Below are 103,399 nucleotides of genomic sequence, written 5' to 3' on the forward strand. Positions count from 1 at the left end.
GATGGTTGCTTTGGCGTCCGTTTTCTTCTTTGTTGTCGATCAGCTCCTCGCGTGGGGTGTCAAGCTGGTCTTTGGTGTTGGGGGCTAAGTCAATGGCGCATCGCTGGTACGTATTGCACGTTCACTCCGGATTCGAGAAAAAGGTCGCCCAGTCGATCCGCGAACAAGCCATCAAGAAAGGTCTTGAAGGCGAGATCGAAGAGGTCCTGGTCCCGACTGAAGAAACTGTCGAGATGCGTCGCGGCACCAAGGTCAATGCCGAGCGGAAGTTTTTCCCGGGCTATGTCCTGCTGAAGATGGATCTCACTGACGAAAGCTGGCATCTGGTTAAAAACACCGCGAAGGTCACCGATTTCCTGGGTAGCCGTGGCAAGCCGATGCCGATTTCCGAAAAGGAAGCTCAGCACATTCTGCATCAGGTGCAGGAAGGTGTTGATCGTCCGAAGCCGACCATCGCATTCGAGGTTGGCGAGGAAGTGCGTGTTTCCGATGGCCCGTTTGCATCGTTTAACGGTGTCGTCGAAGGAGTTGATGAAGAACGTGCACGCCTGAAGGTGTCTGTTTCGATCTTCGGTCGTTCAACTCCGGTCGAGCTGGAATATACCCAGGTCGAGAAGCTTTAAAAAACGATCTTGAAAATTTAAGTCGCTGCCTGTATACGCAGGCAGCAATCAAGGCGCGGGAGGTCAGCCATGGCCGGACCGCGCGCTTCTTTAAGAGGTACTCTAATGGCGAAGAAAATCGACGGCTATCTTAAGCTGCAGATTCCCGCCGGCAAAGCCAACCCGTCGCCGCCCGTCGGCCCGGCTCTTGGTCAGCGCGGCGTGAACATCATGGAATTCTGCAAGGCGTTCAACGCAGCGACCCAGCAGATGGAACCTGGTATGCCGATTCCGGTCGTCATCACCGTTTATTCCGACCGTTCCTTCTCGTTCGTAACCAAAACCCCGCCGGCATCCTACTTCCTGAAAAAGGCAGCAGGCATTGCCAAAGGTTCCGGTACCACCGGTAAAGGTTATGTTGGCAAGGTGACCAAAGCACAGGTCAAAGAAATCGCAGAAGCCAAAATGGCTGACCTCAATGCATTCGACATTGATGGCGCGATGGCAATGATCGAGGGCTCTGCCCGTGCGATGGGTCTCGAGGTTGTGGAGTAAGACGATGGCCAAGACTGGTAAACGCCTTGCCCAGGCCTATGAGGGCATCGACCGTAACACCCAGTACGAACTGGCAGCTGCTGTCAAACTCGTCAAAGAAGGTGCAAAAGCAAAATTCGATGAAACCATCGAAATTGCCATGAACCTTGGTGTTGATCCGCGTCACGCTGACCAGATGGTCCGTGGTGTTGTTTCCCTTCCGCATGGCACCGGTAAAACCATGCGCGTTGCTGTCTTCGCAAAAGACGCCAAAGCAGAAGAAGCCCAGAAAGCTGGTGCCGACGCTGTTGGTGCAGAAGACCTGATGGAAGCAATGCAGAAAGGCGATCTGAACTACGATCGCGTTATTGCAACCCCGGACATGATGGCTGTTGTCGGCCGTCTCGGTAAGGTTCTCGGCCCGCGCGGCCTGATGCCGAACCCGAAACTCGGCACCGTTACCATGGATGTTGCAACCGCAGTTTCCGACGCAAAAGCTGGCCAGGTCCAGTTCCGCGCCGAGAAAAACGGTATCGTCCATGCCGGTATCGGCAAGGCTTCGTTCAGCGAAGAGCAGATCCTCGAGAACGCAAAAGCATTCGTCGAAGCAATCGTTAAAGCAAAACCGACAGGCGCAAAAGGTCAGTACCTTCAGCGCGCTGCGATCAGCTCCACCATGGGTGCTGGCGTGAAACTGTCGATTGCTGACATCGCTTCGAAGTAAGAAGTTTTTCGAATTCTGACCGGTTTTCGGACCGGTCAGGACCGGAGAGGGCCCAGGCCCTCTCTACCTGTCTGTCCCAGACTGCAGGTGGGCGAAATCATTCGCTCTTAATCTCCTGCATAGGCAGAGGTTCCGGTACTTAGTTTTTCCCCGAACGGGGCATCACACAAGGCTTGGACATCTGGCAAACGGACGGGCGTCACAGACCGGTTCGAAAGGACTGGTCGCGTCTGTGAACCTCCTTGTGGGGTTCAGGGCAATAAGCAATGTCGGAGACTAAAAGTGAACCGCGATGATAAACAACAGTTCGTAGCAGAGATGCGCGAAGTGTTCGAAGCTGCGGAAGGCGTCGTCATCACCCAGTATAAGGGTCTGACGGTTGCTGAAATTACCGCTCTTCGTGCGCAGATGCGTGAAGCTGGTGCGGGCTTCAAGGTCACCAAAAACCGGCTTACGCGACTTGCTCTGGAAGGCACCAAATTTGCTGGTCTTGCAGACTACTTCACCGGCCCGACCGCGATTGGCTATTCAGCTGATCCGGCTTCGGTCGCAAAGGTAGCCTCCGAGTTCGCGAAATCCAACGACAAGCTGGTTCTTGTTGCTGGTGCCATCGGCGAACAGGTTCTCGATGAACAGGGCGTTAAAGCTCTGGCAGAACTGCCGTCGCTGGACGAACTTCGTGCGAAACTGGTTGGTATGATCCAGACCCCGGCACAGCGTATCGCTACGCTGACCTCCAAGCCGGCGGCTCAGATCGCCCAGGTGCTGAAGGCATATGCCGACAAAGGCGAAGCCGCGTAAACCAAATTATCCAGATATCTCAGATATCTAAGTTCAAGCCTAGGAGTTATACAAAATGGCCGATCTTAAGGCACTCGTTGAAGAGCTTTCCAAGCTCACCGTTCTTGAAGCTGCAGAACTTTCCAAAATGCTCGAAGAAGAGTGGGGCGTTTCCGCCGCTGCTCCGGTAGCTGTTGCTGCTGCTGGTGGCGCTGCTGCCGGCGGTGCTGCTGCTGAAGAGAAAACCGAATTCGACGTTATCCTCGCTTCTGCTGGCGACAAGAAAATCAACGTCATTAAAGAAGTACGCGGCATCACCGGTCTTGGCCTCAAAGAAGCCAAAGAACTGGTTGAAGGCGCTCCGAAAGCCGTCAAAGAAGGCGTTGCTAAGGACGAAGCCGAAGAAATCAAGAAGAAGCTGGAAGAAGCCGGCGCAACCGTCGAACTCAAGTAATCGACGGCTTCTTGCCAAGGTCTGGGTCGGCGTCCTCTGGGCGCCGGCCCTTCCGTCTCTGTGCTCCCTGGCAATCGGGCCGGGATATGTGCAGGGGCGCGAACAGGAATTTAACGGTTGACGCTGCCAAAGGTAATCGTACATAACGTAAGGCCGTTTAGGTCAGAGGTTATCTTTGACGGCGTCGACAGCCGAGGGATCAGTGATCTCAATCAAGTTGGATGTCAAAACACATCCACGGTCATAATCAAGTGAACGCCCGCCCCGTACGGGGCTCGGGCGTCGTTGTGCTGTATGCGTTTTGCGCAAGTCGGAAACGTATCAGGGCAGGGACGAACGAGTTCGGACGGTGTGGGGAGGCGCGATTAAAGGAACGATGATGGATAAGTCCTTTACTGGTCGAAAGCGCATCCGCAAAAGCTTTGGACGGATCAGCGAAGTCGCTCCGCTCCCGAATCTCATTGAGGTTCAAAAGAATTCCTACGACAAGTTTTTGCAGACCGGAACCCCGCAGGAGCAGCGGGACGATGCAGGTCTCCAGGAAGTGTTCAAGAGCGTCTTTCCGATTAAAGATTTTTCGGAACGCGCAACTCTTGAATTCGTTTCGTATGAGCTTGAGCAGCCGAAATACGATACCGAAGAGTGTCGCCAGCGTGGCATGACTTTTGCCGCACCGCTGCGCGTAACACTCCGCCTGGTTGTTTGGGATATCGACGAGGACACGGGTGCCCGTTCGATCCGCGATATCAAGGAACAAGACGTGTATATGGGCGACATGCCGCTCATGACCGAACACGGTACCTTTATCGTGAACGGCACCGAGCGTGTGATCGTTTCTCAGATGCACCGTTCGCCGGGCGTCTTCTTTGACCATGACAAAGGTAAGAGCCACAGCTCGGGCAAATATCTGTTTGCCGCGCGTGTGATTCCTTATCGTGGTTCGTGGCTCGATTTCGAATTCGACGCGAAAGACATTCTTTATGTCCGTATCGACCGTCGCCGCAAACTGCCGGCGACCACGCTGCTTATGGCTCTTGAAAACGAAGAGTCCGAACAGCTGCGTGCCCAGCGTGCCGAAGAAGGGCGCTCTGTCGATCCGTCGGAAATCGAAGGCCTGACCCCGGAAGAGATCCTCAACTATTACTATGAGTCGGCTGAATACCGCCGTACCGCAGATGGTTGGGTTACCGATTTCAGTGCAGACCGTTATATCGGCCAGAAGCTGGTTCACGATCTTGTTGATGCCAACAGCGGTGAAGTTGTTGCAGCAGCCGGTTCGAAAATCACCAAGCGTTCTGCTGCCAAAATCACCGAACAGGGCGTCAAGGAAATCCTGGTTCCGGAAGATCAGCTTAATGGCTGGTTCATGGCCGATGACCTGATTGACGGCGAAACCGGTGAGATCCTGGCAGAAGCCGGTCACGAACTGACCGAGGAAGTGTTCGAGCAGCTTAAGGAATGGGGCGTTGATTCCATCCGTCTGCTGATGATCGACCACAACCAAGTTGGTCCGTATCTGCGCAACACCATGGCACTGGACAAGAACAGCAACCGCGAAGAAGCCCTTGTGGACATCTATCGCGTGATGCGCCCGGGCGAACCGCCGACCCTCGAGGGTGCGGAAGCCATGTTCAAAGGCCTGTTCTTCGATGCAGAGCGTTATGATCTTTCGGCTGTTGGCCGTGTGAAGATGAATGCGCGTCTGAATCTGGAATGCCCGGATACTGTTCGTATCCTGCGCCGTGAAGACATTCTGGAAGTCGTCCGTGTTCTGATCGACCTGAAAGACGGTCGTGGCGAGATTGACGATATTGACCATCTTGGCAACCGTCGTCTGCGTTCGGTCGGCGAGCTGATGGAAAACCAGTTCCGTGTTGGTCTGCTGCGTATGGAACGTGCGATCCGCGAGCGTATGAGCTCGGTCGAGATCGACAACGTGATGCCGCATGACCTGATCAATGCCAAGCCGGTTGCGGCTGCTGTGCGTGAATTCTTCGGCTCTTCGCAGCTGTCGCAGTTCATGGACCAGACCAACCCGCTTTCGGAAATTACCCACAAACGTCGTCTTTCGGCGCTTGGCCCGGGTGGTTTGACCCGTGAGCGTGCCGGCTTTGAAGTTCGTGACGTTCATCCGACCCACTATGGTCGTATCTGCCCGGTTGAAACGCCGGAAGGTCCGAACATTGGTCTGATCAACTCGCTGGCGACCTTTGCACGTGTCAACCAGTACGGCTTCATCGAAAGCCCGTACCGCAAGGTTGTCGACGGCAAGGTGACCGCCGAGGTGATCTATCTGTCGGCGATCGAAGAAGGCCGTTATGTCATCGCACAGGCGAACGAACCGCTTAACGGTGATTTCAGCTTTACCAACGAACTGATCAACACCCGTAAAGCCGGTGACCACTATATGGCCCGCTCCGAAGAGATCGACCTTATGGACGTCTCGCCGAAGCAGCTGGTATCGGTCGCATCCGCGCTCATTCCGTTCCTTGAGAACGATGACGCGAACCGCGCACTGATGGGCTCGAACATGCAGCGTCAGGCGGTTCCGCTGATCCGCTCCGAAGCGCCGTATGTCGGTACCGGTATGGAAGTTCCGGTGGCACGTGATTCGGGTGCAACCCTGATCGCACGCCGTGACGGTGTTGTTGAATCCGTTGACGCGACCCGTATGGTTATTCGCGCAACCGGTGACATTGCCGCATCGGAATCGGGTGTCGATATTTACACCCTGCTGAAATATCAGCGTTCCAACCAGGGCAGCTGCATCAACCAGCGTCCGCTGGTGAAAGTTGGCGATGTTGTCAAAAAAGGCGACATCATCTCGGATGGTCCGTGTACCGATATGGGTGAACTTGCCCTTGGCCGTAACGTGCTTGTCGCGTTCATGCCTTGGAACGGTTACAACTTCGAGGATTCCATCCTTCTGTCCGAGCGTATCGCCCGTGATGACGTTTATACCTCGATCCATATCGAGGAATTCGAAGTCATGGCCCGCGATACCAAGCTGGGTCAGGAAGAAATCACCCGTGATATTCCGAACGTCGGTGAAGAAGCGCTCAAAAACCTCGACGAGGCGGGCATTGTCTACATCGGTGCGGAAATCAAGCCGGGCGATATCCTTGTCGGTAAGGTAACGCCGAAGGGCGAAAGCCCGATGACGCCGGAAGAAAAACTTCTGCGCGCCATCTTCGGTGAAAAAGCATCCGACGTCCGTGATACGTCGCTGCGTGTCCCGCCGGGACAGTTCGGTACCATTGTTGAAGTCCGCGTGTTCTCGCGTCGTGGCGTTGACAAGGACGAACGTGCCCTGGCAATCGAGCGCGCCGAGATCGAGCGTCTCGCACAGGACCGTGACGACGAACGCGCCATTCTTGAGCGCAACTTCTATGGTCGTCTGAAAAACCTTCTGCTGGGTCAGCAGCTCGTTGATGGTCCGAAGGGCCTGTCGGGCGAGATCACCGAAGACAGCCTTTCGGGTGTTGCACGTGGTCTGTGGCGTCAGATCGCCGTTGCTGATGACAATGTCATGTCTGACATCGAAGCTCTGAAAAAGCAGTTCGAGGAATCGATTGCTGTTCTTCAGGCTCGTTTCGACGACAAGGTCGACAAGCTGCAGGCTGGTGACGAACTGCCGCCGGGCGTGATGAAGATGGTCAAAGTCTTTGTCGCGGTTAAACGTAAAATGCAGCCGGGTGACAAGATGGCCGGCCGTCACGGGAACAAGGGTGTCGTATCGCGCATTATGCCGGTTGAAGACATGCCGCACCTCGAAGACGGTACGCCGGTCGATATCGTTCTGAACCCGCTGGGCGTTCCGTCGCGTATGAACGTTGGCCAGATCCTTGAAACCCACCTTGGTTGGGCTTCGCGTGGTCTTGGTGAACAGATCGGCGAACTTGTCGATGCTGTTGCCGACGGTCGTGGCGAGATGGAAGACCTGCGTAACAAGCTTAATGATGTCTATGAAGGCGAAGAATACATCGCCGGCATCAAAGAGCTGTCCGATGGTGAAGTCATCGAGCTTGGCAACAACCTGCGTCGCGGCGTTCCGATGGCCACCCCGGTCTTCGACGGCGCCCGTGAGCCGGATGTTGTTCGTATGCTTGAAAAAGCCGGCCTTGATGGTTCTGGCCAGGTTGACCTCTATGACGGTCGTACCGGTGAGAAATTCCATCGCAAGGTGACAGTGGGCTATATCTACATGCTCAAACTGCACCACCTGGTCGATGACAAGATCCACGCACGTTCGATTGGTCCGTACTCTCTTGTTACCCAGCAGCCGCTGGGTGGTAAGGCGCAGTTCGGTGGTCAGCGTTTCGGGGAGATGGAAGTGTGGGCACTCGAAGCTTACGGTGCTGCATACACCCTTCAGGAAATGCTTACGGTCAAGTCGGACGACGTTTCGGGCCGTACCAAGGTTTACGAAGCCATTGTTCGTGGTGAAGACACCTTCGAGGCAGGCATTCCGGAGTCGTTTAACGTTCTTGTTAAAGAACTCCGTTCGCTTGGTCTCAATGTCGAACTTGAGCAGAACGAATACTAAGTGTGTGGCTGACAGGGGTGCCCATCCGGGCATCCCGGTCGCCATTTCGCATCTTTCGGCCTGAAATTGGCGAAACCCGGCGAGACCGGGCATAGCGGGAGAGCCTTTATGAACGAGTTGATGAAGATCTTCGGGCAGCCGCAGGGCACCCAGAGCTTCGATCAGATCCGGATTCAGATTGCCAGCCCGGAGCGTATCCGCTCCTGGTCGTTCGGCGAGATCAAGAAACCGGAAACCATCAACTACCGGACCTTCAAACCGGAGCGCGACGGCCTGTTCTGTGCGCGCATTTTTGGTCCGGTGAAGGATTACGAATGCTTGTGCGGCAAGTACAAGCGTATGAAGTATCGCGGCATTATCTGTGAAAAATGCGGCGTCGAAGTGACTCTGGCCAAAGTACGTCGTGAACGTATGGGCCATATCGAACTGGCGGCACCTGTTGCCCATATCTGGTTCATGAAGTCGCTGCCGAGCCGTCTGGGTCTGCTGCTGGACATGACGCTCAAGGATCTTGAGCGCATTCTGTACTTCGAAAACTATGTGGTTATCGAACCGGGCCTTACCCCGCTTAAAATGGGTGAGCTCCTGTCCGAAGACCAGTATATGACTGCCCAGGAAGAATATGGCGAAGACAGCTTCCGTGCCGGTATCGGTGCCGAAGCCATCCGCGATATGCTTGCGGCAATCGACCTTGATGAAGAACGCGAAACCGCAAAAATCGACCTCAAGGAAACCAATTCCGAAGCCAAGCGCAAGAAGCTGGTCAAGCGTCTCAAGCTGATTGAGGCCTTCCAGGAATCCGGCGCACGCCCGGAATGGATGATCCTTGAAGTGATTCCGGTCATTCCGCCGGAACTGCGTCCGCTGGTTCCGCTTGATGGCGGCCGTTTCGCAACCTCGGATCTGAACGACCTTTACCGTCGTGTCATCAACCGTAACAACCGTCTGAAGCGCCTGATCGAGCTTCGTGCGCCTGATATCATCGTGCGTAACGAAAAACGTATGCTTCAGGAATCGGTTGATGCGCTGTTTGACAACGGTCGTCGCGGTCGTCCGATCACTGGTGCCAACAAGCGTCCGCTCAAATCGATGTCGGACATGCTCAAAGGCAAGCAGGGTCGTTTCCGTCAGAACCTTCTGGGTAAACGCGTCGACTATTCCGGTCGTTCCGTTATTACCGTGGGTCCGAACCTGAAACTGCATCAGTGCGGTCTGCCGAAGAAAATGGCGCTCGAACTGTTCAAGCCGTTCGTTTACGCGAAGCTGGAACTGTACGGGATGGCCACCACCATCAAGGCTGCAAAGCGCATGGTGGAAAAAGAGCGCGCCGAAGTTTGGGATATCCTTGAACAGGTTATCCGTGAACATCCGGTCATGCTCAACCGTGCACCGACCCTGCACCGTCTTGGTATCCAGGCGTTCGAGCCTACTCTGATCGAAGGTAAGGCCATCCAGCTGCATCCGCTCGTTTGTACTGCGTTCAACGCGGACTTCGACGGTGACCAGATGGCTGTCCACGTACCGCTGTCGCTTGAAGCCCAGCTTGAAGCACGTACCCTGATGATGTCGACCAACAACATCCTTTCGCCGGCATCGGGTAAACCGATCATCGTGCCGTCGCAGGATATTGTCCTTGGTCTGTACTACATCTCCATGGAGCGTGACGGTCAGCCGGGCGAGGGGATGTCGTTTGTCAACATCGCCGAGATCGAACAGGCACTGGACGAGGGTGTTGTCACCCTGCATTCCAAGATCAATGCCCGTTACCACACGGTTGATGAAAACAACGAACGCATCACCGTTCGTGTTGCAACCACCCCGGGCCGCATGTTGCTGTCGGAACTTCTGCCGCGTCATCCGCGCATTCCGTTCTCGACCATCAACAAGCTGCTGACCAAAAAAGACGTCTCGAACGTTATCGATGTCGTTTACCGTCACTGTGGCCAGAAAGAGACCGTTATCTTTGCTGACCGCATGATGGGCCTTGGTTTCAACTGGGCATGTAAAGCCGGCATTTCGTTTGGCAAGGATGACATGATCATTCCGGACGCCAAGGAACCGCTGGTCGGTGGTACCCACGACAAGGTCAAGGAATACGAGCAGCAGTACCAGGACGGTCTCATCACCCGTGGTGAGAAATACAACAAGGTTGTTGACGCCTGGGCGCAGTGCACCGACGACGTTTCCGAAGCGATGATGAAAGTCATCTCGGCGACGGCAGAAGGTGACAATGTGAACTCGGTTTACATGATGGCGCACTCCGGTGCTCGTGGTTCTGCCGCCCAGATGCGTCAGCTGGCTGCTATGCGTGGCCTGATGGCGAAACCGGACGGCTCGATCATCGAGACCCCGATTATTTCGAACTTTAAAGAAGGCCTGACCGTGCAGGAGTACTTCAACTCCACCCACGGTGCTCGTAAAGGTCTGGCTGATACCGCACTGAAAACGGCGAACTCGGGTTACCTTACCCGTCGTCTGGTTGACGTGGCCCAGGACTGCATCATCACCCAGCATGATTGCGGTACGGATCGTGGCCTCGACATCGCAGCCGTCGTCGATTCCGGTGAGGTTATCGAAACCCTGTCTGATCGTATCCTCGGTCGTTTCACCGCCGACGAGATCGTTGATCCGTCGACCGGCGAAGTCATCGTGCCGAAGAACGAGATGGTTGAAGAAGATCACCTCGATCTCATCGAGAAAGCCGGTGTTGAAACCGCACGTATCCGTTCGGTTCTGACCTGTGACGCCGAAACCGGTGTTTGCGGCCATTGCTATGGTCGTGACCTGGCACGCGGTACCACGGTGAACATCGGTGAAGCTGTCGGTGTTATCGCCGCACAGTCGATCGGTGAGCCGGGCACCCAGCTGACCATGCGTACGTTCCACATCGGTGGTGCGGCACAGCGTGGTGCAGAGGTCTCCGGTGTCGAAGCGAACTTCGATGCAACCGTGAAACTGAAAAACCGTGCAGTCGTTGAGAACTCGGCAGGCGTCAACATCGTGATGGCGCGTAACCTCGAGATTCTTCTGATCGACAAAACCGGTCGCGAGCGTGCGAAATATCGCGTTCCGTACGGTGCAAAACTTCTCACCGATGAAGGCGCACAGGTCACGCGTGGTCAGAAACTGGCCGAGTGGGATCCGTACACCCTGCCGATCATCACCGAGAAAGAAGGTTATGTGAACTATGTCGACCTTCTCGAGAACGTAACCATTCGCGAAGTCTATGACGAAGCGACCGGTATTGCCTCGAAAACGGTTATCGACTGGAAGAGCATGCCCAAGGCGTCCGACCTTAAGCCGCGCGTTACCCTGCGTAACGAAGCCGGCGAGGTCATCAACCTGGATAACGGTCTTGAAGCCCGTTACTTCCTGTCGGTTGACGCTATTCTCTCGGTCGAGAACGGTCAGAAAGTTCATGCTGGTGACGTGCTTGCACGTATCCCGCGCGAAGGTTCGAAGACCCGTGACATCACCGGTGGTCTGCCGCGTGTTGCCGAGCTGTTCGAAGCCCGTAAACCGAAAGAACACGCAATCATCTCGGATATCCCGGGTCGCGTCGAATTCGGCAAGGACTACAAGAACAAGCGCCGTGTCATTGTTCACCCGCTCGAGGATTCGGGCCTGACCGAACCGGTCGAATACCTGATCCCGAAAGGCAAGCATCTTGCCGTTCAGGAAGGGGACTTCGTCGAGAAGGGCGATCAGCTCCTTGATGGTTCGCCAGTTCCGCACGATATCCTGCGCGTCATGGGCGTCCCGGCACTGGCAGATTACCTGGTCAACGAGATCCAGGAAGTCTACCGTCTGCAGGGCGTGAAGATTAACGACAAGCATATCGAAGTCATCGTTCGCCAGATGCTTCAGAAAGTCGAAATCACCAAACCGGGTGACACGACTCTTCTGGTTGGTGAAATCATTGACCGCGTTGACTTCGATGCCGAAAACGAGCGTGCGCTTAAAGAAGGCGGCGAACTCGCAGAAGGTGCACCGGTCCTCCAGGGGATCACCAAGGCATCCCTGCAGACGCATTCCTTCATCTCGGCCGCGTCGTTCCAGGAAACCACGCGCGTTCTTACCGAAGCAGCCGTTTCGGGCAAGACCGATACCCTTATCGGTCTGAAAGAGAACGTCATCGTGGGTCGTTTGATCCCGGCTGGTACCGGTGCGGTGATGAACCGCTTCCGTGCACTGGCTGCCGAACGCGACAAATCGGTACAGATCGAGGCAGAAGAAGAAATCGGCGACAATTTCGGTCCGCAGGCCGATGCCGACACTGCTTCACTGCCGGCAGGCGAATAACTTCGTCGCGCCAGACAGTTAAAGAATCAGAGGCGAACCGGAACTCTTCTCGACGCACCGGTTCGTCTCGGCGTTTGAAGCGCCAACTCGAAGGTCCATATGGTTTTGCTTGACGCAAAAGGGGGCCGTCACTAGTATGCGCCCACCGAATCTAGGGGGGTGTAGCTGTGCCGGTACCGTTTTGTGCGGTAGCGGGCGGTTTTCGCCCCCCATCGCTTGAGTGCGACTCTGACGGCCGTCGAGGCAGGAACTCCTGCATTTATGGGCGTCCGCGCGTGTTTCCGTACTGTGTATGGGGACGCGTGGTCGCTCGTCGTGCGTCGATAAGAGCAGCGCCCTAGTGGCGTCCGTTGAAGTAAAAGGGAAAGTTAATGCCCACTATTAACCAGTTGATCCGCAAATCGCGGACTCCGCGCACCCAGCGCGATATGGTTCCGGCACTGGAAGCATGCCCGCAGAAACGCGGCGTTTGCACCCGTGTCTACACCACGACCCCGAAGAAGCCGAACTCGGCACTTCGTAAGGTTGCCCGTGTCCGTTTGACCAACGGCTACGAAGTAACCTCCTACATTCCGGGTGAAGGCCACAACCTGCAGGAACACTCTGTCGTGATGATCCGCGGCGGCCGTGTAAAAGATTTGCCGGGTGTTCGTTACCACATCATTCGCGGTACCCTCGATACACAGGGTGTCAAAGACCGTAAGCAGCGTCGTTCGAAATACGGCGCGAAGCGTCCGAAATAAGGAGCAGCTCAGATGTCACGTCGTCACGCTGCTGAAAAGCGCGAAGTACTCCCTGACGCCAAATATGGCGACAAGGTTCTTACCAAGTTCATGAACGGTCTTATGCTCGACGGCAAAAAATCTGCCGCCGAAAAAATCGTTTATGGTGCCCTGGAAGTAATGGAAAGCAAGGGTGCAGACCCGGTTGCCCAGTTCCACGAAGCCATGGATAACGTGAAGCCGAACGTCGAAGTTCGTTCGCGCCGTGTTGGTGGTGCTACTTACCAGGTTCCGGTTGAAGTTCGTTCCGAGCGTCGTCAGGCTCTGGCCATTCGTTGGCTGGTTGACGCTGCCCGCAAGCGTTCCGAAACGACCATGATCGGTCGTCTCGCCGGTGAATTGATGGATGCTGCCAACAACCGCGGCAGTGCTGTCAAGAAGCGCGAAGACACCCACCGTATGGCCGAAGCCAACAAGGCTTTCGCTCATTATCGCTGGTAATTCAGACCTCAAGATCAAGAGTCGATTATGGTACAACGTACTCCGATCTCTCGGTATCGCAACATCGGCATCATGGCGCACATTGATGCCGGTAAAACGACGACCACCGAGCGAATTCTTTTCTACACCGGCAAGTCCTACAAAATCGGCGAAGTCCATGACGGCGCCGCGACCATGGACTGGATGGAACAGGAACAGGAACGTGGCATTACGATTACGTCTGCTGCGACGACCTGCTTCTGGAACGACCACCGTATTAACATCATCGATACCCCGGGCCACGTTGACTTCACCATTGAAGTTGAACGTTCGCTCCGTGTTCTCGATGGTGCCTGCGCTGTTTTCGACGCCGTTTCCGGCGTTGAGCCGCAGACCGAAACCGTGTGGCGTCAGGCTGACAAGTACCACGTTCCGCGTATGTGCTTTGTCAACAAGATGGACCGTACCGGTGCAGACTTCTTCCGCTGCGTCGAAATGATCAAGGAACGCCTCGGTGCCAACGCCGCTGTCATGCAGCTGCCGATCGGTTCCGAAGGTGAGTTCGAAGGTGTTGTTGACCTCGTTCGCAACAAGGAAATCGTCTGGAAAGACGAATCCCTTGGTGCAGAGTTCGAGTATCGCGACATCCGCGATTCCCTGAAAGACCAGGCTGAAGAATACCGTGAAGCTCTGATCGAACAGGCTGTTGAGTGCGACGAAGCAGCAATGGAAGCTTACCTCGAAGGCGAAATGCCGACCGAGGAAGTTCTCAAGAAGTGCATCCGTAAAGGCACCATCGCCGGCGATCTGGTTCCGGTCCTTCTGGGTACCGCGTTCAAGAACAAAGGCGTTCAGCCGCTTCTTGATGCCGTTATCGATTTCATGCCGGCACCGGATGACATCGACGATGTTCGTGGCGTCAAGCCGAACACCGAAGACGAGCCGGATTCCCGTCCGCTGACCGATGAAGCGCCGTTCTCGGCTCTTGCATTCAAGATCATGTCGGATCCGTTCGTTGGTTCGCTGACCTTCATTCGTATCTATTCCGGTATCCTCGATGCCGGCTCGTATGTTCTGAACTCTGTCAAAGAGAAAAAAGAACGTATCGGCCGTATGCTTCTCATGCATTCGAACAACCGCGAAGAAATCAAATACGCTTGCTCGGGCGACATCGTTGCTCTGGTTGGCATGAAGGACACCACCACTGGTGATACCCTTTGTGACCCGGCCAAGCCGATCATCCTTGAGCGTATGGAATTCCCGGATCCGGTTATCGAAATCGCTGTTGAGCCGAAATCGAAAGCCGACCAGGAAAAAATGGGTCTCGCCCTTGCACGTCTTGCACAGGAAGATCCGTCGTTCCGCGTTAAATCCGACCACGAATCCGGCCAGACCATCATTTCGGGTATGGGCGAACTTCACCTCGACATCATCGTCGATCGTATGAAGCGTGAATTCAAAGTCGAAGCTAACATCGGCGCGCCGCAGGTTGCTTATCGCGAAACCATCTCGAAAGAAGTCGATATCGACTACACCCACAAAAAACAGTCGGGTGGTTCGGGTCAGTTCGCGCGTATCAAGCTCACCTTCACCCCGGGTGAACCGGGTTCGGGCTTCTCCTTCACCGATACCGTTGTTGGCGGTAACGTTCCGAAGGAATACATCCCGGGTGTTGCCAAAGGTCTCGAAAGCTCGCTGCAGAGCGGCGTTATCGCAGGCTTCCCGGTAACCGACTTGTCGATCAAGCTGACCGACGGTGCCTACCACGACGTTGACTCGAGCGTCATGGCCTTCGAAATCGCTGCCCGTGCAGCGTTCAAAGAAGGTCTGTCGAAAGCTTCTCCGAAGCTGCTCGAGCCGATCATGAAAGTCGAAGTAGTGACCCCGGAAGAGTATATGGGCGACATCATTGGCGACCTGAACAGCCGTCGTGGCCAGGTTCGTGACATGGACTCCCGTGGCATCGCACGCGTTGTTAACGCGTTCGTACCGCTGGCGAACATGTTCGGTTACGTCAACACGCTGCGCTCCATGTCCCAGGGTCGTGCCCAGTTCGTGATGCAGTTTGATCACTATGCAGACGTTCCGCAGGCAGTTGCGGACGAAGTCAAAGCCAAATCGGCCGGCTAAGGCCAAGCCAGAATAAACGGAGTTAGAAATGGCTAAAGAAAAGTTTGAGCGTACAAAACCGCACGTTAACGTTGGCACCGTCGGCCACGTTGACCACGGTAAAACCACGCTGACCGCAGCGATCACCAAAGTTCTGGCAGAACAGGGTGGCGCATCGTTCCAGGACTACAGCATGATCGACAAGGCACCGGAAGAGAAAGCTCGTGGTATCACGATCTCGACCGCGCACGTCGAATATGAGACCGAAAACCGCCACTACGCGCACGTCGACTGCCCGGGCCACGCTGACTATGTTAAAAACATGATCACTGGTGCGGCACAGATGGACGGTGGCATCCTGGTTGTTTCGGCAGCTGATGGCCCGATGCCGCAGACCCGCGAGCACATCCTGCTTGCACGTCAGGTTGGCGTTCCGGCACTGGTCGTGTTCATGAACAAGGTTGACCAGGTTGACGACGAAGAGCTTCTCGAGCTCGTCGAAATGGAAATCCGTGAACTTCTGTCGTCCTACGACTTCCCGGGCGACGATATTCCGATCATCAAGGGCTCGGCTCTTGCTGCTCTGGAAGGTCGCGATGACGAAATCGGCAAAAACGCTATCCTCGAGCTGATGGCTGCTGTTGATGACTACATCCCGGCACCGGATCGTCCGAAAGACAAGCCGTTCCTGATGCCGATCGAAGACGTGTTCTCGATTTCGGGTCGTGGTACGGTTGTTACCGGTCGTGTTGAAACCGGCGTTGTTAAAGTTGGCGAAGAGATCGAAATCGTCGGCATTAAAGACACCGTCAAAACGACCGTTACCGGCGTTGAAATGTTCCGCAAGCTGCTCGATCAGGGTGAAGCTGGCGACAACATCGGCGCACTGCTTCGTGGTACCAAGCGTGAAGACGTCGAACGTGGCCAGGTTCTGGCGCATGTTGGCTCGATCACCCCGCACACCAAGTTTGAAGCAGAAGCTTACATCCTGACCAAGGATGAAGGTGGCCGTCACACGCCGTTCTTCTCGAACTACCGTCCGCAGTTCTACTTCCGTACGACTGACGTTACCGGTTCGATCGAGCTGCCGGCTGGCACCGAAATGGTTATGCCGGGCGACAACGTCCAGATGACCGCGACCCTCATTGCACCGATCGCAATGGACGAAGGTCTGCGTTTCGCAATCCGTGAAGGCGGTCGTACCGTCGGCGCGGGCGTTGTTGCCAAGATCATCGAGTAATTTTTTCTCTTGATCTTTGTGAAGCGGGCGGCTATGTAAGCCGCCCGCAACACTTTTGCGGCAATCGTCAACTCCAGTTGAGGGGCCGGTGTCCTTTTGAGGGCTCCGGTACATAATTACATGGATAGTCAGAACATTCGCATTCGCCTGAAGGCGTTTGACCATCGCGTGCTGGATCAGTCCACGCGCGAGATCGTCAATACGGCGAAGCGCACTGGCGCAGAGGTCCGCGGCCCGATTCCGCTGCCGACCCGCATTGAAAAATACACTGTTCTGCGGTCTCCGCACATCGATAAGAAATCGCGTGAACAGTTCGAAATCCGTACGCACAAGCGTCTTCTCGACATTGTCGACCCGACCCCGCAGACCGTCGATGCTTTGATGAAGCTCGATCTGGCTGCCGGCGTCGACGTCGAGATCAAACTTTAATCGGGAGTAAGCCGCAATGCGTAGTGGACTTATTACCCAGAAGGTTGGCATGACCCGCGTCTTCAAAGACGATGGTTCCCACCTTCCTGTAACCGTTCTGAAGGTCGAAGATCTTCAGGTTGTCGCCAACCGTACCAACGACACCGACGGCTACGTCGCTGTTCAGCTTGGTTATGGCAAAGCGAAAGTGAAAAACGTATCCAAGCCGATGCGTGGCCACTTCGCCAAAGCCAAGGTTGAGCCGAAAGCCAAACTTGCTGAATTCCGCGTTAGCGAAGATGGCCTGATTGAAGTTGGTGCAGAACTTTCTGCCGCTCACTTCGTTGAAGGCCAGTACGTTGACGTAATCGGCACTTCCATCGGTAAAGGTTTTGCCGGTGCGATGAAGCGTCATAACTTCGGTGGTCTGCGTGCGTCGCACGGTGTGTCGATTTCGCACCGTTCGCATGGTTCCACCGGTCAGTGCCAGGATCCGGGCCGCGTCTTCAAAGGTAAGAAGATGGCTGGTCACCTCGGTGCCGCTCGTGTGACTGTTCAGTCCCTTAAGGTTGTCGCTTCTGACGCCGACAAAGGCCTGATCCTGATCCACGGTGCAGTCCCGGGTCACAAGGGCGCCTACGTCCTTGTCAAGGATGCCGTGAAGCGTGCTGCACCGGAAGGTCTTCCGTTCCCGGCCGCGCTCAAGGGTGCTGCCCCGGCTGCTGAAGAAGCTGTCGCCGAGGATAAGGAATAAGCATCATGAAGCTCGACATTCTCAAACTTGACGCTTCCAAGGCAGGCAATATCGATCTCGCAGAAGAGATCTTTGGTCTGGAAGTACGTCGTGACGTCCTGCACCGCATGGTGAACTGGCAGCTGGCAAAACGCCGCGCCGGTACCCACAAGGTGAAGGAAAAGTCGGAAGTTTCCGCAACCACGAAAAAATTCGTGCGTCAGAAGGGTAGTGGCGGTGCACGTCACGGTTCCCGTAAGGCTGCACAGTTCCGTGGTGGTGGTACCGTGCACGGTCCGCGCGTTCGCGACCACGCACACGATCTGACCAAGAAATTCCGTAAACTCGCGCTTAAAACCGCTCTGTCGGCTAAAGCAAAGGACGGCAAGCTTATCGTTCTTGATAACGCGGAATTCTCGGACGCCAAAACCAAGAATCTGGTCGCAGCTTTTGGTAAGCTCGGCTGGAAATCTGCACTGATCATCGATGGTGCGCAGGTCAACGAAGGTTTTGCACGCGCAGCGCGCAACATCCCGCAGATTGACGTGCTCCCGGAGATCGGTGCTAACGTCTATGACATCCTGCGCCGTGACACCCTGGTGCTGACCAAGGGTGCGGTCGAAGCGTTGGAGGCACGTCTCAAATGACGATCATCAGCAAAGAGCGGATGTACGAAGTCATCCGCGCCCCGCATATCACTGAAAAGTCGACGCTGATTTCTGAACACAACGCAGTTGCGTTCAAAGTTGCGATCGACGCCACCAAGCCGGAGATCAAGGCTGCTGTGGAAGGTCTGTTCGGGGTGAAGGTCAAGGCGGTCAATACCTCTGTGGTAAAAGGAAAGACCAAGCGTTTTCGCGGTGTTTCCGGTCGTCGGAGTGATTTCAAGAAAGCGATGGTAACCCTCGAAGAGGGTCAGTCCATCGACGTGACTACGGGAATCTAAGACAATGGCTTTGAAGAAGTTTAAACCAACCTCTCCTGGTCGCCGTCAGCTGGTTCTCGTGGATCGTTCCGATCTCCACAAGGGCAAGCCGATCAAAGCGTTGACCGAAGGTCTTCGCAAGAAAGGTGGCCGTAACAACACTGGTCGTATCACCGCCCGCCGTATTGGTGGTGGTCACAAACGTCGTTACCGTCTCATCGACTTCAAACGTACCAAGTTTGACGTCGTCGGTACCGTCGAGCGTTTGGAATATGATCCGAACCGTACTGCGTTCATCGCACTGGTTCGTTATTCCGACGACGAGCTGGCCTACATCCTCGCACCGCAGCGTCTCGCTGTCGGCGACAACGTTGTTGCCGCTGAACGCGTAGACATTAAGCCGGGTAACGCCGCACCGCTGAAGAACATTCCGGTCGGTACCATTGTCCATAACGTCGAACTGAAAGCCGGTAAAGGTGGTCAGATCGCACGTTCAGCAGGTGCATACGTGCAGCTCGTTGGTAAGGACCAGGGTTACGCCCAGCTTAAGCTGTCCTCCGGTGAGGTACGTTTGGTACGTGGTGAATGCATGGCAACCATCGGTGCCGTGTCCAACCCGGACCATCAGAACACTAACCTTGGTAAAGCCGGCCGTAATCGCTGGCTCGGCAAGCGTCCTTCGGTTCGTGGTGTTGCCATGAACCCGATCGATCACCCGCATGGTGGTGGTGAAGGTCGTACTTCGGGTGGTCGTCACCCGGTTACGCCGTGGGGCAAGCCTACCAAGGGCAAACGTACCCGCTCGAACAAGAAGACCGACGCGCTCATCATGCGCCGTCGTCACAAGAGCTAACGGAGGAGGCTAGACTATGGCGCGTTCCGTTTGGAAGGGTCCGTTTGTTGACGGATACCTTCTTAAGAAAGCCGATACTGTCCGTGCCTCAGGCCGGAATGAGGTAATTAAGACCTGGTCGCGGCGTTCGACGATTCTGCCGCAATTCGTAGGCCTCACCTTTGGGGTTTACAATGGCCAGAAATTCTTGCCGGTGCTGGTGACCGAAGACATGATTGGTCACAAGTTCGGTGAATTCTCGCCGACCCGTACCTACTATGGTCACGCGGCCGACAAAAAGGCGAAGAGGAAGTAACGATGGGTAAGAAAGCTGACATCCGTCGGCTGGCGGATAACGAGGCTGCGGCTTCGCTCCGGGCAGTACGCATTTCCCCGCGTAAGCTCAACCTCGTCGCCGAGTCGATCCGTGGTTTGAAGGCAGAAGCTGCTTTGGCAGAACTGACCTTCTCCAACAAACGTATTTCGCAGGACGTCAAAAAGCTGCTGGAATCGGCAATTGCTAACGCCGAAAACAACCATCAGCTCGATGTCGACCGTCTCTATGTTAAAGAGGCATCTGTTGGTAAGGCCTTCGTGATGAAACGTTGGCGCGCCCGTGCACGCGGTCGTGTTGGCAAGATCCTGAAGCCGTTCTCCAACATGCGCATCGTCGTTTGCGAACGTGAGGAGGCCGAGTAATGGGTCAGAAAGTAAATCCGATCGGTCTGCGCGTTGGCATTAACCGTACCTGGGATTCCCGCTGGTACGCCAACAAGTCCGATTTCGCTGGTCTTCTTCATGAAGATCTTGCGATCCGTAAATTCATCTTCGACCGCCTCAAGCAGGCTGGTGTTTCGAAGGTGATTATCGAACGTCCGGCGAAGAAAGCCCGCATTTCGATCCACACCGCTCGTCCGGGCGTTGTGATCGGGAAAAAAGGCCAGGACATCGAGAAGCTCAAGAACGATCTGCAGAAGCTGGCAAATGCCGAAGTGCAGGTTAACATCATCGAAATCCGCAAGCCGGAAATCGATGCCAAGCTGGTCGCTGACAACATCGCCCAGCAGCTTGAGCGCCGTGTTTCGTTCCGTCGCGCTATGAAGCGCTCGGTTCAGAACGCAATGCGTCTCGGTGCCGGTGGCATTCGTATTAATGCTGCTGGTCGTCTTGGTGGCGCAGAAATCGCCCGTACCGAATGGTATCGTGAAGGTCGCGTTCCGCTGCACACGCTGCGTGCGGACGTGGATTACGGAACTTCGGAAGCACACACCACCTATGGTGTTTGCGGTCTGAAGGTCTGGATCTTCAAGGGCGAAATCATGGCACATGATCCGCTGGCATCGGAGCGTAAAGCTCTCGAGTCGGCTGGTTCCAGCCGTAAGTAAGGAGATCCAGATATGCTTTCTCCGAAACGTACAAAGTTCCGTAAAGCCCACAAAGGCCGCCTTAAAGGTGAAGCCAAGGGTGGTACGGATCTTAATTTCGGCGCTTATGGCTTGAAAGCCTTGGAGCCTGAGCGTATAACGGCGCGTCAGATCGAAGCGGCTCGCCGCGCGATCACCCGCCACATCCGCCGTCAGGGTCGTGTGTGGATTCGCGTTTTCCCGGATCTCCCGGTCTCGCAGAAGCCTGCCGAAGTCCGTCAGGGTAAAGGTAAAGGCTCGCCTGAATATTGGGCGGCACGCGTTAAACCGGGTCGGATCATGTTTGAACTCGACGGTGTTCCGTTGGATCTTGCACGCCGCGCTTTCGAGCTGGCATCGGCAAAACTGCCGATCAAGACCAAGTTTGTCACCCGTCTTGGTGAAGGGGAGTAATTAGTGATGAAAATTGCTGATCTCCGCGCTAAAAGCGCTGACGAACTGAAACAGCTGCTGCTGGACCTGCGTAAAGAATCGTTCAACATGCGATTCCAGCAGGCTTCCGGTCAGTTTGAGAACACTGCGCGGGTCCGCCAGGTCCGTCGTGATATCGCCCGCATCAAAACCCTTCTCGGTAACGAGAAGGGTGCGACCGCGGCCTAAACTGGACACGCAGAGGAGTAAACACACATGCCGAGGCGTGTATTGCAGGGGACAGTCGTTTCGACCAAAAACGACAAGACCGTGGTGGTCCGTGTGGAACGCCAGGTCATGCACCCGCTGTATAAAAAGTACGTGCGTAAGTCGAAGAAATTCCACGCGCACGATGAAGAGAACCGCTTCAAAACGGGTGACGTAGTTCGCATTCGCGAATGCAAGCCGATCTCGAAGTTGAAGTCTTGGGAAGTAGTGGTCGAGGAGTGAGTCCTCAGCCCAATCATAGTCAAGGGGTAAACCCATGATCCAGATGCAGTCCAATCTGGACGTCGCCGACAACAGCGGCGCTCGCCGCGTCCAGTGCATCAAGGTGCTGGGCGGCTCGAAGCGCAAAACCGCTCACGTTGGTGATGTTATCGTGGTTTCCGTCAAGGAAGCCATCCCGCGCGGTCGCGTAAAGAAGGGTGCAGTTCACAAAGCTGTCATCGTTCGCACCGCAAAGGAAATCCGTCGTGCCGATGGCTCGGCGATCCGCTTTGACCGCAACGCTGCCGTTCTCATTAATGCGAACGGCGAGCCGATCGGCACGCGTATTTTTGGCCCGGTAACCCGCGAACTTCGTTCCAAAGGTTACATGAAGATCATTTCGCTCGCTCCGGAGGTGCTGTAATGGCTGCCAAGATTAAAAAGGGCGACCGCGTCATTGTTCTGACGGGTAAAGACAAAGGGAAGACCGGCGAGGTTCTCGCCGCTTTCCCGGCCGAGAACAAGGTTCTGGTATCGGGCATCAATCTGGTGAAACGTCACCAGCGCCCGACCGGTGCTGATGCCGGTGGCATCGTCGAGAAGGAAGCAAAAATTGCTGTTTCCAACATCGCGATTGTCGACCCGAAAGAAAACAAGCCGACCCGCGTCGGTTTCAAGACCCTCGATGACGGTCGCAAGGTTCGCTTCGCGAAGCTCAGCGGCGAAGTCATCGACAACTGAGGGACGGAAAAATGACGCGCCTGCGCGAACATTACAAAGAAGTGGTGCGTGACGCACTCCAGAAGGAGTTCTCCTACGAGAACACCATGGAGATTCCGCGCCTCGAAAAGATCGTGATCAACATGGGTGTCGGCGACGCCACCCAGGATCGCAAAAAGCTGGAAGGTGCTGCTGCGGATCTCGCTGCAATCACCGGTCAGAAGCCTGTCTTCACCAAAGCGAAAAAGTCGGTAGCGGCTTTCAAGCTGCGTGAAGGTATGAACATCGGTTGTAAAGTGACCCTGCGTCGCGACCGTATGTTTGAGTTCCTGGACCGCCTGGTCACCATCGCGCTTCCGCGCGTTCGTGACTTCCGCGGCCTGAACAAAAAATCCTTCGATGGCCGTGGCAACTTTGCCATGGGCTTGAAGGAACAGTTCGTCTTTCCTGAAGTAGAGTATGACAAAGTCGACTCTGTCCGCGGGATGGACATTATCATTTGTACCACGGCTAAGTCCGACGCCGAAGCTCTTGCCCTTCTTAAGGGTTTTGATCTTCCGTTCGGAAACTAACGGAGGTTGGCCCATGGCCAAGAAAAGCTCAGTAGAGCGTGAACTCAAACGTGAACGCCTGGCAAAGCGCTATGCTGCCAAGCGTGCCGCCCTCAAAGCGGTTATCGCAAATCGCGAGACGTCCCCTGAGGATCGTATCGTGGCTGTGATGAAACTCGCCCAGCTGCCGCGTAACTCGGCTCGTATCCGTCAGCGTATTCGCTGCCAGGTATCCGGTCGTCCGCGCGGTGTCTATCGCAAATTCCGCCTGTCCCGTATCGCCCTTCGTGAACTTGCTTCGCGTGGTCAGATTCCGGGCATGGTGAAGTCGAGCTGGTAAGGAGGACATCACATGTCGATGACTGATCCAGTCGGTGATATGCTCACGCGTATCCGTAACGGTCAGCGCGTTGGTAAATCCAGCGTTGTCTCGCCGGCTTCGAAACTGCGTACCGGTGTGCTGGATGTTCTCCAGCGCGAAGGTTACATCCGCGGTTATAACGTTAATGAAATTCGCAAGGGCGTCAGCGAAATCACCATCGAACTCAAATATTTTGAGGGCGATGCAGTGATCAAGCAGATCGACCGCGTCTCGACCCCGGGCCGTCGCGTATACTCGAAGATCAAAGATCTTCCGAAAGTATACAACGGTCTCGGCATCGCAGTCCTGTCCACTCCGAAAGGGGTTCTCTCGGATCAGGAAGCTCGCGAGCAGAATGTCGGCGGCGAAATCCTCTGCAAAGTATTCTAAGGGGAGCCAACGATGTCGCGAGTAGGAAAAAATCCGGTGGTCGTGCCTAGCGGCGTTACCATCACCTTGACCGAAGAGCAGATCAGTGCAAAGGGCAAGCTCGGTGAGCTTAACCTGCCTCTGACCTCGGACGTATCCGTCACCCAGGAAGATAACCAGATCTTCGTGAAACCGAACAACGATAGCAAGCGCGCCCGTGCCCTTTGGGGTACCACCCGTGCGAATATCGCCAACCTCGTCACCGGGGTTTCGGAAGGGTTCACCAAGAAACTGGAAATCACCGGTGTTGGTTACCGTGCGCAGGTACAGGGTAAGAACCTGGTTCTGCAGCTTGGCTTCTCACACGACGTTGAAATGGAGATCCCTGCGGGTCTGAACGTCGTTGCTGAAAAGCCGACCCTTATCGCCATCTCTGGCGCAGATAAACAGCTTGTCGGTCAGTTCGCTGCAAATGCACGCGGCTGGCGCGGTCCGGAGCCTTACAAAGGCAAAGGTGTCCGCTACGAAGGCGAGTATATCTTGCGCAAAGAAGGCAAGAAGAAGTAAGGACTGGCACGATGAAAAACGTGAGAAGCCTTTTCGAACGCCGCAAGCGTCGCGTTCGTTTTGCGATCCGCCAGAAAGCGGCCGGTCGCCCGCGCCTCAGCGTGCACCGTTCGAACGCTCACATCTATGCACAGATCATCGACGACGTCGCTGGTACCACCCTGGTAGCAGCTTCGACCGCCGAAAAAGATCTGAAGGCGAAAGGCAGCAATGCCGAAGCCGCTGCTCTGGTTGGCAAAGCCATTGCCGAGCGCGCAGTGAAAGCTGGTGTGAAAACGGTCGTTTTCGATCGTGGCGGGTATCTGTTCCATGGCCGGGTGAAAGCTCTGGCCGATGCCGCCCGTGAGGGCGGTCTGGACTTCTAAGGAGCACGACCATGGCACGTAACCAGAATCAACAGCAGCAGGCACCGAAAGCCCGTGAAGAAAACGAACTCGTCGACAAGCTGGTTGGTATCAACCGCGTCGCGAAAGTCGTTAAGGGCGGTCGTCGCTTTGCTTTCTCCGCAATGGTAGTTGTCGGTGACCAGCGCGGTCGCGTCGGATACGGCACGGGTAAAGCCCGTGAAGTTCCGGAAGCGATCCGCAAGGCTACCGAAGCTGCTAAACGCAACATGATCCGCGTTCCGCTTCGTGAAGGTCGTACCCTTCACCATGATACGCAGGGCCATTTCGGTGCAGGCAAGGTTATCCTTCGCTCGGCTCCGGCTGGTACCGGTATCATCGCCGGCGGTGCGATGCGTGCGGTCTTCGAAACCATGGGCGTTCAGGACGTTGTGTCCAAATGTACCGGTTCGAACAACCCGCATAACGTGATCCGCGCAACCCTTGACGCTCTGGTCAACGGTGCATCCCCGCGTCAGGTCGCTGCAAAGCGTGGCCTGAAAGTCGGTGACGTCGTTGCCCGTCGCGATAGCGGTTCGGCTGCTGCCGCCGTTCTCGAAAAGGAGTAATTCGATATGGCTGCTAAGAAAGAAGCGACCGTTCGCGTTACCCAGACGGGTTCGCCGATCGGACGTCCGGCTGATCAGCGCCAGACCCTTGTTGGTCTTGGCCTGAACAAACTGCACCGGACTCGTGAGCTGGAAGATACCCCAGCTGTTCGCGGTATGATCGCAAAGGTCAAGCACCTCGTCCGTGTGGACGAGGCTTGATTGACCCCAGATCGAAAAGGTGTTGAACGATGAAACTCAACGAACTTGCCGATAACCCGGGTGCCCGCAAGGCGCGCACCCGCGTCGGTCGCGGCATCGGTTCGGGCAAAGGCAAAACTTCTGGCGCAGGTCAGAAGGGTCAGAAGTCCCGTTCAGGTGTAGCCATCAATGGCTTCGAAGGCGGGCAGATGCCGGTCTATCGCCGTCTTCCGAAACGCGGCTTCAAAAACCCGTTCAAGAAACAGTTCGGTGTTGTGAACCTTGGTACCCTTCAGACCGCCGTTGATAACGGTGTTCTTGAAGAAGGTGCAAATGTCACCATCGCTGTTCTTGCGGAAAAAGGTCTTGCCCGTCCGCAGAAAGACGGTCTGCGCCTTCTTGCTAAAGGCGAACTGAAAGCGAAACTGAACATCGAGATCTCCGGTGCTTCCAAAGCAGCTGTCGAAGCTGTTGAGAAAGTCGGTGGCTCGGTCAAGGTTCTTGCTCCGGTCGCTGCAGATAACGCAGAATAAGCTAGAATGACTTCGTGAGGGTCCGGTTCCATTAATTTACGGGACCGGACCCTCCAGTTTATGTGTATTGGGAGATGAGTGCATGGCATCCGCCGCCGAGCAGCTTGCCGCGAACCTGAATTGGTCTGCTTTTTCAAAGTCGACCGAGCTTAAAAAGCGTATCTGGTTCACTTTGGGCGCGCTTATTGTTTACCGTCTTGGAACCTATATTCCGGTTCCTGGTGTTGACCCGTCCATTCTTGCTGACATTTTCCGTCAGAATGCGGGCGGCGTTCTGGGCATGTTTGACATGTTCGCCGGTGGTGCGCTGGGTCGTATGACGATCTTTGCGCTGAATATCATGCCGTATATCTCGGCCTCCATTATCATTCAGTTGATGACGACTGTTTCGCCGTCTCTTGAGCAGCTCAAGAAAGAAGGCGAGCAGGGTCGTAAAAAGATTAATCAATATACCCGCTATCTGACGGTGCTGATCGCAACGGTTCAGGCATGGGGCATTGCTGTTGGTCTTGAAAGCATGACCGGTTCGACCGGTGCTGCTGTTCATGATCCGGGCATGTTCTTCCGCTTTACCGCTGTTGTGACGCTGGTCGGTGGCACCATGTTCCTGATGTGGCTTGGTGAACAGATCACCCAGCGCGGCATCGGTAACGGCATTTCGCTGATCATCTTTACCGGTATTGTCGCCGGGCTGCCCAGCGCGATTGCCGGCACCCTGGAACTGGGCCGTACCGGCGCGATTTCCGCTCTGGTGATTGTTGCAATCATCATTCTGGCGGTTGCTGTTATTGCCTTCATCGTCTTTGTTGAACGTGCGCAGCGCCGTGTTCTGATCCAGTACCCGAAACGCCAGGTCGGCATGAAGGTCATGGAAGGTCAGAGCTCGCACCTGCCGCTCAAGATCAACACTGCCGGTGTTATCCCGCCGATCTTTGCAAGCTCGCTTCTGCTGATGCCGCTGTCGGTTGCACAGTTCACCGCTGGTGGCAATGCGCCGGAATGGCTGACGACTGCGACCGCATTGCTTGGCCGTGGCCAGCCGCTCTATATCGCGCTTTATATCGGTCTGATCGTCTTCTTTGCCTTCTTCTACACCGCGGTTGTGTTCAACCCGGAAGATACGGCAGACAACCTGAAGAAACACGGTGGCTTTATTCCGGGCATCCGTCCGGGTAAAAATACCGCGAACTATCTTGATTTCATCCTGACCCGCCTGACGGTGATCGGTGCAGCGTATCTCGCATTCGTCTGTATCCTGCCGGAACTGCTGATCGCGGAATGGTCTGTGCCCTTCTACTTTGGTGGGACTAGCCTCCTGATCGTAGTCACGGTAACCATGGATACCGTTGCTCAGATCCAGTCTCATATGCTGGCGCATCAGTATGAAGGCCTGATCAAGAAATCCAAACTGCGTGGTCGCCGCCGATAAGAGCGGCCACGGAATTCAGGGGGACGACAATGAACATTATCCTTCTTGGCCCTCCCGGTGCAGGGAAAGGCACCCAGGCCAAGCGTCTCGAAACGGGACGCGGCATGATCCAGCTTTCGACTGGTGACATGCTCCGCGCGGCAGTTTCTGCCGGAACGGAACTGGGATTGAAGGCAAAGGAAGTCATGGATGCGGGGCAGCTCGTATCTGACGATCTGATGATCGGTCTGATTTCCGAACGACTTGACCAGGATGATACCAAAGGCGGTTTCATTCTGGACGGTTTCCCGCGCACGACTGCCCAGGCAGAAGCCCTGGACATCATGCTGGAAGCCAAAGGTCTGGCACTTGACTATGTGATTGAACTGCGCGTCGATGACGCAGCACTGGTGGCCCGCATTGTCGGCCGCTATACCTGTGCAAAATGCGGGCAGGGCTATCACGACGAGTTCCAGAAACCCGCTGAAGAAGGTGTCTGCGACGTATGTGGCGGCACTGAATTCAAACGCCGTGCGGATGACAACGCCGAGACGGTCACATCGCGACTGGAAGCTTATCACAAGCAGACAGCACCGATCATTCCTTACTATGAAAAGGTCGGTAAGCTGAAAACAGTTGACGGGATGGCCGAAATCGACGAAGTTACGCGCGAGATTGAAGCCATCCTGGGGTAATTTCCCGGGCAGGGCGCTTTTTGCTTGCGGGTTGGCAGTGATGCTGGCCCGCTTTTGCAACGCTCTACCCTACCGGATCTGCCCTTGGGTTTGTTAACAGGAAACAGGAGTCTCACACAGTGGCTCGTATTGCTGGCGTAAATATCCCGACCGCGAAGCGCGTCGTGATTGCGCTTACCTACATCACCGGCATTGGCCCGGCGAAAGCTAAAGAAATTTGCGAAAAGGTCGGAATCGAAGCAGCAACCCGCGTTCATCAGCTTTCTGATGACCAGGTTCTCAAGGTTCGCGAAGTCATCGACGCTGATTACACCGTTGAAGGCGACCTTCGTCGTGAAACCGCAATGAACATTAAACGTCTGATGGATCTGGGCTGCTACCGCGGTCTCCGTCATCGTCGCGGTCTCCCGGTACGCGGTCAGCGTACCCACACCAACGCTCGCACCCGTAAGGGCCCGGCTAAGCCGATTGCTGGCAAGAAGAAGTAAGGTAGGGGAACGACAATGGCGAAAGCTCCTCAGACTCGCGTCCGTCGCCGCGAGCGCAAGAACATTACGAATGGTATCGCGCACGTAAACGCGACCTTCAACAACACCATGATCACCATCACCGACGTTCAGGGTAACACCATTTCCTGGTCGACCGCTGGTGGTATGGGTTTCCGCGGTTCGCGTAAATCGACTCCGTATGCTGCACAGATGGCTGCCGAAGACGCAGGTAAAAAAGCTGCTGAACACGGCATGAAAACCCTCGAAGTACAGGTTAAAGGCCCGGGTTCGGGACGTGAATCTGCACTGCGTGCGCTTCAGGCTGTCGGTTTCACCATTACGTCGATCAAAGACGTAACGCCGATTCCGCACAACGGTTGCCGTCCGCGTAAACGTCGTCGCGTCTAATCGCGTCGATCTTTGCGGACGACCCCGCGTTTGGGCCCGGATACGCCGGGCCCCTTCGCGTTTCTCGCGAGGGCAGATTTTTGTCCTCCTTACCATAGGCTCCAGTTGCGAAGGTGGGTCTCGTGATTCAAAAGAACTGGCAGGAACTGATTAAGCCGACGAAGCTTGATGTTACTCCGGGTACAGATGCCAGCCGCATCGGTACGATCGTGGCGGAACCGCTGGAGCGCGGTTTTGGTCAGACTCTGGGTAACGCGCTGCGTCGCATTCTGCTGTCGTCGCTCCAGGGTTCGGCGGTGACTGCGATCCAGATCGACGGTGTATTGCACGAATTTTCGTCGATTCCGGGTGTGCGTGAAGATGTTACCGACATCATCCTGAACATCAAGACCATGGGCGTGCGTATGCATGCAGAAGGTCCGAAGAAAATGACCTTGAAGGCGACCGGCCCGGGTGCCGTCACCGCAGGTCAGATCGAAACCGGCGCTGATATCGAAATCCTTAACCCGGATCTCGAACTTTGCCATCTTGACGATGGTGCTACGCTGAACATCGAATTTACCGTTGATAACGGTAAAGGCTATGTCGCAGCCAGCGCACACAGCTCTTCGGATGCGCCGATCGGTCTTATTCCGATCGATGCGATCTTCAGCCCGATCCGTAAAGTGGCCTACAAGGTGGAAAACACCCGTGTTGGTCAGGATACCGATTTTGACAAGCTGTCGCTGACCGTTGAAACCAACGGCGCACTGACCCCGGAAGATTCGGTTGCACTTGCTGCCCGTATCCTTCAGGACCAGCTGTCTCTGTTCGTCAACTTCGAAGAGCCGGAAGCGGTTGTCGAAGAGAAGAAAGAAGACGAACTGCCGTTCAACCGTAACCTTCTTCGTAAGGTTGACGAGCTTGAACTGTCGGTACGTTCGGCTAACTGCCTGAAGAACGACAACATCATCTATATCGGTGATCTTGTTCAGAAGACCGAAGCAGAAATGCTGCGTACGCCGAACTTCGGCCGTAAGTCGCTGAACGAAATCAAAGACGTGCTGGCTCAGATGGGCCTGCATCTCGGTATGGAAGTCGGCGGTTGGCCGCCGGAAAACATCGAAGAACTTGCTCGCAAGTTCGAAGATCCGTTCTAAGAACGGGTCTTCGGCCTTCGGGCCGTTATCGGAACATCCCTGTTCCAAACCGGATAACCCAGTTGTTTGGGCATCCGGCGGGCGAGTTGCCCACACCGCACGTGCATGACCTGACCTTTGCATAAAGTGATCAGGGTGGCGGCGCGGTTTTACAATCGGTTTCGTGAGCGAAGCCAGGCTATTTAGGAGAGTTACCATGCGTCACGGTATGCAAGGCCGTAAGCTTAATCGTACTTCGTCCCATCGTAAGGCGATGTTTGCCAACATGGCAGTTTCGCTGCTCACCCACGAGCAGATCAAAACCACTCTTCCGAAGGCCAAGGATCTTCGCCCGTATGTCGAAAAACTGATTACGCTGGGCAAGCGGGGCGACCTGCATGCACGCCGTCAGGCTATTTCGATCCTGCGTGACGATAAAGTCGTTGCCAAGCTGTTCGGCGAAATCGCTGACCGCTACAAAGAGCGTTCCGGTGGTTACACCCGCGTTCTCAAGGCTGGCTTCCGTTACGGCGATGCGGCTCCGGTGGCTGTGATCGAACTTGTCGATCGCAACGTCGAAGCAAAAGGCGCGGCTGACCGCGCTCGCCTCGAAGCAGAGGGCGAAGGCGAAGAAGCAACTGCTGAATAAGCAACGCTTCGGCCTTTAAGAAACAGAAACGGGCGATGCCATACGGTGTCGCCCGTTTTCTTTTGGCGCTTTGCAATCCCTCGATGGCCCGGTCAGGAGACAATCTCGCAAGGCTGTGACATTGTTCATATTTCTGCCAAGGTTGCGCGGCAGTCCTTGTTTTCCTAATTGAGCATTTGCTACGCGGAATGCGGTCGCATCCCCGAACTGTTTGACGAAAAAGAGAGAGTGTGTCGTGCAGGCAAGATGGATTCCCACCATTTTCACAATCGCCGTTCTGGCCCTTGGTTCGGTTGCCGGTTCCCTGAACCCGGCACATGCCCAGAACAATATCCAGAATGACGACAGGCGCCTGCCCACCAGCCAGGCCGAGATCAAGATGTCTTTCTCGCCACTGGTCAAACAGACGGCCCCGGCAGTGGTCAATATCTATACCAAAAAGGTGGTCGAGCAGCGCCAGCGCACCCCGTTCTTCAATGATCCGTTCTTCAAGCAGTTCTTTGGCGAACGGTTTGGCGGTGCGTTCGGGGCACCGCGCCAGCGGGTTGAACGTTCGCTCGGATCCGGGGTGATTGTTTCGGGTGACGGGACGATTGTGACCAACCATCATGTGATTGATGGTGCCAGCGAAATTCGTGTTGTGCTGCATGACAACCGCGAATTTGATGCCGATCTTGTCGGGTCGGATGAACGTACCGATCTGGCCGTTCTGAAATTGCGCGGGGTTGAAACCGCATTGCCAGCGATCAGTTTCGGAGATTCCGATGCGGTCGAAGTCGGTGATCTTGTTCTTGCCATCGGTAACCCGTTCGGGGTTGGCCAGACGGTGACCAGCGGGATTGTCTCGGCCCTTGCACGGGCCGGTGTGACCGGACAGGATTATCAGTCCTTTATCCAGACCGATGCCGCGATCAACCCGGGCAACTCGGGCGGGGCGCTGATTGATATTGATGGCAAGCTGATCGGGGTCAATTCGGCGATCTTTACCAAATCGGGCGGATCAAACGGCATCGGGTTTGCCGTGCCGGTCAATATGGTCAAGGTTGTGATGCGCGGCCTGATCAGTGGCGATTTGCGCCGCCCGTGGATTGGGGCCACCGGTCAGGCAGTGACGGCCGATCTTGCAACTTCGCTTGAACTTGATCGTCCCCACGGTGTTTTGATCAGTGCGATCCGTGATGGCAGCCCGGCCCAGCGTGGCGGTCTGCTGGCCGGGGATGTGGTTGTGGCGGTCAATGGACTTCCGGTCGACAATCCCAATGAACTCAAATTCCGGATCGCGACACTGGAACTTGATGGCAGTGCCAAGCTGACGGTGCTGCGCCGTGGCAAGGAAACCATCCTGTCGATGCCGCTTGAAGTCGCCCCGGAAGAACCGGCACGCGATGAAAGCGTGATCGAAGGCACCAACCCGTTCAGCGGCGCAAAGGTTGCCAATATGAACCCGGCACTGGCCGATGAGCTTGGCGTTGATACACTGAGCGAAGGGGTGGTGATCCTTGGCATTGCCCGTGACAGTCTGGCGCGGCGTGCACGACTTCAGGCCGGGGATTATATTGTTGAAATCAATGGTCAGAAGATTGACTCGGTCGCCCGCCTGAAGGAAGTTGTCAAAGCAGGCCAGCGCGGTCGGGACTGGAAAATCGCGGTCAAACGCGATGGCAAGGTTTTGACAGGCGAGTTTACCCTGTAACCGCCACCCGTAACGAGAAGACCGTTCATGCCATCCCTGTTTGAAAGTCAGGTAACCCGGCCCTTGGCCGACAGACTGCGCCCCGCCAAGCTTGACGAGGTGGTCGGGCAGGGGCATCTGTTTGGCGATGACGGTCCGATCACGCGCATGATCAAAACCGGGCGGGTGCCCTCGGTCATTCTGTGGGGGCCGCCCGGCTGCGGCAAAACGACATTGGCGCGTCTGATGGCCGATGTTGCCGACATGGCGTTTGAACCGCTTTCGGCGATCTTTTCGGGGGTGTCGGACCTGCGCAAGGTGTTTGAACGCGCCCGTGGCCGCCGGTCAACCGGTGGTGCAACCCTGTTGTTCATTGATGAAATCCATCGTTTCAACAAGGCCCAGCAGGACAGTTTCCTGCCCTATGTCGAAGATGGCACCATCACCCTGATCGGTGCGACAACCGAAAACCCGTCATTCGAGCTGAATGCCGCCCTGTTGTCGCGCTGTCAGGTGCTTGTTCTCAAACGCCTCGATGATCAGGGGCTTGAAGAACTTCTGGTGCGGTCCGAAAAGGAAATGGGGTTTGATCTTCCGGTAACGCCCGAGGCCCGCGAAACCTTGCGTGCCATGGCCGACGGGGACGGGCGCTATTTGCTGAACCTTGCCGAAGAACTGTTTTCCATGCCGCCCAGCGACACCAGCGATGATGGCCCGCTGGGTGTGGCCGAACTGGCGCGCACCGTGCAAAAGCGCATGCCGATCTATGACAAGGGCGATGACAGTCATTACAACCTGATCAGTGCATTGCATAAATCCATTCGCGGTTCGGACCCGGATGCGGCCCTTTACTGGTTCAACCGCATGCTGGCCGGGGGCGAAGACCCCAAATTCGTTGCCCGTCGTCTGACCCGCATGGCGGTCGAGGATATCGGCCTTGCCGACCCGCAGGCCCAGCAATTTTGCATCGGTGCCTGGGAATCCTATGAACGGCTTGGCAGCCCGGAAGGCGAGCTAGCCCTGGCGCAGGCGGTGATTTATCTCGCACTGGCGCCGAAATCGAATGCCGGATATTCGGCCTATAAGAAATCGCTCAAGATTGCGCGTGAAACCGGGTCTCTGATGCCGCCGGCCCATATCCTGAATGCGCCGACCAAACTGATGAAGGATATCGGGTACGGGACCGGATATGCCTATGACCATGATCAGGAAGACGGTTTTTCCGGGCAGAACTATTTCCCCGAAGGCATGCGCCGGCAGAATTTCTATGAGCCGGTCGAACGCGGTTTTGAACGCGATCTGAAAAAACGGGTCGAGTATTTCGATCGATTGCGTCAGGAACGGCAACAAAAGCGGGACAAGAACTGATGCTGCATGGCGTCATTTTGGAAACAATCTGGTGACCAGTATCGGGATAAACACCGAACAGGGAACAGGTTAGGTTCAGGTCAACAAACGAACACGCTTTTGGAGACCTCAAATGACCAATATTCTGCACGTGAATGCATCTGTGAATGGTGAGAATTCCAACTCCCGCCAGATCGCATCCAAACTGATTGCGCGCATTGTCGCTGCTGATCCGTCCGCCAAAGTCGTTGAGCGTGATGCCAATGACGCGGAAATCACTGCACTGACCGGTGAAACCGTTGGCGCTTTCTACACCCCCGAAGAGTCCCGTTCCGACGCACAGAAGGACGTGATTGCCGTTTCCGACAAAATGGTTGCCGAAGTTCAGGCCGCCGACGTTATCGTCATCGGCGCGCCGATGTATAACTTCAGCGTGCCTTCGACCCTTAAGGCCTGGGTTGACCTGATTGCACGTGTTGGCGTGACCTTCCAATACACCGAAAACGGCCCGGTTGGCCTGCTGAGCGGCAAGAAAGCCTATCTGGTGGTTGCCACCGGCGGCGTGCCGGTCAACAGCCCGGCTGACTTCGCAACCCCGTATCTTAAGCAGGTTCTTGCTTTTGTCGGTATCTCCGATGTTGAAGTGATCGACGCGTCGGGCTTTGCGGTAAATGCCGAGGAAGCCATGGAACGTGCGATTGCCAATGTCGAAGCAGTGGCCTTGCCATCAGTTGCCTGATGTCAACGCACTGATCTGACGATCCATGCCAACCCGGTGATCGGCGAAAGCAACTTCCCCCCCCCCCGTTCGCTGATTGCCGTGTTTGCATCCTGTGATGCCCGACTGTTCCCCAGTCGGGCATTTTGATTCCGGATCAATCCGTATTATTGTGGTGCCGTGTCCGCGTGTGTTGTCTGCCGCCAACAGCACGTTAACAGACAGGTGGTGCCATTGAGACGACTGGTTATGTTTGCTGTTTGGGGTTTGATCGTCCTTGCCGGGATATTTGTGGTTATCCGCTTTACCGGCCTGATTGACCATATGTTGCCGGCTGGTGATCCGCCCAACTTCACCTTTGCACCGGAAACACCGGTGCCACAGGCACGCAATTTCTTTATTGTCTGTCCGCCCGGACGATCCCCGCGCACCGACCGCGCGATGCCAAGCCCGTCATTTGATGCGACGGCTGCCACATTGGCCGATGTGATGATCGAAACCGCACCGGCACATGGCATGCAGTTGATGAGCGGCGTTCCCGGGGGCAAACCGGGCCGGCTTTACTTCCTTGCCAGAACACCGGTCTTTCATTTTCCGGACTGGGTCGAAGTCGAATTCATCCTGCCCGAACAGGGCGGCGATATCACATTCTGCCTGTTTGCCCAGTCGGTGTACGGACTTGATGATATCCAGCAAAACGAAAAACGCACCCGCGCCTGGTTGGCGGATGTTGTCGGAAGGATGGGGCCGTCCGGGTGATGCCTGAATTGTTCTGATTCTGAAAGATTGAAAATACGTGCGCTCTGGGGTCTGATGACCGTTCAGGGCGTGCTTTGTTACGGTGTGAAAAAGGGTTCAGATATTGCCATGGCCCCATGCCGTTTTCACACGTGACTTTTGATGTTTGAAAGAATAGGTTCCGCGCCATGCAATTTTCACCGTTGTTAATCGCTTCCATTGCCTTTGGGGGTGCTGTTGGTGCGGTCGCACGTCACAGTGTGTCTGTCATGATGGGCTCGATGCTGGGCAATGGATTTCCCTGGGGGACGCTTACGGTCAATATCGTGGGATCTTTCCTGATGGGGGCGCTGATCGAACTTTCGGCCCTGAAACTTTCGATGGGACCGGAAATGCGCGCGCTTCTTGTGACCGGTTTTCTGGGGGCGTTTACAACCTTTTCGACTTTTTCGCTGGATGTCGCGACCCTATATGAACGAAACAATCTTGGCCTGTCGGCCTTGTATGTCATTGTTTCGGTTGTGGTCGGTATTTCGGCATTGTTCGGCGCGATGGCGCTGGTAAGGGGTATTCTGCAATGAGTGGTGTCACTCTGCGCAAGGTCAAAGCTGACGAGGCCGATATCCGGCTTGATCGTTGGTTCAAGCGCAACTGCCCGGAATTCACATTCGGGCAGGTTCAAAAGTTTCTGCGTGGTGGCCAGATCCGTGTGGATGGCAAACGTGCCAAGGCCAACCAGCGGGTTGAGCCGGGACAGGAAATCCGCATCCCGCCGGTGCCGGTAATGTCTGGTGGCGGTTCGGAACCATGGGCCCAGGAAGGTGCCTATAACCCCGCCGAAGTCCAGCAGCGCAAACAGGCCGGTCCGTCAAAATCCGATGCCAGCGAGGCAGAGCTTCAGGCCCTGCGCGATTCCGTCATTTTCTATGACGAAATGGTGCTGGCAATCAACAAACCCGCCGGTCTGGCGGTGCAGGGCGGGACCAATACCAGTCTGCATGTTGACGGGATGCTCGATGCCCTGAAACTCGATAGCAAGGAACGCCCGAAACTGGTGCATCGTCTTGACAAGGACACCAGCGGTGTTTTGCTGCTGGCCCGTTCGGCGTCTGCGGCCCATGCCCTGACCAAGGCGTTCAAGGACAAATCCACCCGCAAACTTTACTGGGCGATTGTCACCGGCGCGCCGGCGGAACGCGAAGGCCTGATTGACGCACCGCTTGCCAAGCTGGCCGGCAAGGGCGGGGAAAAGATGGTCATTGACGAAAAGCTCGGCAAATCGGCGCAAAGCGTGTTCCGGCAGCTTCATCGCGCCGGGCGCAAGGCCGCCTGGCTTGCCCTGTCGCCGCTGACCGGTCGTACCCACCAGCTGCGCGTTCATTGCGAGGCAATCGAATGCCCGATCCTGGGGGATGGCAAATATGGCGGGGCCAAAGCATTCATCGATGGTCTGTCCAATCAGATGCATCTGCATGCGCGCGCGATTGATTTCCCCCATCCGGTGACCGGTCATCGTGTGGTGATCGAGGCACCGGTGCCGCCGCATTTTGCCGAAACGCTGAAAAAGCTGAATTTCGATCCGAAAACGCCGACCAAATTCCTGACCCCGGAAATTCACCGTGAAAAGGAAGAAAAGCCGAAACCCAAGGCCAAACCGTCGCGTTCGCGTAAGAAATAACGCCCGATCAAATGACCCGATAACGCGAAAAGCCGACGCAGTGCGTCGGCTTTTTCGTCCCTGTCTGAAGTCAAAACCAAAAGGCGTTGAATGACATTCGAGCTTATTATCAAGCGGTATGTTAGTTCTTGCCGAAACGTTTTATGAAGGCATCATACACCCGGTTCAGATGCTGGGCATGAACCGTATTTCCCATGCGTTCGCACATTTCAGCCTGACCTTTGATCATGAACGCAATGCGCTTGCGGCCTTGCGTCGTGTGAACCATGCTCTCGCCTTCCTCGAGTGCGGTCACAATCGGGATTTGCTCACACTCGGCAATCGCGAGAATTTCTTCCTCCTTAAGGTCGCTGAAATCTATACAGTCCCGTAGCGTGAGCATCGCCTGCCTCCGCTGTCATAAAGGTCAGAACCACAGTATAGCGCGCCTTTTGGGTGATCAGAAGAAGTTCAAATTTCACCATTGGTTTCCGGTGCTTCGGGCAAAGCAAAAAATGGTTCTTGGTTGCAGATGTCAGGGACTCGATCTTTGATCGGCTTTGGATTAGGTTCTGCCTTTCCGTTAGACAGGATGAAAGACCCCACATGACCACAGATCCGCTCAGACTTGTCGTATTTGATTGTGACGGCACGCTAGTCGACAGCCAGCATGCGATCTCCCATTGCATGGACCATGCCTTTGCGCAAAACGGGCTTGATTGCCCGGGGCTTGAAAATACCCGCACGATCATCGGTCTGAGTCTGCCCGAAGCCATTACCAAACTGGCCGCCCCCAACCGTATTGACGATGCCCTGATTGATGCCATCACCGTGGCCTACAAGACGGCGTTCTTTACCCTGCGCCAGACCCCTGATTTCCACGAGCCGCTGTTTCCCGGTGTGCGCGAAGTTCTGGCCGAGCTTGACCGTCGCCAGTGGCTGAGCGGTGTTGCCACCGGCAAGGCCCGCCGTGGTCTGGATGCCGTACTGGCCCGGAATGAACTTGAAGGCCGGTTCGTAACGCTTCAGACCTGTGACAATCACCCGTCAAAGCCCAATCCGGCGATGCTGATGGCTGCCCTTGAGGAAACCGGTGTGGATGCGCCCAATGCGGTCATTGTTGGCGATACCAGCTATGATATCGAAATGGGCCGTGCCGCGGGCATGATCGCCATTGGTGTCGATTGGGGCTATCATGATGTCGATACCCTTCATAAATCCGGCGCACATGCCGTGATCAGTCATTTTGATGATTTGCCTGTGGTTCTTGACAGAATATGGGAAAGTGACCGTGACGCCGCTTAAAAACCCGGATCTGGCACCGATCCGTTTTGAATTGACGATGGCAATCGATCCCGAGGATGCCTTTGATGCCTTTACCAAAGGCTTCGGAGACTGGTGGCCGACCGACAGCCATTCCATTTCCAAAAAGGATTGCCTGGCGATTGTCCTTGATCCGGCTGCCGGGGGTGAAATTGTCGAACATGTCAAAGGCAAGGACGACATTCCGTGGGGCCGGATCGATATCTGGCAGCCGGGTGAACGGATTGCCTTTACCTGGCACCCGGGATGGGATACTGGCGATTTCACCCGGATTGATGTGCGGTTCGGTCTGAATGATTTCGGGCGTTGTGTCATTCGTCTTGAGCACGGGGCATGGGAAAATGTCGGCGATATCGCACCGGCATTGCGGGACGGATATCTGTCGGGCTGGGAATTCGTGTTTGGTGAATGTTTTGCCAATTACCTGCGAACAGCGCGCCGCTAAGCCCGAACTCAGACCATAAATCTCGGGTCTTTGGACTGAAATGCAAAAGGGCACCCTGTGGTGCCCTTTGTCATGTCGGTTTGATGTGGGGTGATGTCGGGTTAAAAGACCCGGTCTTCGATCAGTTCACGGTGCAGTTTGACCGGATCGCGGAACCAGTGGGTCATGAACCCCATTTCGCGGGCCTGCTGGATGTTCTTTTCGCTGTCATCGATAAACAGGGTTTCGCGCGGGTTAAGTTTGAAGCGCGCACAGACCAGTTCGAAAATCTGCGGGTCGGGTTTGGCAAGCTTTTCCTGCCCCGATACCAGAATGCCTTCAAAGTAATTTAGGAAATCAAACCGTGCCAGCGCATGCGGCCATGTTTCCGCCGACCAGTTGGTCAGGGCAAACAGGCGGACTTTCTTGCGCGCTTTGAGGTCTTCCAGAATGCCGACTGTGCGTTCGATCGGGCCTTTCATCATTTCAGGCCAGCGTTCGTTCCATGCAGCAATTTCGTCATGATAGTGCGGATAGCGATGCTGAAGATCGGGGATCGAATTGGCAAAGCTCAGCGCGCCCTTGTCATGCAAAAAGTTCCAGTGCGGATGGCAGACTTCGGTCAGGAATTTTTCCATTTCCGCGGGGTCGTTGAAAATCTTGCGATACAGGTGACGCGGATCCCAGTCGACAAGAACCCCACCAAGATCAAACAGGACAGTTTCGATATCGCGCATGATGTTTCCCTATGTCTCCCCGGGGCAATGGATTGCGTGTTACGGGTTGGTTAAACCAGTTGGCACGCGCAATCGCAAGCTGCAGTTTCTTGAAAGATTGCAGATGCGCTATGATCTTGCCGGGGAACGGGAACGTAATAAGGGTCATTCCAGATGACCGGTGTGCCAGCATGCCCCGCCAGGCGGTTGGTCTTGCCGGTCGATGACATGATTGTCATTTGCCAAAACCCGGTGCGGTTGCAAATGATAAACGTTCTGCAAAACAAGAATCAGAGGAGGCCTGAACATGTGTACGCTTGATGGATGTGGTTCTCACGAACATCTTGGTCCGCCGCCCAAGGCGACCGACGAAGACCGTCGACTGTTTCTCAAAGGTGCTGTTGCCCTGCCGCTTGCTGTAATTCTTGCCGATCCGATGCTTGCCCATGCGGCTGGATCGACGCTTGAAAAAGTCACGATTACGACCCCCGAAGGCGATGCCATGATGGCCGAAATCGCCATGCCGGCAACGCTTCCGGCACCGACGGTCATTCTGATCCATGAATGGTGGGGGCTGAATGACCAGATCCGCGCGGTTGCCGCGGAATATGCCAAACAGGGCTATATCGCGCTTGCGGTTGATCTGTATGGCAAACCACCCGCAACGACGCCCGACGGGGCGAAGGCACTGATGGCAGGGCTTGATCCGGTTGCCGCAACCCGCAAGTTGCAGTCATCGGTCGCGTTCCTTCGAAATCACAAGGACTCAACGGGCAAGGTCGGCTCGGTCGGCTGGTGCTTTGGCGGCGGATGGTCGCTTAATACAGCCCTTGCCACCGATATTGATGCTGCTGTGGTCTATTACGGCAATGTCAAAAAGACCCCGGAACAGGTCGCAACCCTCAATGCGCCGCTGATGGGGCATTTCGGCACCCTGGATAAAAGCATCAACAAGGAAATGGTCGAAGGTTTCGAGGAATCCCTGCGCATTGCCGGCAAGTCGGACTATCAGTTCTACTGGTATGATGCCGATCACGCCTTTGCCAATCCAAGTGGCGGTCGCTATGACAGCGAAGACGCCATGCAGGCCTGGGAACGCACCATGGCGTTCTTTGATCAGCATCTGGGATAGTCCCCGGACGCAATTGTATGATGAAAAAAAGGCCGGGATGAACCGGCCTTTTTATTGGTCTGATGATTGGATCAGGTGGTCTGGTTGCCGCGGTTCGCCCATTTGGTCGAACGGCGTTCAATGACGTTGAAGATCTCGTACATCGCAATGCCCATCACTGCGATCACCAGCAATCCGGCAAAGACCAGCGGCATGTTGAATTTCGACGATGCGGACAGCATCAGATATCCGACACCGACATTCGATGCCACGGTCTCGGAAATCACCGACCCGACAAAGGCCAGTGTGATCGCAACCTTGAGCGATGCAAAGAAATAGGGCATGGCACGCGGGAAGCCGACCTTGACCAGAATGTCGGTGCGCGTAGCACCAAGGGAACGCAACACATCGCGCAATTCCGGTTCCAGTGTAGCAAGCCCGGTGGCGACATTGACCACGATCGGAAAGAACGAAATCAAAAATGCGGTGATGATGGCAGGCACGGTGCCGATGCCAAACCACATGACGAGTACCGGCACAAGGGCCACTTTCGGGACCGAATTGAACCCGACCAGAAGCGGGTTGGCCGCATCATAGATCGCCCGGCTGGATCCCACCAGCGCGCCCAGGATCACCCCGAACACCACGGCAATGGCAAAGCCCGCAAGGGTCGTATAAAGCGTGTGAACCGCATGCATCCAGATCGCTTCATGGAATTGCCAGCCGACAATGATGCTTTCGGACGGGGTCGGCAGGACATAGGGCGGAATATTGAAGATCCGCACGATCAGTTCCCACAGAACAAAAAGACCGATCGCACTAAGCCACGGGGCTGCTTTGGAAAGATTGGGTTTCTTTTTCATGATAACTGCCCGCCCTTCTTAGGATTCTCGCACGTCACGGATGTGACTGCGCAGTTCATGGACAAGGTCGGTGAATGGCTGGGTAAAGGTGGCTTCCTGATCGCGCGGGCGGGGCAGGGGATTTTCACGCTCTACCAGAATTTTGCCAGGCCGCTTGGACATCACATAAATGGTGTCGGCCAAATAGGCCGCTTCGCGCAGGTCATGAGTCACCAGAATGACCGTAAAGGGACGCACCATCCAAAGGTTTTGCAAAATGTCCCAAAGCTCTTCACGGGTAAAGGCATCAAGTGCGCCAAACGGTTCATCAAGCATCAGAAGATCCGGTTCATGGATCAGGGACCGGCACAGTGATGCGCGCTGCTGCATGCCGCCGGACAATTCCCAGGGATATTTGTCTTCGTGGCCTTCAAGGCCGACACTGGCCAGAAGTTTGCGCGCGCGTTCTTCGTATTCGGCCCGGTGTTTGCGCAACCGGTTGCGATGCGGTTTGACGATTTCCATGGGCAGCAACACGTTATCAAGTGTCGTCCGCCATGGCAGAAGGGTCGGGTTCTGGAATGCCATGCCGACAATCTTAAGCGGTCCGGCGACTTCCTTGTTATCAACAATGACGGTCCCCTCGGACGGGGGCATCAGGCCGGATACAAGTTTCAGCAACGAAGATTTGCCGCAGCCCGACGGTCCGACAACAGCAATGAACTCGCCCTTGCCGATCTTCATATTGGTGGTTTCAAGTGCCAGATCATCGCCTTCGCTATAGCGCAGCCTGACGTTGTTGAGTTCGACAAAGCTCTTCGACACTGCAGTTAGTCCCCCTGCCTGGTCTTGGTCGTTCTTTTTTGTGAAATCGGATGTGGTCAAAAGGAAACCGGGGCGGAAAACCGCCCCGGAATGCATTGTGACTTATTTGATTTTGCGGTCTTCGGCACCGGGCATGAAGATATCGGTAAAGACATCGCCAACGGTCGGCTTGTTTTCAAAGCCAAAAGCAAGTGCGACCTGATCAATCGCCTTTGCCATACGGTCGGTTTTGACCAGACCCATGCCGTTTTCAAGCGTATCGGGGGTGACGACGTTTTCATCAATCGCCATCTGAAGACGCTGCAATTCCAAGGCCGGGTCAATCAGCGGATCGACTTCCTTAAGGGCTTCGATCGCCGATGCCGGATCGGCAATTGCTGCACGCCAGCCTTTGACAACACCGCGCAGGAAGCCGCGCAGTTCTTCTGCATGGTTTTCCATCATGTCAGGCGACGCCAAAAGGCCGTTGCCGTAAAAGTCCATGCCGAAATCCTTATACTGGAAAACGGTCAGGTCATCCTTGGTCACACCCTGTGCCTGAAGATTGAGGATGGAGGTAAAGTAATGGCCGGAAATGGCATCAACATCACCGCGCACCAGCATCGGTTCACGCAGCGGCGGATCCATGCTTTCCCAGGTCACATCATCAAGTTTAAGCCCGGTTGCCGATGCAAATGCCGGATAAAGCTTGCGCGACGCGTCAAAGACCGGGGCGCCAAGGGTTTTGCCGACCAGGTCTTCGGGTTTGGTGATGCCCGATTTCTTGAGCATGAACAGCGAAAATGGCGGGCGGTCATAGACCATGAAGATCGATTTCATGGCGCGATCGGGGTTCGATGCGTTGAATTCGACCAGCGAGTTGATATCGGCAAGTGATACGTCATAGGCGCCGCTGGCAACGCGGGTAATCGCGCCAACCGAACCGTTGCCTGAGTCAATCGTGACATCCAGGCCTTCTTCGTCAAAATAGCCGTTCTTCTTGGCGAGAAGGTACGGGGCCGCCGGACCTTCGAATTTCCAGTCGAGCGAAAACTTGATCGCCATTTGCGCCATTGCCGAATGCGCGCCCAAAGCAACCGCCGCCCCAAGTGCTGCACCCAAAAGTCGGTTTGTAAAAGTCGTCATTTGTTAAGAAGCCTCCTGTTTCGGGCCGATAATGCCGACCCTGCAACCGAATAGTCCCCTGATGACACAGCAATTCACATGCCATGTCGCGAATGCACCCGCTTTGCCGCGGATTTGTAATCTTCACGAAACAGAGTAGAGTTGTTTATTATTTGGTCAATGGGCCAAATTGATCAAAAATTATACAGAATTTCTTGATAATCGCCCAATCAGCGTTCTGTTCACGGCCAATCGCGATTAAAAGGCCTTGCGCAGCGCGCTGCTTTTAGGCATATGGCGATCATGCTTACAAAAACGATCAATCGCTTCTACAAAAAAGCCGAAGCTGTCGCAGATGACAGCGGTTCGGGTTGGCGCGTGCATCTTGACGGGCGCGCAGTGAAATCGCCGGCAAAGGCAGAATTCCTGCTGCCGTCAGAAGTTCTGGCGCGCGAAATTGCCGCGGAATGGGATGCGCAGGGGGAAAAAGTTCAACCCGCGACCATGCCGATCATGCAGCTTGCGGCAACCGCCATCGATCGGGTGGCGCCAAACCGTGCTGCTGTGATTGCCGAGCTGACCGGGTACGGGCGGTCTGACCTGTTATGTTATCGTGCGACCTTCCCCGAAGATCTGATCGAACGTCAGGCCAAGGCATGGCAGCCGTTGCTTGACTGGGCAAAAGACGGCCTTGGTGTCACGCTTGCCGTGACAGAAGGCGTGATGCCGATCAGCCAGGATGATGCATCGCTTCTGCGGTTGCAGGATCATGTCGAAAGCTTTGATGACTATCACCTGACTGCATTGCACAGCCTGACCACGGTGTCCGGGTCGGTGATTATCGGTCTTGCCGTGATGAACCGTCAGATCGACGCCCAGCGGGCCTTTGAATGCGCCATGCTTGATGAAGAATACGCGATCGAACAATGGGGCGAAGACGCCGAAGCCGTCGCACGCCGCGACCGTCATCAGGCGGAATTGCTGGCAACCGGCCGTTATCTTGATCTTCTTGCCGGTCGCTAGGCGCCGGGCAGTGTCGCCAGCCATCTGATGGCTGGTTTGATATCCCTTGATCCGTAAATGTCGGGTTTCACATGGTCCGGGTTTCTGTCGTCGGGCCGTGTGTTGGTGCGTCGTTGTCTGGGTACGTGAGTGCGCCGTGGTTTGAGTACGTGAGTACTTGAATGGTGTCTCAGTGCATCCAGCGGGCAATCAGCTTGTGCTGAACCGCGGCCTGTGCCGCCACCCGGTAATAGGACAGCAATTCGCGCATCGGCGATGACATCCGGTCAAACCCGGATATGAATGCAACGATAATGCCGACCGACGTCGCCCCTTCAAGCACCAGATAACCCCCGACAAACAGCACGCAAATCGGTGCCAGCGCATTCAGAAAATTGATCAGCGCCTTCATACCGAATTTCAGGAAGAACAGCCGCATCCGGTTGTCAAATATGTCATCAATCCCGCGATTGATGGTTGTCAGCCGGTCGCGGTTTTCCGCACCCGGTGACAGTTCGGACAATTCGTCACTGACAGATCGCATCTTGTTGACCCGATCTTCGATCAGGGCGTTGATGCGTTTCTGAATAACCGGCACCAGCGCGACTTGCGGGATCAGGGCGACCAGTCCGATCACACCAATCACCGGCTCGACACTGATCATATAGCCCAGCCCGAATATCAGCATCCCGCTATTGACGACGGGTTGTGACAGCCCGTCACCGACAAAGCCGCCCAGCTTTTCAATTTCCGATCCGATGATCGAGACCGCGCGTCCGTTGCCTTCGTCTTCGTCACCGGTCTGATTGTCGGCATGAAGCCGCGACAGGTGTTGTCTGTTGTAACGGATGGCACTTTCACTCAGCCAGCCTTCATACATGCGCAGCGCCAGCTTGATCAGGCCATGCACGATGATGATCGCCAGATAGATTGACGCCAGTATGGTCAGAAGTTGGTAATTCTCCTGCGTGATCGCATCATCGACAATCCGCCGTTGCAGCTCGATCGGTGCGATGCCAAGCGCAGCAACACTGACCGCCATCAGGCAAACCGCCACCTGGTGCCATCCGCTCATGCGCCAGACATAACGCCACAATGACGGGGCAGGGCGGTCATCGCCGGTACGTTCGGGCGCGCGCGGAGAAAAATGAAATCTGGGCATACAGCTTAACTCATATGTTTGGGCGGAATTTCCGGTGGGCGGCTTGGCTGCAAGAAGCATGTCGCCGCCAACGCCCAAGGGCAAGAGCTGTCTGTAATGCCGGGCATATCCGGCCAGTTGCCTAGACTTTAGTCCAGCCCATCCTGATATATCGCAATGACGTTAGGGAAATCAGGCATTTGCGGCTATTTTTGTTGTCGTTCGATCGTGTGAAAAATAATTGGCATTCCAGTACCGAATAATGCTATTTCATTTCACAGGACGCGCACATTGGGCGAAATGTGCAAAACGCCTGATCACAGCAAGGAAAACACAAATGCAAGATATCGTCGCCAAGCTCGAAGCGAAACGCGCCGAAGCCGCCATGGGCGGTGGCCAGCGCCGCATTGATAATCAGCACGCCAAAGGCAAGCTCACCGCGCGTGAACGTCTTGATGTGCTGCTTGACGAAGGTTCCTTCGAAGAATGGGATATGTTTGTCGAACATGATTGTGTGGATTTCGGCATGACCGAAAACCGCATCCCGGGCGATGGTGTTGTGACCGGGCATGGCACGATCAATGGCCGTCTTGTCTTTGTGTTTTCACAGGATTTCACCGTGTTTGGCGGGGCGCTTTCGGGCGCGCATGCGCGCAAGATCGGCAAGATCATGGATCAGGCAATGAAGGTCGGTGCACCGGTCATCGGCCTGAATGATTCGGGCGGTGCCCGTATTCAGGAAGGGGTCGAAAGTCTTGCCGGCTATGCCGATGTGTTTCAACGCAATGTCGAGGCATCGGGCGTCATCCCGCAGATTTCGCTGATCATGGGGCCATGCGCCGGTGGGGCGGTCTATAGCCCGGCCATGACCGACTTTATCTTCATGGTCAAGGACAGCTCCTATATGTTCGTGACCGGGCCTGATGTGGTCAAAACCGTGACCCACGAGGAAGTCACCCACGAACAGCTGGGCGGGGCATCGACCCATACCCAGATTTCCGGTGTTGCCGATCTGGCCTTTGACAATGATGTGGACCTGCTGTTGCAGACGCGTCGTTTCATGGATTTCCTGCCGCTTTGTAACAAGGAAGACCCGCCCGCCCATCTGTGCGAGGACCCGATCACGCGTGATGATTTCTCGCTTGATACGCTTGTGCCTGAAAACCCCAACATGCCCTATGACATGAAGGAGCTGATTTCAAAGATCGTCGATGAAGGCGACTTCTTTGAAATTCAGCCCGACTACGCCAAAAACATCATCATCGGCATGGCGCGCATGGATGGCCGCACCGTTGGTGTGGTTGCCAACCAGCCGATGGTTCTGGCCGGGTGCCTTGATATCGACAGTTCGAAAAAGGCCGCGCGCTTTGTGCGGTTCTGCGATGCCTATAACATTCCGATTGTCACCCTTGTTGATGTTCCGGGCTTCATGCCGGGCACCGCACAGGAATATGGCGGGATCATCAAACATGGCGCCAAGCTTCTTTATGCCTATGCCGAGGCAACGGTGCCCAAGGTCACCGTGATTACGCGCAAGGCCTATGGCGGGGCTTATGACGTTATGGCGTCCAAGCATCTGCGTGGTGATGTCAACTATGCCTGGCCAACCGCCGAAATCGCGGTGATGGGGCCAAAGGGTGCTGTGGAAATCATTTTCCGGTCCGACATGAATGACCCGGCCAAGATCGAAGCCCGCACCGAAGAATATCGCGAAAAATTTGCCAACCCGTTTGTCGCTGGTCGCAAGGGGTTCATTGACGATGTCATCATGCCGCACGGGACCCGTCGCCGTGTGTGCAAGGCGCTTGGCATGTTGCGCAACAAGGACATCAAGAACCCGGAAAAGAAACACGGCAACATTCCGTTGTAAGCCGCCAAGACAAATTGGGAGACAGAAAGAATGTTTAGCAAAATCCTGATTGCCAACCGCGGTGAAATTGCCTGCCGTGTGATCAAATCAGCCCGCAAAATGGGCATCAAAACCGTTGCGGTTTATTCCGATGCGGATAAAGCCGCCCTGCATGTGCAGATGGCTGACGAGGCCGTGCATATCGGCCCGGCACCGAGCAACCAGTCCTATCTGATCATTGATAAGATCATCCAGGCCTGCAAATCCACCGGGGCAGAGGCCGTTCATCCGGGCTATGGCTTCCTGTCGGAAAACCAGGCCTTTGCCAAGGCGCTTGATGCCGCCAATATCGCCTTTATCGGCCCGCCGAATGGCGCGATTGCCGCCATGGGCGACAAGATTACCTCCAAGAAAATCGCTGCTGACGCCGGGGTCTCCACCGTTCCGGGCTATATGGGGGTCATCAAGGACACTGATGAAGCGATCAAGATCGCCAATGAAATCGGCTATCCGGTGATGCTCAAGGCATCGGCTGGCGGTGGTGGCAAGGGCATGCGCATTGCGCGCAATGACGCCGAATGCCGCGAAGGGTTCGAACGTGCAACCTCCGAAGCCGCAAGCTCGTTTGGCGATGACCGTGTATTCGTTGAAAAATTCGTCGAAGAACCGCGCCATATCGAAATTCAGGTGCTGGCCGACAAGCACGGCAATGCGATCTATCTTGGCGAACGTGAATGTTCCATTCAGCGCCGCCATCAGAAAGTCGTCGAAGAAGCCCCGTCACCCTTTATCGATCCGGCAACCCGCAAGGCCATGGGCGAACAGGCCGTGGCACTGGCGCGGGCTGTGGATTATTGCTCGGCCGGGACGGTGGAATTCATTGTTGATAAGGACAAGAATTTCTATTTCCTTGAAATGAACACCCGTCTTCAGGTCGAACATCCGGTGACCGAACTTGTCACCGGGCAAGACCTTGTCGAATGGATGATCAGGATCGCCGATGGTCAGGAACTCACCCTTAAACAGGATGACGTGACCTTGACCGGCTGGGCGATGGAAACCCGCGTCTATGCCGAAGACCCGTTCCGTGAATTCCTGCCCTCGACCGGGCGTCTGGTGAAATATCAACCGCCTGCCGAAAGTGCGACGGTGCGTGTTGATACCGGCGTCTATGAAGGCGGCGAAATTTCGATGTATTACGACCCGATGGTCGCCAAGCTCATCACCTATGGCGAAAATCGTGATCAGGCGATTAGGGAAATGCGCGCCGCCCTTGATGCCTATTACATTCGCGGCATTTCGCACAACATCCCGTTCCTGGCTGCCGTCATGGCCAACAAACGGTTCCAGGATGGCAATATCACCACCAACTTCATTGCCGAAGAATATCCGGACGGCTTTTCGGCCGATGATCTTCCCAATGAAGACCCGGCAACGCTTGTTGTTGTCGCGGCATACCTTAATCAGCGTTATGCCGAACGCAATTCCGGCATCACCGGACAGGTCAGCGACCATCCGATCAAGGTCGCCGAAAGCTGGGTCGCGGTAAGTGGCGATGAACACACCCCGTTTGATATCGAGTTTGATGGTGTTAACGGCGATTACATCGTCGCCATCGGCGATCGCAGCTATGGCGTGGTGTCGGACTGGAAAATCGGTGATCCGATGTTTGTCGGTGAAATCGACGGTACGCCGGTTTGTGTGCAGATCGATATCGAAGGTGTTGGCTTCCGCCTGTCATCAAACGGTGTGCAGCGCAGCTTCAAGGTCCTTCTGCCCCGCGTGGCAGAACTTCAGAAACTGATGCCGTTCAAAGCCCCGCCAGACATGTCGAACTTCCTGCAATCACCGATGCCGGGACTTCTGGTCAAGGTCTCCGTGACCGAAGGCCAGACCGTCCAGCCGGGCGAGGAACTTTGCATTCTTGAAGCCATGAAAATGGAAAACGTGCTGAAAGCCGAAAGCAAAGGTGTGGTCAAAAAAATCCATGCCGAACAGGGCGCAAACCTGTCGGTCGATGCCATCATCATCGAGTTCGAAAAAGACGAATAAGCCACCCGATCCCTCAAGGGTGATATCCGCACAAGGCGCTGGCGATCAAATCGCTGGCGCCTTTTCTTTTAACCTGTTCAACCGCTTGCTTTTTCAACCCCTTTCGCAAGGCGATCACGCATATTAAATACAGACAACGGGGCTTTACGCCGGGTTTGCACTGCCATATGGTCGCAAATCGAGGCTGTACTTCCCGATGAATACGGCCATCCAATAACAAGAAACGAGGCGTGAATATGTACAAGCTGATTGCTTTTGATGGCGACGATACCCTGTGGCACAACGAGCCACTTTTCCGCGAAGCCCATGTGCAGCTGCGCGAAATGCTAAGCCATTATGTCCCGGCCGATCAGGTTGATGACCGGCTCTATCAGGCCGAACTGGCCAATCTTTCAATCTATGGCTATGGCGTTACCGGCTTTACCCTGTCGATGATCGAAACCGCGATCGAACTTTCCGACCGCAAGATCAGTGCCGAAGACATCCACAAGCTGGCCGAGATCGGCAAATCCATGCTGCGTGCGCCGACCCGCATCATTGATGGCGCTGAAGATGTGCTTAAACGCTATGCCCATGATCCGAAATACAAGGTGGTCCTGATCACCAAGGGGGATCTGATCGCCCAGCAGCTCAAGATCGACCGGTCCGGGTTCGAAGACCTGTTTGACGGGATCGAGATTGTCTCGGAAAAGGACCCGCTGACCTATCGCAATATCTTTGGCCGCTATGGCGTGGAGCCCGAAGACGCGATCATGATCGGCAATTCGATGAAATCCGATATCCTGCCGGTGCTTGCGTGTGGCGGGTCTGCGATCCACATTCCCTATGAAATCACCTGGGTTCATGAAATGGTCGATCAGACCGAAATTGAAAACCAGAATGTCGTGACCGCCGAAAGCATTGCTGATGTTCCGGCCATGATTGAACAACTTGAACAACACCGCACTGCTGGGAGCATGGAACATGTCTGATTGTGCCGGTTCTGAAATGTCGACGGCGGCCGTCCTGGCCAATGGCCCGGCAGCCGATCTTGATCCGCAAACCAAACTGGAACTCGAAGCCGCGGCCTTTCGCGGGCTTGTGAAGCATCTTCAGGACCGCAAGGACGTTCAGAATATCGATCTGATGAACCTTGCCGGGTTCTGCCGCAACTGCCTGTCGAAATGGTATCTTGCCGCGGCCCGTGAACGCGGTGTGGCGATGGATTATGACGGTGCGCGCGAAGTCGTCTATGGCATGACCTATGACGAATGGAAAGATAACCATCAGGCCCCGGCAACCGACGAACAGAAACAGAAATTCGTCGATACCGCCCATCTGCATGCCAAAATCCCCGGTGCAAAGTAACCTGCGTCCGGGGGAAGGAGTGCGACCATGACCGACACACGCCCCGATCCAGCCACCGGCAAAGGCAACATATCCGTTCACGCCCGGATCGAAGGCCGGGTGCAGGGGGTATGGTATCGGGCCTGGACCGTTGAAGAAGCCCGCAAGCGCGGCCTGACCGGCTGGGTGCGCAATCGCACCGATGGCACGGTCGAGGCGGTCTTTTGCGGGCCGGTGGACCGCGTGCAATCGATGATTGGGGCCTGTCACGAAGGGCCGCTTCATGCCCGTGTTGACCGCATTCACGAAGAGCCCGCCCTGGAAGACGGTTTCACCGGTTTTGAAAAACGCCCAACCGCCTGACACCACATCGTCCTGCGGTCACGTGGCGCTATTGTCAAAATAACTTAATCAGCCTTTTTCGGTGTAATCGCCGAAAAAGGCTTTTTCTTTGATGCAGTGCGATGGCATTCTAGCGGCATCCTGTCTGTATGGTCAGCATCCATTTGGTCGGGAAATCAACAGGGAGAATACAAATGACCTTTATCGCGAAATCATTCGGTGTGGCTGCCATTGTTGCGACCACCGCCTTTTGCGCGGTTGGCGCGCAGGCGCAGGAACCGGCACAGAATGACGGTTTGAACGGAACGCTTTGGCTTCAGACCTCGGTCGAATACAAAACGACCGCCATGTCGGTCTATGCCGGTGCGACCCGTCTGCTGGACGCTGCTATTGGCGATCACAGCTGGACCGCCGCCCTTGAGCAGGACGGCAACTATATGGCCAAACCGCCGGCCGTGATCCTTGACGTTGATGAAACGGTTCTGGACAACTCGAAATATCAGGCATGGGTTGTAACGGAAAACACCTATTACAGCTCCAAGACCTGGGCGAAATTCGTTCATGACATGGTTTCAACCCCGACCCCGGGTGCACTGGAATTCACCAAGGCGGCTGCTGCCAAGGGTGTTGAAGTCTTCTATGTGTCAAACCGCAAGGCACCGGAAGAAGCCCCGACCATCGAAAACCTTAAGAAATACGGTTTCCCCTATGCCGATGAAAAGCACGTGATGCTGCGCGGCGAGATCGAAACCTGGGGTTCGGCCAAGGCACCGCGTCGTCAGGCAGTTGCCGATGATTATCGTGTCATCATGATGTTTGGCGACAACTTTGGTGACTTCACCGACGATATCGATGGCACCATTGATGAACGTCTTGCCGTCATGGACAAATACGCGACCTATTGGGGTGAACGCTGGTTCATGCTGCCAAATCCGAGCTACGGTTCGTGGGAATCGGCGGCCTTTGGTGGTGACTGGGGCAAATCCGGTGGCGAACGCCGTCAGGACAAGCTCAATGCCATGGATCCGTGGGCAGGCCCGGGCGAATAAGCCCATATCAGCTTGACTAAAATGAAAGGGCGCCTGATCGGGCGCCCTTTTTGCATGGCCGGTTATAAGGCCGGTTATAAGGCCGGTTGGATGGGGGGAAGAAAACCGCTCAGACGATCTTGCCGGGGTTCAGGCGATGATCCGGATCGATTGCGCCCTTGATCGCATGCAGCAGTTTCATTTTCTCGGCACTGGCATAGCGCGCAAGCTCGTCACGTTTAAGCTGCCCGATGCCATGTTCGGCGCTGATCGAGCCGCCAAGATCGGCAACGATGTCATGAATGACGCTGTTAAGGCTTTCCCACCGTGCCAGATAGTCGGATTTCTCCATCTGGACGGGCTGGCTGAAATTGAAATGGATATTGCCATCGCCGACATGCCCGAACGGGCAGGGGCGAATGCCCGGGATCAATGCCGATGCGGCTGCGATACCGCGATCGAGAAGATCGGGCACCTTTGACACCGGAACCGACACATCATGCTTGATCGATCCGCCTTCGAACCCTTGTGCCTCGGGGATGCCTTCGCGGATGGCCCACAAATTGGCCCGTTGCTTTTCCGACTGGGCGATGGTGGCGTCTGTTGCCAGACCGATTTCAACCGCATTGCTTAAAAGATCAACCAGAAGCGTCTGCAAATCATCATTGGGGCGCGATGACGTCAGTTCGATCAGAACATGCCAGTCGGTTTGCGTGGCAAGCGGACGTGTCAGCCCCTTAAGGTAAGTGACCGACATATCATGGGCAAAGCCGCTGATCAGCTCGAACGCGGCAATGCCGTCGCCGGTATGGCGGCGTGCCAGTGCCAAAAGATCAATCGCGCAGGCCGGTGACGGCACGGCAAGCCAGGCGGTGGCAACATGTTGCGGCTGTGCAAACAGCTTTAATGTGGCCTTGGTGATGATGCCAAGCGTTCCTTCGGCCCCGATAAACAGATCACGCAGGTCATACCCGGTATTGTCCTTGCGCAATTTGGAAAGCCCGTTCCAGATGCTGCCATCGGGCAGGACAACCTCAAGGCCAAGACACAATTCGCGTGCATTGCCATACCGGATGACATTCAAACCACCGGCATTGGTCGCAAGGTTACCACCAATCTGGCAGGTGCCCTCCGCCCCAAGTGACAGCGGGAAAAGAAGATCATGTTTGGCACAGGCGTCCTGAACGGTTTGCAGGATCGCACCGGCTTCGACCGTCGCGGTGAAATCGCGATCATCAATTTCAATGATCCGGTTCATGCGTTTGAGATTAAGCAAAACCTGTCGCGCGCCGGCAACTGCCCCGCCACAGCGCCCGGTATTGCCGCCTTGCGGCACGATGGCGATATCATGTGCGGCACAGATCGCAACGGATTTTGCGACTTCTTCGGTGCTGGCCGGAAACAGGATGATTTCGGCCTTGCCTTCAAATTTGCCCCGGGCCTCGGCATTGTGGGATGCCAGAATGTCGGCGTCCGTGCTGATCCCCTTGGGACCCAGCAGGGTTTGCAATTCATCAATCACGCCGTCTGGCAGATGGGACATGGCAGCTTTCAGCTTTCCGGTCAGGGGGATGGATGGGGTGTGCGCGGGGCCGCTGCGCGTTTCATCCGGTCATTGATCGCAAGTCCAAGCCCGGTTTCCGGGATCGGCGCAATCGCAATGCCGTCAAAACGCGGCTGATCGGCTTCATGCAGTTTGGCAAACAGATTGGCCGCAGCTTCGCGGGCATCGCCGCTTTTCGAAAGCCACAAAACCGCATCAAATCCCTTGGTGTTGCAATCACCATATGCCAGCAGGATTTCATTGCCATATTTGGCGGGATTGGCGGTGGTGGCATCCAGACGCACCGGCAGGCCCGGCGCATAATGGCTGGTCAGCATGCCGGGGCTTTTGGGCGCTGTATCATCGGTTTCGGCCATCACCACGTCACAGCCAAGAATTTCCGCAACCTGTTCCCTGGTAATTCCGCCGGGACGCAACATCACCACCCGGTCCGTGGTCAGGTCAATGACCGTGCTTTCAAGTCCGACCCCGCATGGCCCACCATCAAGGATCATACCAATCGCGTTCCCCAGCGAATGGGCAACATGACCGGCCGTGGTCGGGCTGATGCGCCCGGACCGGTTGGCAGACGGGGCGGCAATCGGGCGGCCGACCGCGCGCAACAACTGACGTGCCATCGGGTGGGCGGGAACGCGCACCGCAATGCTGGGCAGGCCCGCGGTTACCAGCGCGCACACATCACTATCAGTCTGGCGTGGCAAAACAAGTGTCAGCGCACCGGGCCAGAATGTTTCGGCCAGCTTGTCGGCACGCGCATCAAAGACGGCATGCTTTGCTGCGGCATCACGATCTGGAAAATGGCTGATCAGGGGATTGAAGCTTGGCCGTTGCTTGGCAGCATAGATACCGGCAACCGCATCGGCATTTGTGGCATCGGCACCCAGCCCATAGACCGTCTCGGTCGGAAAGGCCACCAGTTCGCCCGCGCGCAGTTTCGCAGCAGCCTGGCTAAGGGCACCTTCGGAATAGGGTCGAATGGTCAATGCGGGTGACATGCAAGTATCCGTGAAAAGACAATCTACTCAGATACCTAGCTACGATCATGGCCAATGACAAGGAAGAACGCCCCGTTACCGTGCGATGACAGCCAAAAAAGAACTGCATATCGAACGCAAGTTGTCTCTTTCTGCAGGGACGAGTGGTCGCGCTCTTTGCAGTCGATTTTGAGCTAAATACCTAGCTTGTAAACGTTGTGGTACTTCTCACTTGGTTCAAAATATCAATCGGATTAATTGGCGCATCAACTCTGATAGACCTGTAGCAATGACTGACGGTCCGTAACCAGCGCACTTTTTTAGAAACGATCGTTCTTGTGCAGGCATGATGACGTGAATCTCCAAAAATCTCTCTTCGCGAAGAGAGTATTGAGGATTCGTTAACTTGCCATGAATTGTTGGAGGGAAGTCCGATCATTGATTTTAAACAGCGCAGAGCCGCCATGAAATGGCGGCTCCAATTTACGCTCTAGCCCAATTTCGCCCCGCGGTGGTGAAACTGGACCGCGTCGCCGTGATTCCGGCGGCTATTTACGTCACCTACACTCTGTGTGGCGATAAATTCTGTATACTGCGAAATGGCGCAAAAGTCAACAAAACTGCGGGATAGGGATGGTTTTGAGCTGTTCAAAATCAAAGCGGCCTGTCACGGGTGCAATGCACAAATGACAAGCCGCTGATCATACGAATGAATTCGCAAATATCTGTGCTGCGCAGTAAATCAGTCCTGGTATTTTACCGGAACTGACGGGCTGCGGGCGATGAAGAACGGGTTGCGAAATTCACCTTTTCCGTAAAGGAATCGGGAACCGTCCATATTTTCAACAACCCCGCCGGCCGCTGCCAGAACCGCATGACCGGCACCGATATCCCATTCCATGGTCGGGCCCAGGCGCGGATAAAGATCGGCTTCGCCCGCCGCAACCAGACAAAGTTTAAGCGAACTGCCCGCCGGGCGCAGTTCCTTGACCGGAAGATCGCCCAAAAATGCCTTCATGGCTTCGGGATCGCCATGCGAACGCGAACCGACGACAACCACGCCGTCCTCGGGCATGTCGCGCACGGTGATGTCGGTCGTGACCGGGGCGGCATCGCCTTCGATCAGTTTCGCGCCATCCGGGCCACCGTAATACAGCTTTTCAATCGCCGGGGCATAGACCACGCCCAGAACCGGCTGGCCCTTGGCGATCAGTGCTATATTGACGGTAAACTCGCCATTGCGTTTGATGAATTCCTTGGTGCCATCAAGCGGATCAACCAGCCAGAAAAAATCGGTCTCGCCATTCACATCGGGAACATCGCCCTTGGCCGCAGATTCTTCGGACACGATTTTGACATCCGGGGTAAGGGCGCGCAGACCCGGCAGGATCACGGCCTCGGCGGCTTCGTCGGCTTCGGTGACCGGGGATGCATCATCCTTGGAACGCACTTCGAAATCGGTTTTGTAGATTTCCATCATCGCCGCACCGGCTTTGCGCGCGATCTCGATCAATCCGTTTTCAAGCGCATCTGCGCTGGCAGGCAGGGCAATGGTCATTGCTGTCTCGTTCGTTGGCGTGAAAATGATGATTGATGGGGATAGGGAATTTTACGCCCAAGGTCCAGCCCGCGTTTGGCATGCCTGGCAATTTAACCTATGTCCGGCCAAACTGTTTGGCCATCGCTGTCTTGAGCGCGCCCAGCAAATCCGCGCTCAGATCACCCGGCGCGACCATAACCGGCGCAAGGGCGGGTGTGGGCGAAACACCGGCCATCACCCCGTTTTCCCGCCAATCGGGTACGATATGTTCAATGGCATCAATCAGGGTGATGGGCACGGGAACATGATTTGTCTGAATGCTCGCCCCCCAGCTTTGCGCATCCTCGCGGTTGGCAAAGACCGGGCAGAATGTTTGCCCGCTACTGGTATGAAGCAACCAGCCATGATGATAAAGGCCCCAGAAGCCCTCCCATTTCGCAGCCACTTCAAGAAAGTCGTCATATCTTTGATCGCGTGCCTGGTTGCTCGACATATCAGGCATCGCGCCAGAAACCGCGTGGCGTCACATTACGGCCTGCGATGCCGCGCGTAATAAACCGCTGGGCTTGCAGGCTGTCTGACCAGTAATCCATCGGCAATCCGGCCTTGCGTTTCAGGTGGGCGACAAAGTCTCCGGGATCGGGCAACTGATCCCAAACCTGTGGCAGGAACAGGCCCCGCCGATTGCCATCCGACAGGATGATGCCGTCTTCAAACGGGGTCAGTCTGGCAATCAGATCGTCCTGGCTTTTGAACGGAAACGGGTGGGGCGGTGACAGGACCGAGATCGAAAGCTCAAGATCATCATTGATCTCGTTCTGTGTCAGACCGGCAAAGCGCGGATCACGAAACGCTGCCTTGAACGCGTTTTCACACAGATCGGTGGCAAGATCGGTGTGTGCAATGATCGACCCGATGCAGCCACGCAATTGCCCGGATTTCTTCAGCGTGACAAAACATGCTCCCGGTGCGGCAAGGGCCGGGGCGACTTCGCCCGGCGATACATGCAATGGTGCGCCGGTTTCAAGCCCGTGCAGGATCGATTTGCGACACAGATCAAGCATGGCCGGGCCATGGGCCTTGATCAGATCCTCGGTCGCCTTGGCGAAATTGTCTTCGGTGCTGTCTGGTGTGGTCATCGGCTGGCTGCTTTCTTCATAAAGTGCCCAGGCGCCATAGCCGACCACACGGGATTTATCCCCCGTGACATCACCGGAATTGCGCATGCCCAATGTTTCGATCCGCATTTTGCGCGTCCGTGCCGACAGCAACATCCCCGCCACCGGAAGCGCACCACAGGCATCATCACTTCCGATATTTTCCGCGTCGAAATTCTCGATCATTTTGCGTGTATTGCCATCCATGCGACGGGCGGTGTCATAATCATGGAAATGTGACAGGTCCGATGAAATGACAATCAGGGTTTCCGGACCACCCCACAGCTTTTCAATCACTTCATTGACCTGGCGCGGGTTGCACCGGCTAACCAGAAGCGGCACAATCCCGATATCGGTATTTTCGCCAAACAGGCGCTGAATAAACGGCAATTCGATCTCAAGCCCGTGTTCAAGCCTGTGCGCGTCATCAAGCATCTGAACCTGTGGAAGCGACAGCGCGGTTTGCAGGGCCAAAAGATCACAGCGCATCGTGCCAAGCGGGGTGGCAAAACCATCGGCCTTGGCCAGCGCAATGCCCTGAAACGCCATGCGATGCGCCGGACCAATGATCAGAATGCGCTTTATCTTCCCCTTAAGGGCACGCACCGTGGCAAAGCCAAGGGCGGCAAGGCTTCCCGAAAACATCAAACCGGCATGGGGCACAATGATCGCCTTGGGAATGGCCGCATTCTGCGTGGCATCGGCATGCAAGGCAGCATCAATCAACCCGTCAATCTCGCTGCGCAGGATATCGGCATCCGCAGGATAAAAAGTTCCGGCAACGGCAGGGGGGCGAATAATGCTCATAGCTTTTCTCTAATGTACCTGAAAGCCCTTTGAAGCGATGTTTCAGAGTGGTTCGGAACACTTGGACTCAAATTGGTCCAATGGTACCAAGTGTAGTGATATTCTCCCTGTTGGATGCTGAATTTATTCCCACAAATTGTGCATTCGCATCTATAGTCCGCGGACCAGTTTTGGGCGTCTTCCATTTTATCAGTTATGACAACGAATCCTTCCTCCGCTTCTTTGTTTGGATTGAAAAACATGTTGCTTGGGTAAAGTTCGCATTGGCAAGCCTCAGTCTCTCTAATGAAGCTCAGTTTCTTCAATGCAAAGTTCAGGTGGTAATCATTAGACAACAAGCCAGGGCCACTGTTCTTAAAGACGTTTTTTGTCTCCTTTCTAATTTTTTTCAAGTGCTCGGAAATTTCGAGAAGCTTATCTCTATCGCGTAACTTTCTAATTTCACAGCTGGCCAGCCAAACTTTGTGAGGAGCACGGGAAAGGAAGTGTTCTAAAATATCCAATGCGTTGTCCTAAAGTTAGATGCTCATTACAGCAGGAGATTTCTCAGCGACCTTTTGAAAAAGATAGCGATCAGGACTAGATTTTCAAAGAGGAAGCTTTGCCAAAAGAAAGCCCGCGCCATGAACATGACCACCCCGCAGGTCGATACCGTCCCCGCCCGCTACTGGCACCATCTGGATGATGGACGTATTCAGTGCGATGTCTGCCCGCGTTTTTGCAAGCTCAATGACGGGCAGCGGGGCTTGTGCTTTGTCCGGGCCCGCGAAGGGGGCCAGATGGTTCTGACCACCTGGGGGCGATCCTCGGGCTTTTGCATTGATCCGATCGAGAAAAAGCCGCTTAACCATTTCCTGCCGGGAACACCGATCCTGTCATTCGGTACGGCGGGCTGTAATCTGACCTGCAAGTTCTGCCAGAATTACGAGATTTCCAAAGCCCGCAAGATGGACAAGCTTTCATCGCTGGCAACCCCGGAAATGATTGCCAAAACGGCCAAAGCATATGGTTGTTCATCGGTTGCCTTTACCTATAACGATCCGGTGATTTTCCTTGAATATGCGGTGGATGTCGCCCAGGCCTGCCGGGAAATGGGATTGCGTACCGTGGCGGTGACGGCGGGCTATATCGGGGATCAGGCGCGCGAGGAATTTTTCCGCCATATGGATGCGGCCAATGTCGACCTTAAGGGCTTTACCGACCGCTTTTATCATCAGCTTTGTTCCGCCCATCTGCGCGATGTTCTTGAAACGCTTAAATACCTCAAACAGGAAACCGGGGTGTGGTTTGAACTGACCAATCTGGTCATTCCCGGCGAGAATGACGGGGATGCGGAGTTCGATGAAATGACCGGCTGGGTGCAGTCCGAACTTGGCCCGGATGTGCCGATGCATTTTTCGGCCTTTCACCCGGATTGGAAAATGATGGATACGCCGCGTACCCCGCCCGAAACACTGGTGCGCGCCCGCAAGATCGCCATGCAAAACGGCATTCGCTATGCCTATGTCGGCAACGTTCATGACAAATCCCATAGCAGCACCTTTTGCCATGGCTGTGGCGATATCCTGATCGGGCGGGACTGGTATCAGTTATCAGACTGGAATCTTGATACCCACGGGGCCTGCAAGACTTGCGGCACCCATTGCGCCGGCGTGTTTCAGGCCAACCCGGGAACCTGGGGGCCAAAGCGCCAGCCGGTGAAACTTCTTTCAAAAACGTGATAGGTAAAAAGGCAGGAACGTCATGGATATCAAGCGCGCAGGGTCACAGGCCTCCACCACCGGATCGCCGGAATATTTCACCGGGCGGGTGCGGATCGAACCGATCATAAGTGCTGCCGATCCGGCACGGGTCGCAGCGGCCAATGTGACGTTTGAACCCGGTGCACGCACCACATGGCACACCCATCCGCTAGGCCAGACCATTATCGTTACGGCCGGGGTTGGCCGGGCACAGCGCGAAGGCGGCCCGGTCGAGGAAATCCGCCCCGGTGATATCGTCTGGTTCGAGCCCGGCGAAAAGCATTGGCATGGTGCCGGGCCCGAAACGGCCATGACCCATATCGCCATTCAGGAAAAACTGAACGGATCGCCTGTTGACTGGCTGGAGCCGGTCAGTGACGAAGATTACCTTGGCACCGGCGCCTGACAATCATGACGTTTTTAGTAGCGTAATTCGTCGGCTTGGCTAAAGTGCGCGCGGTTTTAACGCATCTGGAAACGCGGCATGGCTGGCATCAAAATTCGAAAAGCACGTTTGGGTGATGTCGGCGCCATCTTTGCCATTCGAAGCCGTGTGCGCGAAAACCATCTTTCCGCGACCGAGCTTGCCGAACGCGGCGTCACCAAGGCGGCTTTTGGCAAATGGCTTGCCGATGGCTATGGCATCTGGATTGCCGATCTGGATGGATCAGCAGCCGGTTTTGCCATCGCCATCCCGGCGGAGGCGACGCTTTGGGCGCTTTTCGTTGATCCCGATTTCGAAGGGCGCGGCGTTGGTGCGGCCTTGCTGCGCACGGCCGAGGAATGGCTGTTTGCACAGGGATGCAATGACATTTCATTGACCACCGGGGCGGACCCGAAAAACCGTGCGCACGGTTTTTACGAAATGCATGGCTGGCACAGCACGGGGGATATCGATAACGGCGATGTGGAATATATCAAATCCAACCCGTCGCTTTCGCTGTTTGATTTTTAGGGTGCGATTGTTTAACGCACCGGAATGCCACCTGTTTTCTTTTGCGACGGTCCCAGCAGAACCGGACCATAGCCGATCAGGAAAGCCAGCCATCCGCCAACCCACATCAAGGTCGCAATGGCAAGAATGGTGACATAATGCGCATTGCTTTGCCCGGCCACTATCCGAAACGCGGTTGAAAACCAGATCAGGCCAAAGGCGGCATTAAGCAGCATGCTGGCACGCAATTCGCGGCCCGTATGGCCAAGGGCGGCCCGCCCGGCAATCGCAATGATCATGCAGGCCATCGCCCCGCCGGTAAGCCCGTGCAAGGCATCGCGCGATCCGATGGCATCGGGCCAGATCATCGATGCCCCCAAAAGTCCCAATCCGACCGGCACCCAGAAATAGCCAAGATGCAGCATGGCAACAATCGGTTCGCGCCAAGTGTGAACCCCGCGCCAGCGCATCAGGCGCACGCCATGAAGCACGCCTGCCATCAACAACACATAACCGGGCAGGGCCGCATCGGGCGTGATGATCACGGTGATGATGGCAAGTGCGATACTTGCCAGACACACCATGTCAAACCGGCCAAACAGGACGGGCAGGGGCGCCGAAATCTGTTCGCGTTGCATCCAGTTGCGCGTAAAGGCCGGGATCACCCGCCCGCCAATCAGCGCAATCAGCAAAATGATCGTCAGGATCGCCGTTTGATAAAGCATCACCGGATCAAGGGTGAGGACATCAACACAGGATGCAACAAACAACCCGTCAAACAGCGCGATGATGCCAATCACCGCCAATACCCGCATGTTCTTAAGGTTACGCGCCGCAATCAGTTCACGCGCCCCCAACGCAATCAGAAACACGAAATAGACCAGTGCCCCGACAATCACGGCAAGCGGCGGCAGGTTTTCTGCAAAGCCAATGACCAAACGCCCCAAAATCCATGTTGATGTAAGGGCCATTAACATCGGCCCGGCAACGGGTGGTCGTCCCGTCCAGTTGGCAATCGCGGTCAATAAAAATCCGCCAATCGCCGCCCCGCCAAATCCGAATATCATTTCATGGGCATGCCAGAAGGATGGCGTGCCAAGGCTTGGCACCGCAATTCCGTGGACATAGCCCGCCACCCACCAGACGACGGCAACAAGCGCAAGGATCCCGGCCAACAGAAAAAGCGGGCGAAACGCCCCGCTCCAGAACGGATGGGAACGAACGGCCGGTTCGGTGATCGAAATCGGGGCGGGCTTGGCGGGCATGATCGGCCTCCTGGATGTAATGGGGCGATCATAGCGGTGTTTGAAATGCTGTCTTTGACGTTGCGCAATTTTGACGCATGCCAAATCACGGGGGCAACAGGTTGCTCTTACGTGAAAACCCTGTGTTTTTCGATGATAAGGCTTTTCAAGCGCGTTATTCACGCTAGATTAGGGGCAGAATTTCAACGCGGCTGCTTTTGAAAGGGCCGCGCGCCCCGAAACATGACAGGAGTCCTGTTCACCATGAAGATCACGTTTTCCGATCTCGCCATTCCGTCCAGCGGTGCCGTTATTGCCTTTGCGACTGAGGGGGCTGATCTGATGCCAAGTGCGGTTGCGCTTGATGAAGCAACCGGTGGATCGATCACCAAGGCGATCAAGTCGTCGACCTTCAAGGGCAAGTCGGGGCAAAGCCTCCAGATCCTTGCACCGGCAAATGTCGATCTGTCGCGCGTGATCATTTTCGGGATTGGCAAGGAAGCCGAATTTGACGTGATCGCAGCCCAGAAGCTTGGCGGCTCGGTTACGGCGCGCGCCCTGGCGACCGGGGAAAAGGAACTTACCGTTCTGTTCGATATGGAAAACCTGGCTTGTGATTTTGCAACCGGTGCCATGCTGCGCGATTATCGCTTCGATAAATACCGCACCACCGAAACCAAGGAAGACAAGCCGGTTCTTAAGGCGTTCGATATCGCCACCCGCGACCACAAGGACGCCAAGAAACAGTTCGACAGCGCCAAAAAGGTCGTCGAAGGCGTGTTCTTTACCCGTGATCTGGTATCCGAACCGGCCAACGTTCTTTATCCGGAAACCTTTGCCAAGGAAGTCTCCGCACTGGAAAAGCTCGGTGTCGAAATTGACGTCCTTGATGAAAAGGAAATGAAAAAGCTCGGCATGGGCGCGCTTCTGGGCGTTGCCATGGGGTCGGCCAAAAAACCGGCGATGGTTGTCATGCGCTGGAACGGTGGCAAGAAAAAAGACGCTCCGATTGCCTTTGTCGGCAAGGGCGTGACCTTTGATACCGGTGGTATTTCTCTTAAACCGGCGGCGGGCATGGAAGACATGAAATGGGACATGGGCGGTGCCGGTGTCGTTTCCGGTCTGATGAAGGCCCTGGCTGGTCGCAAGGCGAAATGCAATGTGGTTGCGGTTCTTGGACTGGTTGAAAATATGCCGTCTTCGACCGCGCAGCGTCCGGGTGATGTTGTGACCTCGATGTCGGGTCAGACCATTGAAGTCATCAATACCGATGCCGAAGGCCGTCTGGTTCTGTGTGATGCGCTGACCTATGTGCAGGAAAAATATGATCCGCGTCTGATCGTTGATCTGGCGACCCTGACCGGGGCGGTCATCATTGCCCTTGGTCATGAAAATGCCGGTCTGTTTTCCAATAATGACGATCTGGCCGCCCAGATCACAACGGCCGGTCTTGCCGTTGATGAAGGTGTGTGGCGTCTGCCGCTGTCACCGGCCTATGACAAGCAGCTTAAATCCGACATTGCCGATATGAAAAACGTTGGCGGTCGCCCGGCCGGGTCGATTACCGCGGCCCAGTTCCTCAAACGCTTTATCACCAAGGACCGCCCGTGGGCGCATCTTGATATCGCGGCAATGGCCTGGTCGACTGCCGACAAGGAAGTCGTACCCAAAGGCGGTACCGGCTTTGGCGTGCGCCTGCTTGATCGCTTTGTGGCCGATAACTACGAAAACTGATCACGTTTTGTGATGTGATTTATGCGGGGCAGGGTGATGATCATCTTGCCCCGTTTTTGCTTTCGCGCTACTGAATTGGCTATGGCTGATATCTGGTTCTATCATCTCACCAGCTTGCCGCTGGAACGCGCCTTGCCGACCCTGCTGTCCAAAACATTGGAGCGGGAAAAACGTGCTGTGGTGATGACGGGCAATGAACAGCGCATTGATGCGATCAACACGCTTCTGTGGACCTATGATCCGGCAAGCTGGCTCCCGCACGGGTCCAAGTCCGATGGCGATCCGGAAATGCAGCCGGTCTGGCTGACGACGGATGATGAAAACCCCAATGGCGCCCAGTTCCTGTTTCTGACCGACCGGGCGATGAGCGACAAGGTCGCCGATTACGAACGCGTCATCATGCTGTTTGATGACCGTGACCACGACGCGGTGGCCGAGGCCCGCACCCGCTGGAAAGACTGGAAAGACGCCGGGCACAAGCTTTCCTACTGGCAACAATCCCCGCAAGGCGCGTGGGAGAAGAAGGCTGAAAGCTGATTATTCTCCGGTGCTTATGGTGTCCCCGACCCTGATGTGAAATCTTCAAACAGGATTTCTACCAGCGCCTTTGTCACCTCATCCTGACTGAGTTTCCCGCCTGCCATTTCATTGATTGCCGGGAAACTGTCAGCAGACAAATCAAAAAGCTTTGTCTGGATTTCCGATGCGCGCACCGGCCAGTCCGGATCGATCTGCGCAAGTCCAAGCAACATGCTCCGCGCCATTTGATCGGCATCGCCGCTTTTTATTGCATCTTGCACTTGTGGGATTTGTCTTGCCTCTGAAACAGCGACGTCAAGCGTTGCCAAAAGGTCGGCCAGTTCTTTGGCCTGTATCTGAATATCCGTGACCGGATAGTTTTGTTCGATCTCGCGCAGCGGCGCGACGGCGGCTGATGTGCCGTAACTTCCCAGATATGATATTGCCCCGCCAAGCTGCCAGCTTTCCCATTTTTTCCAGACCCCGGCTTTGAGATCGTCAATCATCGGGGTGGCGATGGTGCCGCTATATCGACGGAAAATCTGATCAACCGTGTAAGGGGCGGGACGATTGGAGATGCGATCTTCCATCGAGCTTGCAAGACTGGCAATCTCTTTGAGAGCCTGTTGATAGTCGCTTTGTGCACTCATCGGGAAACTCCCTTTTCATGTGCGATGATATCAGGCATCGACCGCCGTCCACCAGTTTGCATAGCGCGCATTACCAAAGGCCGTCTGGCCGTCATAGGGCGCGCGAAGTTCATTTGTGCCGCAGTGAATCTCGCCATGCGCGACATGGTAGTCGTCCCAATCATCAATAAAGACGCATTCCGGACCGTTCTGAATTGCAGCAATCTTCTGTCTGATATCGTCCTCAAACAGATCATGTCCGTTATTGGGCATTGTGTTGTCGACAATCCAGGGGCCAAAAGGCTTGGGGATCATGAGTTTGTCGTTCCCGACGAACATATTGACCATATCCCCGGTCATGGCGCCACTGCGGAAACCGCATTCTCGGCCCGGATAAATGTTGAAGCCGTTATCTGCGCCCATTGTCCAGAAGCTGACCTTGTCGGCCATTGTGAAGTTACCATTGATCTGATGCACTGGAATGAAGATTACGGGCACCCTGATGATATCATTGTCCGTAAGATCGAACGCTGCCTTTAATCGACGGATGTTCTGATTGATCAGATATTCAACGCCATTGATGTTCCAGTCTCTGAGTTGTTTATATGTGTAGTTTTGCAGGTTTCCGGTATTGATATCCTGCCAGCTTGTTGGGGCCTGCCCGTTGCCAAGAAAGTCGGTGATCGTACCTGTCGCATCTATGGCATTGCCGATGCCTAGTCCGGCAAAATTCGGGGTCGCATTGCCCGGCGAATGTGGCGGGCGGGCAAGAAGTGGCGCGTTGCCATGTGCGTTCCTGTTGTTGCGCAGGATGCCATAGGCTGTTGCCGGGCTGGCGACCAGAAGTTTCCATTTCTTGAACGCATTGGCCGGGTTGTTGTCCGGAACGAATGTCATCATCTCGTCCACATGGCCAACCGCCAACCAGTCAGTGTCCAGTGTGATTGGCGGCTGCATGTTCTGCGCATCAAAGAATTCTCTGCTGCTTTGATCCACGGTGCTCTGGACATTGTTGCCAAAATAGATGCGTCCATATCGGTAATAGGTTGTGGCTCCGTTCACCGTTTTCTGCACCGGGGGCGTAACGGCAATATTACCCCCGGAATTGCCATCATTAATGCCGTCAGCACTCCCTGCCGCAGGGTAATACAGCCCTACATTCTGGCTGATCAGAGTTTGGTAAATCCAGTTCTGCAAGGACCGCCAACGGTGAGTTTTCATGAAGGCGTCCTTGCTCTGGACACCTGCTCCGTTTCCTGGCCAGACACTGTGACCCGAAACAATGGTATCGCGCATCCAGCGATCCCTGCTAACAGCAGGTCGCGCTAATCTTCCTGCCGCAATGAAGTTCTGCCAGACATTTCCGTTCAGATACGGAACGTTTGTAAGTGCCGACGCTCCCGGTGTGGCCAATGTCAGGGCATAGGGCGGGTTTTCGTTGGCAACGGGAACGCCAAGGGCCGCCTGAAAATTGGCATTGTTGGCATCGACGACATAAATGCGCGAAACCGTTTGCCGGTGATGATTGCCAATCCAGCGTGCGGCAACGATACGCTCGGCATACATATATGTCGGATTGTTCGCGCCTGTTACTTCGGGCTGAATGATGAACAGGCTGATGATGCCTTGACCGGACGCAAAATTCCGTCCTGCAAATCTGACAGCCTCAATACCGTATGCTTTGGCAGCACCAACAGAGGCGGTTGTGATATTTGCCTCATCTGCGGTTTCCGGCCCGATGATTTCAACGCTGTTATTGGCGTCTCCATCGAAAATTCGGAAATGATTTCTGGCCGCGGCATCCGTGTTTCTGGCTTTGCCGAGCCAGAGTTTAAGGCCCCAGCCGACAGGTACAGGGGCTGCCGGGCCTGCAACAGGCGCCACAATTGTTTGCCGAATTTCAAGCCTTGCGACACCTGTCACCAGATCATTGTTGCCGTTAATGTCGCGGTCCTGATTATCCGTGCGCCCAACAACGGCATTATTGCCGTCACGATTGCAGTTGACCGGAATGATTGCTCCGCGCCCGGCTATCCCGAACGTGACAGTTTGCGGGCTGATCTGATTAATGTTTCCGGCAGCGTCGAGTACACCGTCTCTGTCACGATCCGTATGAAGCGTGTAATAAATCACGGTCAGGTTTTTGATATCGGTCGCATCGTTATTTACAACAACCTGCTCGTCTATCGGGACGAAGCCCATACCGGAAACTTGCAGCCTCCATGTACCGTTCGCGATGTTAAACACATGAGAAGCCGCCACATTCGGAGTGAGAACCAAATCCTTTGTCTGTTGTGGCTGACCCAAGCAGGTTAGCGAGATGCGCACCGTGTTAAACGGATAAACGCCGACGGGGGCTGTCAGTTGGACGGTATAATTTGCCATGGCATCCTCAACGGCTGATGGGTTCGTGGGATGGAATGTCATTCATCGCTTCGGCGATCCGCAGCTTGGCTTGAAGCGCGTTCTTCAAGACATCAACCCGGTCATCTATGGTGCCAAGTGCTGAATCCTTCAGAATCGAACTCGCCCAAGGCTGGGTGGTGACATCTGGTCCGCCTTCAAACTTTATGGTCGCGTAATCGATTATCCCGTCCGGTGTTTTCACGCCGAGCTTGATTGCGGCAGCACCAGCTTCGTCACACGCATTTTTCAGGCTATCGGCATCATAGCTCGCAACCGCATCGGGAATGGTGATCTGCAAATATCCTGGCAGCGATGCGATAACGTCCTGAAGAGACGGTACGGGTGTGGGTTCCGGCTGCGGAGAAGGTGTGGGGCCGGGTGTCGGTGTGGGCGTCGGTTCCGGCTTTGGTGTTGGTTGTGGGGTTGGTTGGGGTTTCGGATCGGGCTGCGGTGTGGGAGCTGGCTTGGTGCCACTTTCCAACTTCGCGACCGCCTGTGCTTCCTGGGTTAGCAGGCTGTTGACTTCATCGGCAAAGCGTTTTTCTGCCTGATAGCGTGACGTGGCGCTGGCATCGAATTTCTGTTTGCTGAAGATGCTCATGGATTTCAGGCGTTCTGCATCCTGTGCGCCAAAGGCAGACAGGGTGGCGGCGATTTGACCGGCGCCAGATTGCAGGCGCGATGACAGGGTGGCGGCATCCGGGCATTTGCCACTGGCAAGGGCAGCGTCCCCTTCGGCGGCGAGCTTTTGCAGCGACGCTGTTTCCGAGGACAGAGTTGAAAGCTGTGCCTTGGTGCGTACATCAACCTTGTTGCCCGTTACCGTTACCACGGTCGGGTATTGCGCCAGGGTTCTGGCAAGGTCACTGATCCGGTCGGCATAGGCCATCTGTCCAATCCCGCATTGATGTTGACCAAAACTAGACGGGGGAAGCGGGCATTTGTGACGCCGTGACGGCGAGGTTGGTTGAACAAAGTTTTAGTGTTGTATATTTGCCGATCATAAAAGCCATGCGTAAAATGCATGATCATTGCCATTGATGAACTGCGTTCAGTGGGGTACACAGGTTACATCGAACGCGCCGATTTGCTCCTCAGCTTGCGGGCGCGATAAAAATGCGGCTAAAGCGAGAGGGCGTATATGCTCCGTATGTACGACCGCCTCGGTGAAGCCGCGGCGGTTTTTTTTGTATCTACGGAAAGGTTGAGGTCCATGATCAGGCTCTCGAACGTCCAGAAGACTTATCCTGCACGACGTGGCAGTGACGAACATACGGCGCTGCGCGGTATCGATCTTGATATCGCAGCCGGCGAGATTGTTGGTGTCATTGGCCGTTCCGGTGCCGGGAAATCCACCCTGATCCGTTGCATCAACCTGCTTGAAACGCCGACTTCGGGTTCGGTGATTGTGGATGGCACCGACGTTACCAAGCTTTCCAACCGTGACCTGCCGCTGTTTCGGCGTCAGCTGGGCATGGTGTTTCAGCACTTCAATCTTCTGTCGTCGCGCACGGTCTATGACAATATCGCATTGCCGCTTGAACTGGCCGGTGCCAGCAAGACCGAGATTGCCGCCGCCGTCGATCCGTTGTTGCCGCTGGTCGGGCTTGAGGAAAAGCGTGACCGCTACCCGGCCGAACTGTCCGGTGGCCAGAAACAGCGCGTCGGCATTGCACGTGCGCTGTCATCAAGCCCGAAGGTTTTGCTGTGTGACGAGGTCACCTCGGCCCTGGATCCGGAAACCACCCGTCAGATCCTTAATCTGCTTAAAGACATCAACAAACGCCTTGGTCTGACCATGGTGGTGATCACCCATGAAATGGCGGTGGTCAAGGCGCTCTGTGATCGTGTGGCGGTGATGGATGGCGGGGTGATTGTCGAAGAAGGGCTGGTTGACGGCATCTTTGCCAACCCGGTCCATGACACCACCAAATCGCTTCTGGCCGATGAATTTGTCGAATTTCGCGCCGGTCAATCCAGCGACCAATCCAGCGGGCAGGAGGGTTAATCATGTTTTCAACACTCGCACCGATCTTGCTTCAGGCAACCGGCGAAACTCTTTATATGGTGGCGGCTGCCTTGGCGCTTGGTACCTCGATGGGGTTGCCGCTTGGCGTGCTTCTGGCGACGTCCGGCCGGGGGGAGCTGTTCGAGGCCCTTTGGTTCCAGCGCATCTTTGGTCCGATCGTCAATGCGACCCGTTCCGTGCCCTTCATTATTCTGGCCGTTGCGATCATTCCGTTCACCCGGTTTGTCGTCGGCACCTCGATCGGCACATCTGCGGCGATTGTCCCGCTGACCGTGGCGGCGATCCCGTTCATCGCGCGCATCATCGAAGGCGCCATTCGCGAAGTCGATAGCGGCCTGATCGAAGCTGCCCAGGCCATGGGCGCCCGCCCGGTTCAGGTCGTGACCAAGGTGCTTCTGCCCGAAGCCTTGCCCGGCATCATTCATGGCCTGACCCTGACCGCCGTCACCCTGATCGGGTATTCGGCGATGGTCGGGGCGGTTGGTGCCGGCGGTCTTGGGGATCTTGGCATTCGGTATGGCTATCAGCGGTTCCGCCCCGATGTGATGGCGGCTGTGGTGATTACCCTGATTGTGGTTGTGCAGGCGGTTCAAAGCTCCGGCGACTGGATGGCGCGCAAAGCCGACAAACGGAATATATGAGTAACCCTCATATTTTGAAATTCCCGCAAAAAACAGCGAAAACAAGGAGTTTTTACAATGCGGTTTCTGCTTAAACTGACGGCTGCGGCCGTTCTGGCATCGGCCCTGACCGGTCAGGCACTTGCCAACGAAAAAATCAAAATCGGCGTTACCCCGGGTGCGCATGAAGAAGTCATGGAAGAAGTCGTCAAGGTTGCGGCGACCAAGGGCCTTGATATCGAAATCGTCAGCTTCTCGGATTATGTCATTCCGAACCAGGCGCTTGATGATGGTGATCTTCAGGCCAACAGCTTCCAGCACAAGCCGTATCTGGACAACCAGATCAAGGATCGTGGCTATGACCTGGCGGTTGTCGGTTACAACATCCTGACCCCGATGGGCATTTATTCCGACAAGATCAAAAGCCTGGACGAGCTTGAAGACGGTGCCGAAATCGGCATCCCGAACGACCCGACCAATGGCGGTCGTGCGCTTCTGGTGCTGCAGGCACAGGGCCTGATCAAGGTTGATCCGTCTGTCGGTCTGGTTGTCAGTCCGCTTGACGTGATTGAAAACCCGAAAAACATTCGCTTTGTCGAACTGGACGCTGCACAGCTGCCGCGTTCGCTGGCGGATCTTGATGCCTCGGCGATCAACACCAACTACGCGCTTGAAGCCGGTCTGAACCCGATCAAGGATTCGATCGCGATCGAAGGCAATGACAGCCCGTATGCCAACGTGATCGTCACCCGCACCCAGGACAAGGACGCACCGTGGGTCAAAACCCTGGTTGAATCCTATCACGATGATGCGATCCGTCAGTTCATCGAAACCAAATACGAAGGTTCGGTGCTTCCGGTCTTTAAAATTTCTGAATAATCAGCCTGATTATTAAATCTGGCTGAATAGTCAAAACACCCGCGCGCCAATCCGGTTCGCGGGTGTTTTACGTTCTAGCCATCCGCGTGATCCGTACCGGATCGCGTCGTCCGGTCTGCATGTCATTTGACATCATCCGGTCTTATCTCTGATCAGGATGACTTAAGACAGATCACGGCTGGATCGGTCGGGGCAGGGCAGGAACGGTGATTTGGAGTGCGGCGTCAGGGGGGCGGCCAGTTATGTGTGTTTATATCCATTTCTGCCCATTTAAGCGTGCTTCAGCTCTCTTCAGTCCGATCCCAGCCTGACCCGCATTCGGACACGGACTCGGATGGGTCCGATGCCCTTCAGTTCAGCCTGCAAGCTGGGATGTCCAGTCCAGTTGAGTTCAGCCCAGCCCAGCCCAGCCCAGCCCAGCCCAGCCTAGTCCAGTTCAGTTCAGTTCAGCCCAGTTCAGCCCAGTTCAGTTCAGTTCAGTTCAGTTCAGTTCAGGGTCATTGCGCCCTGCCAGGCGGTCAGAAGGGCGACGCCGATGAATAATGCCCCGGCGGCGCGACCGATAAAGATGGTTGCGGTCGGGTTGCCGGTGATCAGGGTGCGGCTTGTTCCCGCCGCAAGTGCGAGTGCGCCATAGACAGCAAGCTGGACCGCCGCCGTCATGATTCCCATTACCAGTGCTTGTGACCAAAGTGGTCCGTATTGCGGACGGATGAATTGCGGGTAGACGGCGAAAATAAACAAATAGGCCTTGGGATTGAGCATGCAGGTAATCATGCCCTGGCGAAAGGCGATCCAGAGTGAAGACGGTCTGGCTGCCCGGATGGTCCCGACCGTGATGGCACTTTTGATCAAAGTCACTCCAATCCAGATCATATAGGCCGCACCGGCAAACAGCATGACATTCAAAAGCCAAGGCGCAATCGCCAGAAGGGCGCTGATGCCAATCGCGCCAAGCAAGGTATGATACACACCGCCCAGCATGATGCCGGCGGTGGCCGAAAGCCCGGCACGCCGCCCACCGGTCAGGGCATTGGCAATGACAAAAAACATGTCCATGCCGGGCACGATAATGATGCCCGACAACAGAACGAAAAAGAGCCAGAGGTTTTCAACATAAGTCATGGGTGTCATGAGTGTCATGAGGAGACCTTGCCAGATGAATAAAGGTTGTGATGGGGGCAAGGTAGCAGGGGGCTGCTGACAGGATCATGTCAGGATGATTGGCCAATTCGCGGCATCGTCATTGCGCGGTTGTGGCGTCAGGGTGCCGGGGCATGGAGACAATATCGCGTGATCAGCCCGACAAGCGGTATGCGAATGCCGGTTGATGCGTTATGATTTGTTGAAATCATTGTTATGAATAGGATTTCCATAACGGTGCCAGCCAGAAAAGGCTTGGAACATGGTTCATCAAACAGCGGGAAAGCGATGATCAGATTCGGTCATGTGAAGTCATTTCTGGTGTGTTTCGCACCGCTGAGTGCCGTGTTCCTGGCTGTGGTCGGGTTGCTGTCATGGGAAGGCAGTGCCGTGCGCGAAAAGGTCATTTCCGATGACCAGCGTTATGCACTGGAAAAATCGATATCGGTATTGCGCGAACGCATCGATATCGTGGTTTCCGATCTTTTGATCCTGTCAGAAAGCCAGCAGATCGATGCGGTGATCGCCGGGACGGCCAGTCTTGATCAGGTGGCGGACGAGTTTGCGGTCTTTTCGCTGCGGCGGGGGATTTATGACCAGATCAGGCTGCTTGACAATGATGGCATGGAAATCGTGCGCGTCAATTACGGCAGCGGCATTCCGTTTTCCGTGCCCAGACGCGAACTTCAGAACAAAAGCGAGCGACCCTATTTCCAGCTGGCCCGCAATGCGCCGCGCGGGACGATCTATATATCGGGTGTCGATCTGAACGAGGAGTTTGGCCAGATCGAAAAGCCGATCAAGCCGGTTATCCGGCTGTCGGCGCCGGTCTTTGACCGGTTCGGGGAACGCCATGGCGTTGTGGTCTTGAACCTTCGGGCGGCATCGACACTTGAAGAAGTGGTCAAGTCGCTGAAACTTGACGGGGCAGAACCGTTTGTTCTGGATGGCGATGGCGGCTGGATGCTGGGCGGCAAGCCGGGCGAAAACTGGTCCGAAGAACTGACCGGGATGCCCGCGGTGATCGGTGACCGTTACCCGAAAGCCTGGGAAAGCATGCAACTGGGATTGCAAAGTTTCCGGGTTGATAGCGGTTTCTATTCGGTCCAGCGGCTTGATGTTTCCGATCTTCTTCTGGCGCGCAACTCCAACCGGTCCCTGTCGGTGATCTTTGGCAGTGATCAGGAAAAAAGCAGCCGGTTGAACCTGTATGTCGGGGCACGGTTGCCCAATGATGTGCTTGAACAGTTGCTGTCGCCCGAACGTGACACGCTGACGATTGTTTCGACCGCGTTCATTTTCCTGATTGCGATCGGCAGTGCGGCCTATGCCTGGACCCGTCAGAACCAGATCGTTGCAAGCTTTGACGCGCGCTTATCCGAGCAGGTTCTGCGGGCATCAAAAAACAGTGTGGTTGTCGCCGATGACACGGGCACGATCCTTAAGGTTAATCCGGGCTTTACCGCGATGACCGGATATTTGCCAAACGAAGCAATCGGAAAGCCGTTATCATTCCTGCGTGCCCAGCGCGAAAATGCCGAGGCACTCGACGAGATCCTGATGGCGGCGCGTGCCAATGGCACCTGGGAAGGCGAAGTGCGCAACCGCCGCAAAAGCGGGGATTTCTTTTATTCCAATGTCGTGGTCAGCGCGATAACCGATCCGACAACATCGGATGTCAATTTCGTCGAGATGGGTTTTGACATTTCACGCCACATGGAAAACGCACAGGAATTGTGGCGTCAGGCCAATCATGATGCCCTGACCGGGTTGCCCAACCGGTTGCTGTTTGAAGACCGGCTTGAAGTTGCATGTGGGCATGCGGAAAACGAAGGCCATTCGATCGGGCTTCTTTATATTGACCTGGATGGTTTCAAACCGGTCAATGACCGTTATGGTCACGAAATCGGCGATCAGGTCCTGCGCAAGGTCGGCGAACGCATCAAGAATACCGTGCGTCAGGGCGATACGGTTGCCCGACTGGGCGGGGATGAATTTGCGGTGATTGCCGATGCGGTGAACGGACGCGATGAAGCCGAATGGGTGGCCCAGAAAATCGCGGCATCGATCCAGCGCCCGATTGAGATTGATGCCCTTAGCATCACGGTCGGGGCCAGCATCGGGATTGCTGTCTATCCCGGGGATTGCAACGAAACGATCGCGCTGATCGGCTTTGCCGATGAAAAAATGTATCAGCAGAAGCGCGTGCGCAAGGCAAAGGGCAGTGACGCGGCAAGGGCACTGCATTAAGCCATCAGCGGACAATGCCGGAATTAAAAAAAAGACAGGCTGAAAGAGCCTGTCTTTTTTGGTTTGGCATGGGATGTGAGGGTAACCCGCAAAGGTTACGCAACAAGCGTTTCGTATTCTTCCTGCTTTTCCATCCACTGCATTTCGATGTCGCCAAGCTGGCTTTCGATCTTGCCCAGTTCCATTTGAAGGTCGCCGAGCTTCTGGCCATTGGCAGCTTCATAGAGTTTGGGATCAGCCATTTCGGTTTCGATTGCGGCCTTGCGCGCGGACAATTTTTCCATCTGGGATTCGAGCTTTTCAATCGCGCGTTTGACCGGGGCGGCGGCCTTGCGTTTTTCGGCGGCCTGCTGGCGTTCGGCTTTGCGGTCGCGTTTGGCGTCCTTGCCGTTGGTGTCGTCTTCGCCGGCCTTGTTGGCCCGGCGTTCGGCGCGCGCACGATCGAGAAGATACTGGCGATATTCCGACACGTCGCCGTCAAAGGCGGTTACCGTGCCATCGGCCACCAGAACCAGACGATCAGCACAGGCTTCGATCAGATAGGGATCGTGGCTGATGATGATTACGGCACCTTCATAGGCGTTAAGCGCATGGTTCAGGGCATCGCGGCTGTCGATATCAAGATGGTTGGTCGGTTCATCGAGGATCAGCATATGCGGTGCATCAAGGGTCATCAGCGCAAACAGCAAACGTGCCTTTTCGCCCCCCGAAAGGTCTTTGACCTTGGTGTCGCCCTTGTCCCCTTCGAAGGCAAAGCGGCCAAGTTGCGCGCGCACCTTGCTTTCGATCGCATCGGGCATCAGGGCGGCCATATGCTGATAGGGGGTCTGTTCACCGATCAGTTCGTCGGTCTGATGCTGGGCAAAATAGCCGATGCGCAGTTTGCTTGAGGCGGTCTTTTCACCGGCCATCAGTTCAAGCCGGTCCGAGAGCAATTTCGCCAGGGTCGATTTACCGTTGCCGTTGGCGCCCAGAAGGGCAATGCGGTCATCCATATCAATGCGCAGGCTGATATTGCGCAGGACCGGTTTGCCCGGTTCATAGCCGACTTCGCCATTATGGATATTGATCAGGGGCGGTGGCAGTTCCTTGGGACTTGGGAAGTCAAAGGTAATGCCGCGGTCTTCGACCACCGGGATCGCAGGCCCCATTTTTTCAAGCATCTTGACACGGCTTTGCGCCTGTTTGGCCTTGCTGGCCTTCGCGCGGAAGCGGTCGATGAAGGATTGCAGATGCTTTTGCTGGGCGATCTGCTTTTCATATTGTTTGGACGCCAGTTCCATCTGTTCGCGCCGGGTCTTGGCAAACTTGTCATAGTTGCCGCCATACAGCGTGACGGTGCCGTCATGCAGATGGGCAATCGATTTGACCGCGCGGTTCAAAAGATCACGATCATGGCTGATCAGGATGATCGTGCCGGGATAGTTGATCAGATAGTTTTCAAGCCAGATGGTGGCTTCGAGGTCAAGGTGGTTGGTCGGTTCATCCAGCAGCAGCAGATCCGGGCGCAGGAACAGGGTCGCGGCAAGTGCGACACGCATCCGCCAGCCGCCGGAAAAATCATCACACGGGCGTTGCTGGGCATCGGCATCAAAGCCCAGCCCCGAAAGGATCGATGCCGCGCGTGCTTCGGCGGTGTGGGCATCGATATCTGCAAGGCGGGTGTGGACTTCGGCAATGCGATGTGGATCGGTGGTTGTTTCGGCTTCTTCAAGCAGGCTGGCGCGTTCGGTATCCGCAGCCAGAACAGTTTCAATCAGCGAACGGCTTCCTGCCGGGGCTTCCTGGGAGACAACCCCCATGCGCGCCCGCTTGGACAGGCGAATGTCGCCGCCATCGGTGGCCAGTTCACCGGAAATCAGTTTCAAAAGGGTGGATTTACCCGCCCCGTTGCGGCCAATCAGGCCGACCTTGTGGCCATCGGGAATGGTCAGGGAAACCTGGTCAAGAATGACACGGCCACCAATACGATAGGTGAGATCGGTAATTTGCAGCATTTTATCGGTCGTTCTCTTGATCTTGGGTATCGGGTTTCCCGGTCTTTCCCGCCTTGATCCGGGGGAATCGCAAGGATTTCTGTGCTTTCAATAGGGCAGAGTACGATTTGAAGCAAGGTTTCTTGAAACTGTAACCGGCGGAAATTGGCGACCGGGGGGGCAAAGTAACCGTCGGGAAAATCGCAGTTTTATGCGTTTTTGCGCATTTTCGTGATGGTTTTGAGGTCAATGCAGCTACTGCAAGTCTGTATTGCGCGGGCAGAACTATCTGTTGCGTTGCGCTTCAACCCCGTTTATATAGCGCCAACCTTTGGGTCTGTGGATGATAAGGGAGTGCTTATGTATGGCTCCTTTATGTTCCGCAGGCCCTTTTGGAAGCCCTCTTGGGGGGTAACGAAATTTTTAAAGTAGCTAGGTGAAACCAATGGCTGTCGAACGCACTCTTTCGATCATCAAGCCGGACGCAACGCGCCGCAACCTGACCGGCAAAATCAACGCCGTCATCGAAGAAGCTGGCCTGCGCATTGTCGCACAGAAGCGCGTCGCTCTGACCCGCGCTCAGGCTGAAGGTTTCTATGCAGTTCACAAAGAACGTTCGTTCTTCGGTGAACTGGTAGACTTCATGGTCTCCGGCCCGGTCGTCGTCCAGGTTCTGGAAGGCGAAAACGCTGTCGCGACCTACCGCGAAGTTATGGGTGCAACCAACCCGGCAAACGCCGAGGAAGGCACCATCCGTAAGCAGTTTGCAGAATCCATCGAAGCGAACTCGGTCCATGGTTCGGACTCGCTCGAAAACGCTGCAATCGAAATTGCTTACTTCTTCGCTCAGACCGAAATCGTCGGCTAAGCTTAGAATACAGAATTCCGGTTCATCCGGCATCAAAACGCCCCGCAGATTGCGGGGCGTTTTTTTGTGTCTGTGTGACAGAACGGCGCGGTTAATCGATCAGGAAAGCTGCCATTAACAGCAGCAAAACAGAGATGGAGATAATGCTCCACAAAACGAACTTGGTCCAATGGTGCCAGCCTGCTTCGTGGATTTTGACCAGTTCGACGTCGTAGTCGCTTCCTTGCATTGTTTCCTCCCCAATTGCGGGTCCGATTGTTTCGGATTTCAGGGTTGTGGTGCTGTGGGCGTTCGGATCGCCCTTTGCATCCGGTGCGGTCCGGATCCGTATCAGGACAACAGATTGATCTTATCGGTAATTAACCTATGGGTGAATAAGTTTTATCTTCGTATCTTTTTTGTGCGACGCAGTGTTCTGGACAGCATTGGGTGACCATGCCATGATCAGGCCATGGAAAATGTCGTAACCAGTTCTGCACGAATTTTTACCGCCATTCACAGGATGGCGGGGTTGTGACATTTTGACCAAATGAAACCACCCGCCGCGTGAGGCGGGTTTTTTTTTTGTCTGTCTCCCGGCATTTCCGACAGGGAGATCGCAATGTCATTATCCACATCAGATCAAGATCGAAGGTCACCGGCCCATGCATTGGCCCATGGATTGGTAGGGCAACCGGTGCTGCATATGTTATGCGGGAAAATTGCATCGGGGAAATCGACGCTTGCCGCCGAACTGGCGCGCAAACCGGGAACGGTTCTGATTGCCGAAGATGAATGGTTATCCGTTCTGTTTGGCGATCAGATGCACACAGTGTCGGATTATGTCCGTGCGTCGCGAAAACTGCGTGACGTCATGGGGCCGCATGTCAGCATGTTGCTTTTATCAGGTCTTTCGGTCGTGCTGGATTTCCCGGCCAACACGCGCGCGTTGCGTGGCTGGATGCGCGGCATTTATGAAGAGGTCGGGGCAGGGCACAAATTGCACTTCCTTGATCTGGAAGAAGACATCTGCAAGCAGCGCCTGCACGCCCGCAATCAGGCGGGCAAACATCAATTTTCTGCCAGTGACGCTCAGTTCCATCAAATCTGTGCGGCGTTTCAGCCACCAATTGCGGCAGAGGGATTTGACGTCGTCACCTATAACACCGATACGATTTAAGCGCCTTAACAAACAAAAAAGCTGCCGGTCAACGGCAGCTTTTTACATTTCCGGTTCTGCCATTTGGCAGATCACAGCAGGAAGATCGCCATCAGGATCAGAATGGCAATAACCGAAATGGTCGACCATTTGACAAAGCTGGTGAAGCCTTCATAGATGGCAACATGGGTTTCGGTCAGTTCGTAATCGTTACCCTGCAAATCTACCTCCTGGGTTTTGGGATTTTTCCAATGTATATCCGCAAGGTAGAGTGCGGGCAAGGGTAAGATTAACCGGGGATATCATCCCTTTGGCCAAGGGTGTGGACAGGATCACATCGTCCTATCTGCGTCCTATCTGCCGGTTTCCTTGCAGGCAAAGGGCAGAAACGACCCGGTGGCCCCTTCGTTCATCATCACGACAGACATCAGATTGGCATATTCGAGTTCGGCCCGGTTTTGCGGGCAGACATAGGCGCGTGCCGTGCAGCCCGATGCGACAAATTCGTCTTCCTGATCGTCAAAGGCAGTACTGGTGGCGTTTGCGGGCATTTGTGCCCGGATATCATCCCGATGGGTTTGATAAAGTGCACATTTGGTTGCACGCCAGTTTGCGTTCTGGGCGTGGCTTTCAGTGATCGCCAGACCGATCGGTGCGATAAAGGTTGCAAGCATGACGCCAAGGACGATGTTGCGGATGGTTTTGTTCATGATGGGCCTTTGGACCAGGGGAAACGGATGGAAAACCGTTTGCGTAATCTGGTCTGAAACCGGTCGGGCGCAAGATGCCGCCATGAAAAAAGGGCGGATCAAACCGCCCTTAAATCAGCCTGCGCAATCTGCGCCAAAGGTTCTTTCAAGCCGGTTCAATCGCCGGATTGATTTCCGCAAACTCGGCGGGTTTGGTATCGGCAACCGTTACGATGCCTTTGTCATCAACCGAAACGCGGCCTTCGGCGATCCAGCGGATGACCTGCGGATAGATGCGGTGTTCCTGTTTGAGGATACGCTGGGCCAGTTTGCCGGCATCGTCCCCCGGAAGGACCGGGACAACGGCCTGGGCAATGATCGGGCCGCTATCGACTTCGGGGACGACATAATGCACGGTGCAACCGGCAAATTTGACCCCGGCATCCAGGGCAGCCTGATGCACATGCAGGCCCTTGAAGCTTGGCAGAAGCGACGGGTGAATATTGATCAGCTTGTCTTTCCAGCGGGTGACAAAGCTTTCACTGACCAGTCGCAGGTAGCCAGCCAGAACCACAAGATCCGCACCGCTTTCTTCGATCAGGGCACTGACGGCGGTGTCATAGGCTTCGCGTCCGCCCGGATAGCCTTTGTGCGAGATTGCCTCGGACCGGATACCGGCCTTACGCCCGCGTTCCAGCCCGCCGGCATCAAGCTGGTTTGAGAAAACCAGAACGATTTCGGCCGGGTAGTCGGGCGTATTGCAGGCATCAATGATGGCTTGCAGGTTGGACCCGCCGCCTGAGACCAGAACGGCGAGTTTAAGTTTGCTTACTTTTCCCATGCAGGGCCCATGTTCTTGATGACGACCTGCGGGCCATCACCGGCGCGCGGGCCGATAACACCGATCTGACTGACGGTTTCACCATGTTCACGCAGCAATGCTTCGGCCGCATCCGCCTTGTCAGCCGGAACCACGACGCACATGCCGATGCCGCAGTTAAAGGTCCGCGCCATTTCGACGGCGGGAATGCCGCCCTCGGCTGCGAGCCATTTGAAGATCGGCAGGAATTCCCAGGTGCTGGCATCAAAGACAGCGGTCAGGTTTTCGGGAAGAACACGCGGAACGTTTTCGGTCAGGCCGCCACCGGTAATGTGGGCAAGGGCCTTGACCATGCCGGCCTTGTGCGCTGCCAGACAGCTTTTGACATAAATTCTGGTCGGTTCAAGCAGGGCCTCGCCAACGGTTTTGCCCGGTGCGAACGGGGCTTCGTCGGAATAGCCAAGGCCTGCCTTGTCGACAACCTTGCGGACCAGCGAATAGCCGTTGGAATGAACGCCGCTTGACGCCAGACCAAGGATCACGTCGCCCTCGGCAACGTTGCTGCCATCAAGAAGTTCACCACGTTCGGCCGCACCGACAGCAAAACCGGCAAGGTCATATTCGCCATCCGAATACATGCCCGGCATTTCGGCGGTTTCCCCGCCAATCAGTGCACAGCCGGCCTGTTTGCAGCCCTCGGCAATGCCGGCAACCACATCGGCGGCATTGTCGACCGACAGTTTGCCGGTTGCAAAGTAATCAAGGAACAGAAGCGGCTCGGCACCCTGAACGACCAGGTCATTGACGCTCATGGCGACCAGATCGATGCCAACCGTGTCATGTTTGTCGGCGAGGAAGGCGACCTTAAGCTTGGTGCCGACACCATCGGTGCAGGAAACCAGAACCGGATCGTTGTAGCCGGCCGCTTTGAGGTCAAAAAGGGCACCAAAACCGCCAAGCCCGCCGGAAACACCGGACCGCGAGGTTGCTTTTGCAAGCGGTTTGATTCGATCGACAAGGGCATTTCCGGCATCAATATCGACACCGGAGTCCTTATAGGTAAGGCCTTTGGAGGCGGTCATTTTGGTGATCCTTGGCTTCGCGCATGCATGAAAAAACAGCGGGGCAACCCGCGTTTTTCATCAATACGTACCGACTTCCAAGCGACGTTCACTGGGCATTTGCGGGCCGGGCCGCAGCAAATATGCTGCTGTTTGACCAATCCGCCTTACTGACGCCTTTAATCAGTTGCAGGAATGTCTGCCAGTCCTACTGATAAAAAACGCGGGCTTGATAATTTCCGCTGGGGCGAAAATACTCAAACGCGGACAATATGCAATGATCACCTGCGCATGACAGAGTTTTCTTTCCAGAATGCGTGCAACATGCCACAAGGGCGATTGCAAAATAATTCGACAAGACACGATTAGGGCAACGAGGCATACGTGCTTACTTCATTGAAAAACATCAAGATGTTGGCTGGCGCTGTTACGGTTTCTGCGCTGATGGCTTTTCCGGCTTTTGCGCAGGACATTTTCACCGTGACCGGTGTTCACGTTGATGAAAGTGCGGAAACAGCCGCCGCCGCCCGTGAAAAGGCACTCGAGATCGGCCAGCGCAAGGCATTCGAAGAAGTGATTGCGCGTTTGACCCTGCCGGAAGATCGCGCCGGATTGCAGATGCCGGCGGGCTCGGAAATTACCAATATGGTGCGCGATTTCGGGGTGTCGAATGAAAAGACGTCATCGGTTCGCTATATTGCGGACATGACCGTGCGGTTCAAGGATGACGAGTTGCGGCGCTTTTTGCGGTTCCGCGACATTTCCTTTGCCGAACTGCAATCCAAGCCGGTGATGATTGTGCCGGTTTACCGGACATCGGGCTATGTCACCTTGTGGGATGATCCCAACCCGTGGCGCGATGTCTGGGCACGCAATGTTGCCACATCGGGTCTGGTGCCGATCAAGGCACCGATTGGTGATCTGACCGATATCGGGACCGTGTCCGCCGAACAGGCCGAAAACGGATCGATGGAACGTCTGGCGGCATTGGCCAAACGTTATGGTGCGGATGTTGCCGTTGTTGCCAGTGCCGATGTCAGTGGGGCGACGGGTGCGGAAAGCGTTGATGTGACGGTCACCCGCTATGATCCCAATAGCGGCCCGCAGGTATTTGGTGTTCAGGAAAACACGCTGCCTGACGAGACGCTTAATGAAACGCTGGTCCGTGCGGCCAAGGCGGTTCAGGATCAGCTTGCCGATGGCTGGAAACGGGCCAACCTGATCAATTACAGCACGGGCGGCAGCCTGATGGTGTTTATTCCGATTACCGGGCTTCAGGACTGGGCCAAGATCGAAGACAAGCTGATCGGTCTTCCGGTGGTGCGCAATTCGCGCGTTGTCGCGATGTCGCGCCGTGAAGTGCAACTGTCACTCGACTTTGTCGGATCAACCAGTCAGCTTCAGACAGCACTTAACCAGCAGAACCTGAACCTGACGCGGATGGGGGAATTGTGGTTCATCCAGCCAACCGGATCGGACCGCTTGCAGGGCTTGTCGATCGGCGGCTAGGTCATAAACCCGTGACACCGGCCAGTCCGCGATAATGACTGTCTGCGAATTGGCGGTCCGCGATATTGATCGTCAGTGGCCGGTTCGGGCGTCTTATCGGCGTCCTTCGGGAGTCTGGCAACAAAGGGGAACCCGGACATGACATTACGGCAACAGGCACGTTTCTGGCTTATTTTCATTGTCGGATTCTTCTTTCTGGTGTGGCTGTTTTCAAGCATCCTTCTGCCGTTTGTTGCCGGGATGGCGATTGCCTATTTCCTGGATCCGCTGGCAGACAAGCTTGAGGCGCGCGGCGCCAGCCGCACGGTCGCGACCAGCATCATCACGGTGCTGTTCTTCCTGGTTTTCATCCTGGTGCTGTTGCTGATTGTTCCGATGATCGGAAGCCAGCTTGCCGGGTTCCTTGAACGGTTGCCGGGCTATGTCGATGCGTTGCGCACCAATGTCGCGCCCTATCTTCAGCATGTGCTTGACCGGGTGGCCCCCGAGACCCTGCAAAGTGTGTCTGATGCGGTCAAGGGACAAAGTGCCAATGCGCTTAAATGGATCGGCAATGTGCTGACCAATGTGCTGTCGGGCGGGCTGGCGCTTTTGAACTTTATCAGTTTGCTGTTCATCACACCGGTTGTGTCGTTCTATTTGCTGCGGGACTGGGACAAGATTGTTGCGAAGGTCGACAGTTATCTGCCCCGGCATTCCGCCACCGATATTCGCCAGTGCGCGCGTGAAATTGATGACACCCTGGCGGGCTTTGTGCGCGGGCAGGCATCGGTTTGTGTATTGCTGGGACTGTTTTACGGGCTTGGGCTGACGCTGGTCGGGCTTGAATTCGGCTTTGTCATCGGGTTGATGACCGGTCTTGTTTCCTTTGTGCCCTATTTCGGGATGTTCGCCGGGTTTGCGGTTGGCATGGGGGTGGCGATTGCCCAGTTCGGGTTCGGTCTTGATCTTGGTCTGGTGGCGCTTGTGTTCGGGATCGGCCAGATTCTTGAAGGCAATTTCCTGACGCCGAAGCTTGTCGGGGACAAGGTCGGGCTGCATGCGGTGTGGGTGATGTTTGCCTTGCTGGCCGGTGGTGCGGTGTTCGGGTTGCTTGGTGTGATGCTGGCCGTTCCGGTGGCTGCGGTGATCGGCGTACTTGTGCGTTACGGTTTAAGGCAGTATCTCAGTAGTCGTTTATATGATCATGGACCGGATCACCCGCGCGGTGATGCGATCGAAGACGGCGAGAATTGAGACCACAGTGACCCCGGCGAAACACAATCCGGCCCATCACACGGACAAACCGGTGCCCGAGGCAGAACTTGCAGCCGAGCGCGACAGTGTCGCGCCCGATGTCGGCCCGCAGCAATTGCCCCTTGCACTTGAATTGCGTCCGGCTTTGGGGCGCGATGATTTCATGGTCGCGCAATGCAATCGTGATGCGGTGGCCTGGATTGATCTGTGGCCGAAATGGCCGGTGCCGGCCTTGTGTCTTTATGGGCCCAGGGGCTGTGGCAAAAGTCATCTGGCAGAGGTCTGGCGCGCCCGGTCTGCTGCACTGAGTGTTGCCGCAATCGATCTTGCCGGTTGTGATCCCGACGCGCTGCTGGGTGATGCCAGGGGGCTTGTGATCGAAGATGCCGATGGCGGCATTGATGAAACCGCCTGTTTCCATCTTTATAACATGCTCAAGGAACGGGACGGGCATTTGTTGCTTACCGCGACACAGCCGCCGGCGCGCTGGAATGTCGGGCTGCCCGATCTCAAATCCCGTCTTGGTGCGGCCCTGGTCTGCGAGATTTCCCCGCCCGATGACGATTTGATGGTCGGTCTTCTTCTTAAACTGTTTGCCGATCGGCAAATTCAGGCCGGGCCGCAAACCGTGAGCTATATTTTGCCCCGGATCGAGCGATCCTTTGTCGCACTGACCGATCTGGTCGCAGCGATTGATCGCCGTGCCCTTGCCGAAAAGCGGGCGGTGACCTTGCCGCTTGTACGCAGTGTGATGGAAGAAATGCAGGTGGCATCGGGAACCGATCGCGCCGACTAATTTCGCCCGCACTGTTAAAATCATAGGCCGATCAGCCTTTTGCAGGCTATATTCAAGGCACTTTCAATTACCGGATTGTGCATGTGAGCCCACAACGACTTAAAGTAAAACCGTCATTCAAATCCCATACCGATGCCCTGGTGGCGGGGGGGCATGTTCTTGGCTGGCGTGAATGGATCGGACTTCCTGATCTTGACGTTCCGCTGATCAAGGCCAAGGTTGATACAGGGGCGCGGACATCGTCGCTTCATGCACTTAATCCCAAACAGGTAACCCGGGACGGACAGGATTACGTCCAGTTCGTGTTGCCCCATTATCGCGGAGACGGGCATGGACGCATTCAATGCCTGGCCCCGCTGGTCGAGCTTCGCGAGATTCGGTCTTCGAACGGAAATGCCGAAGAACGGTTCATTGTATCGACCCATATCGTTGTCGGGCATCACAGATTGAAAGTTGAAGTGTCGCTCGCCAACCGGTCAATCATGGGGTTTCCCATGCTTTTGGGGCGTACAGCGATGAAGGCAGGAAGATTTTTGGTGCAACCATCGAAATCTTATCTTGCAGGGAAGCCCGAACAGAGTTAGATGCGCAGAAGAACGATCATGTGGCGGAACAAATTCCCGACAGGATCGTTTTTTCTTTCTGACAATATTCCAAGACCGGGCATGCGACATCTGATCGTCTGCACGGCCATTGTGACCGACCACGGGAGTTCATTTTATGAAAATCGCGATGCTTGCGCGTAACCCAAATCTTTACTCCCACAAACGGTTGGTCGAGGCTGCCGAAGCGCGTGGGCACGAGATCGAAATCATCAACACCTTGCGGGTGACGATGAACATTACCTCGCTCAAGCCGGAAATCTATTACGGCGGCAAGAAACTTCTGGGCTATGACGCAGTCATTCCGCGTATCGGTGTGTCGGTAACGTCATTCGGACTGGCGGTATTGCGCCAGTTTGAAATGATGGGGGTATATCCGCTTAATGAGTCGGTTGCGATCGGTCGTTCGCGCGACAAGTTGCGGTCGCTTCAGATTCTGTCGCGGCGCGGTGTCGGCCTTCCGGTGACGGCCTTTGCCCATGATCCCAAGAAAACCGACGAGGTTTTGCAGATCGTGGGTGGCGCGCCTGTGGTGATCAAGCTTCTGGAAGGAACCCAGGGCATTGGTGTGGTTCTGGGTGAAACCGAGAAATCCGCCAAATCGGTTATCGAGGCATTCCGTGGCGCCAGCGTTGACATCATGGTTCAGGAATTCATCAAGGAAGCCGGCAATACCGACATCCGCTGTTTCGTGATCGGCGGCAAGGTCATCGCCAGCATGGAACGCAAAGGTGCCGAGGGCGATTTCCGGTCAAACATCCATCGCGGTGGATCGGCCCGTTCGGTCCGCATTACCCCCCAGGAACGTGCAACGGCAGTTGAAGCCGCCAAGGCAATGGGGCTAAATGTTTGTGGTGTCGATATTTTGCGCTCGAACCACGGGCCGGTTGTGATGGAAGTCAATTCATCGCCGGGGCTTGAAGGTATCGAAGGCGCAACCGGCAAGGATATCGCCGGGATGATTATCGAATTCCTTGAAAAAGATTACCGTCCGGGAAAAGTCCGGACCAAAGGCAAAGGATAACGGCATGAGCGAAACCGGATCGACCAAGGGAAAAGAAAAAACTCCCAAGGCCCCCAAAACACCTGATTTTGAAATTGGCGGGAAAAAGGTTGCTCCGGGGACGCGCAAGATTGTCGATATTCCGATCTCGCTTCTGTCCAACCACACACCGGTCAATCTGACCGTCAATGTCGTGCATGGCAAACGGCCGGGGCCGGTTCTGTTTGTCAGCGGGGCTGTGCATGGTGACGAGATCGTCGGGGTCGAAGTGATCCGCCGTGTCTTGAAATCCCCGGCATTGAAGGGGATGCGCGGCACGTTGCTTGCCGTGCCACTGGTCAATGCATTCGGCTTTTTGAACCACACCCGTTATCTGCCCGACCGTCGCGACCTTAACCGCAGTTTCCCGGGCCATGCGCGCGGATCGCTTGCCGCGCAGCTTGCGCATCTTTTCCTGCATGAAATTGTCGAACGGTCCGATTTCGGGATTGATTTGCATTCGGCCGCGGTTAACCGCGTTAACTTGCCCCAGATCAGGGTCAATGAAGACGACCCGCAAATCATGGAATATGCCGAGGCCTTTGGCGCGCCGATCATCCTGACCAGTCCACTGCGTGAAGGATCACTGCGCCAGGCCGCGCGTGAAATCGGGGTGCCGATCCTGCTGTATGAAGCAGGCGAGGGGCTTCGTTTTGATGAAATGTCGATCCGGGCTGGTGTGTCAGGTGTGCTGCGTGTGATGCGCAAACTTGGCATGACGTCGGAACGCACCGTGCGGACACCGCGCGTGCCATCGTTCAAATCGTCCAACAGTCACTGGCTGCGTGCGCCGGTTGGTGGGATTTTGCGGACCTTCAAGCTGGCAGGTGAATTCGTGCATGCCGGTGATGTTGTCGCAGCGGTGGCCGATCCGTTCGGGCAAACCGACGAAGAAGTCCTGGCGCGCGAGGATGGCCTGATTATCGGGCGGACCAATTTGCCGATCGTCAATCAGGGCGATGCGCTGTTTCATGTCGCGTCAATCAAACGCCCGGCAGAAGTCCAGGAACGCATGGACGCCATCGAAACCCACCTGCAATCCGATCCGCTGCTTGATGAGGATGAAATCATCTAGGGCGGGGCTTTTGGCGATCAGCCATTCCGTCCATGCGGTGGTCTGACCTGCGTCTAAGCCACTGGCGAATTGTTCCGGGCAATGTTATAGCAATCGACATGGAACCTATTACAACTACAGAAGAACTGCGAAGCTTGTGCGATAGCTTGCGCAAGTTCGATTACGTTACAGTCGATACCGAATTCATGCGGGACTCGACATATTGGCCGCAACTGTGTCTTGTGCAGCTTGCGAGTCCGGAACATTCGGACAACGGTGCGGCGGTTGACCCGCTTGCCGAAGGCATTGACCTGTCGCCGCTGTTTGAGCTGATGCAGGATGAAAGCGTGATCAAGGTGTTTCACGCGGCCCGTCAGGATATCGAAATTTTCGTACATTTGTCGGGCAAGGTGCCCCATCCGGTGTTTGATACCCAGGTGGCGGCCATGGTGCTTGGCTATGGTGACCAGGTCGGATACGAGACACTGGTCAACAAGGTCGCGCGCAAAAGCATCGACAAATCCATGCGGTTTACCGACTGGTCACGTCGTCCGTTATCTTCGAAACAGATCAATTATGCGCTTTCGGATGTGACGCATCTGCGCGTGATCTATGAAGATTTCCACGAACGGCTTGAGGCCAATGGCCGGGCGGTCTGGCTTTTCGAAGAAATGGAACGTCTGACCGATCCGTCGATCTATTCGATTGATCCGGCAGATGCCTGGTTGCGTCTCAAGACCCGGTCAAACAGCCCGAAGTTTCTGGCCGTTGCCCGCGCGCTTGGCGAATGGCGCGAGACCGAGGCACAGCGCAAGAACCTGCCGCGCAATCGCATTTTGCGTGATGACACGTTGCTCGATATCGCCGCGCGTCAGCCAATGACCGAAGCCGATCTGGACAAGACCCGCGGTGTTGGCCGCAATTTCGGAAGCTCCAAGCCCGGTCAGGCAATCATCGAGGCAATCAAGGCGGCTTTGGCCTTGCCACAGGATCAGTGGCCCAAACCAAAACAGCGCATTGAATTGCCAGCCGGCATCGGCCCGACGGTTGAGCTTCTCAAGGTGTTGCTCAAGCTGTGCGCCGAGGAAAAGGGTGTGGCCCAGCGACTGGTGGCATCCGGCGATGATTTGCAAAATATTGCCGCAGACGACAATGCCGATGTTCCGGCCATGCATGGCTGGCGTCGCGAATTGTTCGGGCAGTATGCCTTGCGTCTCAAACACGGTCAGCTTGGTCTCAAGCTGAAAAACGGTGAAGTCGTTCTGGTCGATCTTGACGCCTGACGACTTACGCATTGCCGATCAAAAAGACGGAGCCGGATGGCTCCGTTTTTTGTTGGGCGCACGGATCAAGGCAACAGGCTACCTTATGCCGGTATGGCCGCATCCAGAAGGCCGGTGGCAATTGATTTGGCAATCTGGGCCGCATCAGACAGGCCGCGTACCTGTGCGGTTACAATCGCCCCTTCCTTAAGCAGGGCAAGCTGTTCGGCAAGTCCGACCGGATCAGCTGCACCCGCCGCGCTGCAAAGTTCGACAAGATAGTCGAGTATCTTTTTCTTGTGATCGGCGGCAATGCGGTGGGCAGGGTGGTCGAGTTTTGAAAATTCGCCCGATGCATTGATAAACGCACAGCCGGCAAAACCGAGCCCCTTGAAGGCGCGCCCGGTAAACCAGATTTCAAGCGCATCATACATGGCAAGCAGTTTGGCGCGCGGTTCGGACGATGCCTTTTCCATTTCACCGGTCAGCCAGTCCCTGAACTGTTCATCGCGACGTTCAAGGGCGGCAACAATCAGTTCGTCCTTTGATTTGAAATGTTTGTACATCGTCATTTTGGCGACGCCGGACTCGGCAAGAATCTTGTCAATGCCGGTGGCGTTGAAGCCCTGTGTGTAGAACAGGCGCAGCGCCGTATCGATCAGATCGTCGCGTTTTGATCTCAATTTTTTTCTCCAATAGTCAGACCGGTCTGTCTTCTTGTGCCGCGAAGGGCGCAGAAATGCAAGCATTGCACGTTTCAGAACGACCGGTCCAAAAAATATTTGACAAATAGACAGACCTGTCTGTATGTATCGTTCATCAGCTGATGACGCAAAATCTTTTAAGGAGAAAGTCCATGACGCGAATTACGCTTCCTGCATCGATTGATGCTGCACCGGCAAATGCCCAACCGCTTCTTGAAGGCGTGAAAAAACTGCTCGGATCGGTGCCGAACCTGTTTCGTTTGACGGCCAACAGCCCGGCAGCACTTGAAGGCTATCTTGGCCTTAACGGTGCCTTGGCCAAAGGCGCGCTTGATCCCCAGACCCGTGAACGCATCGCCCTTGCGGTTGCCCAGCTTAATGGCTGTGACTATTGCCTGTCGGCGCATACCTATCTTGGCAAGAACCTTGCGAAACTTGACGATGCGGAAATTGCCGCCAATCGCAACGGGGCGTCGACCGATCCGAAGGCCAATGCCGCCGTGCGCTTTGCCGTGGCACTGGTTCATAACCGTGGCCAGGTTTCTGCTGCTGATGTTTTGGCTGTCAAGGAAGCCGGGTTTAGCGAGGCCGAACTGGTCGAGATCGTGGCACATGTCGCGCTGAATACCCTGACCAATTACCTGAATGAGGCGTTCGATACGCCGATTGATTTCCCGGTCGTGACGGCATCTGCCGCCTAAGGGCAGGCCTGCTTCCGGCAAAGCCCCGGTCGGTGGTCCCCCCTCCGCATATCGCTCCGAACCGACCGGGGTTCCTTTTTCAAACCAGCACCAAAGGACAAGATCGATGTCACGGCCGCCGCTTCCTCCCTTTAATATCGAGACCGCCAAACAGAAAGTCCGCCTGGCGGAAGACGGCTGGAACAGCCGTGATCCGCAAAAGGTTTCCCTGGCCTACACGCCAGACAGCCAATGGCGAAACCGTTCGGAAATGTTTGCCGGTCGCGAAAACATTGTCGCTTTTCTGACCCGCAAATGGGCCAGGGAGATGGAATACCGCCTGATCAAGGAGCTGTGGGCGTTTCATGAAAACCGGATCGCCGTGCGCTTTGCCTATGAATATCGCGATGACAGCGGCAACTGGTTCCGTGCCTATGGCAACGAGAATTGGGAATTTGATGAAGATGGCCTGATGCGTCATCGCGTTGCATCGATCAATGACAAACCGATCACGGAACAGGAACGCTTGTTCCATTGGCCGCAAGGACGCCGTCCCGATGATCATCCCGGATTGTCCGATCTTGGGCTTTGATGCCTGACCGCCATGTTCCGTATCGCGAAGCGGACAGGAAATTTCGGCGGAAAACATTCGTCTCCCGGCAGGCAAGGTGGCACGTCCCCGGTGCTGTCTTGTCTGTCACCCCCGCCAGCAAAGGACCCTGAACATGATTGTCAAATATGTTGTCTTTTCGATCACATCGACCGCCGTGCTTTTCGTTTCGACGTTGCTGAGTTTTGCACCGTAAAGCAGGAAGACGAGATCACCGGAATTGCCCCTTGTTCCGATGCCTCCCTGAAACTTGCCGGACCCCGTTTGGGGTCCGTTTTTTTTGGGCGCTGATCTGTTGTGCATGTTGGAAACGAGAACAGCCGCCCGGAACGCCGGGCGGCTGTTTTGTTTGGTGGCAAGGTTGGCTTAGTTCGTCAGGGCCTTGCGAATGAAATCTTCGACAGATTGCGGCTTGCGGCCAACCAGCGTTTCGAAATCATCACTGACGGTTTCGTAATCGCCCTTTTTCGCGCCGACATATAGACCGGCAAGGGCTTCGACCAGATGGCCGGGAAGGCCGATGCTGTTAAGGATCCCGATGTGGACGTCAGCCGGCAGGTCGGCAAAGGTAATGTCCTTGCCAGTCGCCTTGGCGATGTAGCTGGCAATTTCAGTATGGGTCACGGCTTTCGCACCGGTCAGATCATAGGTCGCATTGATGTGGTTTTGGGGATTGGCAAGAACCACTGCGGCGGCCTCGGCCAAATCATTGCGCGGGATATAGGTGATTTTGGCATCGCCCGCCGGTGCGCCATAAGCCCCGGTTTCGAGTGCGTGCGCAACACCGGCAAGCAGAAGGTCGGCATAGAAACTGTTGCGCAGGAAGGTGTAATTCAGGCCGCTTTCCTTGATGTAATTTTCGGTATCAAGGTGAATGGCAGAATAGGTGAAATCGGCATCAGCACGCGGGTCAATGATACTGGTGTAAACCAGATGTCTGACGCCCGCGGCCTTGGCGGCATCAACCGCTGTGCGGTGCTGGGCAATGCGGGTTGCATTGTCGGCTTCTGCTGAAATGATCAGGGCGGTTTCGATGCCCTTGAAGGCAGTGGTCATTAGGGCTAGGTCATCAAAATCACCATGCCGAACATCAACGCCAAGTGCTGCAAGATTTTCGGCCTTGGCCGGGGTGCGGACACTTACCGCAATTTCGCGGGCCGGAAGGCGATCAAGCAGGTGTTTCACAACGAGAGTGCCGAGCTGGCCGGTTGCGCCGGTAATCAGTGTGGTCATTTCAATTCTCCAATTTGGGGCAGGCGTCGCCTGTTCATGACGGAGAATGTGATCTTTAAAACCTATATGGTCAATTCGATGGGTATGATAATAAGTATGCATGAATATCGATGAATTTGATCTTGATTATCGGTTGTTGCGTCTGTTCCTGATCATCTATGACGAAGGATCGGTTACGGCTGCGGCGCATCGTCTTGGTGTTGGGCAGCCCACCGTCAGTCACGGGCTTGACCGGTTGCGCCAGATTATCGGCGATCCGCTTTTTGTGCGGTCGGGGCGATCGGTTGCGCCAACCGCACATGCCGATGAAATCGCGCCGCAGATCCGTGCTTTGTTACAAGGGATGCGTGATCTGACCAGGGTTGTGGCGTTTGACCCGGATGATCCGTCTCATGGCGCGCATTTTACGATTGGGTGTAATGACTATGAAGTCAGCGTCGTCTTGCCGGCATTGATGCAACGATTGCAGTCCTGCAAGGCAGATATTCGTCTCAAGGTCTTGTCGATCAGTGGCGAGGATCATTTCGTCGGCTTGCTGCGCAGTGGCAAGATTGACCATGCCATCAGCATCCAGTCGGCGGGCAAGCATGCCGATATCGCAATGCAGGCGCTGTTTCGTGAACAGATGCGCTGCTTTTATGATCCGGGTTTTCATGATGCTGCGCCCGATACCCTTGATCGGTACTGTGCGGCCGATCATGCACGTGTGATCATCGGGGCGAATGACGTGTCGGCGATTGACGATTTGCTGCGTGCAACAGGCCGATCACGCCGCACGGCGTTGCAGGTTTCAACCTTTGCCAGCATTCCAAACCTGATCCGCGGCACCAAGGTCATCGCGACATTGCCGTCGCGATTGGCGGAAAACGTGATGGGGGGCTTTGCGACCTGTGACTTTCCGCTGGAATTTCCCGAATATGGCTTTGCCCAATACTGGCACGTCCGGAACGCCGCAAACGCAGCCCATAAATGGCTGCGCAGCGAGATTTTCAGGATTGCAAAGCTGTTAACTTGAATGACCTTGCAGCAGGTTCTAATCAAATTGTTCGTGAGTAATTTTTGTTGCACGGCAACCAAATATCGAACTTACCGTTCCGCAGAACCGGGCGAGGTCCCGCCAGCTTTTCTTTCGGTTTCCGATCAAAATATATGCAATAGCTCGTAGGCCGAATTTGGCTCCAAGTTTTGACCCGATACAAAGTGCAGCTAATTGACCTTTGTATTTGCGTTCGAAATAGACACGTGACCAAGCAAAGTGCCAAAATTTACGCCAATAATAAGCACGGTTTGGACGCACCGAGCCGCCGTTAAGATGGGTAACCACCGAAGTTGGTACCAGAACCACATTATAGCCAGCTGCACGCAGACGCAGACAAAGGTCGTCGTCTTCGAAATACAAATAGATGTTTGGATCGAAATAGCCGATTTTTCGTGCCGCCGTTTTGCGAATTAGATTGACGGCACCGGAAAGAAACTCGACACAAATCGGACCTTCGGCGATCTGTGTGAATTTTGGTCTTTTCGTGTTGTTGCGGTGCCAGATATCTACGTTATAGCTAAGCTCAACCTTTTGGTTGTCGTCAAGGTGGATCGGCCCAAACATGCCAGCATCCGGGTAGGTGTCTGCAGCCTGTTCAAGAGCAGATATTGCTTCCTTGCTTACAAGTGAGTCCGGGTTTGCAATCAGAGCAAATTCTGTCGCAACTTTTTTAAGGCCACGGCTCGCCGCATTGCCGTAACCAAGGCCGATTTCGTTGTAGATGATTTGTGCATCAGGACGGAGTTCATTGGCTAGCTCGAGAGTGTTATCCGTCGAGGCATTATCGATAATAATCAGTGGGATTTCTTTGGGAATTGTGCTGAGAAAATTCCGAAAAACCAAGCCGCTGTTATAGGTGACTGTGACGATTGTCGTTCTTGGCTGCATTAAAGATTCTAACTTGAATTTTGTGAGAAACGTCAGAGAATTTATGGGATTTTGATGCGATTTACTAGTACTGAGACCAAGTAAGTAACGAAGGCACTATAATCATGGTCCGAATAGTCTATAGGGCCTCACTTCGATCCCGCCGACCCAGCGGGTGGTGGTGAAATTGTCGAGGAAGTTTTGGTTGCCTGCCAATGTGTCTGAGCCAGTAGCGGTTATGGTCAGGATGCGGGTTGGCCAGTGCTGGTCCGGATTGTCTGACAGGGTAAATAGCGGCGATTTGCAGTGCATCATGGTCTGGATTTCAGACCAGAACATCAGGTCGGCCAGATAGGGAAGCGGATCGTAGCTTCGCATGAGATGGGCATAGATTTTGCCAACCGGAAGCGGGCCGTGATCGCGTGCGATCTGAAGGACAAGTTTCTGCGTCAGGCCAAGCCCCGACTGCGGGTCCGGCAATTCGGCGATGTGGCGTTCAAGGGCCGGGATCAGATGGGGCAGGGCGCTGGTTCCGGTTTGGATGAATTTTTCCAGTGCGTCGGGTGTTGCGGAGCGAATGGCCTTCCATGCCGTGCGACCGGTTTCAAGCATGGCGTCAGTCACCGATACCCGATGATTTTCCCAGCACCAGATCAGCAGTTCCGGGGACAATTGCCCAAGACCGATAAAACGCTCCACACCGGGGATTGCACCGACCGATATCAATTCGATCCTTGTCGCGGGTCGTGCGGTGGCGATGAAGTCCATCAGGAAGGCCAGAATAAGCTGGTCGTAGCCGTCATGTTCGAACCATAAAACCACATGATCATATTGATCCAGGCGGTTCAGCGCAGCATATTCGCGTTTGCTTCTGGCCAATGCATCCTTTGGGGTGATGTGATAACCGCTTGCGATGAAATCGGCGCGAACTGAAATGAATTCATCAAGCGGTAGATCCGGCACCGGCCCCTGACAGAACGGATCGGCAAATTCCAGAAAATCCCCGACAAAACCGGCAATGCCAAGTCCGTTCCGGATGTCTGATCCGCAACGCAGATGCAGGGTGCGTTTGGTATCAAGCACGGGTGGATTTCCGCTGGAAATCTGACGGTTCTGTTCGGTGATGCGGTCGATATGGTTTTTCAGTTTGGGCCAACTGGCAAAGCCGTTTTCCCGTGCAATCACCAATTGGGCGTCGGCAAGCCGGATATCGGCAAATCCCGCAGCCCCGGTCGGATGATTTGCATCGACAAAGCGTTGTTGCGCGGTTTGGTTCCCGGCACGCAGGGCGCGCAAAAGATCCTTGGCGCGCTTTCGTTGCTGTTCAAGGTTCAGGCGCCCGTCAAAGAAGATGCGGTTTGGGCGCGAAGATTTGGCTTTATCGGATTTCGTTGTGCGTGATGCAGACATACGATTCCCCTGATCATAACGCCTGTGTCCGCCAGACAGGCAAGGAAACCGTGTGTTTCATATGTGTTAAACCGGGCGCAGCCCTTTCCGCGGACGGGGTGCTTGGAAGCATCCCCAACATAGCGGCTTTCGGTGCGAAAGCAAACCGTTCCCGATTTACACCAGACGGACTTCACTTTCGCGGTTCATGAGCTTGGCCAGTTTGGAAAGCCTTTGTTCGACCACTTCGCCGTAAAGTGCGGCGACCTGCTTGTCGAATTCGAGGATCAATTTATCGGCTTCGAGGACGAGACGGGTTTTTGGCAATATCCCCTCAACCCCGCCTGAAAGCGTATGGCCAAGACGGATGGCATGACCAAACAGTCGGCCGGTCAGACGGTCATCCTCGTCAAGGATGCGTTCGCTTGATTCATCACCTTTGAAGTTGCCGGTATAGCGCGACCCGATGGTATAGGCGAGAAACACCCGGTCATGGTGATTGAGATCAAGATAGGGGTGGCGCAAAATCCGGTTATAGCTTTGGATTGCCCGGTAATCGGGGTGTTCGTTCCATCCGATATCGCCAATAATGCAGGCCGCCAGACGCAGCCGTTCGATATTGACCGGAAGTGCGGTAAAGATCGGGGCGCACCAGTGGGCAAGTTCTTCGCCATGCTGGTGGAAGCGTTCGCCGTCTTCGGCGAAGCTCAGACAGGCATCAAGTACCGGATCGCGCTGACGCAAGTCTTCGGGCAGGACTTCATACATCCAGCCTTCGCGCAATCCGTGTCCGGAAAAGACCACTTCGCTTGGGCGCATGCGGGCCATCAACATATTCATGACAAGGGCAGCATGGGGCAGGCTGTCAATACGGCGTTTTGAAACACCGCCAACCTTTTCAAGCGAGATGCGACTTTGCTGGGAAATGATATGGGTCAGTTCATCCATTTCCGAACGCGGCATTGCCAGGTTATGGACAACCGAAATCGGATAGTTTTCCTGGGCGATGAACAGTTTTGCGATCGAGCGCCATGACCCGCCAACCGCAAAAAGCTGTTGCCCGGCGGCCTCTGCCAGCCAGTCGACACTGTCGAGATGGCGGGTGATTTCACTGGTCAGGCGGGCGCGATCAGACCCAAATACCGCATGAAGGCGCATTGCCCCCAAGGGCAGGCTGACGCGTTTTTTGATTTCGCCCTGATCAAGAAGAACCAGTTCGAGCGACCCGCCACCAATATCGCCCATGATGCCGGTCGCAACCGGGTCGCCGGAAATAATGCCAAGTGCCGAAAGCCTTGCTTCTTCAAGGCCGTCAATCACCTTGACGGTCAATCCGGTTTCCTTGGCGATGCGATCGCAAAACAGCTGACCGTCACTGGCCGCACGGACCGCCGCGGTGGCAAGCACATCGACATGTGTAACTTTCATCGCCCGCAGAAGCGTTGCAAACCGGTGCATGGCGACCACGGCAAGCTCGACCCCTTCGGGATTGAGCTTGCCGGTATCTTCCGGATCACGCCCCAGTCCGCACATGACTTTCTCGTTGAAAATCGGGATCGGGGCACGCGTCATGCCGTCGAAAATCACAAGGCGCACAGAGTTGGAGCCAACATCAATGATCGCGATGCGGTTGGAAGCCCGTTGGTCAGTTAGCATACTGTTGGTGGCACCTGTTGGTCGTGTGTCTGCATTTTGACGGCATCAGTCATCAAGTTGCAGAACGGGGACATTCGGGTCCTCTTCATTCAGGGCGCTGCCGCGACCTGACAGGGACGGGTTGGTCATGAAATACTGATGGGATGAAAATGCCTTTTGATCAGCTTCACAACGTTCGTAAGAGCCATCTGGCTGAAGATACCAGGCCTGTGCAGTGTCCTTGAGATTGGCAATCATGATCTGTTCAACAATCTGGCGCTGACAGGTCGGGTTTTCAACCGGAACAAGGGTTTCAACACGGCGGTTCAAATTGCGTGGCATCCAGTCGGCAGAGGAGATGAATGCTTTGGCCTTGCGCGACGGAAGTTTGGCCCCGTTGGCAAAGACCACAATGCGCGAATGTTCAAGGAACCGGCCGACAATCGATTTGACGCGAATGTTTTCCGAAAGCCCCGGCACACCCGGGCGCAAACAGCAAATCCCGCGCACCACCAGTTCGACATGAACGCCCGCCTGGCTTGCACGATAAAGTGCATCGATTACTACCGGATCGACAAGACTGTTCATCTTGGCCCAGATGCCGGACGGTTTGCCGGCCTTGCAGTTTTCGATTTCCTGATCGATGTGGGTCAGAAGGGTCGGGCGCAGGGTATGCGGGGCAATCGCGATTTTTTCCAAAGAACGCGGCGTGGCATAGCCGGTCATGAAATTAAAGATGCTTGCCGCATCACGCCCCAGTGCCGGATCGCACGAGAAGAAGGAAATATCGGTATAGAATTTGGCCGTGATCGGATGATAGTTGCCGGTACCGAAATGGACATAGGTTTTAAGGCCGTGGGTTTCACGGCGGACAACCAGCGACACCTTGGCGTGGGTTTTCCAGTCAAGGAAGCCATAGACCACCTGACAGCCCGCACGTTCAAGGTCGGCCGCCCAGCGCAGGTTGGCTTCTTCGTCAAAGCGGGCTTTGAGCTCGACCATGGCGGTAACGGATTTTCCGGCCTCGGCCGCGGCGATCAGGGCTTTGACGATCGGGCTGTTTTCCGACGTACGGTAAAGCGTCTGTTTGATGGTGACGACATCGGGATCACGCGCTGCCTGAAGCAGGAACTGCACCACCACGTCGAAATCTTCGAACGGGTGGTGAACCACAAGGTCCTTTTTGCTGATCGCGGCAAAGCAATCGCCGCCAAAGTCGCGCACCCGTTCCGGATAGCGCGCGGCATAGGGCGCAAACAGCAAATCATGATGCAGATCGGAATCGATCAACTGTTTGACATCGACAACCCCCAAAAGACCATCAACCTTGACGACTTCTTCGAGTGCGACATCAAGTTCGTCGATCACAAAGTCCAGAAGGTCTTCGGGCATGCCGGCATTGACCTTAAGGCGGATGATGCTGCCACGACGGCGGCGTTTAAGAGCGGTTTTGAAAACGCGCACCAGGTCTTCTGCTTCTTCTTCGATCTCGACATCCGAGTCACGGATGACGCGGAAGAAACCATGTTCGATCATATCGAAGCCCGGGAACAGCTTGCCGAGATACAGCAAGATCGCCTGTTCGACCGGAAGATAGCGTTCGGTCCGGCCGGGCAGGCGCAGGAAACGGCCGATCTTTTGCGGGACCGGGATCAGACCACGCATATTGTGACCATCCGCCGGGTCAAACAGCTGCATCACAATGGCAAAGCCAAGGTTGGGAATGAACGGGAACGGGTGTGACGGGTCAATCGCAAGCGGGGTCAGGGTCGGGAAGATTTCCCGCATGAAATAGCCATCAAGCCATTTGCGATCGGTCTGAGTCAGATCGGATTGATCAATGACCGAGATGCCCTGTTGTTCCATTTCACGGCTGAGCTGGCGCCAGATGCGCTGCTGATCCTGCATCAACTGGTTGGCATCAAAGGTAATGGCGCGCAGCTGTTCGGACGGGCTCATGCCATCCTGGCTGACTTTGGTCATGCCGGCACGAAGTTGCCCGACAAGGCCGGCGACGCGGACCATGTAGAATTCATCAAGGTTGCTGGCCGAAATCGACAGAAAGCGCAAACGTTCAAGCAGCGGGTGCCCGCTGTTCTGGGCTTCTTCAAGAACACGATTGTTGAAAGCCAGCCACGAAAGTTCGCGATTGATAAAACGGCTTTCCGAATCAATGGTGATCGCGCTTGATTGAACTGCAGCGGCGTGAGTCACGCTATGCCTCCTGCGGATTGAGGGAATGTCTTTGAATTTATGCGACAGGTCCCGGTTGCAAATGGAGTATAGGATAACTGTTTGCGCCCGTGCAATTTTCTTAAATTTATGTGTCAGTTTTTCTGATGGCATCGCGGGCGTTGATATGGCATGGAAGAACACCGTTTGATCATCCTTCATGGCCGTAAAGACCAAAGACATGAAAACGTTGCTGTTGCTCAGACATGCCAAATCAAGCTGGGCCGATCCCGGTCGGGCCGACCATGATCGGGAATTGAACCGCCGTGGCGAGAAGGCAGCCCCCTTTATGGGGCGTTACTTGCGCGAGCAGGCTCTGATCCCTGATCTGGTGTGGTGTTCGACAGCCGCCCGTGCGGTTCAGACGCTTGGCCTTCTTGGGCGTGATTTTGCCAGCAATGCGGACGTTATCTATAGCGAAGATCTTTATATGGCGGGGGAACGGGTGCTGCTTGAAAGTTTGCATCACACCCACGAGGACGCAAATTCCGTGATGTTCATCGGCCATAATCCGGGGATGGAACAATTCGCCCAGGCACTGTTTGGCGGCGGGGACGAGGGCGCGCGCGACGCCATGGCACGAAAATTCCCGACATGTGCGTTGGCGCATTTTGAATTTGATGTTGAAAACTGGACCGATATTGCTTTTGGCACCGGCAGGCTGATCGGCTTTACCAAGGTCAAGGAATTGCAGGCTGTCAAAATTGGATCGGAATGATTTGACGGTCTCTGGTGACAGCACTTGACGCGCAGCCCCCGAGAGCGTTTTATACCGCTGAAATTTTGACGCCGCGTCTGAACGGCAACCGACACATCACAGCAAAACGTCCCGAATTGTTCGGGCCGGGCACGTTGTGGTGCGTTTTTTGTTTGACAGCGCGGGTCTGGCATGCACCTTTGCGGCCAAATTTGCGGCCCAAAATATAAAGCAACCTGGAATGACAATGCATCCTTATCGCTCACACAATTGTAATGCGCTGCGCGCGACTGACGCAGATGCGGAAGTTCGTCTGTCTGGCTGGATTCACCGTAAGCGTGACCACGGCAACCTTCTGTTTGTTGACCTGCGCGACCATTACGGCATCACCCAGGTCGTGATCGACATTTCCAGCCCGCTGTTTGAAACGCTTGATAAAGCGCGCGCCGAAAGCGTGATCACGGTGGATGGCAAGGTTGTCAAACGTACCGCAGAAACCATCAACCCGAATCTGCCGACCGGCGAGATCGAAGTTTACGCATCGAATGTCGAAGTTCAGTCTTCGGCCGAAGTGTTGCCGATGCCGGTCTTTGGCGATGTCGAATATGGCGAGGAAATCCGCCTGCGTCACCGTTATCTCGACCTGCGTCGTGAAAGCGTGCATTCCAACATCGTTCTGCGTTCCAAAGTCATTTCGGCCATGCGTCAGAAAATGACCGCACAGGGCTTCCTGGAAATCCAGACCCCGATCCTGACGGCAAGTTCGCCGGAAGGCGCGCGTGACTTCCTGGTGCCGTCGCGCATGCATCCGGGCAAGTTCTATGCCCTGCCGCAGGCCCCGCAGCAGTTCAAACAGCTTCTGATGGTTTCGGGCTTTGACCGTTACTTCCAGATCGCACCGTGCTTCCGTGATGAAGACGCCCGTGCCGACCGTTCGCCGGGCGAGTTTTATCAGCTCGACTTCGAGATGGCCTTTGCCACCCAGGAAGACGTGTTTGCCGCGATTGAGCCGGTTCTGTACGAAATCTTTGTCGAGTTCGGCGGTGGTCGCGATGTAACCCCGTTCCCGTTCCCGCGTATTCCGTTTGATGAATCGATGGCGAAATACGGTTCGGACAAGCCGGACCTGCGCAACCCGCTGATCATTTCCGATGTGACTGAGCCGTTCCGTGGTTCGAGCTTTGGCATCTTTGCGTCGAACATCGAAAAAGGTTCGGTCGTTCGTGCCATTCCGGCAACCGGTGCCGCAGCACGCCCGCGCAGCTTCTTTGACAAACTCAATTCCTGGGCACGTGATGAAGGTGCGGCTGGTCTTGGCTATATCGTTTATGGCGAAGACGGCGAAGCAAAAGGCCCGATTGCCAAGAACCTTGACGCTGATCGTATCGCCCAGATCAAGGAAATCACCGGTGTTGCCAATGGCGACGCGGTCTTCTTTGTCTGTGACAAGGCACTGGCAGCCGCCAAATTCGCCGGCAAGGTCCGTGACAAGGTCTGTGACGAACTTGAACTGCGTGAAGAAGGCATGTTCAAATTCTGCTGGATCGTTGATTTCCCGATGTATGAGGAAGACGACGACGGCAAGATCGAATTCAGCCACAACCCGTTCTCGATGCCGCAGGGTGGCCTTGAAGCACTTGAGACCATGAACCCGCTCGATATCAAGGCGTGGCAGTATGACATCGTCTGTAACGGTATCGAACTGTCGTCGGGTGCCATTCGTAACCATCGCCCGGACATCATGTATCGTGCGTTCGAAATCGCCGGTTACGGCAAGGATGTTGTCGAAGAACAGTTCGGTGGCATGCTTAACGCATTCAAATTCGGCGCCCCGCCGCACGGTGGTTCCGCACCGGGTGTTGACCGTATCGTCATGCTGCTGGCAGACGAGCCGAACATTCGTGAAGTCATTGCCTTCCCGCTGAACCAGCAGGCGCAGGACCTTATGATGAATGCGCCGTCGAATGTCGAAGACAAGCAGCTCAAGGAATTGCATCTGCGTGTCCAGATGCCGCCGAAGGCGAAAAAAGACTGATTGAAAGACCGGTCATCCGACCTAGATTTCAAACGTAAAGAGCGGCCCGGTTTTCCGGGCCGTTTTTCGTTGAACTTGTGCCCGACCGGATGATGCGGGCAGGTTTTGGTTACCTAATATTAACCGCCAATGCGTCAAAGTGCCCGCAAGAGAACAAATTTGATCCTGCGGGGGACGGGCTGTGAAAAAGATACTAGTTGTGGCGGCACCTTTGGCGCTGAGCGCATGTGGCGGGCCGATCGAACTTACCGTCGCCAAACTGGCAGGTGACCTGATCAGTTATGTCACAACCGGCAAAAGCACCACCGATCACGCCGTTTCAATCGTCGCCGCGCAGGATTGCGCCTTGCACCGTCCGCTGTTTGATCAGGATGTTTGCAAGGATGAGGACACCATCCTTGAGGAAGAGGCCGCCGCCCTTGCGGTGATGGGCGAGCCCGAAATCAAACGTGAAATTCGCGCCGCCCGCCCGGAAATCTATGCGGTCAATGCACCGGCTGAAAACTGGTCGCGCCCGGCCGACATGACGGCCACCCCGATGATCAAAACCGATCTTCCGCCGCGCGCAAGCGTGACAGAAGTCGCACTTGATGCACCTGTCGCACCAGTCGATGAAGTGCCGACCGATCAAGTGGCAACCAATGACGGGCTTGCCGATGCACAGCCGGTTGAAGTCGCATCTGCGAGCGAGCAACTCGATCTTGGTGATGTGAATTCATATGGCCGCGAGGGGAATGTGCTTGATCCCCAGGCCGAAGCCGATGCGGCAATTGCCGGGTATGTCCCCGATGCAAAACCGGCCGAGCCGGCCCTGAACGGAACCGTAACGGCCGCCCTGGTCGATACCACCGTTATGACCGATGATGGCACAACGGTTTCCGCGCCGATTGATGTGACCAAAGACGGCCAGGGATTGGCCGGTGATGTACTTGCAGCGCCGCTGCCCGGTGACTATGTCATTCTGGCAAGTTTTACCGACAAGCTCCGTGCTCAGAAGGCGCTTGAGATTTATCACGAATATCAGCCGCGACTTTTGAATGCACTTGTCAGTGGCCGCACCTATATGCGGGTCGCTGTCGGGCCGCTTTCGGCAGAACATGCAAATGATTTACGCCTTCTTGCTGCCAAAAAGGGTGTTAAAGATCCCTGGATTGTCGGGATTGGCGCCACCGGAGAGTGATTTTGTCGGTTTTGTTTTCGAAGTTTGAAGTCAATCGGCGTTCCTTTGCAGGAACGCTGATCTTGTGTTCGGGCCTTGCCGGATGTGCAGCACAGGCGGGGAATATTTCCGCCATGGAAAGCACGATGGTGCCCCATGTCGCAGAATATCATTTCAAGATGACCCGGTCCGAGCAGGGCAGTTCGGTGGTCGATGCGTCCGGTGTTCTGGGCTATCGCTTTGAAAAAATGTGCGATGGCTGGGTCACAGAGATGCAGCAGATCATGATCCTGCAAGGGGCCGAAGGGGCGTCAATCAATTCCGCCTATTCGATGACCCAGTGGGAAAACTTCGCCGGGACACAATACCGGTTCAGAATGCGCGATTATCTTGATGGCACCAAGGTCGACGAAATCGTTGGCAAGGCCGTGCGTGAAAGCGACGGGGTGACGGTCACCTATGAAATCCCGGTCGAAGTCACCGAAGAACTTCCGGCTGATACCATGTTCCCGACACAGCATTCGGTCGAGCTATTAAAACGGGCGGCTGCCGGCGAGAAATTTGGCAATGATCTGGTCTTTGATGGCAGCGGGGAAACCCCGACCAACCGGATTGCGGTGGTGATTTCCGGTGAAAAGAAACCCGAACACAAGGCCGATGATCCCGACGGGATCGCCGATACGCCGTTTCACCGCATGAGCTTGGCATTCTATCCGCTGGGCGAGGCGGAAAACGGACCTTCGACCGAAATGGCGGTCGATTTCGGGGAAAACGGTGTGGCCCATGCCATGCGGTTTGATTATGGCGAGTTCGAAGTGTTCGGCACTTTGGACAAGGTATCGAAGTTGCCGCAACCCGATTGCGGATGACGCCTGTGAATGATCGGGTGATGCGTACATCAACCCACAAAAAAAGCCTGCCACATTGGCAGGCTTTTTTTGTGGGGGTGTCTCGTCCTGAAATATGTTGTCACCATGAGGAGACGACAATGTCCTGTTCAGGAACGGAGCGCCGCAAGCGCACC

General features: G+C 55.3%; 108 protein-coding genes, 1 pseudogene and 1 riboswitch (1 of these 110 running past the window's edge). Of the genes and pseudogenes, 80 read left to right on the top strand and 29 right to left on the bottom strand.

All coding sequences use genetic code 11. The features are described 5' to 3' along the window. The 45 genes from secE to WA429_RS16615 all read left to right on the top strand — a co-directional run. On the top strand, nt 1–88 hold the 3' portion of the coding sequence (gene secE, locus WA429_RS16395) for a preprotein translocase subunit SecE (protein ID WP_040824880.1). It extends 110 nt beyond the left edge of the window; only the last 88 of its 198 coding nucleotides appear in the window; its start codon lies off the left edge, out of view; it ends in the stop codon at nt 86–88. Nucleotides 89–92: 4 nt separating this feature from the next. Further along, a complete protein-coding gene (gene nusG, locus WA429_RS16400; protein WP_068518433.1) occupies nt 93–623 on the top strand; it encodes a transcription termination/antitermination protein NusG in 531 nt (176 codons plus the stop codon). Between the two features lie 105 nt (nt 624–728). Next, nucleotides 729–1,157, top strand: a complete 429-nt coding sequence (gene rplK, locus WA429_RS16405; protein WP_068518434.1) for a 50S ribosomal protein L11 — start codon at nt 729–731, stop codon at nt 1,155–1,157. 4 nt (nt 1,158–1,161) lie between these two features. After that, nucleotides 1,162–1,860, top strand: a complete 699-nt coding sequence (gene rplA, locus WA429_RS16410; protein WP_068518435.1) for a 50S ribosomal protein L1 — start codon at nt 1,162–1,164, stop codon at nt 1,858–1,860. Nucleotides 1,861–2,142: 282 nt separating this feature from the next. Further along, nucleotides 2,143–2,661, top strand: coding sequence for a 50S ribosomal protein L10 (rplJ, locus tag WA429_RS16415; protein WP_068518436.1), 519 nt, complete (start codon nt 2,143–2,145; stop codon nt 2,659–2,661). A 55-nt stretch (nt 2,662–2,716) separates the two neighbouring features. Next, nucleotides 2,717–3,094, top strand: a complete 378-nt coding sequence (rplL, locus tag WA429_RS16420) for a 50S ribosomal protein L7/L12 (RefSeq protein WP_068518437.1) — start codon at nt 2,717–2,719, stop codon at nt 3,092–3,094. Nucleotides 3,095–3,473: 379 nt separating this feature from the next. Beyond that, nucleotides 3,474–7,640: a DNA-directed RNA polymerase subunit beta gene (gene rpoB, locus WA429_RS16425; RefSeq protein WP_068518438.1), complete on the top strand. Its 4,167-nt coding sequence runs from the start codon at nt 3,474–3,476 to the stop codon at nt 7,638–7,640. A gap of 108 nt (nt 7,641–7,748) precedes the next feature. Then, nucleotides 7,749–11,942 (top strand): DNA-directed RNA polymerase subunit beta', encoded by a 4,194-nt coding sequence (gene rpoC / locus WA429_RS16430; RefSeq protein WP_068518439.1) that lies wholly within the window; start codon nt 7,749–7,751, stop codon nt 11,940–11,942. Between the two features lie 371 nt (nt 11,943–12,313). Further along, nucleotides 12,314–12,685 (top strand): 30S ribosomal protein S12, encoded by a 372-nt coding sequence (rpsL, locus tag WA429_RS16435; protein ID WP_007092427.1) that lies wholly within the window; start codon nt 12,314–12,316, stop codon nt 12,683–12,685. Between the two features lie 12 nt (nt 12,686–12,697). After that, nucleotides 12,698–13,165: a 30S ribosomal protein S7 gene (gene rpsG, locus WA429_RS16440; RefSeq protein ID WP_068518440.1), complete on the top strand. Its 468-nt coding sequence runs from the start codon at nt 12,698–12,700 to the stop codon at nt 13,163–13,165. A 27-nt stretch (nt 13,166–13,192) separates the two neighbouring features. Beyond that, a complete protein-coding gene (gene fusA / locus WA429_RS16445) occupies nt 13,193–15,274 on the top strand; it encodes an elongation factor G (RefSeq protein WP_068518441.1) in 2,082 nt (693 codons plus the stop codon). 28 nt (nt 15,275–15,302) lie between these two features. Continuing rightward, on the top strand, nt 15,303–16,493 hold the full coding sequence (gene tuf, locus WA429_RS16450; protein WP_206927257.1) for an elongation factor Tu: 1,191 nt from the start codon (nt 15,303–15,305) through the stop codon (nt 16,491–16,493). Nucleotides 16,494–16,613: 120 nt separating this feature from the next. Next, nucleotides 16,614–16,922, top strand: a complete 309-nt coding sequence (rpsJ, locus tag WA429_RS16455) for a 30S ribosomal protein S10 (RefSeq protein ID WP_007091508.1) — start codon at nt 16,614–16,616, stop codon at nt 16,920–16,922. 16 nt (nt 16,923–16,938) lie between these two features. After that, a complete protein-coding gene (rplC, locus tag WA429_RS16460) occupies nt 16,939–17,655 on the top strand; it encodes a 50S ribosomal protein L3 (RefSeq protein WP_101247949.1) in 717 nt (238 codons plus the stop codon). Nucleotides 17,656–17,660: 5 nt separating this feature from the next. Continuing rightward, nucleotides 17,661–18,281 (top strand): 50S ribosomal protein L4, encoded by a 621-nt coding sequence (gene rplD, locus WA429_RS16465; protein WP_068518271.1) that lies wholly within the window; start codon nt 17,661–17,663, stop codon nt 18,279–18,281. After that, on the top strand, nt 18,278–18,580 hold the full coding sequence (locus WA429_RS16470; RefSeq protein WP_068518270.1) for a 50S ribosomal protein L23: 303 nt from the start codon (nt 18,278–18,280) through the stop codon (nt 18,578–18,580). Before rplD ends, WA429_RS16470 begins: the two co-directional genes overlap by 4 nt. Before the next feature lie 4 nt (nt 18,581–18,584). After that, the gene (gene rplB / locus WA429_RS16475) at nt 18,585–19,412 is read left to right on the top strand and encodes a 50S ribosomal protein L2 (protein ID WP_068518269.1); all 828 of its coding nucleotides are present in this window, start codon (nt 18,585–18,587) and stop codon (nt 19,410–19,412) included. 16 nt (nt 19,413–19,428) lie between these two features. Further along, nucleotides 19,429–19,707: a 30S ribosomal protein S19 gene (rpsS, locus tag WA429_RS16480; protein WP_008892178.1), complete on the top strand. Its 279-nt coding sequence runs from the start codon at nt 19,429–19,431 to the stop codon at nt 19,705–19,707. Nucleotides 19,708–19,709: 2 nt separating this feature from the next. Further along, nucleotides 19,710–20,090 carry a 50S ribosomal protein L22 gene (gene rplV, locus WA429_RS16485; RefSeq protein ID WP_068518268.1) on the top strand — a complete coding sequence of 127 codons (381 nt, stop codon included), beginning with the start codon at nt 19,710–19,712 and terminating at the stop codon, nt 20,088–20,090. After that, nucleotides 20,090–20,776: a 30S ribosomal protein S3 gene (gene rpsC / locus WA429_RS16490; RefSeq protein ID WP_068518267.1), complete on the top strand. Its 687-nt coding sequence runs from the start codon at nt 20,090–20,092 to the stop codon at nt 20,774–20,776. Before rplV ends, rpsC begins: the two co-directional genes overlap by 1 nt. A gap of 12 nt (nt 20,777–20,788) precedes the next feature. Next, a complete protein-coding gene (gene rplP, locus WA429_RS16495; protein WP_068518266.1) occupies nt 20,789–21,208 on the top strand; it encodes a 50S ribosomal protein L16 in 420 nt (139 codons plus the stop codon). 6 nt (nt 21,209–21,214) lie between these two features. Next, nucleotides 21,215–21,415, top strand: a complete 201-nt coding sequence (gene rpmC, locus WA429_RS16500; protein ID WP_008892182.1) for a 50S ribosomal protein L29 — start codon at nt 21,215–21,217, stop codon at nt 21,413–21,415. Nucleotides 21,416–21,442: 27 nt separating this feature from the next. After that, a complete protein-coding gene (gene rpsQ / locus WA429_RS16505; protein ID WP_008892183.1) occupies nt 21,443–21,676 on the top strand; it encodes a 30S ribosomal protein S17 in 234 nt (77 codons plus the stop codon). A 34-nt stretch (nt 21,677–21,710) separates the two neighbouring features. Continuing rightward, on the top strand, nt 21,711–22,079 hold the full coding sequence (rplN, locus tag WA429_RS16510) for a 50S ribosomal protein L14 (RefSeq protein ID WP_033067181.1): 369 nt from the start codon (nt 21,711–21,713) through the stop codon (nt 22,077–22,079). Further along, complete coding sequence (rplX, locus tag WA429_RS16515; protein ID WP_068518265.1) at nt 22,079–22,396, top strand: 50S ribosomal protein L24; 318 nt, start codon at nt 22,079–22,081, stop codon at nt 22,394–22,396. The genes rplN and rplX overlap by 1 nt, the downstream gene beginning before the upstream one ends. A gap of 11 nt (nt 22,397–22,407) precedes the next feature. After that, on the top strand, nt 22,408–22,947 hold the full coding sequence (rplE, locus tag WA429_RS16520; RefSeq protein ID WP_068518264.1) for a 50S ribosomal protein L5: 540 nt from the start codon (nt 22,408–22,410) through the stop codon (nt 22,945–22,947). A gap of 13 nt (nt 22,948–22,960) precedes the next feature. Continuing rightward, complete coding sequence (gene rpsN / locus WA429_RS16525) at nt 22,961–23,266, top strand: 30S ribosomal protein S14 (protein ID WP_068518263.1); 306 nt, start codon at nt 22,961–22,963, stop codon at nt 23,264–23,266. Nucleotides 23,267–23,278: 12 nt separating this feature from the next. After that, nucleotides 23,279–23,677 (top strand): 30S ribosomal protein S8, encoded by a 399-nt coding sequence (gene rpsH, locus WA429_RS16530; protein ID WP_068518262.1) that lies wholly within the window; start codon nt 23,279–23,281, stop codon nt 23,675–23,677. Between the two features lie 12 nt (nt 23,678–23,689). Then, nucleotides 23,690–24,223 (top strand): 50S ribosomal protein L6, encoded by a 534-nt coding sequence (gene rplF, locus WA429_RS16535; RefSeq protein WP_068518261.1) that lies wholly within the window; start codon nt 23,690–23,692, stop codon nt 24,221–24,223. A gap of 11 nt (nt 24,224–24,234) precedes the next feature. Continuing rightward, complete coding sequence (rplR, locus tag WA429_RS16540; protein ID WP_068518260.1) at nt 24,235–24,588, top strand: 50S ribosomal protein L18; 354 nt, start codon at nt 24,235–24,237, stop codon at nt 24,586–24,588. A gap of 11 nt (nt 24,589–24,599) precedes the next feature. Further along, a complete protein-coding gene (gene rpsE, locus WA429_RS16545) occupies nt 24,600–25,175 on the top strand; it encodes a 30S ribosomal protein S5 (protein WP_008892191.1) in 576 nt (191 codons plus the stop codon). A 6-nt stretch (nt 25,176–25,181) separates the two neighbouring features. Then, on the top strand, nt 25,182–25,376 hold the full coding sequence (rpmD, locus tag WA429_RS16550; protein ID WP_287466317.1) for a 50S ribosomal protein L30: 195 nt from the start codon (nt 25,182–25,184) through the stop codon (nt 25,374–25,376). A gap of 29 nt (nt 25,377–25,405) precedes the next feature. Continuing rightward, nucleotides 25,406–25,888, top strand: a complete 483-nt coding sequence (gene rplO, locus WA429_RS16555) for a 50S ribosomal protein L15 (RefSeq protein WP_101247950.1) — start codon at nt 25,406–25,408, stop codon at nt 25,886–25,888. Nucleotides 25,889–25,970: 82 nt separating this feature from the next. After that, nucleotides 25,971–27,317, top strand: coding sequence for a preprotein translocase subunit SecY (gene secY, locus WA429_RS16560; protein WP_068518258.1), 1,347 nt, complete (start codon nt 25,971–25,973; stop codon nt 27,315–27,317). A gap of 29 nt (nt 27,318–27,346) precedes the next feature. Continuing rightward, a complete protein-coding gene (locus WA429_RS16565; protein WP_068518257.1) occupies nt 27,347–27,991 on the top strand; it encodes an adenylate kinase in 645 nt (214 codons plus the stop codon). 119 nt (nt 27,992–28,110) lie between these two features. Continuing rightward, the gene (gene rpsM, locus WA429_RS16570) at nt 28,111–28,479 is read left to right on the top strand and encodes a 30S ribosomal protein S13 (RefSeq protein WP_068518256.1); all 369 of its coding nucleotides are present in this window, start codon (nt 28,111–28,113) and stop codon (nt 28,477–28,479) included. A gap of 15 nt (nt 28,480–28,494) precedes the next feature. Next, nucleotides 28,495–28,887 carry a 30S ribosomal protein S11 gene (gene rpsK, locus WA429_RS16575; protein ID WP_044828432.1) on the top strand — a complete coding sequence of 131 codons (393 nt, stop codon included), beginning with the start codon at nt 28,495–28,497 and terminating at the stop codon, nt 28,885–28,887. 122 nt (nt 28,888–29,009) lie between these two features. Next, nucleotides 29,010–30,026, top strand: a complete 1,017-nt coding sequence (locus WA429_RS16580; RefSeq protein ID WP_068518255.1) for a DNA-directed RNA polymerase subunit alpha — start codon at nt 29,010–29,012, stop codon at nt 30,024–30,026. Between the two features lie 196 nt (nt 30,027–30,222). Beyond that, nucleotides 30,223–30,654, top strand: a complete 432-nt coding sequence (gene rplQ / locus WA429_RS16585) for a 50S ribosomal protein L17 (RefSeq protein ID WP_287466318.1) — start codon at nt 30,223–30,225, stop codon at nt 30,652–30,654. Nucleotides 30,655–30,889: 235 nt separating this feature from the next. After that, nucleotides 30,890–32,347: a DegQ family serine endoprotease gene (locus tag WA429_RS16590; protein ID WP_101247952.1), complete on the top strand. Its 1,458-nt coding sequence runs from the start codon at nt 30,890–30,892 to the stop codon at nt 32,345–32,347. Between the two features lie 27 nt (nt 32,348–32,374). Then, complete coding sequence (locus tag WA429_RS16595; RefSeq protein ID WP_101247953.1) at nt 32,375–33,694, top strand: replication-associated recombination protein A; 1,320 nt, start codon at nt 32,375–32,377, stop codon at nt 33,692–33,694. A gap of 112 nt (nt 33,695–33,806) precedes the next feature. Continuing rightward, nucleotides 33,807–34,412 (top strand): FMN-dependent NADH-azoreductase, encoded by a 606-nt coding sequence (locus WA429_RS16600; RefSeq protein ID WP_068518251.1) that lies wholly within the window; start codon nt 33,807–33,809, stop codon nt 34,410–34,412. Between the two features lie 228 nt (nt 34,413–34,640). Beyond that, complete coding sequence (locus WA429_RS16605; RefSeq protein ID WP_250282841.1) at nt 34,641–35,150, top strand: DUF1499 domain-containing protein; 510 nt, start codon at nt 34,641–34,643, stop codon at nt 35,148–35,150. Between the two features lie 167 nt (nt 35,151–35,317). Further along, nucleotides 35,318–35,710 carry a fluoride efflux transporter CrcB gene (crcB, locus tag WA429_RS16610; RefSeq protein WP_068518249.1) on the top strand — a complete coding sequence of 131 codons (393 nt, stop codon included), beginning with the start codon at nt 35,318–35,320 and terminating at the stop codon, nt 35,708–35,710. Further along, a complete protein-coding gene (locus WA429_RS16615; RefSeq protein ID WP_206927261.1) occupies nt 35,707–36,807 on the top strand; it encodes an RluA family pseudouridine synthase in 1,101 nt (366 codons plus the stop codon). Before crcB ends, WA429_RS16615 begins: the two co-directional genes overlap by 4 nt. Nucleotides 36,808–36,928: 121 nt before the next feature. On the opposite strand, the gene WA429_RS16620 is transcribed toward WA429_RS16615, so the two are convergent. After that, entirely contained in the window at nt 36,929–37,189 is a 261-nt protein-coding gene (locus WA429_RS16620) for a hypothetical protein (RefSeq protein WP_068518247.1), read from the bottom strand. Nucleotides 37,190–37,392: 203 nt separating this feature from the next. Between WA429_RS16620 and WA429_RS16625 the strand changes: the two genes are divergently transcribed. Together WA429_RS16625 and WA429_RS16630 are read left to right on the top strand one after the other, a co-directional pair. Next, a complete protein-coding gene (locus WA429_RS16625) occupies nt 37,393–38,091 on the top strand; it encodes an HAD-IA family hydrolase (protein WP_068518246.1) in 699 nt (232 codons plus the stop codon). Beyond that, a complete protein-coding gene (locus WA429_RS16630) occupies nt 38,078–38,554 on the top strand; it encodes a hypothetical protein (protein ID WP_287466319.1) in 477 nt (158 codons plus the stop codon). The genes WA429_RS16625 and WA429_RS16630 overlap by 14 nt, the downstream gene beginning before the upstream one ends. Nucleotides 38,555–38,655: 101 nt before the next feature. Here the strand turns inward: WA429_RS16630 and WA429_RS16635 are convergent, their stop codons facing one another. Further along, nucleotides 38,656–39,270, bottom strand: coding sequence for an HAD family hydrolase (locus WA429_RS16635; protein ID WP_287466320.1), 615 nt, complete (start codon nt 39,268–39,270; stop codon nt 38,656–38,658). Between the two features lie 286 nt (nt 39,271–39,556). Here WA429_RS16635 and WA429_RS16640 point away from each other — a divergent pair, with 286 nt between their 5' ends. Then, nucleotides 39,557–40,381 carry a dienelactone hydrolase family protein gene (locus tag WA429_RS16640; protein ID WP_287466321.1) on the top strand — a complete coding sequence of 275 codons (825 nt, stop codon included), beginning with the start codon at nt 39,557–39,559 and terminating at the stop codon, nt 40,379–40,381. 71 nt (nt 40,382–40,452) lie between these two features. Here the strand turns inward: WA429_RS16640 and WA429_RS16645 are convergent, their stop codons facing one another. The 3 genes from WA429_RS16645 to WA429_RS16655 form a co-directional block, all read right to left on the bottom strand. Beyond that, nucleotides 40,453–41,223, bottom strand: coding sequence for an ABC transporter permease (locus WA429_RS16645; protein WP_068518242.1), 771 nt, complete (start codon nt 41,221–41,223; stop codon nt 40,453–40,455). Between the two features lie 18 nt (nt 41,224–41,241). Then, the gene (locus WA429_RS16650) at nt 41,242–42,027 is read right to left on the bottom strand and encodes an ABC transporter ATP-binding protein (protein WP_068518241.1); all 786 of its coding nucleotides are present in this window, start codon (nt 42,025–42,027) and stop codon (nt 41,242–41,244) included. 102 nt (nt 42,028–42,129) lie between these two features. Beyond that, nucleotides 42,130–43,152 (bottom strand): ABC transporter substrate-binding protein, encoded by a 1,023-nt coding sequence (locus WA429_RS16655; RefSeq protein WP_101247960.1) that lies wholly within the window; start codon nt 43,150–43,152, stop codon nt 42,130–42,132. A gap of 282 nt (nt 43,153–43,434) precedes the next feature. Here WA429_RS16655 and WA429_RS16660 point away from each other — a divergent pair, with 282 nt between their 5' ends. After that, a complete protein-coding gene (locus tag WA429_RS16660) occupies nt 43,435–44,154 on the top strand; it encodes an ATP12 family chaperone protein (RefSeq protein WP_258548156.1) in 720 nt (239 codons plus the stop codon). A gap of 169 nt (nt 44,155–44,323) precedes the next feature. On the opposite strand, the gene WA429_RS16665 is transcribed toward WA429_RS16660, so the two are convergent. Next, entirely contained in the window at nt 44,324–45,295 is a 972-nt protein-coding gene (locus tag WA429_RS16665) for an ABC transporter ATP-binding protein (protein WP_068518307.1), read from the bottom strand. A 316-nt stretch (nt 45,296–45,611) separates the two neighbouring features. On the opposite strand from WA429_RS16665, the gene WA429_RS16670 reads away from it, so the two are divergent. The 6 genes from WA429_RS16670 to WA429_RS16695 all read left to right on the top strand — a co-directional run bounded on the left by WA429_RS16670 (nt 45,612) and on the right by WA429_RS16695 (nt 51,892). Continuing rightward, nucleotides 45,612–47,144, top strand: a complete 1,533-nt coding sequence (locus WA429_RS16670) for an acyl-CoA carboxylase subunit beta (protein WP_287466322.1) — start codon at nt 45,612–45,614, stop codon at nt 47,142–47,144. Nucleotides 47,145–47,174: 30 nt separating this feature from the next. Further along, a complete protein-coding gene (accC, locus tag WA429_RS16675) occupies nt 47,175–49,175 on the top strand; it encodes an acetyl-CoA carboxylase biotin carboxylase subunit (RefSeq protein ID WP_287466323.1) in 2,001 nt (666 codons plus the stop codon). A 236-nt stretch (nt 49,176–49,411) separates the two neighbouring features. Further along, entirely contained in the window at nt 49,412–50,146 is a 735-nt protein-coding gene (locus tag WA429_RS16680) for an HAD family hydrolase (RefSeq protein WP_068518236.1), read from the top strand. Further along, nucleotides 50,139–50,522 carry a DUF1244 domain-containing protein gene (locus WA429_RS16685; protein ID WP_197460795.1) on the top strand — a complete coding sequence of 128 codons (384 nt, stop codon included), beginning with the start codon at nt 50,139–50,141 and terminating at the stop codon, nt 50,520–50,522. The genes WA429_RS16680 and WA429_RS16685 overlap by 8 nt, the downstream gene beginning before the upstream one ends. A gap of 27 nt (nt 50,523–50,549) precedes the next feature. After that, on the top strand, nt 50,550–50,864 hold the full coding sequence (locus tag WA429_RS16690) for an acylphosphatase (RefSeq protein ID WP_068518235.1): 315 nt from the start codon (nt 50,550–50,552) through the stop codon (nt 50,862–50,864). Nucleotides 50,865–51,037: 173 nt separating this feature from the next. Then, nucleotides 51,038–51,892: a 5'-nucleotidase, lipoprotein e(P4) family gene (locus WA429_RS16695; RefSeq protein ID WP_068518234.1), complete on the top strand. Its 855-nt coding sequence runs from the start codon at nt 51,038–51,040 to the stop codon at nt 51,890–51,892. Between the two features lie 109 nt (nt 51,893–52,001). Here WA429_RS16695 and WA429_RS16700 read toward each other — a convergent pair whose 3' ends face one another. The 6 genes from WA429_RS16700 to WA429_RS16725 form a co-directional block, all read right to left on the bottom strand. Next, on the bottom strand, nt 52,002–53,414 hold the full coding sequence (locus WA429_RS16700) for an FAD-binding oxidoreductase (protein ID WP_287466324.1): 1,413 nt from the start codon (nt 53,412–53,414) through the stop codon (nt 52,002–52,004). 20 nt (nt 53,415–53,434) lie between these two features. Beyond that, the gene (locus WA429_RS16705; RefSeq protein ID WP_287466325.1) at nt 53,435–54,430 is read right to left on the bottom strand and encodes an L-threonylcarbamoyladenylate synthase; all 996 of its coding nucleotides are present in this window, start codon (nt 54,428–54,430) and stop codon (nt 53,435–53,437) included. A 721-nt stretch (nt 54,431–55,151) separates the two neighbouring features. Next, nucleotides 55,152–55,967, bottom strand: a complete 816-nt coding sequence (gene cysQ, locus WA429_RS16710) for a 3'(2'),5'-bisphosphate nucleotidase CysQ (RefSeq protein WP_287466326.1) — start codon at nt 55,965–55,967, stop codon at nt 55,152–55,154. A 97-nt stretch (nt 55,968–56,064) separates the two neighbouring features. After that, nucleotides 56,065–56,442: a DUF2750 domain-containing protein gene (locus tag WA429_RS16715; RefSeq protein ID WP_287466327.1), complete on the bottom strand. Its 378-nt coding sequence runs from the start codon at nt 56,440–56,442 to the stop codon at nt 56,065–56,067. Between the two features lies 1 nt (nt 56,443). Beyond that, nucleotides 56,444–57,913 carry an AmmeMemoRadiSam system protein B gene (amrB, locus tag WA429_RS16720; RefSeq protein ID WP_287466328.1) on the bottom strand — a complete coding sequence of 490 codons (1,470 nt, stop codon included), beginning with the start codon at nt 57,911–57,913 and terminating at the stop codon, nt 56,444–56,446. Further along, nucleotides 57,910–58,416 carry a hypothetical protein gene (locus WA429_RS16725; protein WP_287466329.1) on the bottom strand — a complete coding sequence of 169 codons (507 nt, stop codon included), beginning with the start codon at nt 58,414–58,416 and terminating at the stop codon, nt 57,910–57,912. Before WA429_RS16725 ends, amrB begins: the two co-directional genes overlap by 4 nt. 120 nt (nt 58,417–58,536) lie before the next feature. Between WA429_RS16725 and amrS the strand changes: the two genes are divergently transcribed. The 3 genes from amrS to WA429_RS16740 all read left to right on the top strand — a co-directional run bounded on the left by amrS (nt 58,537) and on the right by WA429_RS16740 (nt 60,610). Then, the gene (amrS, locus tag WA429_RS16730; protein ID WP_287466330.1) at nt 58,537–59,634 is read left to right on the top strand and encodes an AmmeMemoRadiSam system radical SAM enzyme; all 1,098 of its coding nucleotides are present in this window, start codon (nt 58,537–58,539) and stop codon (nt 59,632–59,634) included. A 22-nt stretch (nt 59,635–59,656) separates the two neighbouring features. Continuing rightward, nucleotides 59,657–60,061 carry a (R)-mandelonitrile lyase gene (locus WA429_RS16735; RefSeq protein ID WP_101247971.1) on the top strand — a complete coding sequence of 135 codons (405 nt, stop codon included), beginning with the start codon at nt 59,657–59,659 and terminating at the stop codon, nt 60,059–60,061. Between the two features lie 78 nt (nt 60,062–60,139). Next, nucleotides 60,140–60,610, top strand: coding sequence for a GNAT family N-acetyltransferase (locus WA429_RS16740; RefSeq protein ID WP_287466331.1), 471 nt, complete (start codon nt 60,140–60,142; stop codon nt 60,608–60,610). Nucleotides 60,611–60,621: 11 nt separating this feature from the next. Here WA429_RS16740 and WA429_RS16745 read toward each other — a convergent pair whose 3' ends face one another. After that, on the bottom strand, nt 60,622–61,854 hold the full coding sequence (locus tag WA429_RS16745) for an NnrS family protein (RefSeq protein ID WP_287466332.1): 1,233 nt from the start codon (nt 61,852–61,854) through the stop codon (nt 60,622–60,624). Nucleotides 61,855–62,097: 243 nt separating this feature from the next. On the opposite strand from WA429_RS16745, the gene WA429_RS16750 reads away from it, so the two are divergent. Beyond that, a complete protein-coding gene (locus tag WA429_RS16750) occupies nt 62,098–63,567 on the top strand; it encodes a leucyl aminopeptidase (protein ID WP_068518304.1) in 1,470 nt (489 codons plus the stop codon). Between the two features lie 81 nt (nt 63,568–63,648). Further along, nucleotides 63,649–64,104, top strand: coding sequence for a DNA polymerase III subunit chi (locus tag WA429_RS16755; RefSeq protein WP_068518225.1), 456 nt, complete (start codon nt 63,649–63,651; stop codon nt 64,102–64,104). A gap of 14 nt (nt 64,105–64,118) precedes the next feature. Here the strand turns inward: WA429_RS16755 and WA429_RS16760 are convergent, their stop codons facing one another. The 3 genes from WA429_RS16760 to WA429_RS16770 form a co-directional block, all read right to left on the bottom strand. Continuing rightward, nucleotides 64,119–64,736 carry a hypothetical protein gene (locus WA429_RS16760; RefSeq protein ID WP_114112668.1) on the bottom strand — a complete coding sequence of 206 codons (618 nt, stop codon included), beginning with the start codon at nt 64,734–64,736 and terminating at the stop codon, nt 64,119–64,121. Between the two features lie 30 nt (nt 64,737–64,766). Then, on the bottom strand, nt 64,767–66,917 hold the full coding sequence (locus WA429_RS16765) for a protein-arginine deiminase family protein (protein WP_181848899.1): 2,151 nt from the start codon (nt 66,915–66,917) through the stop codon (nt 64,767–64,769). A gap of 190 nt (nt 66,918–67,107) precedes the next feature. Continuing rightward, the gene (locus WA429_RS16770) at nt 67,108–68,010 is read right to left on the bottom strand and encodes a hypothetical protein (RefSeq protein WP_287466334.1); all 903 of its coding nucleotides are present in this window, start codon (nt 68,008–68,010) and stop codon (nt 67,108–67,110) included. Between the two features lie 180 nt (nt 68,011–68,190). Beyond that, a riboswitch (SAM riboswitch) is annotated at nt 68,191–68,268 on the top strand. Nucleotides 68,269–68,334: 66 nt separating this feature from the next. On the opposite strand from WA429_RS16770, the pseudogene WA429_RS16775 reads away from it, so the two are divergent. The 3 genes and pseudogenes from WA429_RS16775 to WA429_RS16785 form a co-directional block, all read left to right on the top strand. After that, a pseudogene (locus WA429_RS16775) lies at nt 68,335–69,063 on the top strand (methionine ABC transporter ATP-binding protein); the annotation flags it as partial. A 68-nt stretch (nt 69,064–69,131) separates the two neighbouring features. Next, nucleotides 69,132–69,791, top strand: coding sequence for a methionine ABC transporter permease (locus WA429_RS16780; RefSeq protein ID WP_068518220.1), 660 nt, complete (start codon nt 69,132–69,134; stop codon nt 69,789–69,791). A gap of 57 nt (nt 69,792–69,848) precedes the next feature. Next, a complete protein-coding gene (locus WA429_RS16785) occupies nt 69,849–70,649 on the top strand; it encodes a MetQ/NlpA family ABC transporter substrate-binding protein (RefSeq protein WP_101247979.1) in 801 nt (266 codons plus the stop codon). A gap of 486 nt (nt 70,650–71,135) precedes the next feature. Here WA429_RS16785 and WA429_RS16790 read toward each other — a convergent pair whose 3' ends face one another. Next, nucleotides 71,136–71,792, bottom strand: coding sequence for a LysE family translocator (locus WA429_RS16790; protein ID WP_287466336.1), 657 nt, complete (start codon nt 71,790–71,792; stop codon nt 71,136–71,138). A gap of 288 nt (nt 71,793–72,080) precedes the next feature. On the opposite strand from WA429_RS16790, the gene WA429_RS16795 reads away from it, so the two are divergent. Next, the gene (locus tag WA429_RS16795) at nt 72,081–74,042 is read left to right on the top strand and encodes a diguanylate cyclase domain-containing protein (protein WP_068518218.1); all 1,962 of its coding nucleotides are present in this window, start codon (nt 72,081–72,083) and stop codon (nt 74,040–74,042) included. Between the two features lie 95 nt (nt 74,043–74,137). Here WA429_RS16795 and WA429_RS16800 read toward each other — a convergent pair whose 3' ends face one another. Continuing rightward, nucleotides 74,138–76,039, bottom strand: a complete 1,902-nt coding sequence (locus tag WA429_RS16800; RefSeq protein WP_250282887.1) for an ABC-F family ATP-binding cassette domain-containing protein — start codon at nt 76,037–76,039, stop codon at nt 74,138–74,140. 424 nt (nt 76,040–76,463) lie between these two features. Here WA429_RS16800 and ndk point away from each other — a divergent pair, with 424 nt between their 5' ends. Beyond that, nucleotides 76,464–76,886 (top strand): nucleoside-diphosphate kinase, encoded by a 423-nt coding sequence (gene ndk / locus WA429_RS16805; RefSeq protein ID WP_068518216.1) that lies wholly within the window; start codon nt 76,464–76,466, stop codon nt 76,884–76,886. A gap of 91 nt (nt 76,887–76,977) precedes the next feature. Here the strand turns inward: ndk and WA429_RS16810 are convergent, their stop codons facing one another. Continuing rightward, nucleotides 76,978–77,115, bottom strand: coding sequence for a hypothetical protein (locus WA429_RS16810; protein ID WP_156480846.1), 138 nt, complete (start codon nt 77,113–77,115; stop codon nt 76,978–76,980). A 456-nt stretch (nt 77,116–77,571) separates the two neighbouring features. On the opposite strand from WA429_RS16810, the gene WA429_RS16815 reads away from it, so the two are divergent. After that, nucleotides 77,572–78,045, top strand: coding sequence for an AAA family ATPase (locus tag WA429_RS16815; RefSeq protein ID WP_287466337.1), 474 nt, complete (start codon nt 77,572–77,574; stop codon nt 78,043–78,045). Between the two features lie 71 nt (nt 78,046–78,116). On the opposite strand, the gene WA429_RS16820 is transcribed toward WA429_RS16815, so the two are convergent. From WA429_RS16820 to purM, 4 genes are all read right to left on the bottom strand, one after another. After that, nucleotides 78,117–78,245 (bottom strand): aa3-type cytochrome c oxidase subunit IV, encoded by a 129-nt coding sequence (locus WA429_RS16820; protein ID WP_101247983.1) that lies wholly within the window; start codon nt 78,243–78,245, stop codon nt 78,117–78,119. A 132-nt stretch (nt 78,246–78,377) separates the two neighbouring features. Next, entirely contained in the window at nt 78,378–78,734 is a 357-nt protein-coding gene (locus WA429_RS16825) for a hypothetical protein (protein ID WP_068518215.1), read from the bottom strand. A gap of 145 nt (nt 78,735–78,879) precedes the next feature. After that, nucleotides 78,880–79,554: a phosphoribosylglycinamide formyltransferase gene (gene purN, locus WA429_RS16830; protein WP_287466338.1), complete on the bottom strand. Its 675-nt coding sequence runs from the start codon at nt 79,552–79,554 to the stop codon at nt 78,880–78,882. After that, on the bottom strand, nt 79,542–80,615 hold the full coding sequence (gene purM, locus WA429_RS16835) for a phosphoribosylformylglycinamidine cyclo-ligase (protein WP_206927281.1): 1,074 nt from the start codon (nt 80,613–80,615) through the stop codon (nt 79,542–79,544). The genes purN and purM overlap by 13 nt, the downstream gene beginning before the upstream one ends. Before the next feature lie 363 nt (nt 80,616–80,978). Here purM and WA429_RS16840 point away from each other — a divergent pair, with 363 nt between their 5' ends. From WA429_RS16840 to rnd, 7 genes are all read left to right on the top strand, one after another. Next, entirely contained in the window at nt 80,979–82,103 is a 1,125-nt protein-coding gene (locus WA429_RS16840) for a DUF2066 domain-containing protein (protein WP_287466339.1), read from the top strand. A gap of 138 nt (nt 82,104–82,241) precedes the next feature. After that, nucleotides 82,242–83,339 (top strand): AI-2E family transporter, encoded by a 1,098-nt coding sequence (locus WA429_RS16845; protein ID WP_068518211.1) that lies wholly within the window; start codon nt 82,242–82,244, stop codon nt 83,337–83,339. A 7-nt stretch (nt 83,340–83,346) separates the two neighbouring features. Continuing rightward, nucleotides 83,347–84,135 carry an HdaA/DnaA family protein gene (locus WA429_RS16850; protein ID WP_318271641.1) on the top strand — a complete coding sequence of 263 codons (789 nt, stop codon included), beginning with the start codon at nt 83,347–83,349 and terminating at the stop codon, nt 84,133–84,135. Nucleotides 84,136–84,218: 83 nt separating this feature from the next. Further along, nucleotides 84,219–84,719, top strand: coding sequence for an ATP-dependent zinc protease family protein (locus WA429_RS16855; RefSeq protein ID WP_287466340.1), 501 nt, complete (start codon nt 84,219–84,221; stop codon nt 84,717–84,719). 136 nt (nt 84,720–84,855) lie between these two features. Beyond that, nucleotides 84,856–85,761, top strand: coding sequence for a 30S ribosomal protein S6--L-glutamate ligase (rimK, locus tag WA429_RS16860; RefSeq protein ID WP_068518209.1), 906 nt, complete (start codon nt 84,856–84,858; stop codon nt 85,759–85,761). A 4-nt stretch (nt 85,762–85,765) separates the two neighbouring features. Then, nucleotides 85,766–86,854 carry a succinylglutamate desuccinylase/aspartoacylase family protein gene (locus tag WA429_RS16865; RefSeq protein WP_170310300.1) on the top strand — a complete coding sequence of 363 codons (1,089 nt, stop codon included), beginning with the start codon at nt 85,766–85,768 and terminating at the stop codon, nt 86,852–86,854. Nucleotides 86,855–86,952: 98 nt separating this feature from the next. Then, on the top strand, nt 86,953–88,116 hold the full coding sequence (gene rnd / locus WA429_RS16870) for a ribonuclease D (protein WP_068518208.1): 1,164 nt from the start codon (nt 86,953–86,955) through the stop codon (nt 88,114–88,116). Nucleotides 88,117–88,199: 83 nt separating this feature from the next. On the opposite strand, the gene WA429_RS16875 is transcribed toward rnd, so the two are convergent. Then, entirely contained in the window at nt 88,200–88,778 is a 579-nt protein-coding gene (locus WA429_RS16875) for a TetR/AcrR family transcriptional regulator (protein WP_114112658.1), read from the bottom strand. A gap of 173 nt (nt 88,779–88,951) precedes the next feature. Here WA429_RS16875 and WA429_RS16880 point away from each other — a divergent pair, with 173 nt between their 5' ends. Both WA429_RS16880 and WA429_RS16885 read left to right on the top strand, forming a co-directional pair. Next, complete coding sequence (locus tag WA429_RS16880) at nt 88,952–89,500, top strand: carboxymuconolactone decarboxylase family protein (protein ID WP_287466341.1); 549 nt, start codon at nt 88,952–88,954, stop codon at nt 89,498–89,500. 106 nt (nt 89,501–89,606) lie between these two features. After that, entirely contained in the window at nt 89,607–90,071 is a 465-nt protein-coding gene (locus WA429_RS16885; protein WP_114112656.1) for a nuclear transport factor 2 family protein, read from the top strand. A 384-nt stretch (nt 90,072–90,455) separates the two neighbouring features. On the opposite strand, the gene WA429_RS16890 is transcribed toward WA429_RS16885, so the two are convergent. Continuing rightward, nucleotides 90,456–91,322 carry an SDR family oxidoreductase gene (locus tag WA429_RS16890; RefSeq protein ID WP_287466342.1) on the bottom strand — a complete coding sequence of 289 codons (867 nt, stop codon included), beginning with the start codon at nt 91,320–91,322 and terminating at the stop codon, nt 90,456–90,458. 100 nt (nt 91,323–91,422) lie between these two features. Here WA429_RS16890 and WA429_RS16895 point away from each other — a divergent pair, with 100 nt between their 5' ends. Further along, entirely contained in the window at nt 91,423–92,337 is a 915-nt protein-coding gene (locus WA429_RS16895; RefSeq protein WP_287466343.1) for a LysR family transcriptional regulator, read from the top strand. An 18-nt stretch (nt 92,338–92,355) separates the two neighbouring features. Here the strand turns inward: WA429_RS16895 and WA429_RS16900 are convergent, their stop codons facing one another. The 4 genes from WA429_RS16900 to WA429_RS16915 form a co-directional block, all read right to left on the bottom strand. After that, complete coding sequence (locus WA429_RS16900) at nt 92,356–93,249, bottom strand: glycosyltransferase family 2 protein (RefSeq protein WP_287466344.1); 894 nt, start codon at nt 93,247–93,249, stop codon at nt 92,356–92,358. A 102-nt stretch (nt 93,250–93,351) separates the two neighbouring features. Further along, nucleotides 93,352–94,638 (bottom strand): DUF1835 domain-containing protein, encoded by a 1,287-nt coding sequence (locus WA429_RS16905; protein WP_287466345.1) that lies wholly within the window; start codon nt 94,636–94,638, stop codon nt 93,352–93,354. Nucleotides 94,639–94,794: 156 nt separating this feature from the next. Next, entirely contained in the window at nt 94,795–96,273 is a 1,479-nt protein-coding gene (locus WA429_RS16910; protein ID WP_101248002.1) for a Ppx/GppA family phosphatase, read from the bottom strand. Nucleotides 96,274–96,318: 45 nt separating this feature from the next. After that, nucleotides 96,319–98,466 (bottom strand): RNA degradosome polyphosphate kinase, encoded by a 2,148-nt coding sequence (locus WA429_RS16915; RefSeq protein ID WP_068518200.1) that lies wholly within the window; start codon nt 98,464–98,466, stop codon nt 96,319–96,321. 199 nt (nt 98,467–98,665) lie between these two features. On the opposite strand from WA429_RS16915, the gene WA429_RS16920 reads away from it, so the two are divergent. From WA429_RS16920 to WA429_RS16935, 4 genes are all read left to right on the top strand, one after another. Further along, a complete protein-coding gene (locus tag WA429_RS16920) occupies nt 98,666–99,202 on the top strand; it encodes a SixA phosphatase family protein (protein ID WP_336107670.1) in 537 nt (178 codons plus the stop codon). A gap of 226 nt (nt 99,203–99,428) precedes the next feature. Continuing rightward, nucleotides 99,429–101,216: an aspartate--tRNA ligase gene (gene aspS, locus WA429_RS16925; RefSeq protein ID WP_101248067.1), complete on the top strand. Its 1,788-nt coding sequence runs from the start codon at nt 99,429–99,431 to the stop codon at nt 101,214–101,216. A 181-nt stretch (nt 101,217–101,397) separates the two neighbouring features. Continuing rightward, the gene (locus WA429_RS16930; protein WP_287466347.1) at nt 101,398–102,396 is read left to right on the top strand and encodes an SPOR domain-containing protein; all 999 of its coding nucleotides are present in this window, start codon (nt 101,398–101,400) and stop codon (nt 102,394–102,396) included. Then, on the top strand, nt 102,393–103,244 hold the full coding sequence (locus WA429_RS16935; RefSeq protein WP_231856695.1) for an EipB family protein: 852 nt from the start codon (nt 102,393–102,395) through the stop codon (nt 103,242–103,244). The genes WA429_RS16930 and WA429_RS16935 overlap by 4 nt, the downstream gene beginning before the upstream one ends. Nucleotides 103,245–103,399 lie beyond the last annotated feature (155 nt).

This window comes from Thalassospira sp. CH_XMU1420-2, assembly GCF_037029325.1.
GTDB classification, from domain to species: Bacteria; Pseudomonadota; Alphaproteobacteria; order Rhodospirillales; family Thalassospiraceae; genus Thalassospira; species Thalassospira povalilytica.

Excerpts from the sequence above, each read along its gene's own strand:
- nusG (WP_068518433.1), top strand. The coding sequence starts at position 93 with ATGGCGCATCGCTGGTACGTATTGCACGTTCACTCCGGATTCGAGAAA.
- rplK (WP_068518434.1), top strand. The coding sequence starts at position 729 with ATGGCGAAGAAAATCGACGGCTATCTTAAGCTGCAGATTCCCGCCGGC.
- rplA (WP_068518435.1), top strand. The coding sequence starts at position 1,162 with ATGGCCAAGACTGGTAAACGCCTTGCCCAGGCCTATGAGGGCATCGAC.
- rplL (WP_068518437.1), top strand. The coding sequence starts at position 2,717 with ATGGCCGATCTTAAGGCACTCGTTGAAGAGCTTTCCAAGCTCACCGTT.
- rpoB (WP_068518438.1), top strand. The coding sequence starts at position 3,474 with ATGGATAAGTCCTTTACTGGTCGAAAGCGCATCCGCAAAAGCTTTGGA.
- rpoC (WP_068518439.1), top strand. The coding sequence starts at position 7,749 with ATGAACGAGTTGATGAAGATCTTCGGGCAGCCGCAGGGCACCCAGAGC.
- rpsL (WP_007092427.1), top strand. The coding sequence starts at position 12,314 with ATGCCCACTATTAACCAGTTGATCCGCAAATCGCGGACTCCGCGCACC.
- rpsG (WP_068518440.1), top strand. The coding sequence starts at position 12,698 with ATGTCACGTCGTCACGCTGCTGAAAAGCGCGAAGTACTCCCTGACGCC.
- fusA (WP_068518441.1), top strand. The coding sequence starts at position 13,193 with ATGGTACAACGTACTCCGATCTCTCGGTATCGCAACATCGGCATCATG.
- tuf (WP_206927257.1), top strand. The coding sequence starts at position 15,303 with ATGGCTAAAGAAAAGTTTGAGCGTACAAAACCGCACGTTAACGTTGGC.
- rpsJ (WP_007091508.1), top strand. The coding sequence starts at position 16,614 with ATGGATAGTCAGAACATTCGCATTCGCCTGAAGGCGTTTGACCATCGC.
- rplC (WP_101247949.1), top strand. The coding sequence starts at position 16,939 with ATGCGTAGTGGACTTATTACCCAGAAGGTTGGCATGACCCGCGTCTTC.
- rplD (WP_068518271.1), top strand. The coding sequence starts at position 17,661 with ATGAAGCTCGACATTCTCAAACTTGACGCTTCCAAGGCAGGCAATATC.
- WA429_RS16470 (WP_068518270.1), top strand. The coding sequence starts at position 18,278 with ATGACGATCATCAGCAAAGAGCGGATGTACGAAGTCATCCGCGCCCCG.
- rplB (WP_068518269.1), top strand. The coding sequence starts at position 18,585 with ATGGCTTTGAAGAAGTTTAAACCAACCTCTCCTGGTCGCCGTCAGCTG.
- rpsS (WP_008892178.1), top strand. The coding sequence starts at position 19,429 with ATGGCGCGTTCCGTTTGGAAGGGTCCGTTTGTTGACGGATACCTTCTT.
- rplV (WP_068518268.1), top strand. The coding sequence starts at position 19,710 with ATGGGTAAGAAAGCTGACATCCGTCGGCTGGCGGATAACGAGGCTGCG.
- rpsC (WP_068518267.1), top strand. The coding sequence starts at position 20,090 with ATGGGTCAGAAAGTAAATCCGATCGGTCTGCGCGTTGGCATTAACCGT.
- rplP (WP_068518266.1), top strand. The coding sequence starts at position 20,789 with ATGCTTTCTCCGAAACGTACAAAGTTCCGTAAAGCCCACAAAGGCCGC.
- rpmC (WP_008892182.1), top strand. The coding sequence starts at position 21,215 with ATGAAAATTGCTGATCTCCGCGCTAAAAGCGCTGACGAACTGAAACAG.
- rpsQ (WP_008892183.1), top strand. The coding sequence starts at position 21,443 with ATGCCGAGGCGTGTATTGCAGGGGACAGTCGTTTCGACCAAAAACGAC.
- rplN (WP_033067181.1), top strand. The coding sequence starts at position 21,711 with ATGATCCAGATGCAGTCCAATCTGGACGTCGCCGACAACAGCGGCGCT.
- rplX (WP_068518265.1), top strand. The coding sequence starts at position 22,079 with ATGGCTGCCAAGATTAAAAAGGGCGACCGCGTCATTGTTCTGACGGGT.
- rplE (WP_068518264.1), top strand. The coding sequence starts at position 22,408 with ATGACGCGCCTGCGCGAACATTACAAAGAAGTGGTGCGTGACGCACTC.
- rpsN (WP_068518263.1), top strand. The coding sequence starts at position 22,961 with ATGGCCAAGAAAAGCTCAGTAGAGCGTGAACTCAAACGTGAACGCCTG.
- rpsH (WP_068518262.1), top strand. The coding sequence starts at position 23,279 with ATGTCGATGACTGATCCAGTCGGTGATATGCTCACGCGTATCCGTAAC.
- rplF (WP_068518261.1), top strand. The coding sequence starts at position 23,690 with ATGTCGCGAGTAGGAAAAAATCCGGTGGTCGTGCCTAGCGGCGTTACC.
- rplR (WP_068518260.1), top strand. The coding sequence starts at position 24,235 with ATGAAAAACGTGAGAAGCCTTTTCGAACGCCGCAAGCGTCGCGTTCGT.
- rpsE (WP_008892191.1), top strand. The coding sequence starts at position 24,600 with ATGGCACGTAACCAGAATCAACAGCAGCAGGCACCGAAAGCCCGTGAA.
- rpmD (WP_287466317.1), top strand. The coding sequence starts at position 25,182 with ATGGCTGCTAAGAAAGAAGCGACCGTTCGCGTTACCCAGACGGGTTCG.
- rplO (WP_101247950.1), top strand. The coding sequence starts at position 25,406 with ATGAAACTCAACGAACTTGCCGATAACCCGGGTGCCCGCAAGGCGCGC.
- secY (WP_068518258.1), top strand. The coding sequence starts at position 25,971 with ATGGCATCCGCCGCCGAGCAGCTTGCCGCGAACCTGAATTGGTCTGCT.
- WA429_RS16565 (WP_068518257.1), top strand. The coding sequence starts at position 27,347 with ATGAACATTATCCTTCTTGGCCCTCCCGGTGCAGGGAAAGGCACCCAG.
- rpsK (WP_044828432.1), top strand. The coding sequence starts at position 28,495 with ATGGCGAAAGCTCCTCAGACTCGCGTCCGTCGCCGCGAGCGCAAGAAC.
- rplQ (WP_287466318.1), top strand. The coding sequence starts at position 30,223 with ATGCGTCACGGTATGCAAGGCCGTAAGCTTAATCGTACTTCGTCCCAT.
- WA429_RS16595 (WP_101247953.1), top strand. The coding sequence starts at position 32,375 with ATGCCATCCCTGTTTGAAAGTCAGGTAACCCGGCCCTTGGCCGACAGA.
- WA429_RS16600 (WP_068518251.1), top strand. The coding sequence starts at position 33,807 with ATGACCAATATTCTGCACGTGAATGCATCTGTGAATGGTGAGAATTCC.
- WA429_RS16605 (WP_250282841.1), top strand. The coding sequence starts at position 34,641 with ATGTTTGCTGTTTGGGGTTTGATCGTCCTTGCCGGGATATTTGTGGTT.
- crcB (WP_068518249.1), top strand. The coding sequence starts at position 35,318 with ATGCAATTTTCACCGTTGTTAATCGCTTCCATTGCCTTTGGGGGTGCT.
- WA429_RS16615 (WP_206927261.1), top strand. The coding sequence starts at position 35,707 with ATGAGTGGTGTCACTCTGCGCAAGGTCAAAGCTGACGAGGCCGATATC.
- WA429_RS16620 (WP_068518247.1), bottom strand. The coding sequence starts at position 37,189 with ATGCTCACGCTACGGGACTGTATAGATTTCAGCGACCTTAAGGAGGAA.
- WA429_RS16625 (WP_068518246.1), top strand. The coding sequence starts at position 37,393 with ATGACCACAGATCCGCTCAGACTTGTCGTATTTGATTGTGACGGCACG.
- WA429_RS16635 (WP_287466320.1), bottom strand. The coding sequence starts at position 39,270 with ATGCGCGATATCGAAACTGTCCTGTTTGATCTTGGTGGGGTTCTTGTC.
- WA429_RS16640 (WP_287466321.1), top strand. The coding sequence starts at position 39,557 with ATGTGTACGCTTGATGGATGTGGTTCTCACGAACATCTTGGTCCGCCG.
- WA429_RS16645 (WP_068518242.1), bottom strand. The coding sequence starts at position 41,223 with ATGAAAAAGAAACCCAATCTTTCCAAAGCAGCCCCGTGGCTTAGTGCG.
- WA429_RS16655 (WP_101247960.1), bottom strand. The coding sequence starts at position 43,152 with ATGACGACTTTTACAAACCGACTTTTGGGTGCAGCACTTGGGGCGGCG.
- WA429_RS16660 (WP_258548156.1), top strand. The coding sequence starts at position 43,435 with ATGCTTACAAAAACGATCAATCGCTTCTACAAAAAAGCCGAAGCTGTC.
- WA429_RS16665 (WP_068518307.1), bottom strand. The coding sequence starts at position 45,295 with ATGCCCAGATTTCATTTTTCTCCGCGCGCGCCCGAACGTACCGGCGAT.
- WA429_RS16670 (WP_287466322.1), top strand. The coding sequence starts at position 45,612 with ATGCAAGATATCGTCGCCAAGCTCGAAGCGAAACGCGCCGAAGCCGCC.
- accC (WP_287466323.1), top strand. The coding sequence starts at position 47,175 with ATGTTTAGCAAAATCCTGATTGCCAACCGCGGTGAAATTGCCTGCCGT.
- WA429_RS16680 (WP_068518236.1), top strand. The coding sequence starts at position 49,412 with ATGTACAAGCTGATTGCTTTTGATGGCGACGATACCCTGTGGCACAAC.
- WA429_RS16685 (WP_197460795.1), top strand. The coding sequence starts at position 50,139 with ATGTCTGATTGTGCCGGTTCTGAAATGTCGACGGCGGCCGTCCTGGCC.
- WA429_RS16690 (WP_068518235.1), top strand. The coding sequence starts at position 50,550 with ATGACCGACACACGCCCCGATCCAGCCACCGGCAAAGGCAACATATCC.
- WA429_RS16695 (WP_068518234.1), top strand. The coding sequence starts at position 51,038 with ATGACCTTTATCGCGAAATCATTCGGTGTGGCTGCCATTGTTGCGACC.
- WA429_RS16700 (WP_287466324.1), bottom strand. The coding sequence starts at position 53,414 with ATGTCCCATCTGCCAGACGGCGTGATTGATGAATTGCAAACCCTGCTG.
- WA429_RS16705 (WP_287466325.1), bottom strand. The coding sequence starts at position 54,430 with ATGTCACCCGCATTGACCATTCGACCCTATTCCGAAGGTGCCCTTAGC.
- cysQ (WP_287466326.1), bottom strand. The coding sequence starts at position 55,967 with ATGACCATTGCCCTGCCTGCCAGCGCAGATGCGCTTGAAAACGGATTG.
- WA429_RS16715 (WP_287466327.1), bottom strand. The coding sequence starts at position 56,442 with ATGTCGAGCAACCAGGCACGCGATCAAAGATATGACGACTTTCTTGAA.
- amrB (WP_287466328.1), bottom strand. The coding sequence starts at position 57,913 with ATGAGCATTATTCGCCCCCCTGCCGTTGCCGGAACTTTTTATCCTGCG.
- amrS (WP_287466330.1), top strand. The coding sequence starts at position 58,537 with ATGAACATGACCACCCCGCAGGTCGATACCGTCCCCGCCCGCTACTGG.
- WA429_RS16735 (WP_101247971.1), top strand. The coding sequence starts at position 59,657 with ATGGATATCAAGCGCGCAGGGTCACAGGCCTCCACCACCGGATCGCCG.
- WA429_RS16740 (WP_287466331.1), top strand. The coding sequence starts at position 60,140 with ATGGCTGGCATCAAAATTCGAAAAGCACGTTTGGGTGATGTCGGCGCC.
- WA429_RS16745 (WP_287466332.1), bottom strand. The coding sequence starts at position 61,854 with ATGCCCGCCAAGCCCGCCCCGATTTCGATCACCGAACCGGCCGTTCGT.
- WA429_RS16750 (WP_068518304.1), top strand. The coding sequence starts at position 62,098 with ATGAAGATCACGTTTTCCGATCTCGCCATTCCGTCCAGCGGTGCCGTT.
- WA429_RS16755 (WP_068518225.1), top strand. The coding sequence starts at position 63,649 with ATGGCTGATATCTGGTTCTATCATCTCACCAGCTTGCCGCTGGAACGC.
- WA429_RS16760 (WP_114112668.1), bottom strand. The coding sequence starts at position 64,736 with ATGAGTGCACAAAGCGACTATCAACAGGCTCTCAAAGAGATTGCCAGT.
- WA429_RS16765 (WP_181848899.1), bottom strand. The coding sequence starts at position 66,917 with ATGGGCTTCGTCCCGATAGACGAGCAGGTTGTTGTAAATAACGATGCG.
- WA429_RS16770 (WP_287466334.1), bottom strand. The coding sequence starts at position 68,010 with ATGGCCTATGCCGACCGGATCAGTGACCTTGCCAGAACCCTGGCGCAA.
- WA429_RS16780 (WP_068518220.1), top strand. The coding sequence starts at position 69,132 with ATGTTTTCAACACTCGCACCGATCTTGCTTCAGGCAACCGGCGAAACT.
- WA429_RS16785 (WP_101247979.1), top strand. The coding sequence starts at position 69,849 with ATGCGGTTTCTGCTTAAACTGACGGCTGCGGCCGTTCTGGCATCGGCC.
- WA429_RS16790 (WP_287466336.1), bottom strand. The coding sequence starts at position 71,792 with ATGACACTCATGACACCCATGACTTATGTTGAAAACCTCTGGCTCTTT.
- WA429_RS16795 (WP_068518218.1), top strand. The coding sequence starts at position 72,081 with ATGATCAGATTCGGTCATGTGAAGTCATTTCTGGTGTGTTTCGCACCG.
- WA429_RS16800 (WP_250282887.1), bottom strand. The coding sequence starts at position 76,039 with ATGCTGCAAATTACCGATCTCACCTATCGTATTGGTGGCCGTGTCATT.
- ndk (WP_068518216.1), top strand. The coding sequence starts at position 76,464 with ATGGCTGTCGAACGCACTCTTTCGATCATCAAGCCGGACGCAACGCGC.
- WA429_RS16810 (WP_156480846.1), bottom strand. The coding sequence starts at position 77,115 with ATGCAAGGAAGCGACTACGACGTCGAACTGGTCAAAATCCACGAAGCA.
- WA429_RS16815 (WP_287466337.1), top strand. The coding sequence starts at position 77,572 with ATGTTATGCGGGAAAATTGCATCGGGGAAATCGACGCTTGCCGCCGAA.
- WA429_RS16825 (WP_068518215.1), bottom strand. The coding sequence starts at position 78,734 with ATGAACAAAACCATCCGCAACATCGTCCTTGGCGTCATGCTTGCAACC.
- purN (WP_287466338.1), bottom strand. The coding sequence starts at position 79,554 with ATGGGAAAAGTAAGCAAACTTAAACTCGCCGTTCTGGTCTCAGGCGGC.
- purM (WP_206927281.1), bottom strand. The coding sequence starts at position 80,615 with ATGACCGCCTCCAAAGGCCTTACCTATAAGGACTCCGGTGTCGATATT.
- WA429_RS16845 (WP_068518211.1), top strand. The coding sequence starts at position 82,242 with ATGACATTACGGCAACAGGCACGTTTCTGGCTTATTTTCATTGTCGGA.
- rimK (WP_068518209.1), top strand. The coding sequence starts at position 84,856 with ATGAAAATCGCGATGCTTGCGCGTAACCCAAATCTTTACTCCCACAAA.
- WA429_RS16865 (WP_170310300.1), top strand. The coding sequence starts at position 85,766 with ATGAGCGAAACCGGATCGACCAAGGGAAAAGAAAAAACTCCCAAGGCC.
- rnd (WP_068518208.1), top strand. The coding sequence starts at position 86,953 with ATGGAACCTATTACAACTACAGAAGAACTGCGAAGCTTGTGCGATAGC.
- WA429_RS16880 (WP_287466341.1), top strand. The coding sequence starts at position 88,952 with ATGACGCGAATTACGCTTCCTGCATCGATTGATGCTGCACCGGCAAAT.
- WA429_RS16885 (WP_114112656.1), top strand. The coding sequence starts at position 89,607 with ATGTCACGGCCGCCGCTTCCTCCCTTTAATATCGAGACCGCCAAACAG.
- WA429_RS16890 (WP_287466342.1), bottom strand. The coding sequence starts at position 91,322 with ATGACCACACTGATTACCGGCGCAACCGGCCAGCTCGGCACTCTCGTT.
- WA429_RS16895 (WP_287466343.1), top strand. The coding sequence starts at position 91,423 with ATGAATATCGATGAATTTGATCTTGATTATCGGTTGTTGCGTCTGTTC.
- WA429_RS16900 (WP_287466344.1), bottom strand. The coding sequence starts at position 93,249 with ATGCAGCCAAGAACGACAATCGTCACAGTCACCTATAACAGCGGCTTG.
- WA429_RS16905 (WP_287466345.1), bottom strand. The coding sequence starts at position 94,638 with ATGTCTGCATCACGCACAACGAAATCCGATAAAGCCAAATCTTCGCGC.
- WA429_RS16910 (WP_101248002.1), bottom strand. The coding sequence starts at position 96,273 with ATGCTAACTGACCAACGGGCTTCCAACCGCATCGCGATCATTGATGTT.
- WA429_RS16920 (WP_336107670.1), top strand. The coding sequence starts at position 98,666 with ATGAAAACGTTGCTGTTGCTCAGACATGCCAAATCAAGCTGGGCCGAT.
- aspS (WP_101248067.1), top strand. The coding sequence starts at position 99,429 with ATGCATCCTTATCGCTCACACAATTGTAATGCGCTGCGCGCGACTGAC.